Raw genomic sequence first — 115,343 nt, 5'->3', positions numbered from 1 at the left:
TTGATACGTTCTACCTGAACCTAAATTTATGCGTAAGTTTTAAGTTTTATCCAACTTATTTTTTGCGCAAACAGAGTCATCAAAAAAGGTAAAAAGAATGTCTAAAGACCCTGCTTTAGAGCTAAAGGATATCCATAAGACCTTTGGGGACCATGAAGTTTTAAAGGGAATTTCGTTAGAAGCCCGTGACGGGGATGTGATTTCTATTCTCGGTTCTAGTGGCTCCGGCAAAAGTACGTTCTTGCGTTGTATTAACTTATTAGAGAATCCGACTAAAGGATTAATCCGTTTTAATGGCGAAGAGTTGAACTTAAAGCCTGGCGAAACGGATCTCTATGCCGCTGATATGAAGCAATTGACTCGTATGCGTCAGAAAATTGGATTTGTATTTCAAAGCTTTAACCTTTGGCCTCATATGACGATTTTACAAAATGTCATGGAAGGTCCGCTGCATGTCTTGAAGCGTCCTAGAAAGGAAGTCTTGGAATACGCGGAATACCTGCTTAATAAAGTAGGCATTGCCGATAAAAAATACATGTATCCCAATCAATTGTCGGGTGGCCAGCAACAACGTGTTGCCATCGCTCGTACCTTGGCGATGGATCCTCAAATCCTTTTATTCGATGAACCTACTTCTGCTCTCGATCCAGAGTTGGTCGGGGAAGTATTGGGGGTTATGCGTGGTTTGGCTGAAGAGGGCCGTACCATGTTGATCGTGACTCATGAAATGAATTTCGCCAAAGAAGTTTCTAGTGAAGTGGTTTTCTTGCACCAAGGTTTGGTGGAAGAGAAGGGCACACCTGACAAAGTGTTTGGCTCGCCAGACTCTGAACGTTGTAAAGCTTTCTTATCAACCGTTTTCTAGTGCGCTGTCTAGTGTCGCTGGTTTTAATGCACCTGAATAGGGTGAAAACTGATAAGACGTACTATATAAAATCAATAACCTAGCAAAAGGAACTACCAATGAATATGAAGAAATTAGCACTCAGCTCAGCGGTTGTATTAACGGCTGCTGTGTCCTCTCTTTCTGTTAACGCTGCAGATACGGTGCGTATTGCAACGGAAGGTGCTTGGGCACCGTTTAACTACATCGACGACCAGGGAAAGCCACAGGGCTTTGATGTAGATATTGCGTGGGCATTATGTGAGAAGATGGAAGCCGATTGTAAAGTCGTGACGCAAGATTGGGACGGTCTGATTCCAGGTCTAAAAGTGCGTAAGTTTGATGCGATTATTGCATCCATGTCCATTACTGAAGAGCGTTTGCGTCAAGTCGACTTTACCAATAAATATTATTCTGGTGGTCTTCGTTTCTTAGCGCCAAAGGGTAAAGAATTTAACCTTGAAGAATTAGATGGCAAAGTCATCGGTGCTCAGCGTGCGACGCTTGCCGCTCAGTATTTAGAAGACAACTTCATGGATAAATCAGATATTAAATTCTATGACACTCAAGACAGTGTTTACCTTGATCTGATATCAGGGCGTTTAGATATCGTTTTGTCAGATGAATTGCCTACTTATGATTGGCTGAAAACATCAGGTAATGGCGACAAATTTGAATTTAAAGGTAAATCCTTTAAGAAAGAAGATGAAATCGGCATTGCAGTACGTAAGGGCGACGATCTGAAAGAAAAGTTCAACAAAGCGTTGGATGAAATCATGGAAGATGGCACTTACCAAAAAATCAATGCTAAGTACTTCCCATTCTCCATCTATTAAGATGAAAACAAACAGCGCGCAGGTTCTTTCCTGCGCACTGTTTATATTCAGACTGAGATATCTTTATGTTAGATCTTCACGGCTTTGGTGATCAGCTCTTACAAGGAGCGAGTATAACCATTCAGCTGGCGCTTTGTTCTTTGGCGGTTGGGTTAGTTCTCGGCTTGTTAGGGGCGTCCGCAAAACTGTCCAATATTAAACCTTTGCAATGGATAGCAAACTTTTACACGACGATCATCCGCGGTGTGCCAGAGCTGCTGACGGTATTGATCATTTATTTTGGTGCCACTACGGTACTGATGTCCATTGCCAGCGTATTTGGTTATGAAGAATACATAGAAATAGGCCCATTTGCGGCAGGTGTTACGGCGTTAGGACTAACGTTTGGCGCGTACGCAACGGAAGTCTTTCGGGGGGCGTTGCAAGCGATCCCTAAAGGGCAACATGAGGCTGCAATTGTATTAGGAATGAGCTCACAGCGTAAATTCTTCCGCATCATTCTACCTCAAGTGTGGCGTGTTGCTTTGCCGGGCATTGGTAACTTGTTTTTGGTATTGCTTAAAGATACAGCTTTGGTTTCCGTGGTGGGTCTTGAAGACATTATGCGTAAGGCCAATGTGGCAGTAAGCAATACCAAAGAGCCGTTCCTATTTTATTTAGTCGCGGCGTTTATGTACTTAGCATTGACGATTGTGTCGATGGCGGTGGTGCACTTCTTAGAAAAGCGCGCCAGTCGTGGTTTGAGCCGAGGATAAGTACATGGAATTAGATTTTTCTGTTGTTATAGAATATTTCCCGCGTTTGCTAACCGGCACGTGGATGACGATCAAGTTGGTGTTGTTGTCGATTGTGCTGGGCGCGCTTGTTGCGCTGCCAATTGCACTGGCTCGTATCTCGAAAAATTGGTTTATCAGCGGCGTACCTTTTGCTTTTATTTTCTTTTTTCGAGGCACACCGTTATTGGTGCAGATCTTTTTGGTGTATTACGGTGCCTCTCAATTTGAAGCGGTTCGAGAAAGCTTTATGTGGCCGATTCTACGGGAGCCATTTTGGTGTGCAATTATCGCCTTTACGTTAAATACCTCCGCTTACACGGCTGAGATCTTCCGTGGCGCGATTCAGGCGATTCCTGAGGGGGAAGTGGAAGCGTGTAAAGTGATTGGTATGACAAAAACTCAAATGTATCGTCGTATTTTATTGCCGCGTGCATTTGGTATTGTTTTGCCCGCTTACGGTAATGAGATTATTTTGATGCTCAAAGCCAGTGCATTGGCCAGTACGATTACATTGCTGGATCTAACAGGAATGGCGCGTACGATTATTGCGCGAACCTACACACCAATCGAAATATTTTTAGCGGCGGGTGGTATTTACTTAGTGATTAGTATTTTGGTGATTTACATCTTTAGGCTGGTAGAGAAGCGCCAGAATCGCTATTTAGGAACCTTGTCGATCAAAGTGCCTGATAAAGGTTAAGAGTTGCTTTGCGTTTTGAATGTTAGAAATAAGAAAGGCGCATCCCTCTAGGGTGCGCCTTTCTTTATGATCAGTATGGGAAGCGATTAGATTGCTTCTGCGCCCGTTTCGCCAGTACGAATACGGATAACTTGCTCAAGAGCTGTAACGAAGATTTTACCGTCGCCAATTTTGCCTGTGTTAGCGCTTTTTTGGATGGCTTCGATTGCTACGTCCACTTGGTCGTCATCAATCGCCAGCTCCAACTTCACTTTCGGTAGGAAGTCGACTACGTATTCTGCGCCGCGATATAGCTCAGTATGACCACGCTGGCGACCAAAGCCTTTTACTTCTGTAACAGTGATGCCGTTAATACCAATTTCAGAAAGCGCTTCACGCACTTCATCTAGTTTAAAAGGTTTAACTATGGCTGTTACTAATTTCATAGATTCTCTCCATTTAAGGCAATGTTTTTCTATAAATTACCATTCAAAAGCGGACCCCGCTACTAAATGCATAAAATTGTTCTACAGTTAATCACGATATGGGAACGATACTCGGTTTTAAAAGGGGGGCGTAATGGATAATCATGACTTAATGAGCTTTGAAGAGGGGATGGATCAATTCATGTCGAATTTGAAAAAGAGTCTGCAGCAGGATCAACTGCATGTTACCCATCAAACTATGCCCCAATGTTTGGAAAGCTATAAGGTAGCGGATGATCGTGCGAACGCCTATTTTCTTCGATTAGTTGTCATTGGGTATACCCCCACAACGATGCTGGCTCGTTTATCTTGGCTCGATGCCAAAGGGCGTGATCATATATGTTGCTATTTAAACAGCGCATTTGAAGCGATAAAGCGCAAGAAAAATGGCTTGTGGGTGCGGGAGAAAAACATCCCTGAGGCGATGTGTTTACAGACTTGGAGTCGTCTGCAGTCTCCTATTTAAGAAGTTTAAAACACAGCGCCTTAGGGGTGAGCACAAGCGTTAGAATGCTATTTCAAATCATTTAAGGCATCTAGGTCGTCGAATTTTTGCTCATGGTATGGACGACTTAGTTCATGTACTGCATCAATTAAGTATTTAGGACGCTCAGGGTCTACGAATTGGTGTATGCCGTGCCCAAGGTTAAATACGTGGCCTGTTCCTGTACCGTAGCCTTCCAATACGGCTGCAACTTCGCGTTCAATGACCTCTTTACCTGCATACAAGACACAAGGGTCGATATTGCCTTGCAATGCGACTTTGTCGCCCACACGTGCGCGGGCTTCAGCCATATCCGTCGTCCAATCCAAACCCAGTGCATCTGGACCTGCCGCCGCCATGTTTTCAAGCCATTGACCGCCGTTCTTGGTAAACATGATAACGGGAATTTTGCGGCCTTCATGTTCGCGAATCAGACCGTCCATAATTTGACGCATGTACATCAAAGAGAACTGCTGGTACATCGGGCCACTTAATACGCCGCCCCATGTATCAAAGATCTGCACCGCTTGCGCGCCTGCTTTGATTTGGCCGTTTAGGTAATCGGTAACCGAGATAGCTAACTTGTTAAGCAGTGCGTGCAGTACTTCAGGTTGCGCGTACATCATGCCTTTGATATGGCGAAAATCTTTACTTGAGCCTCCTTCGACCATGTAAGTAGCTAGCGTCCAAGGGCTGCCGGAGAAACCAATAAGAGGGACACGGCCATTTAAAGCATGACGAATGGTGGTAACGGCTTTCATCACGTAATCAAGATCAGACGCTTTGGCAATCGGTAGGGCGTCTACATCGGCCGCGGTACGCACGACATGTTTAAACTTTGGGCCTTCACCCGTTTCAAAGTAAAGTCCCAATCCCATCGCATCTGGAATCGTTAGGATGTCAGAGAATAAGATGGCAGCGTCTAGGTCGTAGCGCTCTAATGGCTGTAAGGTAACTTCACAAGCGAACGCATCGTTTTTACATAGACTCAAAAAGTCACCCGCAGTCGCACGGCTTTGTCGGTATTCTGGAAGGTAACGCCCCGCTTGGCGCATCATCCATACAGGTGTTACGTCAACAGGCTCTTTTAAAAGAGCACGTAGAAAACGGTCGTTCTTGAGTTCTGGAAACATTCAATTTCTCCGATGAGTTTCAAGTTTTCGGCATTTTACCTAAGTTGAATCAAAAAAAAGATGCAATAACCAGAATTTATGACTCTGGTTAAGAAAAATGCACTAAAACTTAGAAAAATAAATGATTATTCCCCTAGATAGCTCTTAAGGCTGCCTTCTTGTACCAGCGAAGCCGCATTGTCGATGACTCCTGAATAGTACAAATCATCAATCACCTTAAACAGGTTTTGATCAACTTGATCGACGCCCATACCAGCTGAAAAGCGAGGCGAATAGAGGGCCTTTAATAAGATGAAATCTAATGGGGATAGGTATATATCTGTGCTGGAGTCGTTAAAAACCGAGGGGTACACATCATCTGAGTCATTAGGTAGCCCCATTAACTGAGTGATCTCTTCAACAATACAATCTAAGAAGCGTGCGTTCTGTCGAGCATAGTCTACGGGGATGATAATGACGCCACGTTGGATCTGGCCTTTACCATTGATGCTAAAATTACCTAAACAGATTGCTTCGTCTAATGCGGTTCTAATCGTGTCAGGTGGGCCAATATAGCGGCGTACTTTATCTTCCACGGAGTCCATATCTGTAAAAATAGCGATAATATTGGCTTTTTTCACATTAGGCGTGAAATAGATGGGGACGCCGGTGATTTTTGATAGGTGTCGAGCATGAATACTCAGTAATTCTGCTTGCAGTTGGCTGTCGCCATAATCGCTCTCTACGTAAATATGGATAGGGCGTTCCCAGCGTACCAACATAGGTGTTTGTTTTCGGTCGTATTCTCGTTGCAGTGCAATGTCTATAAAGCTGTTAATGATAAAATCACGCTCTTGCCAATGGTATTGCTCTTTGGCGTGGGCAGAAATAGTCAGGAAGAGGCTTATGACTAACAAGCAGTAGTTACGGAACATGGACATGCTCTTTAAGGTTATCATTAACGTAATGCAGTAAAGCGTCGTAAGAATCAGGAGTGAATGGCAGGTTATGGGTATTTTCAAGAATATCTTGGATACGCATTTCACGTACTTCGGACACTTCCTTAGCCTGCAAGTGTAGTGGACCATGTCGTGCTTCATCATACTGACATGTATAGACCTTACCCCAAATACGAAACCCTTCCCCCTCAGTGAAAAACATTCCTTGTGGCGCCAGTGTCAGCTCGACGCCAAGCTCTTCTTCAAGCTCTCTGCTCGCGCATAAATCATAGCTTTCATCTTTAGCAACGACGCCACCGGTTGTGATGCCAAAATAGCCTGGGCAAAATGCTTTTGTATCGGTTCTTTTCTGAACTAACAAAGTGTCTTGTTTGGTGAATACTAAAATAAATGTTACACGGTGTATGTCTTGTTGAAAGTTCATTAAACGTCGAGGAATATCACCAATTACTTGGTTTTGGCGATCAACGAGCGTAATTATTTCATCAGTTTCAGACATAGGACTATTCTTAGTTGTAAGCAAAGCCAGAAGGGTAACGATTTAGCGCTGGATTTTAAAGACTTAATCCAATTCAGTAGGAGAATAGATAAGTTACGAAATTGCGACAGATACTTAAGTAATTGAAAGTGCTCGACTGTCTCTTTCTTTTGTCAGCGAGAAATTTCGTTAGCATAGCCAGTATACGATTTAAATGGAGACCGTTGATGACATTGCCCAACCATGATTTTTTAGACTACACCTTGTCCAAACCAATAAATGACACGATAGAGCAGGTGCTCTTTGCCACAGGGAGTGCGCAGCTTTTAGGGCAGGGTATTATTCAGCTGGAACCGATTGCCGAGGCAAAGCACAGCGTGGTGTTGTCGGCTGGCATTCATGGTAATGAAACCGCTCCCATTGAGCTGCTTAATACGTTACTAAAACAGATACTTGATGGGGAACTGACGCTCTCAATACGTTTGCTGATTATATTGGGTCATCCAGAAGCGATGCGCACGGGTGAGCGGTTTTGTGATGTAAACTTGAATCGACTTTTTTGTGGTGCATGGCGCAAATACAATGGACAAGAAGTGGCGAGAGCTCAACAACTGGAACACTCGGTAGCTCAGTTCTTTGAGGCGCATCAGACCGGTTGTAAACTCCATTACGATCTGCATACCGCCATTCGTGGTTCTGAATACGAGAAATTTGCCGTACATCCATTTACCCATGGCCAACCTTATCAGCAGCAACAGTTCGATTTCTACGCAGCAATCGGTTTGGAAGCGGTGCTGTTATCTCATCAACCAACCACAACATTTTCTTATCATTCGTATATTAATCATGGTGCGCAGGCGGCCACTATTGAGCTTGGGCAAGTGCATCCGTTTGGACAGAATGATTTGCTAAGTCTTGAAAAGCTTAGCAAAGCGCTCAAGTTGCTTATTGAGCAAGGCGAGTTGTCGTGCGCCGATGCAACGACCGTGAAGCTCTTCTCTGTTGTCGAGGTGCTTATTAAGGACGCTGATGATTATCTGCTTAAGATTGCTGATGACGTCAAAAACTTTACCGCATTTGAAGCGGGGTTTGAGCTGGCAACATCTAATGTGAGTCATTACCAAATTAAACAGAGTGGTGATGCGATTGTGTTTCCAAATGTGAATTTACCGGTGGGTCAGCGTGCGGGCCTAGTCGTGCGACAGGGCAGTTGGGAAACCTTTCGTACAGTCTAATGAAACCTGCCATTAGGGATTGAGTGTAAAAATGAATGCTGTTATTGTTATGTTATAACATCTATTGTGGATTGGATTTTTACTCATGTTTAAGTACGTATTACCTGCATCCCTTTTATTATCCGTATCAGCTTTTGCACAAACTCAAGTTGTCACCTCGGTGAAGCCTGTGTCTATGATTGTGTCAGCCATTGGTGGTGAGCATATAGAAGTGCAACAACTTGTTAGTAACCAGGCATCTCCTCATGATTTTGCTATGCGACCTTCTGATCTACGAAAACTTGATCAAGCCGATTTAGTTGTTTGGGTCGGAGAATCCCTTGAAACCTTTATGGAAAAGCCGTTAGCGAACCTTTCCGCTAAAAAAGATCTAGAGTGGATGGCATTAAATGATGCTTTCCTGCGTGAGTTTGGTGACAAAGAAGCGCACAACCATGATGAACATCACGAAGATCATGACCATGAAGAGCATCACGAAGATCACGACCATGATGAACATCATGAAGACCACGACCATGATGAGCATCACGAAGACCACGACCATGATGAACATCATGAAGACCATGACCATGATGAGCATCATGAAGAGCACGGGCATGAAGGTCACGATCACTCAGGCACCGATCCACATGTGTGGTTAGATCCGGTTAATGCAAAAGTTTTGGCAAAAGCCGTCACTGAGCAACTGATTTCAATCGATCCTGAGCACAAGCAGGATTACCAAACGAATTTCCAAGCCTTTATGAGTAGCGTAGAGCACGCAGATCATGATGTTGCTGAGCGATTAGCAGATGTCGCAGATGTGCCGTATTTTGTGTTCCATGAAGCTTACGGCTATTTTGAAAATCATTATGGGTTGAACAACAAAGGCGCCATTGCACTCAGTCCGGAGCGTAAGCCAGGCGCAAAAACTGTAGCGCATATTCGAGAAGAAATTGAAGAGCATAACGTTTCTTGTGTCTTCAGTGAGCCTCAATTTAGTCCTGCGATCGTCGAGACATTGATCGATGGAACCGATGTTAAAACGGCGGTACTTGATCCACTAGGTACCAATGTTGAGCTAGGTGCAAACAGCTACGCGATGTTCTTAACGGGTTTGGCAGACCAGTACATTTCTTGCCTTAAATAATCGACTCATGAACGTCTACCAATCACGGTAGGCGTTCTGCATTTGCCTCTGTATAATGGCGTCATATTCATCAGTTCGAGTTGACCCATGAGTGATACCCTTTCTTCTGTATCTTGTTCTACGGATACTCTGATCGACAGTGCTAAAACGACGTTAAAAACCCAAGGGCAAGCGCTAATGGGCTTAGCCGAGCGCATTGATACGCAATTTTCTGACGCGGTAAACATGGCGCTTAATTGTCGTGGTCGCGTGATTATTTGTGGCATGGGGAAGTCTGGCATTGTTGGTAAAAAGATTGCTGCGACATTAGCCTCAACGGGTACCCCTTCTTTCTTTATGCATCCTGGCGAAGCTTTCCACGGTGATCTTGGCATGGTGCACCCAGATGACTTATTGATTTTGATTAGCTACTCCGGTGAAACAGAAGAAGTGATTCGCTTACTGCCATCCCTTAAAAGCTTCGGCAATCAATCAATTGCCATCGTCGGTAATTCGCAGTCCACCTTAGCGAAACACTGTGACAGTGTGTTAGACATCGCTATTGATCGAGAAGTGTGTCCAAACAATTTAGCGCCTACTACATCAACAACGATGACGATTGCTATGGGCGATGCATTGGCTGTTGCGCTAATGCAGTGCCGTGACTTCCAACCTCAAGACTTTGCGCGTTTTCATCCAGGGGGAAGCTTAGGGCGTAAGTTGCTGACTCGCGTGCGCGATCTAATGCATAAAGATAATCTGCCGTTTTGTACTCCAGATACATCGCTTCAAGAAGCCATTGCCGTCATGACAAAAGGTCGTAAAGGTGTGGTGTTAGTGAAAGAAGATGAGCGCTTAGTGGGCATATTTACCGATGGTGATTTACGTCGCTCAATGCTACATGATGCGGCAGGGATGTTGACTAAAACCATGGCCGAATTGATGACGGCGAACCCCAAAACCATTTCTCAAGAGACAATGATTGTCGAAGCAGAAGAACGTATGCTGCGCGATAAAATTACCCTATTGGTAGCCGTTGATGACGCAAAAAATGTCGTTGGCCTATTAGAAATATACGACCGTTAAACTAAAGGAACTCCAGAGTATGTCTGAAACCAGCAAAATTATTCGCATTGGTGACAAAGTAGAAGTCGCAAACCACCTACCGTTTGTATTATTCAGTGGAGTGAATGTGCTTGAGTCTCGAGACCTTGCGATGAAGGTGGCGGAAGAGCATGTCAAAGTCACGGAAAAGCTTGGTATTCCTTATGTATTTAAAGGGTCTTTTGACAAAGCCAATCGCTCTTCAATCAATTCATTTCGTGGTCCTGGCCTAGAAGAAGGTTTGAAGATTCTTCAAGAAATAAAAGACACATTTAATGTGCCGGTGATTACAGACGTTCATGAGAATGAACAATGTAAGCCAGTTGCTGAGGTAGCAGACGTAATCCAGTTGCCCGCATTCTTATCTCGTCAAACTGATCTTGTGGTTGAAATGGCGAAAACGGGGGCGGTGATCAATATCAAGAAGGCGCAGTTCTTAGCGCCTCATGAAATGAAGCACATCATGACCAAGTGCCAAGAGGCTGGTAACGACCAACTGATGCTGTGTGAGCGCGGTACTATGTTTGGTTACAACAACTTAGTGGTTGATATGTTGGGCTTTGGGGAAATGAAGCAATTTGGGTTTCCGGTGATGTTTGATGTGACCCATGCGTTACAACGTCCTGGTGGTCGTTCAGATTCAGCGGATGGCCGTCGAGCGCAAGTCACTGAGTTGGCGCGTGCGGGTATGTCATTAGGTCTTTCAAGCATGTTCCTTGAAACACACCCAGATCCAAACAATGCTAAGTGTGACGGCCCGTGTGCCTTGCCTTTAAACAAGCTAGAGCCCTTCTTGAAGCAGATTAAGCAGCTGGATGAGCTGGTTAAAACCTTTGAAACCTTGGATACCAGTGCCTAATGGATACGCAGTTTCTAGCGCAATACGCAGAGCTTGAGCAAGGCAATGTGTTGATGAAAAAACTGCCGTTTCTAAAGCTGGCCATCTTTGATGTGGATGGCGTGTTGACGGACGGCGGTTTGTACTTTGATGGCAACGGCGAGATGATTAAACGCTTCAACGTCAAAGATGGCGTAGCGTTGAAACTTTTGCCACAGTGGGGCGTAGATGTGGCGGTAATTACCGCGAAAGACTCTGCGCCGTTGCGTAAGCGAATGTCGGATCTTGGCATCAAACACGTTTACTACGGCTGTCATGATAAAGCGGCCGCGTTTGATGATTTGATGAAAACGCTAAAGCTTGAGCCCGAGCAAGTGGCTTATGTGGGAGATGACGTCATTGATTTACAAGTGATGCCGAAAATAGGTGTGTCTTTGTGTCCAAACGATGCGCATATTCTTTTGCAGCGCCATTGTGATATTTGCTTACGTAAAGCAGGTGGGCAAGGGGTTGCTCGAGAAGTAGCTGACTTAATTCTAGCGACACGCATGGAGCTTGAAGCGGCTTATGAGCTTGCCAAGCGGCCTGAATTTGAGAAAAAGTAATATGAATTTACCTCCGTTCCATATTGTCGTACCGGCGCGATACGCATCGCAGCGATTTCCGCAGAAGATGCTGGCTGATTTGGCAGGCAAGCCAGTCGTACAATGGGTTTATGAGCTGGCACTTAAAGCAGGTGCTGAGTCGGTGACCATTGCTACCGATCACGAATTGATCTTTGCTGCGGCGAAAGCGTTTGGTGCAGACGCGGTGATGACGCGAGACGACCATGAAAACGGTACTGAACGTCTGGCAGAAGTCGCTATGCTAAAGGGATGGTCTGGCGATGAGATTGTCGTTAATGTGCAAGGTGATGAACCACTGTTGCCGATTGCGCTGATTCAGGATGCAGTTCGTGCCCTTGCCGAAGATGATGAATCTGAAATGGCGACTGTAGCGTGTCCTATTCATCGTTCTGAAGATATCTTCAATCCAAGTGTGGTGAAAGTAGTATGCGACGCCAAAGGTCGTGCATTGTATTTTAGTCGTGCCACCATGCCATGGGATCGCGATGGCTTTGCTCAAGAACCTAAAGTCATCAGTGACGGGTATCCGGCTCTGCGCCACGTGGGTCTGTATGTGTATCGTGTGTCTTTGCTTGATCGCTATGCGCACATGCCGATGTCGCCACTTGAAAAGTGGGAGAAACTAGAACAACTAAGATTCCTACACCAAGGCATTAAGGTCCAGGTAGCGGTTACACAAGAGCTCCCTCCGCACGGTGTCGACACCCCAGAAGATCTTCAGGCGCTGACTCAAAAACTCTCTTCGCAGTAGGAGTAACTTGTGAGATTCAAGACATACGCATTGCTTGCAGTTTGGTTTGTCTTGGTCGCTTTCTTGGCGGTTGGGCTGTATGTTCCTCTGCATTATTGGTCACCACAGCTGCGTGGGCTAATGCCTCAAGGCATTAGCTTGATGCAAGTTTCTGGTCATTGGTGGTCTGGCCGCGCAGCATTGTCCGTTCCTTATTCAAAAGAACCTGCTTTGTTAAGCTGGACCACTGCTGGTTTTTTGTCCCCCATCTCGTGGCAAGTTAATCATCCGCAAGTAATGGGCTATGGCAAGCTTAAGCCTGAACTGTTTGGCGTAAGTCTTTGGGTAGATGGTTTGAGTGCTCAAGCAAGCGTTTTAAACCCGGTGTTAGCAAAGCAGGGGATAGCATTGTCCGGTCAGCCCATCACTGTGAGTCGTTGGTACAGTCATTACGTTTGGCGTGATCATACTTTTGATACGTTCAAAGTTCAGGCCAATTGGCCTGAAGGCAACATTCGTTACCCAGCGGGAAATCGAGAGATTGACGCGCCAGTTAAGCAATGGCAATTGCATGGCTATTTGTTAGGGCAAGAGCCTGTTGTGTCACTTCGATCTTTACAAGGAAGTGAACTGCTTGAGATAAAGTTGTTATCGAGTCATGCGTTAGAAGTGACCGTAATGCCAGAACTGATTGAGTCTCTGGGCCAACGCTGGCCAGGAAAAAAAGAGTATCCGGCATTTGTCGTAGTACAGCCTTTGAATGAGCTCAGATAATGAACGTTTCACAAAATCGTAAGTGCGATTTTCTTGCATTATATTACCTATTTGTTGAATATAACGGGCAACTCATCCGCTAAATCTTCATTAGGTTGCGCTCGTGCCTTGGAAATCTGTTGAAAAATATGCCGTCAGGCTAATTATTTTTGCTGCTGTGACAGCTTGTGCTGTTGCGGTGGGTGCAAGTTTTGCTCGATGGTATTTTCCGACAACGACTTTTTCATTGGCTGCTCCTTCAAATGTCACGTCTGCATTAGATTCCCCTGCAATAAAGCTGAACGCTGAATTATTTGGTGCTGTTCCCATTGCACAACAAGCATTAAAGCCAACCCAGCTTAAATTGTCTTTAGTGGGTGTTTTGCCAAGTCAAGATCCAACCGATGGCGTTGCAATAATACGTTCGCCTAGTGTTTCTGATGCTACTTATGATGTCGGGGCAGAACTCCTGCCAGGCGTAAGGTTAGTTGGGGTTTATGATGACTATGTCGTGATTGATCGTGCTGGGAAAATGGAGTCGTTGTTTTTGGTGAATACATCTGACGATGATCCTAATAATGCGTTATTTGTGAGTACTGATACTGTTCAGCAAGCCTCAGGTGGTGAGTGGCATCAAACGGACGTCGTTATAGCGGGAAAACAGAGTGCAGACGAGCGATGGAAGTCAACCTCCCAAGCATTTTTGGGTCAGCCAAAAGCGTTTCTAGAGGGCGTAGGCGTCACTATAACCAGTGAAGGGTATCAATTAAATCAGGGTAATGCATTGAGTCAATTTGGTTTGCAGCCAGGTGATAAAATTGTCTCGGTAAATGGCGTACTACTGAAGGATGCAACACCAAGTGTTGAGGCAATGAAAGCGTTGCGCAACGCTGAAAATTTGCGTGTTGAAGTGGAACGCGAAGGTAAGCGCTTCATTATAAATGTTTCAACCCATTAAAGGATAAACCATGTTGCCTCTGGCGATTAGAAAACTCATTACGGCTTGGTTTTGCGTGATTGCTCTGGGCGCAAACATCAGCGTGGCGCAAACGTGGCAAGTGAATTTACAGCAGGCTGACATCGGTGTCTTTATTCAGCAAGTGTCAAAAATGACGGGTAAAAGCTTTATTATTGATCCGCGAGTGAAAGGTAAAGTCAGTGTAATTTCCAGTCAAGAGCTGAACGAAGAGGCTGTGTACCATCTTTTGCTGTCGGTTTTGCGCGTGCATGGTTTTGCTGCGGTAGAAACACCCGATGGCGTAAAAGTCGTACCGCAAAATATTGCTAAACAGAGCGGCGTAGATTTTGACAGTCAAGGCATCGCTGCCGGGGGCTTGTTGGTTACACGCATGATTCCTGTGAAGCAGGCGACAGCCTCGGAATTGGTTCCTATTCTACGTCCTTTGATTCCACAATATGGTCACCTTGCGGCGGTAGACAGCGTTAATGCTCTGATTATCAGTGACCACGCCGATAATATTCGTGAGCTAGAATCTCTGATTGAGCGATTGGATAACTCTAATGAAGGGACTGTTAGAGTGATAGGACTTAATCATGCGTGGGCGAATGACATTTTAGACCTGCTGACTGAGCTTAATAGCGGCTCTGCCGGTCCTGAAAAACAGTCTTCCTCTGCAATACTCAGTACCAAAGTCATTGCAGATGATCGTACCAATCGTATGGTACTCAAGGGGGAAGCGGAAGAAATAGAGTCATTAGTTCACTTGATTCAACAATTGGATACGCCAACAAAATCTTCCAGTCGCTTATCTGTTATTCCACTTCGCTATGCGGACGCGCCAAAAACGGCTGAATTAATCAGTGGCTTAATGGGAGCAAATGGCTTAACGGAAGGCAGTGCGAACCAAACTATTTATGTTAAAGCAGATGAGGACTTGAATGCCTTAGTCATTCGTGCAAATCCTAATGTGTTGGTTGATATACAGTCTGTTTTAAAAGAGTTGGATGTGCCGCGTGCGCAAGTATTGGTAGAAGCCATTATCGCGGAAGTGACCATGGATGATGCGGAAGCATTTGGTTTTCAGTGGCTTTTCGGTGATGTGTCGGATTCCTCTTCTCCTGTCTTTGGGACAAATTTTAATGCCGCTGGAAATAGTATTACGGAGATTGCAACGGGGATAGCAACAGGGCGCCCGACGTTGAGTAATGGTTTAACAGCGGCAGGTATCCGCTTTAACAGCAATGGCGACTTAAATTTAGCGGGCATTTTGCAGGCCATTGAAAGTAACTCTAATGCCAACCTGCTTTCGACACCCAAAATCATGACGCTCGATAACCAGACCTCTAAAATACTAGTGGGTGAGACCCGTCCGTTTCAAACTGGTGGTTACGCCGACAGTAGTAGTAATGCGTTTGTCACCACGACCCGTGAAGACATAGGTCTGACGTTAGAAGTCACGCCGCATATTAATGCCGGCGACGAAGTGCGTATGGAAGTATTACAGATTGTTGAAGCCGCATCAGCAGAGCCAAGCTCACTCGGCACGATTACCACGAAACGAGAGATTTCAACCACAGTGATTGCTGGCAACCGTCGTACTATCGTACTTGGTGGGTTGATTGAAGATAATGTAATAGAAGTACAGCAGAAGGTGCCATTGTTGGGGGATCTACCAGTTATCGGCGCTTTATTTCGCAGTACTTCTCATGAGAATCAAAAGAAAAACTTGCTGGTATTCATTCGTCCAACCATTCTTCGTTCTCAGCAAGATATGCAGCAGGTGACGGATGATAAATTCAATGCATTTCGCAGTATTGAAATCTCTCAAGGGTTCCCGCTTACACGTCCAGAGGCTCTGAATGATCGTTTCGATGCACCTTATACGGTGCACAGTAGTTTTTAACATTATTGGAGGTGACTCCTAAGGCTGAACTTTGCTTACGCTCAATTACGCTTTTGTAAAAGAACACGGTGTGCTGCTTTTTGAATCACAAAGCGGTTTGACTCTGGCTTATAAAGCAACCACTGCCCTTGCAGCGATTAACGAAGCACTTCGCTTGAGCCAGTCAGCGCCCAATCTTACCCTCTTAGAAGGCCCAGACTTTGAGCGCCTTGTGGTGCAGTATTACCAGCACGAAGGCCAGCAAACGTTAGCCAATGTAAGCGCCTTTGATGATCACTATGACTTAGAGAGCATGGTTGAGTCGATTCCAGAAAGTGAAGATTTGCTTGAGCGAGAAGGGGATGCTCCGGTTATTCGGTTAATCAATGCGATCCTAAGCGAAGCGTTGAAAGACGGTGCTTCGGATATTCATATAGAAACCTATGAAAAGTTGCTGAAAGTGCGTTTCCGTATTGATGGCATGTTACAAGATATTATCTCCCCGAAACGTGCCTTAGCCCCCATGCTGATATCGCGAATTAAAGTGATGGCGAAGTTGGACATTGCCGAGAAGCGCGTGCCTCAAGATGGTCGAATTTTATTAAGAATTTCAGGGCAAGATACAGATGTACGAGTATCGACGTTGCCCTCTGCCTACGGTGAGCGAGTGGTGATGCGGCTCCTGAGCAAACGTGTTGGGCAAATGGGCTTAGAACATTTGGGGATGTCGTCAGCGGATCAAGCATGTCTTGAACAATTAATCACTCGCCCAAACGGCATTGTGTTGGTCACAGGACCCACTGGTTCCGGTAAAACGACCACGCTTTATTCTGCATTGAATCATTTAAACAATGGTCATCATAATATTATGACCATTGAAGATCCCATTGAGTATCACGTAGAAGGGGTGGCGCAGACTCAAGTAAATCTTAAAGCAGATATGACCTTTGCTAGAGGGTTGAGGGCGATTTTACGTCAGGATCCAGATGTGGTGATGGTCGGCGAAATACGTGACCGCGAAACAGCGGACATTGCCGTTCAAGCGTCTTTAACGGGCCATTTAGTGTTGTCTACTTTGCACACCAATAGTGCGATTGCTGCGATTACACGTTTACAAGATATGGGCGTTGAAAGCTTTCTGTTGTCCTCAAGTGTGGTAGGCGTTGTGGCACAACGTCTGGTACGTCGCTTATGCGACGCATGCAAAATACCGGTCTCGATGGATGAGGCCAATTTGGCTCATTTTAATTGTCATGCATCGCCTTCGGCCCTTTATGCAGCGAACATTCAAGGATGTGACCAGTGTCATCAAGGTTACCGCGGACGTCTTGGGGTATACGAGGTCGTGCCAGTCGGTCAGGAGCTCCAGCAATTGATTCACAATGGTGTTGGAGAGTATGAGCTTGAGGCGCTAATTCGAAAGTCTCGCCCAAGCTTACGACAAGACGGTTTAGATAAAGTATGTCAAGGGTTAACCTCGTTAGAGGAAGTGCTTCGTGTGACATCAGAGCATAGCGTGGATATCTTAAATCCAGATGCAACAAGCAGCGATGGGCATTAGTCATGGCAGTGTTTGAATATCGTGCGTTAGCGCCATCAGGCGCCAAGCAGAAAGGTGTTTTGGAAGCGGATAATGAGCGTCACGCTCGGCAAAAGCTGCGTGACATAGGATTGCTACCCTTTGAGCTTTATAATGCCAAGCCAAGTGCTCGACTCGTATTTCAACGCCGTTTGTCTGTTCGAGAGCGTGCGTTGCTAGTTCGCCAGTTAGCAACATTAATCGATGCAGGGCTGCCGATAGAAGAAGCCATTTCAGGCGCGGCCGCCCAAAGCCAGCAGCGTCATATTCGCTCCATGTTGTTAGCCATTCGGGCACGCGTACTGGAAGGTTTTTCATTAGCGCAAGCCTTAGATACGTATCCTAAAGCGTTTCCAATGTTGTTTCGTGCCAGTGTTCAAGCAGGTGAAGAATCAGGCAAGCTCGCTACGGTTTTGCTGGAATTATCCGAGCATTCAGAACGCGAACAGAGCAATCAGCAAAAACTAAAATCGGCACTTTTGTATCCTGCTTTATTAACGCTAGTGGCCATTGCGATCGTCGGTTTTTTGTTAGGCTCGGTGATGCCGGATATTGTCGCCGTATTTGAGCGCCAAAAAGCTGATTTGCCGACCTTGACTATCAGTATGATGTCTCTAAGTAACTGGGTCGTTACATGGGGCGACAGTCTTCTTGTAGGGCTTGTTATCATTTTGGTCAGTTATCGGCTGTTGTTACGTCATGAGCGTTTTAGGCATCGTCGTGATGTCATGTTATTTAATTTGCCTGTTATTGGCCGGATGATTCGTGTGAGTTCTATGACGCGCTATGTGTCGACGCTGGCTATGCTGTTTAGAAGTGGGGTGCCATTAGTGTATGCGATGGAGATCGCTAATCGGGTTGTCTTAAATCACTCTGTGCAATGCTTATTGGGTCGTGCTCAGGTACAAGTAAAAGAAGGTGTGTCGTTAACAAAAGCGCTTAAAGAGACGCAGTTAGTGCCGCCTATGATGATGCAACTGATTGACAGTGGCGAGCGCAGTGGTGAGCTGGCGGGGATGTTGGATAAAGCGGCTAAGCAACAGTCCGAACAAAGCCAATATCAGATGAATAACTTTATGACACTGTTTGAACCTCTCATGTTGTTGATTATGGGGGCGGCCGTCATGTTGATTGTGATGGCCATCTTGCTACCTATTATGAATATGAATCAGTTGTTGAACTAATGCAGTTTCAAATACAGACAAAGAACAAAGGAAGGCATCCATGAAAATGGTTTCGAAGCATCGTAAACGCTCTTTAATTGCAAAGCGACAGGCTGGTTTTACGCTGCTTGAATTAATGGTCGTTGCGGCAATTTTAAGCTTGCTGGTGGCGTTGGTCGCTCCAAATATTTTGGGTCGTTCGGATGATGCTAAGGTGGCGGTTGCTAAAACTCAATTACGTAATATCGTCTCGGCGCTGGATTTATACAAGCTTGATAACGGTCAATATCCATCTACAGCACAAGGGTTACAGGCGTTAGTTAATCGCCCCACCGGGTACCCAGAGGCACGTAATTGGAAACAAGGAGGGTATTTATCAAGTGTGCCTCAAGACCCTTGGGGTTTTGGCTTTCTTTACATTAGTCCCAGTGCTCAAGGTGAGTACGAGCTTGTGACGTTGGGGGCGGATGGCCGCGATGGTGGCGAGGCGGATGCGTCAGATATCAGTAGCCGAGATCTGTAGTGACACTTAAAAGTGGGCGGCAAGGTTTTACTTTATTGGAATTACTGGTAGTGCTGGTGATTTTAACGGTGATGACCAGTTTGGTAGCGCCTAATTTAGTTGGGATTGCGGCAAACAGTCGTGCTAATAGCGAAGCCCATTCGTTGCAAAAAACCTTACAGCGTGTCTTTGATCAGCAATGGATGTCTCGGCAAACCTCCTTTTTACAGGTGGATCAGGAGCAGCTTGTATTATGGCAAAACGTTACAGGAACATGGCGACCCGCTGAGGTGGTGTATACGTTTAACGATGAGTTGGACTATGAGCTGTCATTTAACAAAAACCGTTTAAGTAGTGCACAGCAGACAGTAAATATGTCGGTGCCAATGGCCTTGTTCGTTTTAGAGTCGGGGGAGTATTTGCCCTTTCGTTGGCGCGTCGTAGAAGGTGACCATCAAGTGACAGTCGTTGGGGATGGCTTAAATGTTCTTTCGGTGGAGTAAGGTTACTGGGTTTACTTTGATCGAAGTGCTGGTTGCGCTGGTTATTTTGGCGTCTGTGGGTGTGGTGTTAATGCAGACCAGTGTTACTGGGACGAAGCAAAGTGACTATTTAACCGAGAAAATACTGGCCGCTTGGGTTGCTGAAGACCGGGCGACTGAGTTGCGTTTGGCTGTTCGATTAGGGCAACCCTTAGAGCTAGGCGACGTATGGACTGAGCAAGGAACGTTACGTTTTCGTACTCGGGTGTTGAAAATCGAGCAGACTGAGTTTCTGCAAACGATCGAGGTTTCAGTCTTTTATCCATCGGATGTGGATCAACCACTGTATCGTTTAGAGTCTTTTCTACCGCGCGAGGCATCAATTTTATGAGGCCCAATAAGCGTGGTTTTACCCTGATAGAGCTACTGGTGGTGGTGTTCATAACCGCAGTGATGGGGGGTGTTGGTTATCAAATGCTCGGAACGTCTGTGCGGATGTCGGACACCACTGCAGATCATACGAAGGAACTAAATCAACTCAGCCGAGCGATGAACTGGCTGGAGAGAGATGTCACACAATATATTGGCAAACCAATACGAAACGAATTGGGCGAGACTCTACCAAGTTTGGTGGTCGCCGATCAAGCACTAAGCTTTACTCATTTGGGGCGCTCGAATGCGCTTGATAAGACGCAGTCACAGCTACAGCGGGTCGCGTATCAAGTCGTCAATAATGGACTGCAGCGAGTTGTCTGGCCAGTATTAGATCAAGTAGAGAGCTCAACGCCTCAAATACAAAAGTTAACACCAGCGACTCGTTTTTCAGTTCAGGTGCTTACGACAGAGGGGTGGTATGAACAATGGCCAATCAACTCTTCACTGCCAGGACAAGAGCGTTCGTCTATAGTCATAGCGCTCCGTATAACCTTAGATACGCCTAGATTTGGGGGGATAACGCGCTTATTTGAGTTGCCCCGTGGCGTATCAACGCAGCGAAAGGGGGAACAATGAAATCCTCTCAAAATGGCGTTGTATTGCTGGTCGCTTTAATGGTGTTTGCTGTTGTAGCGACCTTGTCTATTCAGGTATTAAATTATGTCGAGCAGAGTGTTGCGGTGGTATCGAGAGTCCAATCGGACATAACAGTACGTCATCGATTATTAGCTGGCGAGGCGTGGTCGTCAGCGTGGCTTGCCCAACAGTTGCATGCATCGGACCGACTGGCATCACCGGATACAAGTCGCCCGTGGCATTTAGCGTCGCGCGAGTTTGTGCTGCAAGAAGTGCCTATACAAGTGGACATGATAGATCGGCAAGCCTGTATTAATCTGAATGATCTGGCTGACGCCAATCGTACCAAAGCTGTTCAAGATCGGTTACTGCGCCTGTCATCTGAGTTATCGCTTTCTGATGAGTGGGTGTATTTGGTTAAAGATTGGGTCGATAACGATCAAGTGTTGAGTGCAGCCTCTAGTCATGAAGATGAATACTATGCAGGGTTGCAACCCGCCTATCGGACGGCGGATTCGCTCTTGGCTGATGTTTCAGAGTTACGGTTACTGCCGGTACCCGAGCAAACCTGGCTTAGGTTGATGCCTTATGTGTGTGTGCTACCTCAAGATAGTGCGATCAATATCAACCGATTAACACCGCCGTTATTACGTGCTTATTTGCCCGAATTGACAGAGCGAAAACGGCAGGCATTAGAGGCCCGTATTGCCTCGGCGGGTTTTAGTTCGGTTGAAGAGTTAATTAACTGGCCAATATTAGCTGATCAAGCATTACAAGCGCAGGATTGGTGCGTACAAAGTAGCACATTTGAAGTGTTGATTACGTTAAAGGATGGGGCACACCAGCGTTATCTAAGAACAGTACTTAGGCAGGATGAAGAAACGGGTATCGTGGTGCCTTTATCTCGCTCCTTTATGGCCTTTGACGTATTATCGAAAGCTTTAGTAAACGAACAAATACGATTACCAAACGATTGAGAGATGCTGTGCAAAGATTGATGATTCAGCTACGCGAAACGCATTTAGGACATGGCCACTGGGTGTATGACTGGTGGTGTTTTGATGACCAAAAAATGATACAGCAAGGTAGGGTTGAATCTAATACTGAGATGGCGGCGTTGTATCAAGAAATGGCGTCTAAACACAGTGATTTACGTGTTTTTTTCTTTCCTCCACATCATCGTTTTCATGTTCGTAAGCTGGTCGTGACCAAACATCAGCGTCGCCATATGGACAAAGTACTGCCATATTTAATGGAACCTTATTTAGCGCAACCGATTGAGTCATTGGCGTTTTTTTGGGTTCCTGACAGCCCCAATCAGATCTGGGCAATGACGATGGATAAATCGCTATTGGCGGATTGGCAAGCAGATCTACAGAGTATTAGTCGCACTACAGGCGTCATACTACCACTGCAGTTCGTAGTCTCACATCAAACTCAAAATGGCGCTGCGGAAGTATTGGGCGAGCGTTTTGAAGTCAGTCAGGATCAACTGTGCTGGCTACCTGAAGCGCTGTCGGCGACTCATCCCCCAACGACGATCAGCCAAGTCTATGATTTAGCCAGTCTAAATGAGGCGTTGGCTCAGGAAACGCAATGGAAACAGTGGCGTATAGGTGAAATAAAAGAAATCACTGAGGGCGTGAAGATAACGGCTTCCCGTTGGCAATGGGCGGCTGGGTTGGTCGTGGTCGCTTTGGCGGCGCAATGGTTGAATAGTGAGCTCGCTACGCAAGAAATAAATGCGCAAGCGTTGGAGGTTGAGCAAGCTTCTAATGCACTGTTTTTAAGTCTAGTGCCGAGCGCTGGGCGTGTTGTGAATTTGTCTCGACAGTTGGACGCACGCTTACAACAAGCCTCGCAGCAACAAAACCAGCCAACGCACTGGTCTGCCTACGAACTGCTTGGCAAGCTTGGTGATTTACAAAAGACGTTAAATATTGAGTCCGGTTTACAGCAGGTGACATTGCGTCAGCAAGTATATCGTTTTGAATGGTTGGCTGCGTCGCGAACTGAATTAGAGCGTATACAAACCTTTCTAGTGCAGCAGAATGTCTCGATCGAATTGGTTCAATGGGCGCGGCAAGGTGAGCAATACTTGGGTGTGTACCGAGTACAAGGGGTGACGAGATGAAAAGCTGGTTTGTTCAACAGTTGCAGCAGAGTACTGTACTGCAACGCATGATGATTTCTTTTCAAGCTAGAAGCGCACGAGAGCGCCTTCTTATCCTTGTTTTGGTATCTGTATTTGTATTAGTGATGGTTTTTTATACGATCATTGAGCCTTCTCAAGTGGCACACCAGCAAGCAATTACTCGTTTGTCCAATGCTCAAAACCAATACCAGCGTCTTGTAATGGGTGCCGATGTGCTGGCTCAAGCTCGACCTGAGCAGGTATTAGAAGATCGGGACACGAATGCGTTACGCAATGTCTTAACACAAACAGCAAACCAAGTGGGTTTTGTGGCGGATCGTATTCAGGTGGAAAGAGATGGGCGCATTCAGGTGTGGTCGTCGCGCGTGCCATTTACGGTTGTGTCAGCATGGTTCGAAGCGCTGCGTGAGCAGCGCGTAATCATTGAGAGCATGCAAATAGAAAAAATCGAGTCAGGGCTAGTCAGCTTACGGATCACGTTGGACTAGTCCTGTCTTTCATAAAAAAGAAAGATTCTCTCTGATTAGTTCGAGCAGGTAATATAGCGGCTAGGCGTTAAAATACCACTTAGCGGTACATCCCAAGACTCAATTGGTAGTTGTTCGACTTCTTGGCAATCATGTGCCAAACCAATTAAATGGGTCCGCTCAGCCTTGTTTTCGAAGGTGCGATCATAAAAGCCGCCACCCATACCTAAGCGCCCACCTTGTGCATCGAAGCCTACTAGTGGCATCAGCACAATGTCCATCTCCGCACCGGTAGCCGGTGTAAGGTCGACAGGCTCAAGAATGCCAAAGCTGTTTGTTTGCCATTGACTGTGTTCGTCATAACGTGCAAACAGGAGTGCCTTGCCATCTAGAACAGGAAGGTAGACGTTTATTTGGTTGTTCCAGCACCAGCCACAGATGCTGCTAGGTGAGACTTCACCATCGTTGGTGAGATACAGGGCAACATTGGCCGATGTCGGTAGAGAGGGGGCTAAGGCTTGTAAAAATTCTTTTTGTAAAGCATCTGCAGCATGTTGTTGCTCTGTGTCGGAGAGTTGGTTGCGTAGCAGGCGAAGAGATTTACGAAGCGTTTGACGATCTAAAGACATAAAAAAGAGTTTCCCAAGTTGCCGTTTCGACTATTGGCCTTGAACCCAGTGGTTCAAGGTGGAAATAGCTGAAGCTCTTTAGGCTTTCCGACGCACGGACATGCTCACCGAACTTACAGCATCTTTCCGGGGGTATACTCATAGGCTCAAGGGCGTTAAGCCGTTCCGAACAACCCAGGAAACACCGCCAGTATAGGGGAGACGATATGAAAAATCACCCTAATAATCTTGTGAGGTGGGGTGTTACTTGAAGAATTTTCGTGAACAAAACGCTTGCTAAACGCTGTAAAACCTATGATGAAAACTATTAGCTAACTTTAGTCTGTTGGCCCAGAGCCGAATCCAGCTGTGATGTTAGCTCGCGAAGTTGCTGCTCATTAGAACGAGCGTAACGACGGCTTGATAGCAAATCATAAGTAATGTTTAAAGCGGTAATAATAGCAATTTTTTCAAGACCGACCGCCTTGCCACTTGCGCGAAGCTCACGCATTTGGGTGTTCAGATATTCTGCGGCTTCTTTTAATTCTGCCTCATGACCTTTCGGGCAGTTGATATTGAAAGGCTTGCCCAGAATGTCGACAGCAACAGTTGGCTTTTCCATAGTATCTCCGACAGCTAGATAAGTGTTAAGTGAGTTGAATTTCCATTATTTTCGCAACGAATAACATTTTATGCCGCTGGTAAATTCGTTACAATTGATGATTCGCTAAATCCACCCTAAATTTATAGTAAATTGACGAAAAAATGGAAATTAATCCGATTGTTTCAAAGATAAAAGACCTTTCCGAACGAACTCAGGTACTTCGGGGGTATCTTTGACTACGAGTCAAAGAAAGAACGACTAGAAGAAGTGAACCGTGAACTGGAAGATCCAGACGTTTGGAACGACCCAGATTACGCTCAAAAGCTAGGTAGAGAACGCTCAACACTTGAGGGTGTGGTATCCACTATCGATAATATGGAAACGGGCGTTGAAGACGCCTCTGTATTATTGGATATGGCCGTTGAAGAAGACGATCAAGACTCAGTTGACGCCGTTCAACTTGAGCTTGAAGAGCTTGAGACGCAATTGGCGGCGCTAGAATTTCGACGTATGTTCTCCGGTGAAATGGATCCGAACAGTGCATTTTTAGACATTCAGTCTGGTTCGGGCGGTACTGAAGCACAAGATTGGGCCAATATATTGCTGCGCATGTATTTGCGTTGGGGTGAAGATAAAGGCTTTAAAGTGGAACTGCTTGAAGTCTCCGCAGGTGAAGTTGCAGGCATCAAATCAGCGACGGTACGTTTCGAAGGTGACTATGCATTCGGTTGGTTACGGACTGAAACGGGCGTTCATCGTCTAGTGCGTAAATCGCCTTTTGACTCAGGCAATCGTCGTCATACGTCTTTTGCATCGGTGTTTGTTTCTCCGGAGATTGATGACAACGTTGATATCGATATTAATCCATCAGACTTGCGCATTGATACCTACCGCTCGTCAGGTGCTGGTGGACAGCACGTGAACACGACCGATTCCGCGGTACGTATCACACACGAACCGTCTGGTATTGTGGTTCAGTGTCAAAACCAACGCTCGCAACATGCTAACCGTGACTTCGCTATGAAACAGTTGCGTGCGAAATTATACGAAATGGAAATGCAAAAGCGTACGGAAGCCGCTCAAGCGCTAGAAGACACTAAGTCTGATATCGGTTGGGGAAGCCAAATCCGTTCTTATGTATTGGATGCCTCTCGTATCAAAGATTTGCGTACCGGTGTGGAAAGCTCCAACACTGGTGCCGTACTTGATGGCAATTTAGATCAATTTATTGTGGCGAGCCTTAAACAAGGCCTTTAGTGCACTAAAACCTTTTGACAAGAGTACCTTACAAGATCATGTCTAACGAAACTCAAAACGAGACCAGCGTAAATTCTGAAGATAACCGTTTAGTTGCCGAGCGTCGCGCTAAGTTGGCTGCCATTCGTGAAGAGCGTAATGCTTTTCCAAATACCTTTCGCCGTGATGCTTACGCTGCTGACCTGCAGGCTGAGTTCGCTGAGCTAGAAAAGCCAGAGTTAGAAGAAAAGAACCACGTGGTGAGCATTGCGGGTCGTATCGTTCGTAACCGTGGCGCATTTATGCTGCTGCAAGATATGAGTGGTCAAATTCAAGCTTATGTAAACCGTAAAGCGCTTGATCCAGAGCTTTTGAAAGACATCAAAAGCTGGGATTTGGGTGACATCATTGGCGTAACAGGTCCAGTGCATAAATCCGGTAAAGGCGACCTTTACGTTGACATGCAGTCTGTTGAGCTGCTGACAAAATCGTTACGTCCATTGCCTGATAAGCACCATGGCTTGGCTGATATGGAAATGCGTTATCGCCAGCGTTACGTAGATTTGATTGTAAACGAAGAGTCTCGCAATACGTTTCAAGTACGCTCGAAAATCATTTCTACTATTCGTCGCTTCTTAGAAGATCGTCGTTTCATGGAAGTGGAAACACCTATGCTGCAAACCATTCCTGGCGGCGCATCGGCACGTCCGTTTGTAACCCACCACAATGCGATGGATATGGACATGTTCCTACGTATCGCACCAGAGCTTTATTTGAAGCGTTTAGTGGTCGGTGGTTTTGAGCGCGTTTTCGAGATTAATCGTAATTTCCGTAATGAGGGCGTGTCGACACGTCATAACCCAGAATTCACTATGATCGAATTCTACCAAGCTTATGCGGATTACAAAGATCTTATGGATCTGACGGAAGAGATGCTGCGTACAGTATCAGAAGCGGTTCTAGGTAAAACGGTTGTTCAGTACGGTGAATATGAGTTTGACTTCGGTGCGCCATTCACACGTATGACCATGCTTGAAGCAATCTTGCACTACAATCCTGAGCTAACGGCGGATGACGTTTCAACGGTTGAAAAAGCGACCGCTGTTGCGAAGGCATTGCATATTGACGTGAAGCCAATCTGGGGTCTTGGTAAGTTGTGGACAGAGATCTTTGAAGAGACGGCAGAAAGCAAGCTGATTCAGCCGACGTTTATTACAGAATACCCTGCAGAAGTATCACCGCTGGCACGTCGTAATGACCATGATGAGTTTATTACGGATCGTTTTGAATTCTTCGTAGGGGGGCGTGAGATCGCTAATGGCTTCTCGGAGCTTAACGATGCTGAAGATCAAGCAGAGCGTTTCCGTCGTCAGGTGGAAGAAAAAGATGCAGGTGATGATGAAGCGATGCATTACGATGCTGATTACATCAATGCATTGGAATACGGTCTCCCACCAACGGCTGGTCAGGGTATTGGCATCGACCGTTTGGTGATGCTGTTTACCGATTCGCCATCAATTCGTGATGTGCTATTGTTCCCTCATATGCGCCCTCAGGACTAATTGAGGCGTCTCACGTAGCACACGTTTGATTTTGTATAAGGCCTCTTTTGAGGCCTTATTTTATGGTTTTAAAAACTTCTTAACGGTTAAATTTTTAAAAAATGGAGCGTTGAAATGAGTCGCTTTTGGACGGATAAAATTGCATCACTGGACCCTTATGTGCCAGGCGAGCAGCCACAAGATAAGCAATACATTAAACTAAATACCAATGAAAGCCCGTATGGTCCTTCCCCTAAAGCGTTGGCAGCGATGCAGGATCAGGTGAGTGAAAAGTTACGCTTGTACCCTGATCCAAATTGCCAAACACTGAAAAATGCGTTGGCAAAGACGTATTCGGTAGATGCGGATCATGTGTTTGTCGGCAATGGCTCTGATGAAGTACTGGCGCTGGCGTTCATGGGCTACTTTGCAGGTGGTAAACCGTTAGCGTTTGCAGACATCACCTACAGTTTTTATAAGGTGTACGCGAACTTATATGGCATTACCCCAGATATCGTGCCGCTGAACGATGATTTTGATGTGGTGCCAAGTGACTACGAAAATCTGGATGTTTCAGGCATTGTAATTACCAACCCAAATGCACCGACAGGTAAAGCATTGCCGTTAGCAGACATTGAAAAAGTACTGCAGTCGAATCCTGATATTGTCGTTCTTGTTGATGAGGCGTATGTGGATTTTGGTGCGCAAAGTGCTGTGACGTTAGTTGGCCAATATCCGAATCTCATGGTCGTGCAAACCTTGTCGAAGTCGCGTGCCTTAGCGGGTATACGAGTAGGGTATGCCATTGCTCAGCCAGAGTTAATTGAAGGTTTAGAGCGTTTAAAGAACTCTTTCAACTCTTACCCTGTTGATCGTATTGCACTAGCCGGCGCGACAGCAGCGGTGGAAGATACGGATTATCTGGAAGAAATTTGTCAAAAGACTGTTGCAACACGCGAATGGACGACAATTGAGCTTGAGGCATTAGGCTTCCAAGTTTTACCATCAGCGACGAACTTTGTCTTTGTGACGCATCCTGAACGTGAAGCGGAGTCATTGTACTTAGGTCTAAAAGAGCAGGGTATTTTGGTGCGTTACTTTGGTAACAAACCTCGCATCGGAGATTTCTTACGTATTACGATTGGTACGGATGCTGAAATGGCGGCGTTAGTTGCTAGGTTAAAAGAAATTTAACGGTCGCCCCTATCGAACTCGATATCCATTTACGGTTGTCTATTTATTTTGTGCTAAAGGGCAATTAATGAATATTGAGTTCGATGATTTCTGCTAGAAAAAAGTTAAGTTAATTGACTTAACGGTGCGGGTCTTGCGTAAAAATAACCTTGTCGATAACGAATGCCCAGCGCATCTAATTGGAATGCTTGCTCCTGTGTTTCCACACCTTCGATTAAGCATTCCATATTAAGGTTTTGACAAAGGTCGCGAATAAAGCGAATGGTGTGAGGGTCGTTCTCGATATTATTAGTAAAAGCTTTGTCTATTTTCACAAAGCTCGCAGGGATTTGGCTCAAATAGGCAAGGGATGAGTAGCCAGTACCAAAGTCATCAATAGCAAAAACGAATCCTAAATTACACAGTTCCTGGAGTGTATTACGGCCTCTTTCTAAAAAGCTAACGAGCACGCTTTCAGTTAACTCTAGAACAATATCTTTTGCGTTGGTTTTGGTTTCTTCTAGAACTGATTTAATGTCATCAACAAAATTCAGTTGTGTTAAATGAGCGCCAGAAATATTGACGCCGATGGAAAAATTTTCACCGTAGAGTATTTTTAGTTCTGCTAAATCTAAGCATGCGCGACGAATAACCCAATTTTCTAAAACAGCAATATGGCCTGTTTCTTCTGCTGCAGTAATAATTTCAAGCGGTGAGATATGCCCAAGAGATGGATGTTCCCATCGCAGCAATGCTTCTGATCCGACTGCATTTGAATTAGGGGTTTTATAAATGGGTTGATAGTGAAGCTTTAGTTGGTTGTTTTCAATGGCGTTTTGTAGTTCTTTAATGATGAGGCTGCGCTTAAGTTGATGGTCTTCCATGCCTGGAATATAGCTTATGAATCGGTTTCGTCCGCTCCGTTTTGCCACATAAAGCGCTGCATCAGCATAGATTAATACTTGTAAGGGGTCATTGGTTATGTTGTCGTTGTTGTGCGCAACCCCGATGCTCGCTGAAATTAAGGTACGGTGTATATCATCCAGTTGCATGGGTGAAGATAGCTTTTGCACTAACTTATTAGCGATAGTCTCACGTTGCTCTTTTGGTAAATCTTCAGGAATGATTAAGACAAATTCATCACCTCCCAAGCGGGCGCAGACAGAATTTGAATGCATAGAGTTCTGTAAGATCTCAGCGACTTTTACAAGTAAGGAATCTCCAACGGAGTGTCCATAGCTGTCATTAATGGGTTTAAAACCATCAAGATCAATATAGAATAAGGTGTAGGGTAGGCCATGAATATCCTTCAGCTTATTTTGTAAACCACGGCGATTGAGTAAATCTGTTAACGAGTCTGTAATAGAGGCGTGGACGTATTTTAATTCGCTTATTTTTCGTTCATTTATGTCGTTCAATGTGGCAATGACACTTTTCGCATGAATGTCTTTGCTAAGCTCTAACCTATGCCAGCGCTTCCCTTTATTGGTGGGCAATAAGTAATCATTTTCGAACAGAGATTCTCCTGAGAAAACAAAGGACTCAAGATCAATTTCTTCGGGAAATAGGTCTGAGAATGTCTGTATTTCGTGGCCAAATTGGTCTTTGAATGGAGGGTTGAAACTTAGTAAATGACCTTCATTATTAAATAGGCCTAAAATAGCACTCTTCCCGACTTCGCCAACATAACGATTTAGAATGTCTGAATGGATCCCCTCGACGAGCATTGCTGTACGGTTGCCTTCAATTTCTACGCCGCTGAACCGCATAAATACTTGTTTATCGATGCCTTTTGGAGAAATGCGCCACCAACAGTCTATGATTCTTCCTGCCTCAAAGTCGTTTAAATAGCCAAGCAGTGTTTGAGTAACAGCATCGGAACTTTCTGATTTAAAATCTCGACTTATTAGTTCATCTAAGTCATTGGCTTCCCACAGATTCAAGGCTGCATTATTGGCCCAATATACTTGGAAATTTTGAACGTCATAGATCCATATAGGATTTTTTATACTATTAAGGCTGAAATCCTCAAATCTTTGCAAGTCGACTCCTTCCTATGGGCCTTTGAGCAAATGGTAGTGGTTAGCGTGCAAATATAGTGCACATTAGGGTGGAATTAAATGCTAGTTAAGCATTTATTAAAAGAATAGATACTTAAATTTGGGAGATATAGGGCTAGAGTCCTGTTGAATGTGTAGTCTAGCCCTAATTCTAGAAAATCAGCCTAATATTCGTTCAATAGTTTCGTGACCTGAAAATAATTCAACTACTTTGATCTTCGTCGAATCATGTTCAACACAGTAGCAAATAGCATTGGCAACATCCGCTCGCGATATACTAGTGTCTTCACCAATGCTTGGTCGATCACAAGTAAATCCGCCTGTTGCTGGCGTGTTGGTGAGTTTTCCCGGGCGCAGCACAGTATAAGGTAGGCTGGCTTTGGTTAGGTACTCATCTGTGATGTGTTTTGCGATCAAATAAGGTTTGATACTTGAGTTGATCTCATCTGGATCGTCTGCACCAAACGAACTTAATTGAATAAAGTGTTCGACAGAAGGCTCTTCCTCAGCGTAATCGATGGCTCGCTTAGCTGCCCAAAGGTCGACTAATAAGGTTTTGTCGAAACCTGTGGCACTGCCTGATCCTGCGACAAAGATAACTTTTTGTACGCCTTCATAGGCATCACAAAAATCGTCTTCTAAATCGACTTTATAAATTTCTAAATTAAGGTGTTCTAGTTCGCTGGCGCGTTGACTGTCTCGTACAATCGCTCGAACAGAATGCCCTCTCTCTATGAGAGTATGGCAAACACGTTGCCCGATTTGACCGGTTGCGCCGATTACCAAAATAGTTTTCATGGTTATTGGCCCTTGTTTTTGAATTTAATTAATCGTAGCCAATAAGTTAGCAGCTAATATGGAGAAATAGTGCTTTCACACTATGTTGATATTTTTCCTAGATTGTTCAGGCGGTGTGCATCACCGCCTGAGGTATTAATAAGTCAGGCGTTCTAGTTTTGCTTGAATTTGAGAAAGGATCCCTTCTGGGTCTAAGCCAATACGTTTAAGCATTGCACTATGGCTTGCATGTTCTTCATATCTGTCCGGTAACCCTAGCTGCAGTATCGATGAAGCGATGTCATGGCTTTGCAAGAATTCAGATACGGCAGAACCTGCACCGCCCATGATGGCATTTTCTTCTACTGTGACAAACAACTTAGCATGACGGTAACTTAAAAGAACCTCTTCATCGATAGGCTTAACAAAACGCATGTCGATCAGTGTGGCATTTAACGTTTTAGCAGCAAGTAGAGCGTCGTATGTAGGGCGACCAAAACCGCAAATTACGATATCTGAATTACCTTGATGGAGTATTCGCGACTGCCCAATTTTAACTGTCTCAAGAGTGCTGCTTATTGTAACTCCTTGACCTGTGCCTCTAGGGTAGCGCACTGCAGCAGGGCCTTGGTGTTGGTAGCCAGTGTGCAGCAACTTTCGACATTCGTCTTCATCAGACGGTGCCATCACTACCATACCAGGAATACAGCGCAGATAACTTAAATCGTATGCGCCAGCATGGGTTGGACCGTCTTCGCCGACTAAACCCGAGCGATCAATCGCAAATAATACGTCTAGCTTTTGCAGTGCTACATCATGAATGAGCTGGTCGTAGCCGCGTTGCAAGAAGGTTGAGTAAATGGCAACAACCGGTTTTAAACCATCGCAGGCCATACCCGCAGCAAGTGTTACCGCATGTTGTTCAGCAATGGCGACGTCGAAATAACGGTCAGGGTAACTGTCGGCAAATTCTATGAGATCTGAGCCTTCTTTCATTGCCGGCGTGATGGCAACTAACTTTTCATCTAAAGCGGCTGCATCGCATACCCAGCGACCAAAGATATTGCTGTATTTTGGCAATTTAACTTTTGGTTCTTCAGTATCTGGTTTAGGATCTGGTTCAATTTTATTAATGGCGTGATAGCCAATAGGATCCCCTTCAGCAGGTTCAAAACCTTTACCTTTCTTGGTAATGACATGTAGGAACTGAGGACCTTTTCGGTCTTTAAGATTGCTAAGCGTCTGGGTGAGTAGCTCAATATCATGACCATCAATTGGACCAATATAGTTGAAACCTAACTCTTCAAAGATGGTGCCTGGCGCAACCATACCTTTCATATGCTCTTCTGCTTTGCGTGCCAATTCCAGTGCGGATGGCATGCCTGAGAAAACTTTACGACCCCCTTCACGAAGGTTCTCATAGGTCTTGCTGGCCCAGATTCGAGCTAAGGAGCTTGATAGCGCGCCAGCAGGTTTAGAAATGGACATCTCATTATCGTTAAGGACGACTAGCATGTCTGCCTCAACGTCACCAGCGTGATTCATGGCTTCAAAAGCCATACCCGCCGACATGGCGCCATCGCCAATGATCGCGACTGCTTTGCGGTTTGTTTTCAGTTGGCGAGAAGCGAGAGCCATGCCCAATGCCGCACCAATTGATGTGCTGGAGTGGCCGACACCAAAGGTATCAAATTCGCTTTCTTCCCGTTTTGGGAAGCCAGATATACCGTTCTCTTGGCGAATGGTAAGCAGAGAATCGCGGCGTCCAGTTAGAATCTTATGAGGGTAAGCTTGATGGCCGACATCCCACACTAAACGGTCTTCTGGTGTATTGAATACGTAATGCAGCGCGACTGTTAATTCAATGACGCCTAATCCAGCCCCAAAGTGACCACCTGTTTGCCCAACACTGTAAAGCATGTAGGCGCGCAGTTCGCGAATCAGCGTACTGAGATCTTTCTTATTTAGCTCGCGCAGATCAGCAGGGCTGTCTATTTGATCTAATAGAGGCGTCAAAGGACGCGATGTAGGTATCGTTTCGAACATGGGCACCGGAAGGTCACTTATTCTGTCTTAAAATAGCGATGCATTATATCAGTGGTTGCGGGCAATAATATAGTTAGCCAGCTCTACTAATGGTGTCGCTTTTGGGCCAAATGGCATGACTTGCGCGATTGCGTCGTTGTGCAAGCGCTTTGCGAGTGCTTTAGCACCCTCTAATCCAAGTAATTTAGGATAAGTGGGTTTGTTTGCATCCGCATCGGAAAACTGTGTTTTACCAAGCGTTTCGGTATCACTAGTAATGTCGATTATGTCGTCTTGAACTTGGAAGGCAAGACCAATAGCAGAGGCGTATAGATCGAGAGCATTAAGTTGCTCCGAGTTTTTTACACCGACACTTTGCGCACCCATTCTAACGGCTGCACGGATAATGGCGCCTGTTTTGTGGCGATGCATTAGTTCTAAGTCTTCAAGCGTCATTTCCTTATCGACATTTGATAAGTCAATCATTTGGCCTGTGACCATGCCGTGACGCCCAGATGCCTGTTGCAGTGTTTGTATTAACGCAAGCTGATCATCGGCTTTGCCAAGGTGGTGTTGGCTTAGTAATTCGAAAGCATAAGTTTGTAATGCGTCACCCGCTAAAATCGCTGTCGCCTCATCATACTGTATGTGACATGTTGGCTTGCCACGGCGCAAGGCATCGTCGTCCATCGCAGGTAAATCATCGTGTATAAGAGAATAGGCGTGCATTGATTCGACTGCCGCCGCACTAGAATCTGTCAGCTCATTGGGCTCTGCAAAAAGATGTGCTACGGCATACGTCAGCATAGGGCGAACGCGCTTTCCGCCATTAAAAAGGCTGTAGCGCATGGCTTCTTGAAGCGTGTTTGCTGGTGTGTATGCAGATAAAGTTTGGTCTAAGTAGCGGTTTACGCGCTCACAAGCGTACTGCGAAAATTGCTCTAGGTTCACTGTTCAGGTTCCGGATCAAAGTTTTCTAGGCGCTCGCCTTCATTGGTTTCAAGCAATATTTGTACTTTTTGCTCTGCTTGGGTGAGTACAGACTGGCAATCTTGGCTAAGTTTCACACCCTTTTCAAACGCTTTTAATGCTTCTTCAAGGGATAGCTGGTTAGATTCAAGTTGCGCGACAATGGTTTCCAATTCCGATAGGTTTTCTTCGAAGTGACGCACGCTGGTTTTTCGAGACATAATGACTTCTCTTTTGGTAATCTACAATTTGTAACGGAATTCCGCATAATTCAAGAGCGATGACACTCTAAAGTTACAAAATAGTAACGGTATATTAAGACGCGCCGCTACTATTTGTTTAAAATGAAAGAAGTTAAGTTGCATTATAGCTTTATTCGTAGGAGACGTGTGTGGATATCGCAACGCTAATAGGCCTTGTTGGGGCATTTGCCATCGTATTGATGGCCATCATTTTTGGCGGCTCGGCGGGTATGTTCCTAGACCCTGCTTCCGTACTTATCGTTTTGATTGGTTCTACATTTGTCGTATTGATGCAATACCCATTGAAGCAATTTTTAGGCGCAGGTAAATCCGCTGCCAAAGCGTTCATGTTCAAAAGCATTCCTTTAGATACGTTGATTGATGAAATTTACGGTTTAGCGGACGAAGCGCGTAAAGGGGGATTACTATCCTTGGAAGGGAAAGAGGTCAGTCATCCATTTTTATCAAAAGGCATTCAAATGCTTGTGGATGGCCATGATGGTACAGTCGTTCGAGCGCAGTTATCAAAAGACATGAACCAATCATATACGCGCCATGATAATGGCGCAAAAGTCTTTAAAGCCTTCGGTGATACTGGCCCAGCGATGGGGATGATCGGGACCTTGGTAGGTCTAGTGCAAATGTTGGCCAACATGGACGACCCAAAATCCATAGGGCCTGCGATGGCCGTTGCTCTTTTAACAACATTATATGGCGCCATGCTGGCGAACATGTTGTGTTTGCCTCTCCAAGCGAAATTAACTAACCGTGCCAACGAAGAGTTATTGTGTCAGCAGCTTATTCTAGATGCTTTATTAGCGATTCAAGCCGGTCAAAACCCTCGAGTCTTGGATGGTGCCTTAAAAACCTATATTGCCGAAGGCAAACGGACAGAGAGAGAGTAATACTCTTCAGATTAGTAACTGGATTTAAATATCATGAGTGATGAAGAAGACGAAAACGACTGCCCCGAATGTATAGAGGGTCTCCCAGCTTACATGGGGACATTTGCCGATTTGATGTCGTTGCTGATGTGTTTCTTTGTATTGCTGCTTTCGTTTGCTGAAATGGATGTACTTAAATTTAAGCAGTTGGCAGGTTCGATGCGAGAAGCATTTGGTGTGCAAAAGCAGATTGAAGCGGAATCTATTCCTATGGGGACTTCGATCATTGCGCAGGAGTTTAGTCCTGGGCGGCCTGAGCCAACACCGATTAACGAAGTAAAACAAAAAGCAGATGATGTTCCTGAAAACACTCTAGAAGTGATGTGTAAACCGGATTCTGCTCAATTAAACGAGCAAGACGGTGCAGGACAGCCTTCGCCGAATACTGCGGTCGATATGTCGCAAGCAGATATGCAGCGGGAACAGCAGATTCAGCAGACTGAAGAAACGGCACAACAGGTGGCGTCGGTCATGCGTGAAGAAATTTCTAAAGGAACTGTTGAGGTTGAAACGCAAGAAAATACCATCACGATACGCTTAAAAGATAAAGGGTCTTTTCAGTCGGGGTCAGCTGAGCTGAACTACGACTTTATTCCAATTATCGACATGGTGCGTGACTTATTGGTTGGTTTAGATGGCAGTATTGCGGTAGAGGGTCATACAGACAATATTCCAATTGATAGTCGACGGTTCCGCTCTAACTGGCAGTTATCATCGGCCCGAGCAATTTCTGTGGCGGAAGAATTGTTTGCAACAGGGCAACTTGAACAAAGTCGCTTTTCTGTAACGGGCTTTGCAGATACCCGGCCCCTTGTTCCAAATGATACCGCTCAAAATCGCGCTACTAATCGTCGGGTTGAAATTGTTATACGTCAAAATGACTTAGCGCGTCCGAATGTGATTGAGCCTGAATATCCACCAGGGTTAGGTGACGAACCAGATACGAATGATCTATTTACCGAAGGTGATGGTGGGTTTGAGTTAAACCCGAATGAAATTTTCTAATGACATAGAACCAAAAAAGCGACGTGATACGTCGCTTTTTTGGTTCTTCTGATGCGCTTTTAGAGGTTTTTTGCTATGGTTCTTGGCAAAATTTTTTGAGGATTTTAATGATGCGAATTGCAGTAATCGGCGCAGCTGGCCGCATGGGTAAAACATTAATTCAAGCCATTACCGATGCAGACGGTGTTAAGCTTGGCGCGGCCATTGTTGAGCCAACGAGTTCTTTGTTGGGCGCAGACGCTGGTGAAGTAGCAGGCGTTGGCAAGTTGAGCGTCAGCATTGTGAGCGGCATTGAGCAATGCATTAATGATTTTGATGTACTTGTTGATTTTACGACGCCAGAGCTGAGTGTTGGTAATGCTGCTTTTTGTGCTAAGCATGGCAAATCAATTGTCATCGGCACAACGGGTCTTAACGATGAGCAAAAATCTCAATTAGAAGAAGCTGGCAAGCAAACGCCTGTTGTTTTCGCACCTAATATGAGTGTTGGCGTTAACCTGACTTTGAAGTTGTTGTCTCTAGCGGCTGAGATCCTTGGTGATGATTATGATGTTGAAGTGATTGAAGCGCACCATCGTCATAAAGTAGATTCACCATCGGGCACAGCATTGCGCATGGGTGAAGTGGTTGCTGAAGCCTTAGGTCGTGATCTGAAAGAATGCGCTGTTTATGGTCGTGAAGGCCAAATTGGTCCACGCACGCAAAAAGAGATTGGCTTTGAAACCATCCGCGCAGGCGATGTTGTAGGCGAGCACAGTGTATGGTTTGCCACAGAAGGTGAGCGTATTGAGATTGCTCATAAAGCCAGCAGTCGTATGACCTTTGCTAAAGGCGCAGTTCGAGCTGCAGCGTGGTTAGAAAGTAAACCTGCCGGCCTATATGACATGCAAGATGTTTTAAATCTTAAATAAAGACGTAGAAGAGTAAAAGGCCGCTTATGCGGCCTTTTTTGTTGCTCATCAATTCCAGTTAGTGCGAACCTGGAGCGTTAATATCGAGTAACGGTGCAGCGTCTAGCTTTTCTGCGTCCATCATTACAGCAACACGCTGTAAAGAAGATAGAATTTGTGTCTGTTCCCAGCTTTGCAGCGATTCAAATTCAGAAATGAATTTTTCATGCAGCAGCGGCGGCGATGTTAGCAATACGTTTCTACCTTCTTCGGTAAGGCGTGCGTTCACAATGCGTTTGTCTTTTTGCGCGCGTACGCGCTCAACTAGCTTTCGTTCTTCTAAACGATTTAGGATCGTTGTCACGGTCGCTTGACTCAAAGATACATTGTCAGAAATTTTGCGTACGGTGACGTCTCCGAGCTCCTCAATGGCACGTAACACCATGATTTGAGGGATTGTAAGACCACACGCTTTTACTATTCGTTTAGATTGAAGGTCTGTTGCACGAATGATGCGGCGCAAATGAACGAGGACGTCATGTAGATGTTGTTGTTCGGGCATATAACACTTGTTTTGATGTCTGAGGTGTCTGTAAAGACGCGCATTATAGAGAGAACTTCCAGCAGGATGAACCCCTTGGGGGCAACAAACTCTCTAAAGTGGATTAATTAGACTTCAAAATAGTGTCCGAGCCAGTAAAAGTCAATGAGTAGACCTGCCCTGAGTCTACTCATTCTCCTTTTTGAGGTTTTCAAATGCCGCTATGGCGTGTTGTCGAGCTAACTTATAGTCGATTACTGGCTCTGGATAATCGCATTGATCACGAATAGCACTACTTGGATTATGAATGTTTTTGGCTGGAATACTCTTTAGTTCAGGAATAAATTTTTTGATAAAGGTGCCGTCTGGATCGAATCGTTCAGATTGACGCGTCGGGTTGAATACTCGGAAATAGGGGGCTGCGTCACAACCGGTTGATGCGCTCCATTGCCAACCGCCATTATTGGCAGCGAACTCACCATCAATTAACTTGCTCATAAAATATGCTTCGCCTTTACGCCAATCGATTAGCAATAACTTGGTTAGAAAGCTCGCTGCAATCATGCGTAGTCGGTTGTGCATCCAGCCTGTTTGATTGAGTTGGCGCATGGCTGCATCAACGATAGGGAAGCCAGTATTTCCTTCACACCAAGCCTTAAAGCCCGCTTCATTATTGTTCCAAATGACGTTCATTGTTTCAGGCTTAAACGGGAGTGACTTAGATAAGTCAGGAAAAAAGCCCATCAGTTGCTTATAAAAATCTCGCCAAGCGAGTTCTTTTAACCAGACGCTTGCGTGCCAGTCACGGTTGTCTTGAGAGGCAGAATAAATAATGGCCTCTAGGCACGCTCTTGGTCCAATAGCGCCCAGTGCTAAATAAGGTGACAATAAGCTCGTATTTGGTTTTGCTGGAAAATCACGTAGCTCGTCGTACAGCGCTTCCTTGGTATGACAAAAATGCCATAACTTTTCACGAATAGCTTGATAATCTGCGGGCCATAGATCTTCCCGGTAGCTCGATTGTTCAGAAGGTATGACGAACTCATTGGGTAAAGCCTCCCCTTGTGTTTGCTTATTTGGCAGGTCGTAGGGGGATTGAACATTTGCTGACAATGTCGCCAGCCAGCGCTTATAAAAGGGTGTGAAGACTTTAAAGGGCTGGCCTTGTTGATTCAATACGGGTTGAGAAACGATTAAGTCCGGTGCAAATCGCTGGCATTCTATATTGTGCTCACGAAGATGGTTCTCTGTATTATCATCACGTTGGGCTTCATGAACGGGTAATTCATTTTGCCACCAAACTTGCTGATAGTTCTGCTCTTGGCAGAGCGTTAATAGTGCATTTGGGCAGTCCGAAAAACGCCTCAGAGGTAGCACATGGAAGGGGATGTTGAGCTCATGTGCTTGCTGTCGTAGTGTCTGTATGAGTTTTAAGCGTAAGCTATCTTTAGCTGGGGACTCATGGTGCTCATCCCATTGCTCAGGTGTTAAGCATACAACGACAGCCATCTCTCCTTGTTGTTGGGCTTGAGCGATAGCAGGGTGATCATCTAGCCTAAGATCATTTCGGAGCCAAACTAATTGCGTGATTGCCATGGTTACACTGTATTCCTAATGCCTAATGCTTGTGGGTATGGAGCAAAGTAGCGTTGCTCTTTAACGTATTCACTGCCGTACAGTTTTAGATAATGATACAGCAGTGTAGTCGGTGTGGTTAGGTTCACTTCCCCGCGACGGTATTGTTCTACGACGCTAAGTATGTCCTGTCGTACTTCAGAGTCGACTTCACGCTTTAAATACCCCACTAAGTGCATCAGCACATTGCAATGGTCTTTGCGTTTTGCTGGTTTTGCGAGCGCGTCCATAAATTGCTTAAAGTACTCTTCAGAAAGGTCTTCAATAGACATTTTTTCTTGGCCAGAAAGAAGACGGCCAATAGTCTTGTAGGCTTTTTGGGAGTGCGCCATCACGATGTACTTATAGCGACTGTGGTAGTCGATTAAGTTTTTCATTGATAGATCGTTCAGTACTGTGTTGCGAAATTCATGGTGAGCAAACACTCGTAATAAAAAGTTTTCTCGTAAAAGAGGGTCGTTTAATCGGCCGTCTTCTTCGATCGGGAGGTGAGGATAACGATCCATCAATGATTGAGTGAACAGACCTCTCACCCTTTGCATGTGAGGGTGACCATTTTCTTGGTATACCTTAATGCGCTCGTAGCCACATGAGGGAGAGTTCTTCATTACGATATAGCCATCTATATCGGGCAGGTTATCTAAATAACGCTCATTAGAGCTTACGAGTTGATCGGTTATCTCCACATCGCGCTTGTTCGAAAACACAAGGCGTGGATCATTAGGATCGCCTTCTAATCGCATAGTCGGTCTTGGTGTACCAAACCCCGCCGCCATTTCGGGGCAAAATTTTTGATAATCAAAGTACTCGGAAAGTGGCCCTAAACAGTACAATGAACGACTGTGACCACCATTGAAACGAACATTTTCACCTAATAAACAGGCACTAATGCCTACCGGTATTTTTTTGCTGATATGATCTGGATGGCATTCATTGACTGTCATAACAGCCTCCTATGCATTCGTTTCCGTCAGTGTTTTTTGAAGTGCTTCGAAAGCAAATTTCGCGCTCAACATGGCACCCTCTGCATCGCCTTGGCATAGCCAGTCTCCAATCAAACTGATGTTTAGTGTGCTGTCGAAAAAGTACGGGTTTGGAGAAAGGGCCATCGCCTGACGTCCTAGCAGCCAGCGATGTGGCTCTCCAGACTCCTGTACGTTTGATTCGGTTGTCTTTGTAAATGCTTCAATCAGAATGGCTTTAACGTCTTCCTTGGGTGTATCTAAATGCGTTTTACTCCATTGAGGGGACGCTTGAATAACCCATGTTTCCATCGAGCCGGCAACTCTTTGAGGTTTATCTGAGTCTTTAATCAGAGACTCTAGGATAGGATGCTGGCAAGGCTGTAGTGGCGCGCTGTCTGTAGGTTCGGTTGTTACCCACATGCTCCATTGGGGTTGTGTTTGGCTTCCCGCTTGGTTGGCGAATTGGAGTAAAGCGCCAGAATTTGGAATGGTTGCTAATAACATAGCAGACTGCACTGCTGGGGTTGCGATCACAACATGTTCTGTCAGACAAATTGGCTGGTACTTGTCGTCACGCAGTAGCCACTTGCTACCTTGTCGTTCAATATGATGAACTTTGGTCTCAGTGAGGAGTGGCGTATCTTGGGTTAGGAATCGAGCGATTGAAGACATGCGTGGAACGCCCACGTAGGCGCTTTGCCAGCGTTCAATGATGTGATCCTTTAGCAGTGCTTCTCGCAATTCAGTAAGCTCTTCATCGCCAAAACTAATAATGCTCGCGCCAAGGTCGACACTGTATTCACCTAAGCGTTTGCTTCCCGCCCGGCCTCCGGTACCACGAGACTTTTCAAGTATCATGCATTCAAGCCCTTGTTTACGGGCAAGATAGCTAAATGTTGCGCCTGCAAGGCCTGCTCCGATGATAGCAAATTGTGTGCGAGGAATACCGGATGTCATATTTATGTTCTCTATGTGATATTTGTTTTTTAATCTTATACAAGAATATATTTTGTATAAGTTAATTTTTGTACATAAAATGATTTTGTACAAGCCTCAGGTATGCATGAATGAACATTACGACTGAATTAATAGCTTCGGATTACTTTCCAATACGAATTCTTTCAGAGCAGACAGGTGTCAATTCTGTCACCTTAAGGGCGTGGGAGCGTCGCTATGGTTTATTGAAACCGTTTCGAACTGAAAAAGGTCATCGCTTATATTGTCTACAAGATGTTGAGCGCGTGAAGCGGATTTTGTATTGGATTAATCAGGGGGTATCCGTCGGTAAGGTTCGTGCGTTGTTGGATTCTGGTTCAGATGATCTACGTATGAAAGGTGATGAGGACCAATGGCCTGATTGGCAGTGGCAGTTTATTGCAGCGGTTGTTGAATTGAATCAGAGTAAGTGGCAACGTTTATTTCAAGAAGCCAGTAAGCAGTACCCTGTGAGTGTGCTTTTGAAGAAGGGCTTACTACCCGCTCTGCAAAAGTTACGTAATCAAAAAAGCGCTTTAGTCGCTCGGTTATGCTTGCAAAGTGCGTTAGTAGAACGGGTATCATCCATAAAAACGAGTGGAGCTAAAGTTAAAACGGACGGTCCAATAACACTGATTATTAATGCGGATAATAGTGCTCTGATGTCGCATCTTGTTTGTTGGTCCTTATCTGAAAGTCAGCAGTTGTATCGTTATATCGAAGGCGTTAAAACTGCTGCTGAGGTGTCTGTATTAGTTGGCGCCTTGCAGCCCGGCGCTACTATTTTGGTGGCGGAAAGTTTGACACAAGCTGAAGCGGAAAAGTGGCTAAGTTTTTTATCTGAAGCGCCTTTAGAGAATCTATCTCTGATTGGCTCTGGGTTTTGGTTAGGTATGCTTGGTACTAAGCCTATCGTTGGTATAAAGGCTTATTCGGATGTATCCGCTTTTCTATCATAGTGGATTTGGCTATCAATGTTATATATTTAATTAATTTTAAGTATTATTGGTTTTTATTTACTCTGAGTGTATTCAATAACACTCAGAGGTAACTCAAATGACTAAAACACTGACCTTCGCCGTTATGCATTTTACAGTCGCTTTCTCTGTCGCATATTTGATCACTGGTAGTTTCTTAGTCGGTGGGTTGGTTGCCACCATTGAGCCGGCAATTAATACCGTGGCGTATTACTTCCATGAAAAATTTTGGCAGCGCATGACGCCAGAGAAGCAAGCTTCTTTAAGGCTTGGTTTGCGCTCAGTATTTGATACGTATGCCTTAAAAAGCTCATAAAAAAACCCTGCTTAGCAGGGTTTTTGTGTTTCTAAGTGTATTCGTTGTTAAAGGTTAAGTACAAACACGATAGCAACGGCGACGGGTGCAATAAACTTGATAACAAACAACCAAAGTTTGAATAAGCTTTCAGATTTAAAGTTCAGCTCATCTGCCGCAATCTTTTGCTTAACAGTCCAGCCAGCAAACAGAGCAATGAAGATACCACCAAGAGGTAGCATAATATTGGCAGTGGCGTAGTCCAGCGTATCAAAAATATTTTTGCCGAAAATGGTTACATCAGACATAAAGTTGAATGACCCTAGACATAGAATACCTACCGCCCATACAACAATACCGATAGAGATTGAGGCGGTAGAGCGTTTCATGCCCATGCGTTCAACAAGGAAAGCAACGGTAGGTTCTAGCAGAGAAATCGCGGATGTCCAAGCGGCTACACCAATCAGGATAAAGAACAATGTACCGAAGAATTGACCACCAGCCATTTGGCCAAAGGCTACTGGCAAAGAGACAAACATCAAGCCTGGGCCTGCAGCAGGATCCATTCCGTTAGAGAAGATGATAGGGAAAATCGCAAGGCCCGCTACCAAGGCTACTAAGGTATCAAGGAAGCCAATCGCAAGAACGGTTGAGCCGATTGATGCGCGTTTAGGCATGTAAGAGCCATAAGCCATGATCGTACCCATACCCAATGATAGGGTGAAGAAGGAGTGGCCCACAGCAACTAATACAGAGTCCCAAGTTAACTTGCTGAAATCAAAGTCAAACATGAAATCCCAGCCCGCTTCAAAGCCATCTGTGCTCATGCCGTAACCAAACAGTACAAACAGCAAGATAAATAGAGCTGGCATCATGATACGTGTTGCGCGCTCAATCCCCGCGTTCACACCACCAATAACGACCACAACAACCATGATCATAAAGATACTGTGCCACATCAGCAGCGTAGATGGATCAGCAAGTAAGCCAGAGAAAACAGCGCCAGCTTGTTCAGATGTAATATCGTTTAATGAGCCATTTGCGGTAGAAACAATGTACTGTAAAACCCAGCCTGCAACGACAGAGTAAAAAGACAGTATCATCACGCCAGCTAACATGCCCATAAGGCCTATTAAGCCCCAATTTTTGCTTTTGCCTGATTCTTCAGCAAGTTCTTGCAGCGCATTGTAAGGACTTTGACGAGCACGACGACCGATGAATACTTCGGCTAACATGATCGGAATACCAACCAGAGCAATACACAGCAGGTAAACCAGTACAAACGCACCACCACCATTTTCGCCAGTAATGTAAGGAAATTTCCAGATGTTACCTAGGCCAACCGCCGATCCCGTTGCGGCTAAGATAAAGATCCAGCGGCTCGCCCAAGAGCCGTGGATGGATTTTTTCTCTTGCATAAAATTCTCTTTGTTCTAAGCAAGTGACACATCCTTTTTGAGGATATGTTGAGAGCATCGCTCATCGGCGACTTTCCGGACTGCAGGCTCGGTTCTCATGCTTAATTTTGTTAATGGAAGAACTGCTTACAGAGATCTTACCTAAATACCTTCCCACAGGTGATATCCAGGTCGTAATGCGATTTGCATTACATAATCACTCTGATTTGGCGGGCGATTTTGCAAATTTTGTTCAAGCTTTTCAAGTTAAATCTGTCGATTTGGTCAATAACGCGCCAAAAATCAATGATCGAGAGCTTTAGTGACGGGCTGATTTTTACCAACAAATACGAAAACTCAGCAACAGTGGTTGATATAAATATTTAGACATGTAACTATTTTTATAGACTTACACAGCTAAGAACGGAATTTTAAAGAAGAAATTGTTATTTAACTTATTAGAGATGTAATTTTCAAATGATGAATGACGTTATTACCTTACGCAAACCAAAGGCCGAAGATGGAATGGACTTATTTGAGTTGGTCGAGCGTTGTCCACCGTTAGACCCCAACTCATCTTATTGCAATTTGCTTCACTGCAGTCATTTCGCTGAAACAGGTGTTGCTGCGACACGTAATGATCGTTTGGTGGGTTTTGTTTCAGGATATTTGAAACCTTCAACGAGCGATGTTTGGTTTGTCTGGCAGGTGGCGGTAGATGCCGAGGCTCGAGGCTGCGGACTAGCTAAACGTATGTTGAAGTCAGTACTTGAGCGTCAAAACTTAACGAATGTGAAATATATAGAAACGACGATTACCTTAGACAATAAAGCGTCTTGGGGACTTTTTAAAAGTCTTGCCAAGGAGCTGAATGCCGCCATTGAGGAAGAGCCTTTCTTTGATGAGCAGAAACATTTTAAAGGGAAACATAATACCGAGTACCTAGTACGAATCGGCCCCTTTTCTTGACCATCTGAGTCCCCCCATTCTCAGGTCTAGCATATTCAAATAACATTATAAATTATTAAACATAGAGGACTATCCATGAAGATTTTTGAGGAAATTGAATCCGAAGTACAATCCTACGCTCGCTCTTTTCCGCGTGTATTTCATAAAGCTCAAGGCAGCTATTTGTACGATGAAGAGGGTAATCAATACCTCGATTTTTTAGCAGGTGCAGGCACACTTAATTATGGCCACAATCATCCAGTCCTTAAAAAAGCTGTCCTAGAATACATTATGGACGATGGTATTACCCATGGGTTAGATCTGCATACCAAAGCAAAAGGTGAGTTTTTAGAAGCCTTCAAAGAATATATCTTAGAACCTCGCGGCCTTGAGTATGTGATGCAGTTTACTGGACCAACGGGGACTAATGCGATCGAAGCGGCGATGAAATTGGCACGTAATGTTACGGGTCGAGAAAATATCATCACGTTCACTAATGGTTTCCATGGCTGTAGTTTGGGGGCATTGTCTGCAACAGGCAACTCTCATCATCGTGGGGTAGCCGGCACTACGCTTGGCGGTATTAGCCGCGTTCCTTTTGATGGCTACTTAGGTGATGGTATTGAAACCACTGAGTATCTAGATAAGGTGTTGTCTGATTCTTCAAGCGGTATTGATCATCCAGCGGCCGTATTGGTCGAAACCGTTCAGGGTGAAGGTGGCATTAACGCAGCGTCTATGGAGTGGCTGAAAAATCTTGAAACGGTTTGTCGCAAACATGATGTGTTGTTGATTATTGATGACATCCAGGCTGGTTGTGGTCGAACAGGTACCTTTTTTAGTTTTGAGCCGGCCGGTATCAATCCGGACATAGTGACCTTGTCTAAATCAATCAGTGGTTACGGATTGCCATTTGCTATTGTTCTGTTTAAACCGGAACTGGATCAATGGAAACCAGGTGAACACAATGGAACCTTCCGTGGTAACAATCTCGCCTTCGTAACGGCTAAGCATGCACTGGAAACCTTTTGGAAAGATGACTCGTTTGCTAAAGAAGTGCGTCGTAAAGGCCAATACATAGAAGATCGACTTAATGCCATTGTTGATGAGCTTGGTGATGGTAACTTTACTGTGCGCGGTCGCGGCATGATGCGAGGCATTAACTGTGTTAGCGGTGAACTGGCAAGCCAAATCACAAGAGCATGTTTCAAACAAAATCTGATGATAGAAACCTCTGGTGCAGATGATCAAGTGGTTAAGTTCTTGTGTCCTCTTGTTATTACGGATGAGCAGCTAAAGCAAGGTCTAGACATAGTAGAGCAGGCTATTCGTGAAGTATGTGCGAAAACAGATGAAATGCCGGAAGAGCGTAGTTACTTTGATGAGAACTACGACATCGCTGTGTAGCTTAGAAGTGGGTGAGCTCATATTGTTCACCCTCTGCCCGCCAATAATGAATTCTATGAAGGAGCAACAATGATTGTACGTCAGTTAAGTGAGTGTGAGAAAACAGAGCGTCGTGTGGTATCCCCTGATGGCAAGTGGCAAAGCGTACGTATGCTGCTTAAAGGTGATGACATGGGTTATTCATTTCATATTACAACTATTTTTGCTGGCGAAGAGTGCCAGTTCCATTATCAGAATCATTTTGAATCGGTGTTCTGTATGGAAGGTGAAGGTGAGATTGAAAGCCGCGAAGATGGCAAAGTCTATCCGATTACACCGGGTACACTTTATAACCTTAATGAGCACGATCGTCATACATTACGAGCCTTTAAAGAGTTGAAACTTGCGTGTGTGTTTAATCCGCCTGTTACAGGGAAAGAGGTGCATAACAAAGACGGTGCCTACGAATTAGTCGATTAATTTCAAAGGAGAATATACCGATGGCTGTTGCGCAGACTTCAACTGCATCCGATCGTGATTTGTATCCTTCACGGACGTATCCAGAGCCTGTTAAATTTAGCCGCCAAGATCCGGTTGTTTACTCCGACTCACAAAAAGCTGCGCCTTTAACGAAAGCGCAGCTAGCGGAGTACGAAGAAAAAGGCTTTTTATTTCTGGATGATATATTTAGTCCTGAAGAATTATCTTCCCTAATCAGGGAAATGAAGAGTATGTGTCTTGATGAGGCCATAAAGCGCAGACCTGAAACCATTACGGAGAAGGGGAGTGGTGAGGTGCGTTCTGTCTTTTCAGTGCACCAACTGAATAAAGTTTTTGCCAAATTGGCTGAAGACCCGAGGCTAGTGGCTGTTGCTGAATACATACTTGGCGATAGTGTTTATATTCATCAAAGTCGATTAAATTGCAAGCCGGGTTTTGAAGGAAAAGAGTTTTATTGGCATTCAGACTTTGAAACATGGCATGCAGAAGACGGAATGCCAAGGATGCGGGCACTCAGTATGTCGATCACATTGACACCTAATGACCACAATAATGGTCCTTTATTGCTTATTCCAGGATCACATAGGTCATTTATCTCTTGTGTCGGTGAGACTCCCAAAGATCATTATTTGTCATCACTGAAGCAGCAAGAGTTTGGTATTCCAGATCAATCCTCTGTTGCTGACTTGATTGAGCAGGGTGGTATTGAAACCGCTGTAGGGGATATTGGGCGCATCATACTATTTGACTGTAATACATTGCACGGTTCAAATGGCAATATAACCCCTTATCCAAGATCTAATTTATTCTTTGTATACAATGCATTAAGCAACAAAGTGTCTCAACCTTTTGCAAGTGATTCTATTAGACCTGAGTTCATCGGCGCACGGCATAGCATCAAACCTATTAAAAGTGTCATTTTTAATTAAAATTTGTGTAATTCATGCTTAATATTTGAGCTTCCTTATGACAAACTACCCGCCGGCGCTCACTAATATAGGTTGAGGTTCTCTTAACCCAACATAAGAAATTCGGAAAGAAAATGGGACAACATACAGTTGATAAAATCGGCGGTACGTCCATGAGTGACTACCGTTCGGTACGAGATAACATTATTTTTAAGCCAGCAGGTACAGAAGACCTGTATCAACGCGTTTTTGTAGTATCGGCATACGGCGGTATTACCGATAAGTTGCTGGAACACAAGAAGAGTGGTGATGCGGGAATTTACGCTCACTTTGCAAAAGACCGTAACCAGAGTGGTTGGCGTGAAGCGTTTGATGAAACTCGTCAAACCATGCTGGACATCAACCGTGATTTGTTCGGTGAGAGTGAACTTCTTAAAGAAGCGAATGACTTTCTAGCAGCTCGTCTTGATCAAGCGCAAGAAGCGCTAGAAGACTTGAGCCGTTTGTGTTCTCACGGTCACTTTGCAATTGATGAACATCTTGCGACAGTTCGTGAAATGCTTGCCAGTCTTGGTGAAGCGCACAGTGCATGGAACATGGCGAATTTGCTTAAACGTGACGGTGTAAACGCAGTCTTTGTTGACCTCACAGGCTGGAATGCTAGCGTTCATATGTCGCTAGACGAGCGGATTGTGGAGTCATTCAACGACGTTGATTTAGCGACTCAGTTGCCGATTGCGACAGGTTATGCTCACAGTGAAACGGGTCTAATGACAACGTTTGACCGTGGTTATTCCGAAATGACGTTTAGCCGTATTGCCGTACTGACACAAGCACGCGAAGCGATCATCCACAAAGAGTTTCACTTAAGCAGTGCAGATCCGCGTTTGGTCGGTGAAGACAAAGCGGTTCCTATTGGTCGTACTAACTACGATGTGGCCGATCAACTGGCAAACTTAGGTATGGAAGCGATCCACCCTAAAGCGGCTAAAGGTCTTCGTCAAAGTAAAATTGCATTGCGTGTGAAGAATACATTCGAACCTGAGCACAGTGGTACCCTCATTACAGGTGATTACATCTCCGATGCGCCATGTGTTGAGATCATTGCTGGCAGTCGCGGCGTCTACGCCGTTGAATTATTCGACCAAGAAATGGCCGGTGAAATTGATGCCTTTGATATGGGCGTGTTGAAAGTGTTGAACCAATTGGGTGCGCACATTATCGCTAAAGACATCAATGCGAATAGCATCACTCACTATTTAGCGGCAAATCTTAAGACGCTAAAGCGTGTTCTTCGTATGCTGGGTGAAGAATTCCCGGAAGCTGAAATTACACAGCGTAAAGTCGCTATCGTATCGGCTATTGGTTCTGATATGAAGACGACTGGTATGTTAGCAAGTGCTGTGAAAGCCATTTCAGAGCAAAGTATTAACGTGATAGCGATGCATCAGTCAATGCGTCAGGTAGACATGCAGTTTGTGGTGGATGAGGAAGACTACGAAGTCGCGATCCGCAGCCTACACAAAGAGCTTGTTGAATCGCATAACCACGGCCGAGCAATTTGTTTAGCGTCGTAAGCTAAAAGATCTCGACCTTTAAAAACCCAGCAGACAAGCTGGGTTTTTTTTATGCATGTGCTAGCTGATCCACTTCAATGTTTTCAGGGAACTGATCGAATAGATCTTGAGGGATAGGGCGGCTGATAAAATAACCTTGCCCAAGGTCACAGTGAAAGGACTCCAGCATTTCAAGCTGAGCACGGGTTTCAACGCCCTCTGCAATGACCAAAATATCAAGTTTGTGTGCCATGGCGATAATGGCTTCTACCATCATGCGATCATCGTTATCGTTTTCTAAATCCCATACGAAGCTTCGGTCAATTTTTAGTAAATCGACAGGCAAGTTTTTAAGTTGTCCTAGTGATGAGAACCCCGTACCGAAATCATCAATGGCGATACAAATTCCCATTGCCTTTAAGTATTCCAACGTTTTCTTAGCTTGCTTCAAATCGGTTAACAGTGTTGTTTCGGTAATTTCGAAGCCGATGTAGTGCCCAGGAATATTGAACTGTTGAATCATTGCCCGTACATAAGGCACTAAGTTTGGATCATTTAGTTGCAAGGATGACAAATTGATGTGCAGTAAAATAGGGTAAAGTCCAAGTGCTTCGCGATGAGCCAAGTACTCAAAGCTTTTACGAATCACATAGTTACCTAATGCTAAAATTTGCCCTGACTGTTCCGCTAATGGAATAAAACTGTCAGGGAAGACTAATCCTTTTTCAGGATGATTCCAGCGGACTAGTGCTTCGGCTCCAATGACTGTATTTAAGGTTAAATCAAACTGAGGCTGAAAGTGTAGAATGAGTTGATCTTCTGCTATGGCTTTTGTAAGAGCGAGCTCTTCTGCATGTGTATCGAGTGATTGTTTGCGCATGGCTTCATCAAAGACCACGAATTGATTCTTACCACGACGTTTTGCCTCATACAGAGCGACATCAGCGCATCTCATGAGTTCTAAGATTTGTGAACCATGCTCCGGAATGAGGGTAATGCCTAAAGAGGTGCTTTGCTTGAATTCTCTATGACCAATATGGATGATTTCTTGTGTGCTAGATAGGATTTCTTGAGCAATGTCTTTTATATCCTGAACGGAGTTTGCTTGTGTCACAACAATCGCAAATTCATCGCCCCCTAAACGTATTAAGATGTCTTGCTCTCGTTTATGTTGAGATAAGCGCTTGGCGACCTCAACCAAAACTTTATCGCCAACATCGTGGCCAATGGTATCGTTTATCGATTTGAAATTATCTAAGTCAAAATAGATAAACGCTCCCAGAGTTTGGTTTTCTTTGATTTGATGAATGATTTGATGGAAGTGGTCGTTCAGGTATCGTCGATTAGGTAAATCAGTTAAAGGGTCCTTAAATGCCAGTTCTTTTAACTCTAATGTCTTATTATTGACTTCTTTCTGAAGCTCAATGGGGCGGATAAGGATATGGTAAAGGCTTAAAGAGCATGCAGTTGCAAGAAGAATGGTAATGAGCAGCATATTGAAGGTGCGGGTTATGATATTGCTGCTAATATCATTGGAGATAGAAAGCGTCCAAGTGCCGGTTGGTAAGCCGATACCAGCTTGCACTAAAGTGTCAGGGTTGAGGGGCTTTATTGGGTTATAGAACTGAAATATCTCGTTGGAGTCAGCGTGTTCACGTTCTATCTTGATCGCGTAGCCTTCGTTCTCTAGTTCATGAATGCCTGTGTTATTTATAAGCGGTGTTAGCATGATGAGTGCAGAGGCAAACCCCCAAAACTCGCTAGATTTAGGCCCCTGAGCCGCTTCATAAATTGGCATACGACTGATAACGGCAGAGCCACCTTGCACTAAACTTAGAGGGCCAATCATGATCATGTTGTGATTTTTGATTGCCGTGTACGCCGCTTCACTGTATTTGGGGTGATTAAGGACATCTAGTCCAAGTGCATCTTCATTGCCTTCAAGAGGATAAATGTGTTCGATAATCCCACCTGGGGCTAATTGCATGCTGTCTATGCCAGGTATGGATTGCATGATGTTTTTGGCATAGCTGTCAAAATGATCAAGCTTTTTATCTGTTAGTGAGAGTTGGTGGGCTAAAATCCGTGTCGATGTAAACGATAGGCTCAGGCTGCGTTCTATTTCTGTCGCTTGAGAACGCGCAATACTACTGAGCATCAAACGCTGGTTTTGGATGAAATTGGTGTTGGAAAGAGTAATAAAATAAATGCCGAGCGCTGAAATTAGCGCAAATATACTCATAGAAATAACAAAGGCGCGCCTGTCTTTGATACGTGGTGTGAGCATATACCCTATAAACCCCATGTATTTTTTACTTATTACCGTTTTTAACAGATCAATATTTTTACAGTATCTGTATGAAGCTACTATTAATAAATTTTATCCATATTGCAATATAACAATTTTGTGTAGAGTGATAATAGGTATACAGATCAAGCTGCGTAGGAAATGCTACGCAGCTTGATCTAGGTCTTAGTTCTGGTATTTTGCGATTAAGCGAAAACTAAGAACACCCCGGCTAAACTAATGGCTGCTCCGCCCACTTGATTTAATCGAGTAAGATTAAGTGATTGCAGCATACGCCCCGTCCCAATACCCACTAGATGAAGTGCAATGGTTGCCAGTGCAAAGCCAAGGCCGTATTCGAAGCCATTTGCATTTAAAGGCATTTCCATGCCATGAGCAGCGCCGTGGAAAATGGCAAACGTCCCAGCAATTGTGATAGAGGCTGCCAGTGGTAGACGCTTAGCACTTAATAACAGTGCGCCCATTAAGATGACAGACAATAAAATACCAGATTCAATAAATGGTACATTCATGCCCAGCATGGCAGCACCAGCACCTAGTAGCATAACGGTCACAAACATTGTCGGTACTAACGTCAACGATCGACCGCCGAGGCTTGTAGCCCAAAGGCCGATAGCAAACATGGCTAACAAATGATCTAAACCGGTAAGTGGGTGAATAAGGCCAGATAAAAAGCTAGAGGTATGCTCATGTCCAGGGTGTGCCAATGCCATTCCTGGGATCAATGTAAGAGCTAAAAGTCCCGTTTTCTCTACTGTGATTCTCATCACTGTTCTCCTAAAAACAAATTTTCATTAACCGGATAAAACCGAGACGGGAGTTTACCACGAAGCATATCGGCTAATAGTGAATGATTTACAAGATATGTAGCGTTCTGCTCAATGCTTAAGTGCAAAAATATTCCAAGTTAACCATTGATCGAAATCAATTAAGCGTGCCGGACGAGAAGGGAATGCTATTCGGTATATTGTACTGAGTAAGTTTTTGATGAAAACTGGTACGTTAGTTAAATGTACGAAGTCCTGCTGGAGACTATAAACCATCGATGAGAAGGGTAGGCATTTGATGGCTTACATTAGCCAGACTTAGAGTTTAGCGAATGCTTAATGGCTCCACTCAGTTTTTCGAGGCAATGAAACGGGATCGTGACATGTATAAAACACAATTTACTGATAGCCAACGTAACATTCTGAATCTGCCTGCTTACTTATATGATCTTAATTAGGTGCATGCATTCATGCTGAAACGGATTGTCTGCTTCTTTTGTATCGTTTTGCCACTATGGGCCCATGGTGAGTCGAAAAAACTGAATCTTGTTATTCTCTCCTACAATCCTGATGTCTCTACGGTTCTTTTATTTCAGTCGATTGTGGATGATTTGACTGAACGATTACCGAATTATGATATTAACCTTAAAGTTTCTAGTGCTGAAAATTTGAGCAGTACTATCGAACGTTATCAATATGATTTGATGTTATTAGACCCTGTCCATTATTTGAAATTTCGCAGTACAGGTCGCTTAAGTGGAGCCTTGCTGACGCTTCGACGTGGCTTTGAAGGGAAGACTACAAGCTTTATGGGAGGCGTGATTTTTACTCGACGTGACAACCAAACGATAAGGCTCGATAACCTTTATCAATACCCTGTTGCTGCAACGGCTCCGACTTATTTAGAAAATTATACTGCTCAAATTTTTGAACTTAAAAGTAATGGGTTCAATATTCCTTCTGTTGATGCGCTTAAACAATATGCTGACGCTGAGCAGGTAGTTGATGCGGTACTTTCCAAGCGACAGGATACAGGTTTTGTTCGAAGTGGTGTGCTGGAAAAGCTTGTTCAGCAGGGGCGCATCGAGGCAAATGCTTTTAAAATTCTAAATGAACAGAACTTCGCAGGTTATCCGTTTTCTGTTTCGACAAGACTGTTTCCTGAATGGGCGTTTGTTGCTAAAGCAAGTGTAGACACAGACGTTACCCGTGAAGTGACTGCTGCGTTGCTTAATATGAAGATTGATCGCAAACAAGCTCGAGATTATGGATTGTATGGTTTTGTTCCTTCCTTAGATTATTTACCTGTTGAGCTGATGTTAAAAGAGCTTTCGCTGCCGCCTTATGACGATGAAAGCTTAGGTTGGATCGACTTTCTGAAAAGCTATGCCACGTACTTTTTATTGGCAAACATGATCGCTTTGTCATTGATCTTCTTGTCTTGGAATACGTTTCGACAAAACAAGCATTTGGCTCGCTTGATTAAAAAAGAAAAGCAAGCCCAAGAGCTACTTACGCGTAGTAACAAACAATTGGACGCATTGCTAAGCAGCAGTCCTACTGTCATTTATTCCCTTGATCCCGAGTACTGTCAGCTTCAATTCATCAGCAGTAATTGCTACCACTTGTACGGTAAAACGGCAGAAGAAGTGAAGACTATTCGTAACTGGTGGCAGAAGTCTATTCATGATGACGATTTAATCAAAGCCTTAGCTACGTTTCGCCAATGGCGCGTTGATGGTTGCCTAGGAACTCTGATTTTTTCATATCGGATCTCTCGACAAGGCGACTGGATTTGGGTTGAAGATCGACTTCAGGCGTTACGTAATGATATTGGTGAGGTAACCCTCTTTGTAGGGGCTCATTCGGACGTGTCAGAACGGCATTTAAATGAAGAACAGCTAGAGCTTTGGGCCAGTGTCTTTGCCAATGCTCGTGAAGGTATTGCCATTACGAACCCGAAGGGCGATATCCTTGATGTAAATTCTGCTTTTTCTAGAATAACAGGCTACAGCCGGTTTGAAATCATCGGTCAAAATCCACGAGTTTTAAACTCAGGACGGCAAAGTAAAGATTTTTATCAAGAAATGTGGCGGCAGATTGTCAGTGCTGGCTTTTGGGAAGGTGAAATCTGGAATAAGCGTAAAAATGGTAGTATTTATGCTCAAAACCTAACCGTTGTCGCTGTCAGTGATGTGTTAGGAAACGTGAGCCACTATATATCGCTTTTTTCAGATATTACACGTCAAAAGCGTAATGAAGAACAGTTAGAACATATTGCTTACTTTGATTCGTTAACAGGGTTGCCAAACCGAACGAACTTAACCAATTCTCTCGATATCAAAATCAGAAACGCGACTATTTATGGTACGAAGTTCGCTTTAGCCTTCCTAGACTTGGATGGGTTTAAAGAGGTAAACGATACCTTTGGTCATGATACTGGAGATTTATTACTCGTGGATGTGGCTAAACGTATGCGCGAGACGCTTGGTGGCGAAAGTATTGTCGCTCGGTTTGGAGGAGATGAGTTTGTTTTGTTGGTGCCAATTCTACAAAATTCTTCGGAAATTGAGCCACAACTGCAGTGCTTGTTAGATGCATTAGCTCAACCGTTTAAAGTATCTGGTGTAACGCTTCATATTAGTGCCAGCATAGGCGTGACTTTTTATCCTCAAAACCGTGAAGTTGAAGCTGACCAATTGATTCGTCAAGCGGATCAAGCGATGTATCAGGCGAAAATTAGTGGTCGCAATCGATTAAAAGCGTTTAATTTAAGCCAAGAAGATATTTTGGTTGAGCAGCACCGTTTTTATGAAGAATTGCAGCAGGCGTATGAGTTAGAGCAGTTTAGGTTGTACTATCAGCCTAAAGTGAATATGCGTACCAAAGAAGTGTTTGGGTATGAAGCTTTGATTCGATGGCAGCATCCAACCAGAGGCATTTTGGCACCGGCGTTATTCTTACCGGCTTTAACCAATCAGCCTTTGGAATTAGAGGTTGGTAATTGGGTAATAAAAACCGCTTTAGCGCAGTTATGGCAATGGCAGCAGCTGGGCTATAACCAAACCGTGAGTGTTAATTTGGCAAGTTATCAGTTACAGCAGGGTGGCTTTATTACGGAAATGAAAGGTCTGTTAGCGGGTTATCCCCGTTCTGTAGCGGAGTCGCTAGAGCTGGAAATCCTCGAAACCAGTGCGATAGAGGATTTGGCGACGGTTTCAGGTGTGATTGAAGCCTGTAAAGAAATGGGGGTCAAGCTTTCACTGGATGATTTTGGAACGGGTTATTCGACCTTAAGCCACTTAAAAGAGCTGTCGGTTGATATCCTTAAGATTGATCACGGTTTTGTGCGTGAAATGTTAGAAGGTAAAAATGATCTTGCTATTATTAAAGGGGTTATAGGCTTTGCGGATGCGTTTTCGTTAGACGTTATCGCAGAAGGTGTTGAGACAGCGGGTCATGCTAAACGTCTCATTGAGTTAGGTTGCGAATTAGGTCAAGGCTATTACATTTCACGTCCGATGCCTGCAGAAAAGGTATTAGAATGGTACGATCAATGGAAAGCTTTTGATTGTGAGTAAACGATGCCTGAATCGAATGAGCTAGAGCGACATTGTAAAGCGTATGTTGTTGAACGAATGCAAACGGACAATGCCCATGACTTGGCTCATATTGAGCGTGTTGTCAAACAAGCAAAGCGGCTTGCTCAAAAAGAGGGTGCAGAGTCGACGCTTGTGATTGCGGCAGCATGGCTGCATGATGTTATTAATTATCCAAAGGATCATCCTAAGAGAAGCCAAGCGTCTTTTGACTCTGCATCTTTAGTTGAACCTTTTCTTAAACATTTAGGGTTTGATTATTCGCAGGTTAGTGCCATCCAGCATGCCATTATAACTCACAGTTTTAGTGCTCAGGTAACACCAAGAACACTTGAGGCTCAAGTTGTGCAGGATGCCGATCGATTGGATGCTTTAGGTGCGATCGGGATTGCGCGGTGTATGATGGTAGGAGGGCAGTTGTCTCGCTTATTGTACGAGCTGGAGGATCCATTCTGTTCAGAGCGCGAACCGAATGATTCTGAATTTACTTTAGACCACTTCTATCAGAAACTTCTACGTTTAGAGGCAACATTCCAAACACAAGCTGGGCGAGCTGAAGCTGCACGCAGAACACAGTTTATGCGAGAATATTTGGAACAGTTGCGTTTTGAGATCAGTTAGAGGATCTTTCATAACGAGCTAGGTTGTCTGCCATAACCATAGATATTTCAAGATATTGTTGAAGTTGTTCATCTGATAATCCTTGGGTCATGGCTGTAAGCGCTTCTAAATCATAGCTTTCTAATGTTTTGAAAGACTGAGTGCCTTGCTGAGTTAATTCAATAAAAGAACTTCTCTTATCTTCTGGGTTTTGCTTTTTGCGAACCATATTGTACTTTTCTAGCTCTTTTATGAGCCGCGTAACTTGACCTTTATCTCTGCCACAGTGCTGAGCAATCATAATGGCTGTACAGTTTTCATGATCATGGATCATTTTTAAAATAATGAAGTACAAAGGCGAAAGAGGTGTGCTGCTTTCTTGCATAGCAAAACGCATTGCATGTTTCAGTCCGGAGATAATACCAATCAAAGCAGTTTGTATATCGCGTTCAATGTCAGCCATAGAGGAATCGTTCAATCTAGTTGATGAAATACTGTCAGAATATCAGATAAAAGTTAGGTGTGCTGTTTCAATTCGTTTGATGTCGGCAGTAGGCAAAAGACGTCGTCGACCTCGGTAATGATAAAACGTTGTAAACGTTCGCCAACACATGGCCCTGAAACACATTCCCCTTTTTCAGGTGTAAATTGCGCACCGTGAAATTGACATTCAATTAGACTGAAAGTTTCGTCAAAGCAATGGAAGCTGTCGTTTGCAATGCGTTTATTTAAATGTGGGCAAAGATTTTGATAAATAAAAAGAGTGTTATTTGACACAAGGGCAAGGAAGTGAGCTGAATTGATGTCAAACACGTAACTTTGTTCATTTTTAAGGGCATGAATTGTATTGTTCTGAATGTTAGATAAAACCAGCATAGCGCATTTCCAGTTATCATTTTTATGAGTATAAAGTGTATCGAGAATGCAAAGAAGCGCCTATTGTTTAATGGCTGATTGCTGTCTTTACAGAGGCCCTTTATACTCCGCACTATGACTAATAAACCCTCCTCCGTTAAGAAAAAACCAGCACCAAAAAAGCGTGCCAAAAAGACCAAACGCTCGCCGAAACGACCTTCTATTTGGCGTAGGCTATTTAAGTGGCTGGTTATTCTCAGTTTGATTTTAAGTATTCCCTTTAGCCTATGGTTATGGTGGCTAGATAAGCAAGTTGTCGCTCGTTTTGAAGGCCAGAAGTGGCAAGTGCCTTCGGAAGTATACAGTGCGCCTCTGGAGTTAACCGATGGCGCGCCTTGGCGTAAGCAAGATCTTGAGAATGTTTTGTCTGAATACGGGTATCGGTTTGGTAAAAATAGCCAGAAAGTAGGGTGGGCGGCACGCAGCCAAACAAAAGTAAGTGCTCATTTACGTGATTATACCGACCATACAGGTTACCACCCTTCATCACGTCGGATGTTTTCGTTTGCAAACGGCCAGCTGCAGATTCAAGATATCTCAGGTAAACGTTATCGTAATGCAGTGCTTGAACCTCAAAAAATTGGTTATTTATACGGCGGTAATACAGAGAATCGTGACATTCTAGTATACGAACAGATTCCTAAGAGTTTGATTGAAATCCTGACGATTACCGAAGACCGTGATTTTTTTCATCACTTTGGTATATCGCCAACAGGAATTGCGCGAGCCGCTTTTGTTAATGTGACGTCAGGGAGTCGTAGGCAAGGGGGGTCGACACTGACTCAGCAGTTGATTAAGAATATGTTCTTAACCTCTGAGCGGACGTACACTCGTAAAATTACGGAAGTTTTTATGGCTTTGCTGCTTGAGTACCACTACAGCAAAGAAGAAATTATTACCGCCTATGTTAATGAGGTGTATCTGGCTCAAGAAGGTGATAGCGCGTTACATGGGTTTGCAGCCGCGAGTGAATACTTTTATGGACGACCGCTGCATGAGTTGAACTTAGACGAGCTGGCATTGTTAGTCGGTATGGTTAAAGGCCCCTCACTGTATAACCCCAGACGCAATCCAGAGCGTGCGAAACAACGTAGAAATGTGGTGATTGATTTGCTGCTTGATCAAGGGAAATTAACCGCGCGCAATGCCACCGTACTGAAAAAACAGCCACTAAAATTGTCTCCGCCAGGGAAACGCCGATCTGTCTATGGCGACTACTTAGATTTGGTTTCGATGCAGCTAGAGCGTGATTTTGACCAAGCTACGCTGGCGACAAAAGACCTTAAAATATACACTGGACTTGATATTCGTGCTCAGAAAGCCGCTCTTAAGGCGATGCACAGTCGTGTTTCTGCTTTGGTTCAGCAAAAAAGGCAGTTGAAAGGCTTGCAGGGCGCGATGGTTGTCACCGACCGTCATAACGGCCAAGTACGTGCGGTGGTTGGGTCTTCTGATAAATATTACAGTGGCTTTAATCGAGCATTAGGGGCCGTGCGTCCGATTGGCTCTTTGGTAAAACCTTCGATCTACCTTACTGCAATCGCTTCAGGACGTTACACCTGGTGGGATAGAATTCAAGATGAAGCAAAACGTTTCAAGGTAGGCGGCAAACTGTGGGAGCCACAAAACTACAGTCGAACGACTCATGGCGAAGTGCCGTTATACGAAGCATTAGCAAAATCGTACAATTTAGCCACCATCGATTTAGCCAGTAACTTAGGTTTTGATCGTGTAGCCGATACGCTACGTCAGTTGGGGGTCAAAAGACCTTTTACCATGTACCCATCGGTTGCTTTAGGGTCTTTAGAGCTTTCTCCATTTGAAGTCGCACGTTTATATCAGCCGTTGGCCTCAACGGGTGAAAGTGCAGAGTTAGGTGTTGTGCTGTCTGTTATGGATCAAAATGGTAAAGTATTAAAACGATTTGATCGAAGCAGTGAAGTACCTTTTACTCAAGAAGCGCTAGCGGTGACGTTAGCGGGGATGACAAAATCCCCTGAAATAGGAACAGCACGGGCTGCTCAAGGTCAGCTACCTTGGTTGAGGTTTGCCGCTAAAACCGGTACGACCAATGATCAGCGAGATAGCTGGTTTGTCGCGGTTACCGATGACTTTTTAAGTACCGTATGGCTTGGCCAAGATGATAATTCATCCATGAATATCACCGGTAGCTCGGGAGCCCAGTGGGTTTGGATTGATTTTGCCAAGGCGTTACCGCAGAGGTCACTGCCCAAGGCGCTTCCTCGGGAAGCGAATTATTATCATGTGACACTGGATGAATTTGAAATAGCGGCGGATCGTTGTAAAGAAAAGGTCGAGCTTCCTTTTATTGAAGGGACTCAACCCAAATCATCTAGTTCTTGTTTTTGGTTCTTTTGACAATTTATCGATTGGATTGAATACGGATTTGTAATTTACTGATATATATGCTTTTCTTTGAAAAAATACAGACTTTCTTCGACTTGTTATAAGAAGTAAGTGATAGTCTCAGTAGAAGAAGTGAAGTGCTTATAATGAAAAAAATAGTAAATGTAAAAAGCACGGTGAAAATTATTTTAGCGTCTGTTGCTTTTTGTGGGGCGCTTCTAAATCCCATCTCGGGTATGGCGGCGGAAAGTGGCTCGGTGTGCTCATCGATTACAGCGACAGGTAATCCAGAATACCCTCCTTTTTTGTGGCAACAAGAGCAAACAGGTCAGCTCCGTGGAGCCGTTGCTAATTTGATGGGCAAGCTCAGTGAGAAAATCAACATTCCGATTAAAACCATTTATGTTGGTCCTTGGTCTCGCTCTCAACAGGAGGTCAAAAGTGGTCGTGTTGATCTGATGGCAGGTGCTTTTTACACTTCTGAGCGTGCTGATTACATGGCGTATTTTGCTCCGGCAATGATGTTTACGAAAAGTATGGTATGGCAGTCTAGTCGTCGCAAGTTCGATTATCAAAAGTGGTCAGACTTACGTAATAATTGGGGTGTTACGGTTATTAACAACAGTTTCGGACAAGACTTTGATGACTATGCGAAGAAAAACTTAAGTCTGCTGACCGTTGCGAGTTTAGAACAAGCGTTTTCAATGCTTGATGCTGGCCGGGCCGATTATGTACTGTATGAGCGCAGCCCAGGGGTGGCTTACGTTCGGCATATGTCTCTAGAGGGGCTTGTTGAAGCCGTAGAGCCTTCTATTAGTAGTGAAGGGTTATTTCTGACGATATCAAAACTCTCACCATGTAATACCCCTGAACTTAGAAGTCGCATTACAACCGCACTCAGAGAGCTGGTTGATGAAGGTGTTCCGCAAGATGTGCTTGTTAATGCTCTAGCTGAGTGGTCCAGCAAGACGCGATAGTACTGTTGTCTGATAAGTTGTGATTGCAGTTAGTAAAAGCCGATGCATAAATGTGCGTCGGCTTTTTTTGTTGCTAGTTGATCAGGGATTGATAAAGGTTAATCCACTGTTCGGTTACGCGCTCCCAGCTGTGATCTTGAGACATGGCTTGTATTTGCAGAGTGCGCCAAGTTGATAAATCTCGGTAAGCTAGTAACGAGCGATCTATTGCAGATCTGAGTTCTTCGGCTGTTGCATGATTAAAAACAAAACCATTAGCATGTTGGCCTTCTTCGAACACGGTATCTGCAAGCCCACCTGTACGTCGAACGATGGGCAAGGTTCCATATTTTAGTGCGTAAAGTTGTGTGAGACCGCAAGGTTCAAAGCGTGATGGAATCAATAACATGTCAATCCCCGCTTGAAGTCGATGCGAATACGCTTCATCGTAACCTATGCGTATACTGACTTGATCTGGGTATCGTGCTTGCAGATCTAAATATTGCTGCTCGAGTGCTTTGTCGCCAGAGCCTAATAGAATGAACATTGCCCCTTGCTGTAAGGCTGGTTCAATTGCGGCAGGAATTAAATCTAAGCCCTTCTGCTCTGTTAAACGACTAACTACTCCAAATATAGGAGCATTAGGAGATTCTGGTAGGCCATTTTCGCGCTGTAACGCCAGCTTGTTTTGTTGTTTATTATCTAAGGAATGTAAGTCGTAATGGGTATGAATGAATGGATCGATACTTGGAGACCACTCATTGTAATCTACGCCGTTTAAGATACCTGACAGCTTGTGGCTTTGTGCTCGAAGCGTGCCGTCTAAGCCATCCCCATAAGCAGATGTTAGTATTTCATGGGCGTAAGTAGGGCTAACGGTTGTGATGGCATTAGCATACACCAACCCTGCTTTTAAGGAGGAGTAGCGGCCGTAAAATTCCATACCATGAATGGACAGTAAATCATGCGGTAATCGTACCTCATCAAATCGCTCAATGGGAAAACTGCCGTTGTAACGTAAATTATGTACTGTTGTGACTATGGGGGGATGATTTAGACGCCATGCTGCTAAGTAAGCGGCGGCATAGCCTGTTTGCCAATCATTTAAATGCAAAAGGTCTGGTTGCCACCCAATTAATGCTCCATATTGGGTGATGAAGGCACATACCCATGAAAATGCGGCAAAGCGAATATCATTGTCGTAAAAATCATGGCCATGAGCATCCAAATAAGGGCCAGCATCTCGCTCGAATAAGCTTTGACACTGAACTAAATATATAGGGGTATGTGATTCTGCTAATTGTGTTTCAAGCAAAATTAGGTCGCCACAGCCAAATGGATTGCCTAAATTAAGACTGTTTTTTATTGGAGGGAGTTTATCCAGAATCCCCTTATAAGCTGGCATTATAAGCTTAATATCAATGTCTTTTTTGCGTAGTGCAATAGGCAGCGCACCTGCAACATCTGCAAGACCGCCGGTTTTAATGAGTGGATGGATTTCAGATGATGCAAACAGGACTTTCATAATTTTGTTTTCATATTGATTTAGTAATATGACCAGAGTATACCTAATAAAAGCCTAATGTAGTGTAGGGCCCGGATAAAAAAGTAAAGGTGATATATGGATTTGAATGCCGCACGTATGAGTACTCTTTCGTTAATTTTGGCGGGAGGAAGAGGGTCTCGCTTAAAAGATCTAACAGACCATCGATCGAAGCCAGCGGTGCCGATAGCTGGTAAATATAAGATTATCGACTTCCCTTTATCTAATTGTATTAATTCAGGGATGAGAAAAATTGCGGTGCTGACACAGTATCGCTCTCATACGTTAAATCAGCATGTGCAAAGAGGTTGGAACTTTTTACGTTCAGACTTTAATGAATTTATTGAGCTGTGGCCGGCGCAGCAACAAACAGGCGAAGATTGGTATCGTGGCACGGCCGATGCGGTTTATCAAAACTTTAAAATGATTGATGAGCTGAACAGTGAATACATCTTGATCTTAGCGGGTGATCACGTTTACCGCCAAGATTACAGTGTCATGTTACAAGAGCATATTCAAAACAATGCTGATGTAACGGTCGCTTGCATTGAGGTGCCTGTTAAAGAAGCCGATCAATTTGGCATCATGCACGTAGATGAAGACGACAACATCATTTCGTTTGAAGAGAAACCGAGTAACCCTCCGACGATGCCTGGAAATCCTGAGGTTTCGCTTGCAAGTATGGGGATTTATATCTTCAGTACTAAGTTTTTACGCGATAACTTGATGAATGATGCTCAGGATCGTCAGTCTAGCCATGACTTTGGCAAAGACCTTATTCCAATGTTTGTCGGCCGCTCTAAAATCAAAGCGCATTATTTTGCTAATAGCTGTATCCCGAACGAAAGCTACCCAGAAAGTCCGTATTGGCGTGATGTTGGCACATTGACCGCTTTTTGGGAGTCTAATATGGATTTAACTAAGCTGGTTCCTGAATTGGATCTTTATGATGAGTCATGGCCTATTCGAACGGCTCAATATCAGCGACCTGCTGCAAAATTCAATTACAACTATGAAGAACGTATCGGTACAGCGCTTAACTCTGTCGTTTCGGCCGGTTGCATTGTTTCAGGGTCAACGGTTGAACAGTCAATTTTGTTTAATAATGTACGCGTGAATTCCTACTCTTACGTTAAAAGGTCGGTGATTTTGCCAGGTTGTGATATTGGCCGACATTGCCAATTGACGAACGTTATTGTGGACTCAGATACAAAATTACCGCCTAATATTATTATTGGTGAGGATCCTGTTGCAGACGCTGAGCGCTTTTACCGTAATGAAGATGGTATTGTGTTGGTGACTCAGAAAATGATAGATAAACTTCCTCAAACAGAATGAGCGTTATTATGAGCTCTGTTTGATGCAAAAGGCCCTACTTTGTTAGGGCTTTTTTGTGTGTCTCAGTGTTGAACATGGGTTGTAAGTGAAATCCCTTTTGTTCAAGTTCTTTGATGATGCTGTTAGGACCGCTTAGGTGTAATGCACCCACCACAATAAAAGTAGTCATTGGTTGTCTTTCAGCTTGTCCAACATAGATGCTAATTACATCAGCCATCCGTTCGTTTCTATGATCCAGTAAGGATTCCATCATAGGCTTTAGTTGTGGTGTATCCAGAACGTCTTGATAGACAAAATGGTAAAGCCCATCAGCATCCGCTTGTCGCCAGTATTCAGTCATTTGTGCCATATAGTCGACATCATCCATCTGCTCGAGACTGGTCGTCAACATGGCTAATTGTGCTTGAAAAGGAGCGTCTGCAATGGCGTTAATTTGCTGTTGTAGCGTTTCGATTTCAAGAACCGGTAAGTTTCTTTGTTTTGCCTGTTTTAAGAAGTGCATATCAATCCCAAACTCAGACTGATATTGAGAGTCTTTTAGTTGAGCTTGGGTGAGTTGCTCTACTAGCATCCATGGGCGCAAGTGGACAATACGTTCGTATTGCGAACCATTTTGCTCGGCAAAGGTTTTTAGTTGTATTTTTTGGCTGTCCGATAGATAGGAGTCGATGGTGACGCCTTTTGGTAACCACATTTTTGATTGTATTAGGCGAGCTGATTTATTAGGGTCAAGCTTTTCGGGGTCGAGTTCAACTGCAATTCTATCCGCTTCAGCAAAGGCGTCTTCGTAGGCTTTTGGCAGAGGGTAGAAGTCTGGCGTTAATGCGTGAATTGAGCCGACTAGGTAGACTGTTGCGGCGTGGTGCTGCAGCTTCCACATGAATGGTTGATAAGATGATGCGAATGCGGGTGCTTGTACTATGACTAGCAGCGCGATAAAGATACACTTTAAGAAATAGATAGAATGGCGCATAGGGATAGGCTGCTTGATTATCATGAAACAGTAAGGGATTATCCACGATGCTTGTGGATAACCCATGTAGAGACTATGTGATAACTTCCTCAAAGCCTTACTCTGTCTGCTTTGAGGCGGTATAGTATATAAATTCTTCAGTCACGCAGTAATCATGCACCAAAAATAGGCTTTGGCGCTCAAATGATCAAACAGAGGATCGAATTATGTTTACCGGTATAGTTCAAGGTATGGCGGAAGTGCGCTCCTGTCAAGAAAATGGTCGTAACCGAATTCTTGAGGTGGTGTTCCCTCAAGGTATGATGCTTCAACAACAGCTGGGTGCCAGTGTTGCCATTAATGGCGTCTGTTTAACAGTGGCTAAAATTGAAGGGGATGTATTGACGTTTGATGTCATTGATACAACCCTGAAACTTACTAACATTGGTAAGCTTAAACCCGGTATCAAAGTGAACTTCGAGCGTGCCGCTCGTATGGGGGATGAGGTCGGTGGACACGTCATGTCAGGGCACATCATGACGACAGTAGTAGTCCATCAAGTGGAGCAAATAGAAGAAAGTTTCCACATTCGCTTTGCTGTTGATAATCAACAAGTGGATGCTCGTCGTTACCTGTTTGATAAAGGCTATGTGGGGTTAAATGGCGCTAGTTTAACAATCAGTGCCATCGGGGATGATTGGATTGAGGTTTCCCTGATTCCTGAAACGCTTCGTTTGACCACGTTTGGTCTTTTACAGGCTGGTGATTTGGTAAACCTTGAGATTGATGCGCATACTCAGGCAACAGTAGATACTGTTGAGCGAGTATTGAAGCAACGAGGCATTGTTTTACCGTAACGTAAATACCATGGATATGGCGTGAAAACATTGAAATAAATGGAGTATAGCGCTTTATTTCGGTAGAATGCGCGCCATATTTTGCCCTGAGAACCTGTTTATAAGTCATTTATTGCAATGTGAAGGTTAGCCTTCAACGATTAGACTGCGTCTAACTGTGTAGTTGACTTATCAACAGGTACTCTTTTAAAAATCGCTTTTTAAGTGTGAGTTTAAAGTGTCGAACAATCTAAAGCACATCCGAAATTTCAGTATTATTGCGCATATCGATCACGGTAAGTCGACGTTAGCGGACCGTTTTATTCAAAACTGTGAAGGCTTAACTGCACGTGAAATGTCTAACCAAGTGTTAGATTCCATGGACATCGAGCGTGAGCGTGGGATCACAATCAAAGCTCAGAGTGTCACACTAGACTACCATGCCAAAGATGGTAAAACGTATCAGCTAAATTTCATCGATACACCTGGGCATGTGGACTTTTCGTATGAAGTGTCTCGTTCTCTAGCCGCCTGTGAGGGTGCGTTGTTGGTTGTTGATGCAGCGCAAGGTGTAGAGGCCCAGTCGGTGGCCAACTGCTACACGGCTATTGAACAAGGCTTGGAAGTTATGCCTGTTCTGAATAAAATCGATTTGCCTCAAGCTGAGCCTATTCGAGTTGCAGAAGAGATTGAAGAAATCATTGGTATTGATGCGACCGACGCCGTTACCTGTTCGGCGAAGACCGGCATGGGCGTAGAAGATGTACTTGAGCGACTTGTCGCTACAATTCCACCTCCAGAAGGTGATACCGACGCACCCCTACAAGCGCTTATTATTGACTCATGGTTTGATAATTACTTAGGTGTTGTATCCTTGGTGCGTATTAAGCAGGGAACACTTGCGAAAAAAGATAAAATCTTTATTAAGTCGACAAAACAGTCTCATCCAGTAGATAACGTCGGTATTTTTACCCCTAAACGTAAAGAGACGGGTGTACTGCGTGCTGGTGAAGTGGGTTATGTGATCGCGGGTATTAAAGATATTCATGGTGCACCTGTGGGTGACACGATCACTCACATTTCGACACCTGATGTACCTCAGCTAGAAGGTTTCCAAAAAGTGAAGCCTCAGGTTTATGCTGGCCTTTTCCCTGTCAGCTCTGATGACTATGAAGACTTCCGTGAGGCGCTGGACAAACTCACCTTGAACGATGCTTCGCTATTCTTCGAGCCAGAGACATCTGACGCCTTAGGCTTTGGTTTTCGTTGTGGCTTCTTAGGTATGCTGCATATGGAAATCATTCAAGAGCGTTTAGAGCGTGAATACAATTTGGATCTGATTACTACGGCACCGACTGTAGTATACGAAGTAGAGTTAAACAGTGGCGATACAATTAATGTAGACAGCCCATCGAAAATGCCTGATCCAGGTACTATTCGTGAGATGCGTGAGCCAGTTGTTGAGGCTAATATTCTAGTGCCACAAGAGTATCTTGGGAACGTTATTTCCTTGTGTGTTGAAAAACGTGGTATTCAGAAAGATATGCTGTATGTCGGTAGTCAAGTGCAATTGCGATATCACTTACCGATGAACGAAGTGGTGTTGGATTTCTTTGATCGCTTGAAATCTTGCAGTCGTGGTTTTGCATCATTGGATTATTCTTTCCATCATTTCGAAGCTGCGCCATTAGTTCGTTTGGATATCATGATTAACGGTGAGCGTGTGGATGCTTTGGCTACGATCATGCACCGTGACAATGTTCAAACCAAAGGTAGAGCATTGTGTGAAAAAATGAAGGATTTGATCCCTCGACAAATGTTTGATGTCGCGATTCAAGGAGCCGTCGGAGCAAAAGTTATCGCGCGTACTACGGTTAAAGCATTACGTAAAAACGTAACCGCGAAGTGTTATGGTGGGGATGTTAGCCGTAAGAAAAAGCTACTGCAGAAGCAGAAAGAAGGTAAAAAACGCATGAAGCAAGTAGGTAATGTTGAAGTACCACAAAGTGCGTTCTTAGCCGTGTTAAAAGTAGATAGCTAAGACGGGAATGATAAAGGGCCGCCCATATGTGCGGCTCTTTTACTTGGAGAAGATGTATGGATTTTGATTTCGAACTGATCTTGGCGATTGCGTTTTTTGTAACGTTTGCCGCATGGCTTTACGATCGCATCGCTTATGCTCCAAAACGCAAAAAGATTTTGTCTCAAATGGCACCGGAAGCGGTGGCTGCATTAGATAAGAATGCCCAACTAAATCTGGCGGATACACCTAAGTGGTTGCTGGAAGTGAAATCTTATTTTGTGATTGTTGCGGTGATCTTTGGTCTACGTTCATTTGTGGCTGAGCCATTTCAGATTCCATCAGGGTCAATGTTGCCAACGTTAGAGATTGGTGACTTCATTCTGGTGAATAAAATGGATTACGGACTTCGCCTGCCAGTGTTGAATAAGACGATTATCCCTACCACAGAGCCCGAGCGTGGTGATGTAGTGGTGTTTAAGTACCCAGAAAACCCAAGCCTGAACTATATTAAGCGTATGATTGGTTTACCGGGTGATGTCATCAGTTACCACAATAAGCGCTTGATGATTAATGGCAAACTTATGGACGAAGAGTTGTTGGCTGAATTACCTGTTTCTCTTAATCCTAGTCGTGAACCGGTCGCGGTTTATGAGGAAAACTTAGACGGTGTTAGTCATCAAATCTATAAAAGCTATCGTCGCAATCCGTTAGAAGGGGATTGGGTCGTGCCGGAAGGCCACTATTTTGTTATGGGTGATAACCGTGATAACAGTGCTGATAGTCGCGTTTGGGGCTTTGTGCCAGAAGAGAATATGAAGGGTCGTGCGTTTTATGTATGGCTGCATTGGAATGAATTTTTTAGTCTTCCAAGCTTTAAGAATAATGGTTTAATTGAATAATACTTTTGGAGAAATTTTGAGCTCTATTTATGAAAAATTGTGTCGGCGAATAGGCTACTTCTTTGCTGACCTAGGGCTACTTGAACTGGCGTTAACGCACCGAAGCTTCGGTGGTAGAAATAATGAACGGTTGGAGTTTTTAGGAGATTCAATCTTAAATTATGTTATCGCTGAAGAGTTATTTCATCGCTTCCCAAAAGCGAAAGAAGGTGAGCTAAGTCGCCTTCGAGCATCGTTGGTGAAAGGTGATACGTTAGCTGAATTAGCTCGCGAGTTTCAATTAGGTGATTTCCTAAAATTGGGAGCGGGTGAATTAAAAAGTGGTGGCTTCCGTCGCGACTCAATTCTAGCCGATGCGGTAGAAGGCATTATTGGTGCTATCTATTTAGATGCTGGAATGGATGTCTGCCGTCAGCACATTTTGGAGTGGTACAAAGAGCGCTTAGATGCAACCTCATTAAAAGTGGTTACGAAAGACGCTAAGACACGTTTACAAGAGTACTTACAAGCGCGTAAGCATTCACTGCCTCTTTATGAAGTAGTGAAGATTGTAGGTGAGCCTCATGATCAAATGTTCTTTGTCCACTGCCAAATTGAGTTGTTCGATACGCCTGTTGAAGGCAAGGGTGGAAGTCGTCGAATTGCAGAGCAAAATGCTGCTGCCAAAGCGCTTAAAGAGCTGGAAAAGAACTAAATGGATCACGAAGAAGAGTATCAAGAGATTACGCACTGTGGGTTTGTGGCGATTGTTGGTCGTCCAAATGTAGGTAAATCAACCTTAATGAACCACATCCTCGGTCAAAAGCTGTCGATTACGTCGCGTAAACCGCAAACCACTCGAGATCAAATCTTGGGAGTGCAGACCAAGGGGCACATCCAAACAGTATATGTGGATACGCCAGGGCTGCATAAAGGCCAAGATAAAGCGATTAACCGATATATGAACCGAACAGCAAGCTCTGCACTAAAAGATGTCGATGTTGTGTTGTTTGTGATCGATGCTGAGCGCTGGACAGAAGAAGATGATAACGTGTTAGCAAAAGTTCGTTATGCGGACTGTCCTGTCGTGTTGGTGGTTAACAAAGTTGATCAATTGGATGATAAGGAAGAGCTTTTACCGAAGCTTGCAGCGTTCTCTGAAAAAATGACGTTCTCTCAGATTATTCCAATTTCGGCACTGCGTAACAAGAATCTGGATCGTTTAGAGTCGCTGGTTGAAAGCTATATTCCGGAAGGTGAGCAGTATTACCCAGAAGATCAGATTACCAACCGTAGCTCTCGTTTTCTTGCTTCTGAAATTGTGCGTGAAAAAATCACACGTCAATTGGGGCAAGAAGTACCTTATGAAGTGGCAGTGCAAATCGAAGAGTTTGTATTTGAAGGGGCTACCATTCATATTTCAGCTTTGATCTTAGTTGAGCGTGATGGGCAAAAGCGCATTATCATCGGTGATAAAGGCGCTAAGATTAAGTTAATTGGTAAAGAAGCTCGCATTGATATGGAGAATCTGTTCCAGCAGAAGGTCATGCTTAACTTGTGGGTGAAGGTGCGATCGGGCTGGTCTGATGACGAGCGGGCATTGGCTAGTTTAGGTTATCAAGACGATTAAACTGTGCGCGTCCAAGGATACATCATACACACTCGCCCCTTTCAAGATGAAAAAGTGCTCTTGGATATTCTGACAAAAGAAGCAGGCTTGATTCGTAGTGTATGGCGTAAAAAAGCAAAAGAGGCTCGGGTATCCCCCGGGTCTTTTTTGTTGATGGAGTTTGAGTTGTCTGGTCGCTCTGAACTTAAGAGTGTCCGCTCCGCTGAGGCGCTGGAATCCCCTATTTTATTACAGGGTAATGCCCTATACAGTGCTTTTTATGTACATGAATTGATTGAGCGTCTGTTGCCGGTGGGGCTTCCCCTAGAACCTTTGTTTGTCTTGTATCGATGGCTAATTACGCATCTACAAGGTGAGGCACCAATAGCGCCGTTGTTGCGACGCTTTGAGTTAGGTGTGTTCGAAGAGTTAGGTATTCAAGTCAATATGAGTGCTACCAGTCGTGGTGAGCCACTGGAGTCACAGCAACTCTACCAGTTACATCATCGATTTGGTCTGCGCCCTTATTATGGTGAGCAGCCTAAAGTGAAGCCTATTGTGTATTTAGACGGTGCGGCAGCGTTAGCCTACGCCGAAGGTCGATGGGATAATAGGCAGGTGTTAATGTTGGCGAAAGAGCTGCACCGAGCATGGTTAGATCATGCGCTGGGTGCTCGTGTGTTAAAATCGCGTTCTTTGCTGCCCTCAAAGCCCTATGAGGGCGAACGATTGTGGCATGTGCCGCTTTTTAGGTTCTCTGTTTAATGTATTCTAATCTGAGTGACGGTTTAGGCGAATAGATGATTATTGGTATTGGAACAGACATTATTGAAATCAGTCGGATTGCGGAGTCGATTGAGCGCTTAGGTGATCGATTTGTTAATCGTATTTTAACAAAGCCTGAGCAGACTCAATACCTTGGTTTATCGGGACATCGTGCAGTGTCTTTTGTGGCTAAGCGGTTTGCAGCCAAAGAAGCCGCAGTGAAGGCGTTGGGGACTGGGATCGGCTCAGGGGTGAGTTTTCAGCATTTTACAGTGTGCAATTTAGACTCAGGAAAGCCTGTGTTAGAGGCCGCTGACAGCATTCATCAACTGATCGGGCGGCCTGCTGTTTGGCATCTTAGCTTGTCGGATGAGAAGCAGTTTGCTCTTGCCTTTGTGATGCTAGAGGCCAAGGAATAAGGCTTTGTGCGTACTCAAGTCGTTCTAACGCATTGATAAAGTCGTTATATACATCCTCTGTTTCATCGAACCCTAGTTCCTTTAGGTGGGTTTCTAGGAAATTTGCATGCTTAGTGAGCTCGATGGTGCCAGAATATTTACTCGCACCATGGATTCTATGTACGGTGGCGATCAGTTTATCTAAATCTCGCTGTTCGAAGTGATGGCTAAGCAGGCGTTTATCTTCGATAAGTGATTGCATGAGCATTTCAAATAAGTCTTTGGCAGCTTGTGCTCGATTGCCCGTCATTGAAAGCGCTTTATGCAAGTCAAATACTTCGGATAATTCCTCTTCTACTTGAGCACTTAAGCTCTTATCGCTATGGCACCAATCTTGTAATGTATTGAGCAGAGTTTCTTCGTTGATTGGCTTGGTTAGGTAAGCATTCATGCCACTTGCTAGAATAGATTGTTGTTCTTGAGCTAGGGCGTGTGCTGTTAATGCAATAATCGGGGTGTCTTTATAGTCGTCTATCTGACGCAATCGTCTTGTGGTTTCCATGCCATCCATTTCCGGCATTTGTATGTCCATCAAGATTAAATCAAACGATTGAGTCTGGGCCATAGTCAGAGCCTGTTGCCCAGAGTGGGCAAGGCTGAGTTTAATGCCATGAGGGTCAAGCCAATGCCCCAATAGTTGTAAGTTGATTTGTGTGTCATCGACTGCTAATACATGTAACCCATTTAGACGCTCATAGACTGGCGGCTCAATTTCTTTAGTGTTTGTCTCAATTGTGTCTAAAGATCCATTTTGAGTGCTTAAATGCGTCAACGCGTGATGTAACTTAGAAGCAGACAATGGCTTCTGCACAATAGCGCTTAAATGTTGATAGTGTTGGGCGTGAAGTGTGATGTGGCTTGTGGGCTTCGCTAAAATGAGGCTTGGCAGTTGAAAGCGTTGATTTAAATACTGCACCAATTCATGAATATCTTGCGCTGTTTCTTGATCGCTATCTGCACAGATTAATGTTGCCGTGTAAGGCTTATCCGAATGATGCAAAGAGTTTATGAACTGCTCTGTTGAGCTGGTAAAAACGTAGCTTGATGAAAACGCATCAAGGCATGAGCTTAAGTAGGCTCGATAGTTATTGCTAGGTTCTAAAATGAGTAGGTGGTGTTCTAGTGGCGCTAGCGGTTCCGTTGTCTTTTTTGACGCTTTTAAGCGAATGGTAAAGTAAAAATTGGAGCCACGCCCTTGTTCACTGATGACACCAATTTCACCACTCATTTGCTCAATTAGTTTTTTGGTGATCACTAAGCCAAGGCCTGTACCTGCGTAGCTTCGAGTGTGGCTGGAGTCTACTTGCGAAAAAGGTTTGAATAATTGATTGATTTTCTCGCTGGGGATTCCGCAGCCAGTGTCGATCACTTCGATTGATATGTCGAGCTCTTCGCTACTGACTTGCTTGCCATCAACAATGACCTGAATTGAGCCTTTCTGAGTGAACTTGATGGCGTTACCAATGAGGTTGTTGAGTATTTGGCGTAAGCGAGTTTTATCGCCTTTTACCCAGTCCGGTAAGTTAGGATTAAAGCTAGGAACTAAATCGATGTCTTTGGCTTCAGTGGATGGCGTTGAAGCGAGCGAATGAAGAACATCGTCGATACTCTCTCGAAGATTAAAATCTTCACTGTCTAAGACGACCGTTTTTCCCGCTTCGATTTTGGAAAAATCTAAAATATTGCCAATGGTTGTAAGTAGATCATTGGTGGATTGCGCAATGGTCTCTACGTAGTCTTTCTGCTGTGCTTCGAGACGGTCTTTCTGCAATAGCTTAGTATAACCAAGAATGGCGCTTAATGGTGTGCGTACCTCGTGAGAGATGTTGGCCAAAAATTGAGTTTTTAAGCGGTTCGATTCCATCGCTTCTTTGTTGGCTATATGTAGTTGTGCGCTTTTTTCTTCTAATAAAATTGAATTTTCACGGGTTTCTTTGGTGATTTGCTCAATTTCTGTTTCTAAGTCAGAACGGTAGTTTTTGAGTCGTTCTGAAATATATCTCAGTTCTTCTTGGGTTTTCTGAAGGTGTTTAGGCAAAGATAGTGTGTTGCTTGAGTCGTAATCGCCGCTGCTGATATTTGTTAAGGTGCGTGTGATGTGTAGCCAAGGTGCAGACAAACGAACGGCGTATTTCCAGCATAAAAATGCGCTGGCGATTACTGCAGCGATAAAGTAACCAAAAATGGAGAGGGCAAAGGAGATCTTTTCGAGTTGGATGCGTTGGGTGCTGGCAGTTACTTGTATCCATCCTAGTAACTCTCGTTGAGGGCTTTTGGCCAGTCCGATTGAGTCCGCAATCAGCGTCGGGTTTGCTTGATTAAACGGTATCTCTACCATATTTTCTTGAGTGGTGTTGAGATAGAAAATAGGAGCAATTGAAACATAATGATTGCCGTTGTTGACATAGCGGCTGGCTATTTGGGTTGGTAGGTCTGTTTGAGGTGGGGTAACCTGACCCACTTTATCAATGATTTGACGTTGATTGTTAAAGTAAGTAACACCAATAATGTCTTGTTGGCGTAATAAGCCATGGATGTTGCTGGCGATTAGATTTTGATCATTAAACAAGAGTGCGTATTCACTGGAGTCTGCAACTTGCTCTGTTTGGTAGCGGCTGAGATATTCGAATTGCTTCTTGCGGTCAAAAATCTCACTTAGATAAATGATAATAGCTGCACTGGCGATGACTGCGAGTACAGGGAGAAAAATAGCTTTCCATAACTTCTGTTGTAAAGGTGGATTATCGATTGGGCGCATTTCCCATTTTCCTATTTCTCTACAAGAAGTTTAGTAACAAGCTATGTTACCTTTGCTTTTACGGCGATCACACTCGCGAACATAATTTTCACAAGCCAAGACTTTTGTGCGTGATGGATTGCTGATGGATTTACATTCACGCCATTTTTGGCGCAGTTCTGCGTCGGGAATATCCGCTGCAGGGCCGCCGAATATATCGCAGCCAGAAATTGTAGCGGCTGCGAGTAATGCGCTGAGTACAAGAGGTTTATGCATGGTCTGTCACTCCTAGTGCAACAAAATTGGCCTAACTTTATAACAAGTTTTTATTTTAATACGTATTTGATATGCATTCTAATAAGTTCGAGTAAAAAAGCGTAAACCATTAATTTATAAAACATCTTAAGTGTCTGAGTTGTATGATCAAATATCAAACTATTGAATCCATTGTAGGCAATACGCCGCTGGTAAAGTTGCAACGTATTAATCCTAACCCCAGTAATACGATTTTGCTTAAACTTGAAGGGCAAAACCCTGCAGGTTCAGTGAAAGATCGTCCTGCTCTAAACATGATTGTCCAAGCGGAGTTGCGAGGTGATATTAAGCCAGGGGATAGCCTGATTGAGGCGACCAGCGGCAATACGGGGATCGCTTTAGCAATGGCTGCCGCCATAAAAGGGTATGAAATGCATTTGATAATGCCTGATAACATGAGCCAAGAGCGCAAATCTGCGATGTCAGCTTATGGGGCAGTTTTGCATCTTGTTACCAAAGAAGAAGGCATGGAAAGAGCTCGAGACCTAGCGCTAGAAATGCAAGCGCAAGGAAAAGGTGTTGTATTGAACCAATTTGGTAACCAAGACAACCCCAACGCCCACTATGAGTCGACAGGCCCAGAGATTTGGCAACAAACTCAAGGTACAGTGACACACTTTGTGAGCTCTATGGGAACCACGGGTACTATCATGGGAATCTCGAAATACCTAAAAGAGAAAAATCCAGAAGTTGAAATAGTGGGTTTGCAGCCATCTGAAGGCAGTAGCATCCCGGGTATCCGCCGTTGGCCTAAAGAGTATCTGCCGACCATTTTTGATGAAAAGCGTGTTGATCGCGTGATGGATATTGCGCAGCAGGACGCCGAAATTGTAATGCGTCGTTTAGCGAAAGAAGAGGGTGTGTTCAGTGGTGTTTCATCCGGTGGCGCTGTCAGTGCTGCTATGGCGCTTTCAGAGCAAGTGAATAATGCGACTATTGTTGTGATTGTTTGTGATCGCGGCGATCGATATCTTTCAACAGGCGTGTTTGATTAAATAAGTCCACCATTCCTGCAAAGTGTTGGCTTACTCTAGGTCGAAGGGTGCGAATGAGGTATCATCTTCGGTTAATTTTATTGCTAGAGACGTTACCTTGAAAAATCGATCTCATCGTCGAGCTAGACCTTCTCAGAATAAGCCTATCTCTTCCCCTATTCGTTTGCTTGCTATCGAGGATACGACTCATGAAGGTCATGGCGTTGCGCGAGAAAATGGCAAAGTGACTTTTGTCGCAGGTGCAATAACAGGTGAGCGAGTTGAAGCGCGCATTGTAAAAGAAGGGCGTCAATTTAACCAAGCCATCGCAGTAAAGCGTCTGCAGGACAGTCCAGATAGAATATTGCCTACTTGCCCTCATTTTGAGCAATGCGGCGGTTGCCAATTGCAACACATGAATATTTCCGCGCAACGTCATTTAAAAGAGAACTGGTTAGCTGGTCAATTTCGTAAGCTATCGCTGCCTGCCGAGATGAGTCGTCTTGAAGGACAGCCTTTCGGTTACCGTCGACGCGCTCGCATTTCGGTGTTCGTGAAAAACAACCATGCTCAAATAGGGTTTCGTGCGAAATCCTCGAATGAGATTGTTGATATTGATCAATGCCAAGTTTTGGAACCTTTTTTGCAAGACACTTATCAGGCATTGCGCTCCTATCTTAAAGATTCTGCGCTTGTAGCCAAACTAGGGCATATCGAGTTGCTGTATGACAACCAAGGTGTGTGCGTTGTTTTAAGGCAGTCACGTGATATTCAAGATGCGGATAAGGTTGCACTCAATGACTGGGCTAAAGCCTCTTCTGTTACTTTGTTGTGGCAGGCTCCTTCTGAGAACAAAGTTGGTCATCACGCAGTGCGTCATTATGTAGTAGATGATTTAGTATTGAACTTTCAAGCACAAGACTTTATCCAAGTGAATGCGCAAATCAACGAGGCTATGGTAGAGCAAGCGATGTCGTGGCTAGCGTTAAGTGAAGACGATGTTGTGTTGGATTTGTTTTGTGGTGCAGGAAATTTCTCTTTGCCAATGGCTAAGCGTGCAGGCCATGTGTTGGCGGTAGAAGCGATTGAGACTATGGTTGAAATGGGGCGGTTTAATGCCAGTCAAGCGCATCTAGATAATATAGAGTTTATCGCAGCTGACTTGACTCAGAGCCCGCCAAATCGCATAAAAAAAGCTAAAATCACTAAAGCTCTGTTGGACCCTCCTAGGGCCGGAGCACTTGAGTTTTTACCGACTTTGGTGCGCTTAAAACCGCAGCAAATTTTGTATGTTTCCTGCAATGCTTCAACTTTAGCAAGGGATGCAGAGTATTTGGTCGAAAATGGATTTCGTGTGACAAAGGTTTGTATGATGGATATGTTTCCGCAAACGTCGCATGTTGAAGCAATGATGTTGTTGCAGAAGTAAGTTGTTACCAGAAGGGTAGTTATATGGTTACGGTAAGAAAGGATCACCCGGTTTTAGCAGACGGGAGTGTCGATATCGATGCTTGGATGTCTCACTTTGCTGACAAGATTGATGAAGCGAGTCGCGTTCCTTTGAGAATGGCTTGTCAGTTGGCAAGGCAGGCGGAAGCCGCGTCGGGACGATCATCTTACTGGGGGCCACAGGCGAGCACGTTTAGAGCTGGCCTCGAAATGGTCGAAATTCTTGCCGGTTTCCGTGCCGATCAAGACTCTCTTTTGGCTGCAGCGCTTTACCGTGTCGTGCGTGAGGACCAATTAGAACTTTCCAAAGTCAGTGACATGTTTGGCCGTAAAGTGGCGTCATTGATTGAGGGCGTGATTCGCATGGGTGAGGTGTCGAAAAACTTATCCAAAGACAGCACTGCAGAAGTACTTGGTAGTCATGAAAACCAGCTTGAATCACTGCGTAAAATGTTGGTGTCTATCATTGACGATGTCCGCGTTGTATTGATTAAGCTGTCTGAACGAGCCTGCGCTATAAAAGAGGCCAAACATCAGAGTGATGAACGCAAAGAGTCGATCGCCTTGGAGGTGCAGAGTGTTTATGCCCCACTTGCTCATCGACTTGGTATTGGTCATATCAAGTGGGAACTTGAGGACTTATCGTTCCGTTATCTTTACCCAGCTGATTACAAGCGCATCGCCAAATTGCTCGATGAAAAGCGATTAGATCGCCAACAGTTTATTGATGACGCTATCAAAGATCTTAAATTGCGTATGGAAGCGATTAATATCCATGCGGATGTGATGGGACGAGCGAAACATATTTACAGCATTTGGCGCAAAATGCGTCGTAAGAACATCCCGTTCGATGAAGTATATGATGTTCGTGCAGTGCGAATTCTCGTTGATGAAACGATGGAGTGTTACGGTGTATTAGGTATCGTCCATAATCTTTGGAAGCCTATTCCTCAGGAGTTTGACGACTACATCAGCAACCCCAAATCCAATGGATATCAATCTCTCCACACGGCGGTTGTTGGGCCAGAAGGGCGTGTGTTAGAGATTCAGATACGAACCCATAAAATGCATGAAGATGCAGAGCTTGGTGTATGCGCGCACTGGAAATACAAGGGTACTGACCTCACATCGAACAGCTCAAGCTATGAAGAAAAGCTGCAGTGGTTGCGTACGATTCTAGATTTCAATGAAGTGCAAGGCGATTTAGAGTCACTCAGTGAGCAAGTGCTTAACGACATTGAGCAAGACCGTATCTACGTATTTACGCCAGATGGACATGTGGTCGATTTACCTATTAATGCAACACCGGTAGATTTTGCTTACCGTGTGCACACAGAAATTGGGCATCGCTGTCGTGGTGCTAAAGTGAACGGTAAGATTATTTCCCTTGTTACGCATCTTAAAACGGGTGATAAAATTGAAATTTTGACGACCAAAGAGGGGGGTCCGAGCCGAGATTGGTTACATCCAACATTAGGATATGTAAACACCAACCGAGCCAGAGCTAAGATTCAAAGTTGGTTCAGACGAGAAGATCGTGAGAAAAATCTTGAAGCGGGGCAGAGTGTTCTTGATAAGCAGCTAAAGCGTCTTGGTATTGAAGAAAATAAGCTGAATTTTAATGCCATTGCAGAACGCTTCAATTTTTCTACAGGAGAAGATGTATACGTCTCTCTTGGTGCAGGAGACATCCAATTAGGCCGTGTGCTGCGTGTCATAGATGATTTGCATGGCTTAGATGGTGATCCTGCCGTTCGCCCTGTTCGCTTGAAAAAAAGCCGTCATAAATCTTCGGATAATGATATTCATATTCAAGGTGTGGGGAAGCTACTGACACAAATGGCAAAATGCTGTTCTCCGATTCCTGGTGATGACATTATTGGCTACATTACACAAGGTCGAGGAGTGTCTATTCATCGCCAAGACTGTATTAATGCAGCGCAATTACAGCTTGAAGAGCCTGAGCGAATAGTGGAAGTGAATTGGGGAGAAGAAGTTGATAACTTATATCCTGTGAATATTCGCGTCTCTGCCTATGACCGCACTGGTTTGCTGAATGACATTACGGCGTTGCTTTCCAATGAGAAGGTGAATTTGCTGTCGATGAATACGATTTCTGCCAAGGAAGATCACACTGCCGCCATACGGTTTACTATCGAGGTGAGTGAAATCAGTACGCTTTCTCGTTTGCTTCATCGCATCAATCAATTGCCAAATGTATTGGATGTCTTTAGGGAGCGCGATAATTGAAATACGGCCTGAATGACTTATTAGCGTTAATGACCATGTTGCGTGATCGCAAGTATGGTTGTCCGTGGGATCAAAAGCAAAGCTTTGACAGCATCGCGCCCTATACGATTGAGGAAGCTTATGAAGTCATGGATGCGATTGTTCGAGGCGATCGAGAAGACCTTCAAGACGAACTAGGGGATTTGCTGTTTCAAGTGGTATTTCATGCGCAAATGGCCAGTGAAGAAAATGCCTTCAATTTCTCTGATGTAGTTAATACCATCGTAGAAAAAATGCTGCGTCGTCATCCTCATGTTTTTCCTGATGGTACGTTTGACAGTTATGCCACGCCGAATGCGTTGTCTGAACAACAAATTGGTGAGCAATGGCAGAAAATCAAAGCCGAAGAAAAACGTGCTAAAGGCCAAGCGTCGCAAGGTCTATTGGGCTCCGTGCCCAGTAGTATGTCAGTGTTGAGCCAAGCGGTGAAATTGCAAAAGCAAGCAGGTAAAGTTGGTTTTGACTGGCAAAATGTAAAGCCTGTTTTTGCTAAGATTCGAGAAGAGCTTGATGAATTAGAGGAAGCGATTGATCATTTATCGCATGCCGAAGCTGAAGCGGAGCTTGGCGATGTGTTATTTGCCGTATCAAATTTAGCAAGGCACTTATCGATTTCGCCTGAGCATGCATTGATGCAGACCAATGTGAAATTTCGTCGTCGTTTTGCTTTTATAGAACATCAATTATCAGAACTGAACACACCGTTAACGGATTGCTCTTTAGAAGAGTTAGATCAGTTGTGGGAGCGCGCTAAAGCCAACGGTTTATAGCGATATCTGGCTCGCATGGGCGAGCGATAACAGAAGAAGAAAGGAGACGTATTGTGACCGATCGTCAAGCCTCGTTACGAGAAAATGTGCGTTTGTTGGGGGATTGCTTAGGGGAAACCATGAGTAATCATTTGGGAGAACGCTTTCTAGATACGGTCGAAAACATTCGTCAGTTATCCAAAGATGGACGACAAAGTGGCGATTCCAGTGCCTTAATCAAAGCACTGGAAAATCTTGATGATCAAGATATTGTTCCTGTCGCTAGAGCGTTTAATCAGTTTTTAAACCTTTCTAATCTTGCTGAGCAATATCATCGTGTTCATCGACGTCGTTCGAATGAAAGTTTGGGTATCTATAAAAACCCTATCGGTGACTTATTGGTACGCTTAAAAGAGCAAGATTTCACGTCTGAACAGATGGTTGAAGCGCTCCGCGGGCAAGCCATTGACCTAGTGTTGACAGCGCATCCAACAGAGGTTGTGCGTCGTTCATTAATTCGAAAATACGATAACATCTCCACGGAGTTGGAAGCCCTCGACAAAGATAATATCTTGCCTCTTGAGCATGAAAAGCATGTTCGCCGATTAAAAGAAATCATCACCCAAGCTTGGCATACGGATGAAATTCGTGAACAGCGCCCAACACCTGTCGATGAAGCTAAGTGGGGGTTTGCTGTGATTGAGCAGTCTCTTTGGGAAGCAGTACCGCACTTCTTTCGACAATTAGATGAGCAATTTAAACAGCATGCGGAACAGGAGCGCTTACCACTGGACCTGGCGCCGATTCGCTTCGCCACATGGATGGGCGGAGACCGAGACGGTAATCCTAATGTCACACACACTGTGACTCAAGAAGTGGTCTTATTAGCCCGTTGGATGGCCGCTGATTTATATTTGAAAGACCTTACTGCTCTGCGCGCTGAATTTTCCATGACACAATGCAACGATGCACTGCGTGAACGCGTTGGCGACAGCGCTCAGCCTTATCGTGAGGTCGTGCGTAGTTTAGAGCGTAAAATGGAAAAAACCAAAGTTTGGGCTAAGGCTAAGCTCGATGGTCAATCTGTCAGTGATGAAGGCATCATGCTCGATAACAAAGAGCTAATGGATGATCTATCTCTATGTTATCAATCACTATTAGACTGCGGTATGAAAGTGATTGCCAACGGTTCTGTATTAGACCTGATTCGTCGGGCAGCTACGTTTGGCATGACGTTAGTGCGGTTAGATGTTCGTCAAGATGCGTCCAAGCACATTGAAACCCTGTCAGCGATTACTCGTTTTTATGGTCTGGGGGATTACGCAGAATGGGATGAAGCTTCACGCCAAGCATTCTTGTTAGCGGAGTTAAATTCAAAACGCCCCTTGCTGCCAAAAGACTGGTCACCTGATCCGATGGTAGCCGAAGTGCTCGAGACGTTCAAAACCATTGCTAGCGGCTATCAGAATTCCTTTGGTTCGTATGTTATTTCTATGGCCAGTGCGCCTTCTGATGTTCTAGCGGTGGCTCTTCTGCTTAAAGAGTCAGGGGTGCGTTTTAATATGCGCATTGTGCCCTTGTTTGAGACATTGGCTGACTTAGATAACGCCGAGCCTATTATCGAACAGCTATTCTCATTGCCTTGGTATAAAGCCTATATCAATGGACATCAAGAAGTCATGATTGGTTATTCTGACTCAGCAAAAGATGCAGGACAAATAGCCGCAACGTGGGGGCAGTACAGAGCTCAGGAAGCCCTGACGCGCTTGTGTAAAAAGCACAGTATTCATCTGACTTTGTTTCATGGCCGAGGTGGTACCGTTGGTCGTGGCGGCGGTCCGGCTCATGTGGCTATCTTGTCGCAGCCACCAGGATCAGTAAAAGGCTCGATCCGTGTCACTGAACAAGGTGAAATGATTCGCTTCAAATTTGGCATTCCAGACATTGCTGTTCGCTCACTGGAGCTTTATTGTTCTGCTGTTTTAGAAGCGTCTTTGATCCCATCAGAGTCTCCGCAAGAAGAGTGGCGTGCTTTGATGGATGAAATGGCTGAAGAGGGTATGAATCAATACCGCTCTATTGTACGCGGTCATGAAGACTTCGTTCCGTACTTTAGAACCATTACCCCAGAACAAGAGTTAGCTAAATTGCCGTTGGGATCTCGTCCTGCACGTCGTCGCTCAGACGGTGGTGTGGAAAGTTTACGTGCGATCCCTTGGATTTTTGCGTGGATGCAAATCCGTATGATGTTGCCAGCTTGGCTTGGAGCTGAAAGCGCTTTGCAGCAGAGTGTAGAGTCTGGCAACTTAGAGCGTCTTCGAGAAATGCATAAAAAGTGGCCTTTCTTTGGCGCCTATTTAGACATGCTTGATATGGTGCTGGCAAAAGCGGAGCCGGACATAGCAGAATATTATGAAAAACGTTTAGTGCCAGATGAGTTACGTGGCTTGGGTCACTTATTGCGCCGTAAATTAAATCAGGTACGCGAGTTAGTAAAAGAAATTAAGCAGCAAGAGCGACTGATTGAGGACAATAAAACTATCCGCCAATCAATCGATGTGCGTAACCCCTACATTGATCCGTTGCACTACCTGCAAGCAGAATTATTGCACCGTAGTCGTATTGACGGTGACAATGTCGCGGTGAATAAAGCCCTAATGATTACCATGGCTGGCATCGCCAGCGGCATGCAAAATACGGGCTAATCTGGAAAAATTGACAAAAATACGTAACATAACGCGCCCAAAAATCTAAAAACCGACAAGTTCGTTTGCATAATTTGCATAGGCTTGGGTATGCTAGCTGCCTCAAAATTATAATCAGCGAGCAAACGGTGGATTCTGGGCGCTTTTTTTGCTGTCATCCACGACCTTTTATATTGAGCTGTTTCGCTCGCCATGTCGATTTTACGCAGACTATTGGAGAAAATTTATGCGAGTTATTTTGTTAGGAGCGCCAGGCGCAGGTAAAGGCACGCAAGCTCAATTTATTACAGAAGAGTTTGGTATTCCTCAAATTTCAACTGGCGATATGCTTCGTGCAGCCGTAAAAGCGGGCACAGAGCTTGGTTTAAAAGCAAAAGCAGTAATGGATGCTGGTCAACTGGTTTCCGATGACATCATCATTGGCCTGGTAAAAGAGCGCTTGCAACAAGATGATTGTACAAACGGGGCTTTGTTCGACGGTTTTCCGCGTACGCTACCTCAAGCGGATGCATTAAAAGATGCTGGTGTTGCGATTGACTACGTTGTTGAAATTGACGTGGCTGATGAAGAAATCGTACAGCGTATGAGCGGTCGTCGAGTACACGAAGCGTCTGGTCGTACTTACCACGTGATTTATAACCCTCCTAAAGTGGAAGGCAAAGATGATGAAACAGGTGATGACTTGATTCAGCGTGCAGATGATACGGAAGAAACGGTACGTAAACGCCTTGCTATCTACCACGATCAAACAGCGCCTCTAATTGGTTATTACCAAGCTTGGTTAAAAGAAGATGCCGCTACAGCACCTAAGTTTGTGAAAGTGAACGGTGTCGGTGATCTGAACGAAATCAAGCAAGGTTTGCTGTCAGCACTTAAGGCCTAATCCTGCAATGACTGCTATTCTTGCTTTGGACACATCAACGCCTGCCTGCTCGGTGGCGTTGATTCAAGATGGCGTGGTGCTGGAAGATTTCCGCATGGCGCCCCGACAACATAACGATTTGATCCTGCCAATGGTAGATCAAATTCTTGCTCAAGCTCAATTGTCTTTATCTCAGCTGGACGCCATTGCGTTTGGTCGGGGTCCAGGTTCTTTTACTGGACTGCGCATCAGTGCAGGTGTTGTGCAGGGGCTCGCGTATGGTGCAGATCTTCCGGTTGTACCTGTTTCGACGCTAGCGGCGATGGCACTTGAAGCGCATCAAAAAACGCATTACTCACATTGGTTAGCTGCTCTAGATGCCCGAATGGGTGAAATCTATCTTGGAGGGTTCTCGGTTGAGCAAAAGGATGAGTTTTGGGTGGCTGAAGAAATTTTATCGGAGCGTGTTATTTCACCTGATAATCTTACTAGTATCTCTGAGCGATACCATGGTGTTGGGTCTGGCTGGATTTATCAAGACCAAATAAATGCTGTGTTGCCAGAGCCCGCTGCAAACGTTCTGTCTGATATTGCGCCTCGAGCCGCCTGTATTGCCCAGTTGGCGGACTATGATTTTTCGCTTGGTAAGGTTGTGATGGCAAATGAAGCGCTTCCTGTTTATCTTCGTGATGAGATCACTTGGGAAAAGCAACCTGCACGGATTGGCAAACGCTAAAATATGTTGTGGTATCACGTCATTTTCCTAGCTTTAATTCAAGGGCTAACTGAGTTTCTACCGATTTCGAGCTCCGCTCATTTGATTTTGCCTTCTCAGTTGTTGGGATGGCCGGATCAAGGGCTCGCATTTGATGTCGCGGTTCATGTCGGTACTTTGGTCGCGGTAGTTGGATATTTTTGGCGTGATGTTAGCCTTATTATTCGTGACACAGTTGGGGTTTTATTTACTCATCGTCATACTGAAAACAGTCGATTAGGAATGTGGGTTGTTTTGGCAACGATACCGGCTGTTATTGTTGGCTTGCTATTCAATAGTGTTATCGAGCAGTATTTGCGCTCGATTGAAGTGATTGCGTACACGACCATCGGCTTTGGTGTGCTGCTGTGGATATCGGACCGATTTGCTAGTCATCACAAACAACAAAATGACCTCACGTGGTCACTAGTGTTAATCATCGGTTTAGCACAAGCGCTAGCACTTATACCGGGCACGTCTCGCTCGGGTATAACAATGACTGCGGCACGCTTCTTAGGATTTAGTCGTGAGTGTTCGGCGCGTTTTTCATTTTTGTTGTCGATCCCTATTATTCTCGCTGCTGGCAGTTTGAAGACCTTTGAGTTGTTAACTGCGGAATCCGTTGTCCCAATTGACTATCAGTCTTTAGGCTGGGGGATTGTGCTTTCGGGCATCAGTGCCTATCTTTGTATACATCTATTTTTAAAATGGCTTAGCCGCATAGGTTTTTTGCCATTTATGATTTATCGACTTATATTGGGCTTTGGGCTTCTTTGGTTAGTAATGGTGAGCGGGTAATATGAAAATTGGCGGTAACTTTCCAGTTATTCCTCAAGGTGGTGCAAATCAAAGTGCGCGATCCTCAGTCCCCGTTGTGGCTGGCCAAAATTCAGAGCAGCGATCTTCGCCAATGTTGCCTAGCTCAATGCAAGCCTTTGAGCGGGCTTCGAGCACTGAGTCGCCACGCTTTTTTAAGGTTGATGGTTTAAGTGCTTTAGCGCAACAAGCCATGTCGGCGTATCAGTCTACTGAGTCCTTGTCTTCTAATAACCCTCGCCATCAACTAATAGGTATCGATGTTTACGCCTAGCTCCCTTGCGGTGGCATACCGCAATTCAGACAGCCATGTTCGCGATCTTGCCGAGCGTCTTGGCTTAACCACTTTTCGTCTTTCCACCGAATTAAAATTTTCGACCACGTATGAGTATTTATTGATGCACCAAGAGGATGCTCTGGTCATTGCTAAAACTGGGAAAGGCGCACCTAAGCCTGTAAGTGTAGAATTAGCGACTGGCGCAGTTGATCATCGTCGTAAGTTTGGTGGTGGTAAAGGGCAAGACATTGCTAAAGCCTGTGGTTTAAATAAGCGTTCGTCGTTAACTGTCTTCGATGCCACAGCGGGCCTTGGACGAGACAGTTTTGTGTTGGCCAGCTTAGGTTGTCATGTTTCGCTGTTTGAACGTGTGGGTTTTGTTAGAGAATTGCTGGCCGATGGTTTAGAAAGAGCGCGATTAGTGGCCGATATCGAAGATATTGTGTCGAATATGATGCTGGCTCATGGCACTATCTTTGATGTGATGGAAGAAGATTGCGTTGATGTGGTGTATCTAGACCCTATGTTTCCACACAACGATAAATCCTCCGCGGCCGTCAAGAAAGAGATGGCGTTTTTTCGTGACTTGGTTGGCTATGATGAGGACGCTGATTTGCTTTTGCCTAAGGCTCAGCAATTAGCGCGTTTTCGAGTGGTAGTTAAGCGACCTAAAGGTGCGCCTTACTTAAATGATCAGGCGCCGAGTTACCGGATAGATGGTAAGTCTGGACGCTTTGATGTTTACGTAAAGCGGTCGTTAGAAAACGCCGACTAAAAAGGTTGGCGTTTCGTTGCATTAAACTTTAGTAATGAGGTGGCTTCTCGATAGCTGAGTCGATACCTGAATTTTGGCGTTGATCTCCCATGCGCTGGGCAAGTAGTTTGATTTGCTCTTTGAGCAGCAAAATATCTTGCTGTTGCTTGGTTAGGGCGTTATTGAGTGCATCAATGGTTTCTTCTTGAAATTGATTGCGAATCTCAAGATCGTCAATACGGTTTAATAAGTCTGAGGTGTTCATAGATGGCTGCTATATGGTAGTCTTTTAATGTGCTAAGTACTTAATTTCGTGTGTCAATAAGAGTTTAACGAAATAAGTTTCGTAATGTATTTTGCGCAATTTTTGCTGACATTCTATACACTTGTGTCAGTATGTTAATGGTGACGTGAATTGTTTTTTTCAATAGCTTGGCTTTTCTTTTTAAACATTGATCTAGCTGTTGAAATAGAGGTGTAGTACGCGTTACTAAACTGTATAAAGTGTATTAGTAATAAATAACAAAAAATCATTAAACATATTCAAGGAACTCCAATGTTTTTATCTGTACGTGCATTTTTAGTGAGTCTTATTTTAGCTTTGGTGACGCCGCTTATCATTGCGCCTTTGGTTGGGGTCGATATTGCACAACACTATATTGTGTACTTCTTAGTAACCTTGGTGACTGTTTACCTGGGTACGGTATTGTCTCAATCTAGTGCCGCAACGACAGATGACACTTCTTCAACTTTTGAGTCAGATGACGCAACAAGTGAGGAAGAAGATGATGATCGTGAAGTTGGTACCGTAAAGTGGTTTAATTCTTCCAAAGGTTTTGGTTTCCTTACCATGGAAAACGGTGATGATGTATTTGTACATTACCGTGCGATCCGTGGACGTGGCCGCCGCTTCTTAATTGAAGGCCAGAAAGTTCGCTTTACTGTAACGGAAGGCGAGAAAGGCAAACAGGCGGAAAACGTATCCATCGTTAAAGGTTAAAATACAGGGTGTTGTTTCCTCACCCACATTATATTGAGAGGACATTATGGCTACAGTAACATTACAAGGTAACCCGTTAGAAACGATCGGTGAACTTCCTGAAGTCGGCTCTAAAGCGCCATCGTTTGAGTTAGTTAAGACGGATTTGTCGACGACATCATTAGCAGATTATGCTGGTAAGAAAGTTGTTTTAAATATTTTTCCATCTGTTGATACTGGTGTGTGCGCGGCCTCTGTTCGTAAGTTCAACGAGTCATTGTCGAACCTTGAGAACACGGTTGTATTGTGTGTGTCTGCAGATCTACCTTTTGCAGCAGCACGCTTTTGCGGTGCTGAAGGTTTAGATAACGTTGTGGCGGGTTCTAGCTTCCGTTCTAGCTTTGGTAAAGACTACGGTGTTGAGTTCGTTACAGGCCCTCTAACAGGCTTGCTATCACGCTCAATTGTTGTGCTTAATGAGTCTGGTGAAGTGGTTTACACTGAACAAGTTTCAGAAACTGCGGAAGAACCTAATTACGATGCAGCACTTGCTGCGGTTGAATAAGTTTTCATTCTATTCGTGATGTTCAGATCCAAAAAAGGTCGCCCTTAGGCGACCTTTTTTATGTGCAATTAATATTGCTAATCTTTTTGAACAGGAATGGTATTCGCTGTGCGTTCAACGGTATTGTCTTTATGGCAGTACACGAGCTTTGGTAAAAAGTTATTAGCTTCCGCTTCATCCATCTGCGCATAAGCTGCGATGATGACACGATCGCCAACTTGTACTTTACGTGCGGCTGCACCGTTCATAGAAATGGTGCCAGAGCCTGCCTCAGCAAGAATGACGTAAGTATGGAAGCGCTCGCCATTATCAACGTTATAAATGTCTATTTGTTCGAATTCACGAAGACCAGCCAGTTTCACAAGGTCGCTATCGATAGCACAAGAGCCGTCGTACCATAGCTCTGCTTGAGTGACAGAGGCCATGTGAAGTTTGCCTTTAAGCAATGTGATTTGCATAGTGTATTTCTCTTACTCTCGATGTTTTAGCAAAAAAGGGTGTGTTGCTATAACCGCCAAATGAATGGGCCTTCGCCTTCAGCGTTAATGTGCCACCAAAGATCGGGGTCTTCCTGCCCATCTTCTTGCCACCCTTGATAATTACAGCGAACCTCGCACTCTAACGCTTCGAACGCGCATTTAGAGCATTCCGTGTCATTCTCCCAAGGGGTTTTGTCAGAATCAAACCAGATGGAAGTGAAGCGCTTTCCTGCAGCTTTTTCGAGAATGGTGACGGGAATGACTTCACCGTTATGTTCTAAGTGCAGTTTAGTTACAATGTCGCTGGGCTTGTGCATATCTATAATGGAGAAGTCTTGCTCCAGCCAGCGGATGATACGCTCTGTCGGGCATGACAAGAGGTAGATTTCGATATCGGGCTGCATCGGATTAATCCTTCTTATTTAACATGTGGTAGATACGCAATACGCTCATAGATAAATAGCCAATCAATGACCATGTTATGCCCAATCCTGAAATGATTAGACCTAACAGGGCTATGAGCTCTCGTTGAATGGATTCTATAACCAAATTGTTGGCTATAAATATCATTAGCACGCCAAAAGCAAAAAGTAGCCCACCTTGAATTAACTTCATTAGGGCCAGTCTTGGGTTCTGGCCCAGTCTGATAGCAAGTTTATGAAGAAAAGCGAATGGCTTGCTCACGATAGACCTATTTTGCCATCAAGTTAGTTAAAATGCGCTGATAAATTAGGGAAAGTTGATTCAAGCTTTCAGCCTCTACGCATTCGTTAATTTGATGAATGGTGGCGTTGATTGGACCAAGTTCAACCACTTGCGTACCCATCTTAGCAATGAAACGGCCGTCCGATGTGCCTCCAGAGGTTGATAACTCTGGTGTGATGTTGACGGTTGTTTGTATGGCATCAACCATGGCATCAACAAGCTCACCAGGTTTCGTTAAGAACGGTAGGCCATTATAGGTCCATTCGATATCGTATTTAAGGTTGTGCTTATCAAGAATGCCTAATGCTTTTTCTTTTAGGTCATCGAATGTTAGCTCAGAGGAAAAACGGTAATTGAATTGTGCCTTAAGCGCACCGGGAACAACATTGGTTGCACCCGTGCCAGAATGAATATTGGACACTTGGAAGCTGGTTGGCGGAAAGAATTCATTGCCGTCGTCCCATTTGGTTGTCGCAAATTCTGCTAAAGCTGGTGCGGCCAAATGGATCGGATTGATGGCTAAGTGAGGATAGGCAACGTGGCCTTGTTTGCCATAGATGGTCACATCGCCACTGAAAGAGCCACGACGTCCATTTTTTATGATGTCGCCAACAGTTTTAGTGCTAGATGGCTCGCCGACGATGCACCAATCTACTTTCTCTTGGCGCGCCATTAATGCATCAACAACACGCGTTGTGCCGTCGACAAATGGGCCTTCTTCATCGCTGGTAATTAAGAATGAAATCTGGCCATCATGATTTGGGTGTTCGGCAACAAAGTTTTCCACCGCAATAATCATCGAGGCCAAGCTGCCTTTCATATCCGCCGCACCTCGGCCATATAATATGCCGTCAACGATTTCTGGCTTAAACGGAGGTACTTTCCATTCCGTTTCTGGCCCAGTTGGCACCACGTCGGTATGGCCTGCAAAGCAAAGGTTGGGGCCTTGGGTGCCGCGTTTTGCGTAGAAGTTTTTTACATCCCCAAACGGCATACGTTCAATCTTAAAGCCGATCTTCTCTAATCGCTCGATCATCAAATCTTGGCAGCCAGCATCTTCTGGTGTTACAGAAGGGCGTGAAATTAAATCTAGAGCAAGTTCTAGAGTAGGCGTAAGTTGCGTCATTCTTTACCTTTGCGTTGAGTTTCGTTACCTTAGCGTGTGTCTAGTAGACTAATAAGGGTGACATAATGAAATTGGGCTTACTTAGTTTTACCGCTTTATGGCTGACAGGTTGTGCGCTTATAGGTGGCTCAAACTCTCATATTCAAGAAGCCTACTATGTCCCTGTTATTACGGGAGATCGCCCTGTCAATGCAGCACCAAAAGCATATCCGGTTCATCGTTCTGATGAACCTAGCAATTCTGAGAGAGCATTCTATATTCCTGTCATAACCGATTAAATAGGGGATTATGATGGAAAAATTGCTTGGTATTGTTCTGCTTTGAAGCCAAGTGTAAGGGATTGCTCATGATCCAACAATGGTCGCTTAATCATGGCAGGTTGCTCCAGTAGTATTTCTACCGCAGTTTCATTGTTCATTGTTGCTTGTATTTCAGGATCAAGCTTGCGCCACGTGGTGCCGCGTTTGTTAACGACTGATTCCCAGCCTAGTTGCTCTATCCACTGGGTTAGTTGCGCTCGTTCAAGGCCATCTTTTCGGTAATCATGAAAACGATAGGTGACCTTATGCTCATCTAGCCAGCGTAATGCCTTTTTCATCGTGTCACAGTTTTTAATGCCATAAATAGTTGTCACGGTGTTTATCCTATTGTTTAGTTGCAAAAATGCCGGAGTCCTAAGGGAGCTCCGGCATTAGGACACACTTAATTAGTTATGTGCGTGCAGTGCTTCATTTAGAGCAATGGCTGTTTTGTTTGTCTTGCATTCGATTGCACCTGTTTCCGAGTTGCGACGGAATAGTAGATCGGATTGACCTGACAATTCACGAGCTTTAACGACAGATACGACACTGTTGTTCTCGTCAAGTAGGGCTACTTTAGAGCCAGCTGTGATGTATAGACCAGACTCAACGGTACAGCGATCACCAAGACCTATGCCAATACCAGCGTTAGCGCCGATTAGGCATTCTTCACCAACTGCGATAACGATGTTGCCGCCGCCGGATAAAGTGCCCATTGTAGAGCAGCCGCCACCTAGGTCTGAGCCATTGCCGACTACAACGCCCGCAGAAATACGGCCTTCGACCATGCTTGTGCCAAGTGTGCCAGCGTTGAAGTTTACGAAGCCTTCGTGCATAACCGTGGTACCTTCACCTAGGTGAGCACCTAAGCGAATACGCGCTGCATCACCAATGCGAATGCCGGTAGGTACTACGAAATTCGCCATTTTAGGGAATTTATCGACACTGAATACTTCGATAGTGCGACCTTCCATGCGAGCGCTTAGTTGGCGGTCTGCCAATTCGCGCACATCGATTGGGCCTTCACTTGTCCAAGCTGTGTTGACTAGAAGACCAAACATGCCGTCAAGTTTTGTTTTGTGCGGTTGTACTTGACGGTGTGAGATCAGTTGTAGCTTCAAGTAAACTTCAGCCGGGTTTGCTGGCGCTTCATCTGCTTCTAGTACACAAAGTACGACTGGCTGAGTCGATGGCTTCAGTCGAGAGGCGCGTTCAGCCAATTCGATATGGCCTGCTTTTAGAAGTGTTAGGTGAAGGCGGTTAAGATCGCTTTCATCCAGTACTAACGTTGCGTTGCCGCCTTCGTAGTTAGTGCTTTCCATGACTGCATCAATGATGCTCTTTTCTGGAGACGCCACTGGAGATGGGTAGAAAACTTCTAACCAAGTACCTTCTTTGTTCTGGGTACCAATGCCAAGGCCAATTGCGAAAGTAGAGTCGCTCATTAGAGAAAGTGCTCCTAAAATAATAATTTAAAGGTTTTGGTGTTTTTTCATAAACCGTGCGATACGTTGAGCAGCCTCAACACATTCGGATTCTTCGGCAACGAGTGCCATGCGGACATGATTTTGTCCGGGGTTATGGCCATCCACGTCGCGGCCAAGGTAGCTACCAGGAAGGACCAATACCGATTCTTCGTGATACAGCTTGGTGCAGAACTCTTCGTCATTCATGGGTAGCTTGGGCCATAAGTAAAAACCGGCTTCAGGCTTACTCACGGATATGACAGGCGATAAGATGTCTAACACTTGCTTGAATTTACGCTGGTAAATATCGCGATTATTAGCGACGTGCGCTTCGTCGTTCCAGGCGGTGATTGAGGCAAGTTGGTGATGCAGGGGCATAGCGCAGCCGTGATAAGTGCGGTATTGAAGGAATGGCTTCAGTAAGCTTGCATCCCCCGCCACAAAACCAGAGCGTAATCCAGGCAAGTTAGAGCGCTTGGAGAGCGACTGGAAAATAAGACAGTTGCTGTAGTCATGATTGCCTAATTGAATGCAGGCATCTAATAAGCCAAGCGGTTTCTCTTCAAAATAGATCTCTGAATAGCACTCATCAGCAATGATGGCAAAGTTATATTGCTTTGCTTTCTCAAGTAGGAAACGGTACTCGTCCAGTGTCGTGACTGAGCCTGCTGGGTTGTTAGGCGAGCATACGAAAAGTAACTCACAGCGTTGCCAGATGGAATCGGGCACGGCTTGATAATCAATTTTGTATTGTTTGTCTGCTTCGCAAGGTAAGTAGTGCAGCTCAGCGCCTGCTAAGATGCCAGCACCTTCATAGATCTGATAGAACGGGTTTGGGCTCACTACTAACGGATCTTTTTTCTCGCCCACCAAAGCTTGTGTAATGGCAAATAGGGCTTCACGTGTGCCAGTTACGGGTAAAATTTGGCTATCAGCGCTCAGCTGAGGAAGGTTGAAGCGATTACAAGCCCAGTCAGAGATGGCTTCGCGTAGGCTATTTTCCCCTTTTGTAAGAGGGTACTTAGACACACCATCCAAAGCATTTTTTAATGTCTCAAGCACAATGCTTGGTGCGTCATGTTGCGGCTCGCCAATAGTGAGCTTGATAACAGGAAGCTCACCGTTCGGTTCAACACTAGACAGTAAGTCAGCTAGCTTCTGAAATGGGTATGGGTGTAAAGAGTGGATCAGCGGATTCATGCGTTTATTGTTCCGTAGCTTGTGAAAAACGGTCTATGCTGTGTTTTAGGGCGTCACAGATGTGTTTCATGCGTGCACTGCCAGTAATCAAATCGCCATTTTCTTCGGTGATATAGAAGGTATCTTCTACGCGCTCCCCCAGAGTGGCAACTTTGGCTTTGTGTAGCATTAAGTTGTGTTCCATAAAGAACTGACCGATTAAAGCCAGCAGGCCAGGTCGGTCAGGGGCGGTGACTTCTACTGCCGACCAAACCTCTTCAGGCTGGCTCACGAAATGCACAGTAGAAGGCGCATTGAATATTTTCAAATGGCGCGGAGTAAAGCGCTTAACAACACTCTCATATAGAGAAGGAGAGTCGAGTTGCTCAATAAGGGTTTTTTTCATTAATTCAATGCGGCTGTGGTCTAAATGGAGATCTGTGTCGCAATTTTCTGCGCTTTCCATTACTACAAAGGTGTCAAGTGTATAGTTGTAGGACGTACTGTTAATTTTCGCATCAAGAATGGTCAGCCCCATTTGCTCAAACAGCGCCGCTGTGACTGCGAATAGGTGGCTGGCATTCGGTGTGTAGATAAATACTTTGCTAGCGCCGGAGAAGTTACGACCGCCAAGAGGACTGATTTCAACTAGCGGCTTGGTGCTAGGACGATGGTTGAGGATGGCTTCTGTATTCCATGCAATCTCTTCACCGCTTGAGCGAATGAAGTATTCTTCCTCGATGTCTTCCCAGATATTCTCCGCCTCCATAATGTCAGCGTTACGCTCAATTAAAATTTCCAGTGCACGTTGTTTGTGTTCGTCACTTTGCATGTCGGCATCAATAGGCGAGTCTAAGCCGCGACGTAATGCTCGCTTAGTTTCCAAATAAAGCTGACGCATTAAAGAAGCTCGCCAGCTGTTCCACATGCTTGGGTTGGTGGCGTTAATGTCCGCAACCGTTAATAGGAATAAATAATCCAACCGCTCTTGGTTTTTAACGATGCTGGCAAATTCCCATATAACCTCTGGATCAGATATGTCTTTACGTTGTGCGGTTACTGACATGAGTAGGTGGTGACGTACTAGCCATTCGATCAAATTGGTTTCGTGTTTATTCAGGCCATGGCGCTCGCAAAATTCACGTGCATCGACACAACCAAGTTCGGAGTGGTCTCCACCACGGCCTTTACCGATGTCATGATATAAACCGGCAATGTAGAGCAGCTCAACTTTTGCAATGTGACGGATGGCTTGGGAAGAGATAGGAAATATGGCGCGACTTTCAGGCAATAAGAATCGGCGTAGGTTTTCTACCAAATGTAAGGTGTGGGCATCCACCGTATAGATATGGAATAGGTCGTGCTGCATCTGACCGATGATGGCACCGAATTCAGGTAAATAGCGCCCTAGCAATCCAATGTGTTTCATTGAACGAAGGACGGTAGTCATGCGATGACGGCTGGCGATAATATCCAAAAACAGAGCTGTGTTGATCGGGTTGTTGCGGTAGTCTTCGTCAACGGCTTCTAAGTTGTCTCGAAGTGCGCGCATCGTATTGGCTCGAATGCCTTTGATGTCACTTCGATCTCCCATGATCTTATACATTTCCAGCATCGCTGACGGCGTTTCTTGAAACACCTCAGTAGAACAGATTTCCAATTGCCCATTAGTGACTTGGAAGCGTTCGTTGATGACTTCGATTTCAGGTTCTTCTTCAAAGCATAAAAAAGACTCTTCGAAATGCTGTAATAATAGATCATTGAGCTGCTGAATTGCTGCTACGCTCTGGTAGTAACCTTGCATAAAACGCTCAACATTGCGCTTAAGATCTTCGTCGTCAAAACCAAACTCTTTGGCAAGCGTTCGTTGATGATCAAACAATAAACGGTCTTCTTTACGACCTACAATCGTGTGCAGTGCCCAACGAATGCGCCAAAGGTGTGAGACGGCGCCTTTGAGCTGGGTGTATTCATCGTCAGATAAGAACTCTTTATCGATCAGTGCACTGAGCCGATTTGTGTGTAGATGGCGTTTTGCAACCCAATCGATCATCTGCATATCGCGAAGGCCACCGGGGCATTCTTTTAGATTGGGCTCAAGGTTGTAAGCAGTGTTTTGGTATTTAGCGTGACGGGCTTCTTGCTCGGCCAATTTGGCGCGATAAAATGTTTCACCATCCCACATTTGGCTGACATCGATCTTCAGTTTTAGGTTGGCTCGTAGTTCTGGGGAACCATACAGAGTGCGCGATTCAATGAGGTTAGTGATAACGGTGATATCGCTGGCAGCTAATTCTGCGCATTCGCTGACAGTGCGAACGGCGTGCCCTACATCAAGCTTTAGATCCCAAAGAAAAGTGATAAATGCTTCAATTTTCTCTGTTTTGGGTTCGCTGTCATCACGCAACAAAATCAATAAATCAATGTCAGAGTTGGGGTGCAGCTCACTACGGCCATAGCCGCCAACGGCGACCATGGCAACGTCCTGCTCTGAGTCTAAACCAGCGCGTAACCAAGCGGCTTGCATTACTTCGTCGTAGAGGCTTGAGAGGCCTTTGACAAGCTTTTCGATAGGGTATAAATCGTGAAATAAGTCATTATACGCCTTTGTTTTCTCATTTAAGAGTTCTCGAAACCGTCTGGCACTGGTGTTCGAGGATGCCAATTCATGCTTTTCGGCTTGGCTGAACAAAGGTGGGGCATCAGGAAAAGCTGGAAAGTCCATACAAGGCCTCTTTGGTTGCACTGCTTAGATGAAAGGCTTAAAGCGTATCGTCTGGGCGTAAAGTGAGTACTTCAACACCATCAGCTGTCACCAATAGTGTGTGCTCATACTGCGCTGATAAGCGACCGTCTTTGGTTTTGGCAATCCAGCCATCGGGACCAGAGTGTTTGACTTGTTTTTTGCCAGCGTTAATCATCGGTTCGATCGTAAAGGTCATGCCTTCTTCTAAAACGACACCTGTGCCAGAGCGACCGTAATGAGCCACCTGAGGTTCGCCGTGGAAGGTCGTGCCAATGCCGTGACCGCAGTACTCTTCTACGACTGAATAGTGGTTCTTGTGCGCAAATTCAGAAATTGCCGCACCGATGTCCCCTAAGCGTACGCCAGGTTTGACCATATTAATGGCTAAATAAAGGCTTTGTTGAGTGATGTTGCATAGGCGTTCAGCGTGCGCTAGCGCAGGGCCTGCAAAAAACATTTTGCTGGTGTCGCCGTAGTAGCCATCTTTAATAATGGTGATATCGATGTTGAGTACATCACCTTTCTTTAACGGCTTGTCATTCGGAATGCCGTGACAAATCACATCATTTACAGAGGTGCAGCAGGATTTAGGGAAGCCATGGTAATTCAATGGCGCAGGAATGGCGCCTTGCTCTGACACAATGTAGTTGTGCGCAATAATGTCAAGCTCGTCAGTAGTAACACCAGGTATGACAAATGGTTCAAGCATGGTTAGTACTTCACCGGCTAAGCGACCCGCTGTACGCATGCCTTCGATATCATTGATGTCATTGAAGCGTGTTGCACTCGGACGCGGCGTCCATTGAGGTACGTCAACACGACCGTTTTTAGTTAACTCTTTTACTGTTTGCAGAATCTCGTTGCTCATAATAAAACTGTCTTAAATCTTCGCTAGTCTTAAGGATGAAGATATTCTACATGACTTAACTCGGTTATTCGCCCTGACTTAAGAAAAAATCATGAACAAAGGTGCGCTAACAGACGAATATCTGCTTTTGAATGTTGCGCTTTTATGGTATAAAACGCCGGCTTATTTCTTTTGAAAAGGGGTAAGCTAAAACTAATTAATTTAACGACCTTGCTGTCTAATTAAAAATAGCGTCTCTGGGGTGCCTGAAATTGCTTTAAATTTCAAAAGGCTGAGAAGTTAGGGCTAGCAAGTTAACCTAACCCAAACGTAAAGGATATTAAAATGCCTACAGTTTCAATGCGCGACCTGCTACAGGTTGGTTCACACTTCGGTCACCAAACTCGTTACTGGAACCCAAAAATGAAGCCATTCATTTTTGGTGCTCGTAACAAAATCCATATCATCAACCTTGAGCACACTGTTCCTGCTCTTAACGAAGCGCTAGCGCTTGTTAAGAAAATGGCTGAGAACAAAAACAAGGTATTGTTTGTTGGTACTAAGCGTGCAGCGGCTAAATCTATTGCAGAACAAGCATCTCGCGCAAGTATGCCGTACGTTAATCACCGTTGGTTAGGTGGTATGCTTACGAACTACAAAACAATCCGTACTTCTATCAAGCGCCTGCGTGACCTTGAAGGTCAACAAGCTGACGGTACATTCGAGAAGCTGACTAAAAAAGAAGCGCTTGTACGTACGCGTGAACTTGAGAAGCTAGAGCGTTCTTTAGGTGGTATCAAGGATATGGGTGGTCTTCCTGACGTTCTTTTCGTTGTAGACGTTGACCATGAGCGTATTGCTATTAAAGAAGCTAACAAGCTAGGTATCCCTGTTATCGGTATCGTTGATACTAACAGCGATCCAGATGGTGTTGATTACGTTATCCCTGCAAACGACGATGCTATCCGTGCAGTACAGCTGTACGTTTCTGCTTTCGCTGATGCTTCTCTAGAAGGTCGTGCGGCAGCAGCAGGTAGTGCTGACGAGTTTGTTGAAGTAAACGACGCCGCTGAAGCGTAATTTTACTGATCTTATCTGGTCTTACTGATCAAGGGAGAGGGGATGACTCTCTCCCTTTTTTAAAATTGTTATCGTACAAGGGGAGTTAACATGGCCGCAGTATCTGCAGCAATGGTAAAAGAGCTACGTGAACGTACTGGTCTTGGCATGATGGAGTGTAAAAAAGCACTTACAGCCGCTGGTGGTGATATTGAAGTAGCAATCGAAGAACTACGTAAGTCTAGTGGTATGAAAGCAGCTAAAAAAGCTGGTCGTACTGCAGCTGAAGGTACTATCATCATGAAAGTTGCTGATGATAACTCTTACGGTGTGTTGGTTGAAATCAACTCTGAAACTGACTTTGCTTCACGTGATGAAGGTTTCCTAGCTTTCTCTAACAAAGTAGCTGACGCTGTTTTCGCTACAAAAGAAACGGACATGGCAGTTGTGATCTCTGGTGAATTGCTAGAAGCTCGCGAAGCGCTTGTTCAGAAAATCGGTGAAAACATCACTCCTCGCCGCGCAGTGGTTGTAGAAGGTGGTGTTGTTTCTGGTTACCTACACAGCAATGGTCAAATTGCTGCGCTAGTTCAACTAGAAGGCGGCAGTGACGAGCTAGCAAAAGATATTGCTATGCACGCAACAGCTGTTTCTCCACGTGTTGTGCGTGGCGAAGATATGCCTGCTGAAGTTCTTGAAAAAGAAGAAGAAATCATTCGAGCTCAACCAGACATGGCTGGTAAACCAGCTGAGATCGTTGAGAAAATGATCGGCGGTCGTATCAAAAAATTCTTGGCTGAAAATAGCCTAGAAGAGCAAGCATTTGTTAAAAACCCAGAAATTAAAGTTGGTCAGCTAGCGAAAGATGCTGGTGCTAAGATTGCTTCTTTTGCTCGCCTAGAAGTAGGTGAAGGCATTGAAGTTGAAGCGACTGACTTCGCAGCTGAGGTTGCTGCACAACTTAAAGGCTAATCGCTAATAAGTTTTCAGTGCAAATTAAGGGGCAGCTTGACTGCCCCTTTTTATGAATAACTGATTGAGATTAAGCTTATCTGATCTCAATACAGGCTTCTCACCATTACCGGAGGTTCTAATGCCTAAAGAAACGAATCCAAAATACAAACGCATTTTGTTGAAATTAAGTGGCGAAGCGCTACAGGGCGATGAAACCTTTGGTATCGATCCTAAAGTGTTGAGTCGGATTGCGCTAGAGATTGGCCAGTTGCGTGGTATCGGTGTTGAGGTAGGGATTGTTATCGGTGGTGGTAACTTGTTCCGGGGGCAGGCGTTGAGTCAGGCGGGGATGGACCGAGTGACTGGCGACCATATGGGGATGCTGGCAACGGTTATGAACTCCCTTGCAATGCGTGATGCGCTAGAGCGAGCCAATATTTCAACGCGTGTGATGTCTGCTATTACGATGACAGGCATTGTCGAGCCGTACGATCGTCGTCGTGCGATGCGTCACCTTAAAGATGGTGATGTCGTTATTTTTTCTGCTGGTACCGGTAACCCATTCTTTACAACTGACTCTGCTGCGTGTTTACGTGGTATTGAGATTGATGCGGATGTCGTGCTCAAAGCAACAAAAGTTGATGGTGTCTATTCTGCTGATCCAATGAAGGATCAAAATGCAGTGAAATATGATACATTAACTTTCGATGAGGTTTTGGAAAAACAGTTAGGTGTCATGGATTTAACAGCAATCTGCTTGACGCGTGATCACCAAATGCCTGTTCGAGTATTTAATATGAACAAGCCAGGGGCTCTGATTAACGTCATGACCGGTGGCGACGAAGGTACCGTTATTAAGTGAGGAAATAATGATTAACGAGATTTTAAAAGATGCGGAAGAGCGCATGGGCAAGGCAATCGTTGCCGTTGATAATTCCTTTAAAAAGATTCGCACAGGTCGCGCGCACCCAAGCCTTTTAGATTCTGTCAGAGTGAACTACTACGGAAGCGAAACACCTCTAAGCCAAGTGGCGAACATCACAGTTGAAGATGCTCGTACATTGGGAGTTTCTCCTTGGGAAGGTAACATGGTGTCTGAAATTGAAAAGGCAATCATGAAGTCTGACTTAGGTTTGAATCCATCTTCTACAGGTAGTTTGATCCGTATTCCTTTGCCAGCTTTAACAGAAGAGACTCGCGGTAACTACTTCAAGCAAGCTAAGTCTGAAGCCGAAAACGGTCGTATTGCGATCCGTAATATTCGCCGCGATGCGAACAATAGTCTAAAAGACCTAGTGAAAGAAAAAGAGATTTCTGAAGACGAAGAGCGTCGTGGTCAAGATCAAGTTCAAAAATTAACAGACAAGTATGTTGCTCAAATTGAAGAGCGTTTGTCTGCTAAAGAAAAAGATCTAATGGAAATCTGAGTAAGAAGGCAGGCGCTGTGCGCTTGCCTTTTTTCTGACTAGGTAGTTCTATGTCGAACCAAATGTTGGTCGTTGATGGCCAATCAGTTCCTGCTCACGTCGCCATTATTATGGATGGCAATAATCGCTGGGCGAAAAAAAAGCACTTACCAAGCATTGCAGGGCACCGAGCAGGTGCGGCAGCCGTTCGTAAAACGGTTGAATCTGCTGCGCGCAGTGGTGTAAAAGTGTTGACCTTATTTGCTTTTTCAAGTGAAAACTGGAGGCGTCCACAGGCTGAAATTGATGGTTTGATGGCACTCTTTATGCGTTCTTTGAAAAAAGAGGCGAAGCGCTTGAATGAACACTCCATTCGACTTGTTGTTGTTGGGGATAAATCAGGCTTTAGTAAAAGTCTTCAAGAGCAGATCGCATTAGCGGAAGAGGCAACCGCAACTAATCAAGGTATGGTGCTTGCGATTGCAGCAAACTATGGCGGCCGTTGGGATATTGCTCAAGCAGCCCAAGTGTTGGCTCAGCAGGTGGCGGCCGGTGAATTACTGCCCGATGACATCACAGAAGAGCGTTTAGGTCAGCATGTGTGCTTAGCAGGTTTGCCAGAATTGGATCTTATTATCCGTACATCAGGTGAAGAGCGAGTGAGTAACTTTTTGCTTTGGCAACTTGCGTACGCTGAATTTATTTTTATGCCAGTACTTTGGCCAGATTTTGATGGCGAATGCTTTAATGAAGCTTTGTCTATTTACCAACAACGTCAACGCCGTTACGGTGGCCGGTAGTTTTTATGCTTTTACCAAGAGTTCTTAGCGCGATCGTTATGGCGCTGCTATTTATATATGCGGTGTTTGTTCTAGAGGCATCTAGCTTTCAATTTGCTATGGGTGGCGTCGTGCTGCTGGCTGGCTGGGAGTGGGCCAGATTGTCTGGTCTGGAAGGGCAGCAGGGTCGCATCGCTTATGCAGGTCTAGTCGTGACTTTATGTTATGGGGCTGCACTGTTCGAGTTGCAGCGATTCCTGTTAATGGTGGCACCAGTACTTTGGCTTATTGCACTGTTTTGGGTGATTAGTTATCCAGATGAAAGAGGGTGGCAGTCTCGCTTTGCTCGAATGGTGTTTGGTTTGTTGATTCTACTAACGACTTGGTGTGCTCTGGTTGTGCTGCGTGAGTCCAGTAATTTTGTGCTGTGGATTTTGCTACTTATGGGGCTAATCTGGGGGGCGGATTCTGGAGCGTACTTTTCAGGTAAGGCGTTTGGTAAGCGTAAATTAGCGCCCGCGGTATCACCAGGAAAATCCTGGGAAGGCGTTATTGGTGGGATGGTATTAACACAAATTGGAGTGGCTGTATTTGTTTTTTACAGCGACTTGAATTGGTTGGCTCTGAGTATGCTTGCGTTGGTAACCGTAATAACCTCTGTGTTAGGAGATTTGACCGAAAGTTTATTTAAGCGTCATGAAAGCTTGAAAGATTCCAGTCATCTGATTCCAGGGCATGGTGGCGTTATGGACCGAGTAGACAGTTTGACATCTGCTGCGCCAATCTATGTATTGCTTCTTTGTCTTGTAGGTTGGGTCTAATGCAGAAAATTTGCCTTCTGGGGGCGACCGGTTCCATTGGCAGTAGTACGCTTGATGTGATTGCTCAATATCCAGAGCAATTTCAATTGATGAGTGTCGCAGCGAATACAAATGTGGATCGAATGGCTGAAATTTGTCAGCGGTTCAAACCCGAACGTGCGGTAATGGGATCGGAGCAAGCACGAGATGCGTTGGCTCAACGTTGCTTGGGGTTGTCAACGGAGTTTGAGTGGGGCCATGAAGCAATGGAGAGTATTGCAAGCGATGGTTGCGACCAAGTAATGGCCGCTATTATCGGGTTTGCGGGGCTGCGCCCAACGTTAGCGGCGATTCGAGCAGGAAAGCGAGTGTTACTTGCTAATAAAGAAAGTCTGGTGACCGCTGGTCGTTTGTTTATGGATGAGGTAGCGCGTTACAACGTAACCTTGATGCCAATTGACAGTGAGCACAATGCTATTTTCCAGTGTTTGCCGCAAACAGATGCTGGTGTCAGTAAGCGAGATGTTTCCAGTATTTTGTTGACCGCGTCAGGAGGACCGTTTAGAACGTTTAGCGCTAAACAGATGGCGTCTGTTACGCCTGCTCAGGCCTGTGCGCATCCTAATTGGTCTATGGGTCAAAAGATTTCGGTTGATTCTGCGAGTCTGATGAATAAGGGCTTGGAGTTGATTGAGGCTTGTTGGTTATTTGATGTTACGCCTGCGGATGTGCAAGTGGTGGTTCATCCTGAAAGTATTATTCATTCAATGGTCTCCTATAAAGATGGATCCGTCATCGCTCAAATGGGAAATCCAGATATGAAAATACCGATTGCTTATGGGATGACGTGGCCGGCACGTATTGACACTGGCGTAGAAGCATTAGATTTTTATCGCTTAGCTCAACTGAATTTTGAGGCACCTGACCTACAGCGTTTTCCAAATCTTAGGCTAGCAGGTGATGCTTGGTATGCTGGCGGAACGGCAATGGCGATATTGAATGCGGCGAATGAAGTTGCAGTGGATGCGTTTCTAAAAGAAAAAATATCTTTCTTGGACATTGCTCGCTTAAATGAGCGGGTATTGGAACAGTCTGATGCGAAAGTGGTCAATGATCTGGAAACAGTATTTATTGCCGATCATGAGGCACGAGTGCTGGCCAACCAGTTGATTGCTTCGGAGTTTGTATAACATGCTACAAAATATCTTATCCATTGTTATAGCGCTTGGTGTACTGATTACTTTCCATGAATTCGGGCACTATTACATCGCTCGTTTATGTGGCGTCAAAGTGTTGCGATTTTCGGTAGGGTTTGGTAAACCGATTTATCGCCATGTTTCTCGCAGTGGGACAGAGTTTACACTTGCCATGATTCCACTTGGTGGCTATGTACGCATGTTGGATGAGCGAGAAGGGAATGTTCCTGAAGCATTAAAGGGGCAAACGTTTAACTGTAAAACTGTTTGGCAGCGAATTGCTATCGTGGCTGCGGGACCTATTGCGAATTTTATTTTAGCAATTGCTATTTATGCTGTGGTTGCTGGCATGGGGATTCAAGCGATTGCTCCGAAAGTGGCTAGCGTGACAGAAAACTCTCCTTTGTCGCAAACTCAAATTGAGCCGGGTGCTGAAATTACGCAATTAAATGGTGTGGCTACACATTCTTGGGAAGATGTAAATTTAGCGTTAGCTGACTTGATTGGACGGACTGGGACCTATACTGTTCGTTACCAATTTTTAGATACAAACTTAGAGCGTGAAGAGCGTTTTACGCTGAATCGCTGGTTAGCTGGAGAAGAACCAAGTAATTTAATTTCAGAGTTTGGTGTTGTTCCTTGGCGGCCACAGGTTGTACCAACCATTTCAGAGGTTGTGACGGGTGGTGCTGCTGAGAAAGCAGGTTTTCTCAAGGGCGATACCGTCAAAGCGATAAATGCGGAACCGGTTTCTGATTGGCAAAGTTTCGTTAGCTGGGTTCAAAAGAGCCCTGACACTGCTCTTGATGTAGTGGTGGATCGGAGTGGTCAGAAAATTGATCTGTCATTAGTTCCGGATGCCCGCGAAGTAAATGGAACGGTGATGGGGTTTGCTGGGTTAGCTGTTGAGCCGCCAGTGTTGTCCGATGATGACATTCGAACACGTGAATTTGGCTTTTTGGGCGCAGCAGTTTATGGTGTGCAGCAGACTTGGAAAATGACAGCATTGACTGTGTCATCGATAGGTAAAATGATTCAAGGTTTAATCTCTCTTGATAATTTGTCAGGTCCGATTACGATTGCCAAGGTTGCGAGTGCATCTGCTGATTCAGGCGTGCAGTCGTTTTTAAAATTTTTAGCGTATTTAAGTGTCAGTCTAGGGGTATTGAATTTGTTACCAATACCTATGCTTGATGGTGGGCATCTGCTGTTTTTTGGGATAGAAGCCGTGCGCCGCAAACCTGTTTCTGAGCGTATTCAAGGGTTTGCCTACCGTTTCGGTGCATCATTGTTGTTCGCGATGATGGCCGTAGCTTTATTTAATGATATTGCCCGCTTGTAGAGAGGTATATGTGAAAGTCTTTGTAGCCACAGTATTAGCAATTTGTAGCGCTCAAAGTTATGCGAAGACCGTTGCAGACGTCCGTGTAGACGGCTTGTTGCAAATGTCACCAACACGCGCATTCGAGACTATCGGCTTTCAACAAGGCCAAGGCTATGACTCTTCTAGAGTCCATGAAGCTGTTAATAATCTATTTGCAACGGGGTACTTCAGTGACATTGATGTATTTGAAGAAGATGATGTTGTTATCTTCAAAGTTGTAGAGCGTCCTACCATTGGTCAAATAGAGATTGATGGTAACGATATGATTTCAACTGAGGACTTGCAGCGCGGATTACGCCTGTCTGGACTTGAAGAAGGTGAGCTTTACAAGCCAGAAACCTTAAATCAGATTCAACAAGAACTGCAGCGCCAGTACTACGCTTTGGGTCGCTACAGTGCTCAGGTTAATATGGAAGTTGAAGAACTTCCACGCAATCGAGTGTCTTTGAAAGTCGACATTGAAGAAGGTGTGACGGCTAAGATTGTCCACATCAATATTGTGGGTAACAAAGATTTTGCGGATGACGAGTTAACCAAGAATTTTCAGTCGGCTGAGACAGGCTATTTCAATCCGTTTAGTTCGGCAGATGAATATTCAAAGCAAAAAATTCAAGGCGATCTTGAAACATTGCGCAGTTTTTATCTTGACCGCGGTTACCTAGATTACGAGTTGATTTCTAGCCAAGTCAGTCTGTCTGCAGATAAGCGTGAAGTTTATGTGGTGGTCAATGTTAAAGAGGGTGAGTCGTACTCTATCAATGAGGTGGCTTTAAGCGGCTCTTTACCGATCAGTGAAGATCGCATTTGGAAGCATATTAATCAAAAGACTGGTGACGTGTTCTCGCGTAAGCAAGTGACTGAGATTATGGAAAATGTTTCCGGTGAGTTAGGTGATGATGGTTATTTATTTACCAATGTGAACATTATTCCTAATAAACTGCCTGGCCACAAAGTAGATATTACTTATCATATTGCGCCAGGTCCTCAAGTCTATGTTCGTCGCATTAATTTCAGTGGCAACTCAGAGACTAAGGATGAAGTGCTTCGCCGAGAAATGACGCAGTTTGAAGGCGCCCTTGCAACCCACTCTAAAATTCAATCGTCAAAGCGTGCTATTGAACGTTTGGGCTTTTTCTCAACCGTTGATCTGAAGACTCGCCCTGTTCCGGGTACGGTTGATCAGGTTGACCTCGATGTGTCCGTTGAAGAACAACCATCTGGCAGTATTCAAGCGAGTGTTGGCTACTCTCAATCAGAAGGTGCAGTGCTCGGTTTTGGTATCTCTAAGCGTAACTTCTTAGGAACGGGTAACAAGTTAGCGTTTAACATGAGCCGTAGTAATCAGACTAAAGACCTCACGCTGTCTTACGACAACCCTTATTTCACGGTTGATGGTGTAAGTCGAGGCTACAGTTTATTTTATCAAGTCAGCGATCACGACGAAGATGATGTAGAGGATTACGATCTAGACCGGATTGGTGTATCGGTTAATTTCGGTTATCCAATTACAGATACGCAACGTTTAAGCTTCGGTATGACGCTTAAAAACACTGGTGTAGACCTTGGTGCGAACCCGTCGCTTGAGACGCAGGACTACCTGAATCAATATGGTGATTCGTTTGATGATGTGATTGCCAATGTTGTTTGGAGTGATAATGACATTGTGGGCGGTCTTTTGCCGACAGGTGGTGTGAGCCATCGTGTAACATTAGATGTAGCGACCCCACTGGGTGACCAAACCTACACCAAAATTGGTGCACTTTCACAAGCTTATTGGAATATAAGCGAAAATAACTTATGGCTCTTTCATTTGAAAGGGCGCGCAGGTTATGGTTTTGGCTACGGTGATACTGATCGTTTACCATTCTTTGAAAACTATTATGCTGGCGGTGTTTATACCGTACGTGGTTTTAGTGCATCATCATTGGGGCCTAAGAACACCTACAATGACAATACTGAAACCGATTCAATTGGCGGTAACATGCTGGTTGCAGCGACGGCAGAGATTATCTTCCCTATGCCTATGGTTGAAGATCACAGTTCAGTACGTACCTCTATTTTCTTGGATGCGGGTAACGTATTTACCGATAACTGTTTCTCTGGCAGTACAAGTTGTGAAGAAGGGTTTGACGCTGGTGAGATCCGTTACAGTGTCGGTTTCAACTGGACATGGATTACACCTATCGCACCGCTGTCGTTTAACATTGCGAAAACGTTGAATGACAAAGAAGGCGATGAGACGGATGCGTTCCAGTTTCAGCTAGGCACCACCTTCTAATAAAGTTAAGGATTTAACATGAAAAGACTATTGAGTATCGCGCTATTGACATTGCTAAGTGTGCAAACTATGGCGTCGGAGGTTGCGGTTTTGGACTTTCGTGCAGCGTTGCTTCAAAGTGATGCGGGTCAGCAAGCCGCTCAAGCGCCGCGTCAACAAGTAGATCAAATGAAAGCGCGATTAGAGCAAGAAAACCGTACATTAAAAGATATGGTTGAGTCATTGAAGCGTGATGAGCTTACTCTGTCTTCGGAAGAAGTGGCAAAGCGTCGATCAGAAGTAAATCAGAAGCAAGCTCAGCTGCGTCAAATGGTGTCTGCTATGCAGCAGCAAGCTCAGCAAATGGAGCAGCGTTTGATTCAAGATCTAACACCTCGAGGAGAGGCTGCGCTTAAAGAGATCATTGAAGAGCGTAATATAGATGCTGTGATTTCGCGTCAAGCTGCCATTTATACGAATGAGTCTGTTGATATCACAGCAGAGTTGATCGATAAACTTAATAAAGAGAAATAATGGATGGGGTACACCCTTTCTGAAATCGCCGCCCACGTTGGCGGCGAGCTATTTGGTGATCCTGAGTACCCAATATCCTCGTTGGGGTCTTTAGATCATGCGGGTGCAGAGCAGTTGAGTTTTTTGTCGAACCCCAAGTTTGCCAGCAAGCTGACCCTATGCAATGCCGGAGCGGTGTTATTGCGTAATCCTACCGACGCAGAAAATGTTCGTAATGCTATTGTTGTTCGTAATCCATATCTTGCTTATGCCCAAGTAACGGTGCTGTTTAAGCATCAGGAGGAAGGTTGGGCAAACCGAATACATCCGACGGCTGTGATACATGAAACCGCTAGGGTTTCGAGCACGGCATTGATTGGTCCTAATGTTACGGTGGGCGCTTATTCTGTCATTGGAGCTAATTGCTATTTAGGTCCCGGCTCAGTGGTTGGTGAGCACGTATGCTTAGGAGGCGACTCACGTTTGGCTGGCAATGTGACAATCTATGATCATGTTGAGATTGGCGAGCGTTGTATTCTTCATAGCGGCTCAATTATCGGTGCTGATGGTTTTGGTTTTGCTCCTCACGACGGTCAGTGGAACAAAATACATCAGCTTGGCGGTGTCATAATTGGCGATGATGTTGAAATTGGTGCGAATACTACAGTAGATTGCGGCGCTATAGAAAATACCGTTATAGGCAACGGAGTTAAGATTGATAACCTTGTTCAAATTGCTCATAACGTCGTAATCGGTGATAATAGCGCGATTGCGGGTTGTGTGGGCGTTGCAGGCAGTACCATTATCGGTGAAAACTGCACAATTGCAGGAGGGGCAGGGTTAGCTGGGCATATTACATTAGTGGATAATGTTCATGTTACTGCGATGAGTTTGGTGACTCGTTCAATTGATACGCCTGGTTCATACTCTTCTGGAACAGCTTTAGACTCGACACCAAAATGGCGAAAATCGGCGGCTCGTTTACGCCGAATAGAGAGCATGGCTGCCCAAATTTCAAAATTGGAAAAACAAGTTAATACGCTTTTAACAAAAGGTTAATGCATAAATGATGGATGTGAATGAAATTCGCCGTTACTTACCCCACCGCTACCCGTTTTTGTTGGTAGATCGAGTAGTAGAGATAACTCCCGGGGAATCAATTGTTGCGTACAAGAATGTGACGGTAAACGAACCGTTTTTTAACGGGCATTTCCCAGATCATCCAGTAATGCCTGGTGTGTTGATTATTGAGGCAATGGCACAAGCAGCTGGTATCCTTGGCTTTAAAACCATGGATAAAACACCTGAAGATGGTTCTATTTACTACTTCGTTGGTGCTGATAATACTCGTTTTAAACGTCCAGTAGTACCAGGGGATCGTCTTCAGTTAGAAGCGAAAATTTTGACAGAACGTCGTGGTATTTGGAAATTCGAAGTCAAAGCGACAGTTGACGGTGGGCTAGTGTGTTCTTCTACCATTCTATGTGCTGACAGGAAGCTATAAGTGTTGATACATCCAACTGCGATAGTTGACCCAAAAGCTGAACTAGACAGTGATGTTGAAATCGGCCCTTTCTGTATTGTCGGACCCGACGTACAGATCGGTGCAGGTACAGTGTTGAAATCTCATGTTGTTGTGAATGGTCATACGACGATTGGCCAACAGAATGAGATTTTTCAGTTTACTTCCGTTGGAGAAGTAAACCAGGATAAAAAGTATAAAGGTGAGCCAACTCGATTGATCATTGGTGATCGTAATGTGATTCGAGAAAATGCGACAATTCATCGTGGCACAATTCAAGATCAAGGGATTACGCAGATTGGTGATGGGAATTTGTTTATGGCCAGTACGCATGTAGGACATGACTGCATTGTTGGCGATAACAACATCCTTGCTAATTATGCTGCTTTAGCGGGGCACGTAAAAGTAGGTGACTCTGTTATCTTAGGTGGCTATACCGGTGTGCATCAGTTTTGCCAAGTGAATTCGTACAGTATGTGTGGTATGGGGTCCATGGTAACTAAAGATGTCCCTCGCTATATGATGGTGTCGGGTGATCCTGCGAAAGCACATGGTATGAATTTCGAAGGTATGCGTCGTCGTGGTATGTCTGCTGAGGCGATCAGGGCACTTCGCTCTGCTTACAAAATGGTGTATTTGAAAAAAATGCCATTGGAACAAGCATTGAGCCACATTGAAGCGAACGATATTTTCAATGTACGAGAAGTGGCTGACTTTGTGCTCTCTATACGTCAGTCTAAACGTGGCATAGTCCGTTAAGTGTTTGGCTGATTGAAAAGAAACCCCGACTCATTCGGGGTTTTTTTATGAAGGTTAATGATTATTATGCAAAAGCGATTTGTCATTGTTGCAGGTGAAGCCTCTGGAGACATTCTAGGTGCTAACCTAATTAAGCATTTAAAACTACGGTTCCCGGATGCTGTGTTTGAAGGTATTGGTGGTCCGCTGATGATTGCACAAGGCTTCAATAGTTTATTCCCGATGGAGCGATTGTCTGTCATGGGCTTGGTTGAAGTATTGGGTCGCTTAAGAGAGTTATTAGGCATTCGTAAAGCGGTTTTTAACCATTGTCTTGAAGAAGATGTATCGGCTTTTATAGGCATAGATTCGCCTGATTTTAATTTGCCACTGGCGCGCAAACTTCGATTACAAGGTGTTAAGACGATTCATTACGTCAGCCCCTCCGTATGGGCATGGCGTCAGAAGCGCATTTTCAAAATCAAAGAATCTGTTGATTTAATGCTCACGCTGTTTCCGTTTGAACTAGAAATTTATCAACAGCACCAGATTCCGGCGGTTTGTGTTGGGCATACATTGGCGGATGAGGTGCCTCTGGAGAGTGATAAGTTAGAAGCTCGTGCTCGATTAGGTTTATCGTTATCTGACAACTGGTTTGCTATCCTGCCCGGCTCTCGTGGTGGGGAAGTTAGCCGTTTAATGCCTGTGTTTGCCGAGGCAATGAAAGTTATTCAACAGCAAGTCGACAGCGCTAAATTTGTCATTCCTGCCGCGAATGAGGAAAGGCGTCAGCAAATAGAGCATATTCTTAAAGAGGTTGGCGTTAGTGCCGTTGTTGTCGATGGTCAGTCTCGCGATGTTATGGCGGCAGGCGAAGCGATTATGTTGGCATCTGGCACTGCTGCTTTAGAAGCGATGCTGGTGAAGCGTCCCATGGTCGTGGCTTATCGCTTTACAAAACTGACTTACGCAATTATGAAGCGCATGATCAAAGTACCTTATGTGTCATTGCCAAATTTATTGGCACGTAAGCGACTCGTGCCTGAGTTATTGCAAGATGAGGCAACGCCTGTAAAACTAGCGAACGCATTAGTAGGAGAGTGGAAAGACTTTACTTCAGACCAGCAGATACAAAGCACGTTTTTAGCGTTGCACGAAATGCTACGTAAGAATGCGGGCGATGCAGCAGCAAGAGCGATCGCAAAGGAACTTCGTAATGCTTAATGTCGAGCCGTTTGAGAGTGCAGTTTATCAAGGTATATTACTGGCTGGTGCTGATGAAGCGGGACGTGGTCCATTAGCCGGAGATGTGGTTGCAGCAGCTGTTATTCTTGACCCCGATAATCCTATTGTTGGTTTGAACGATTCCAAAAAACTGTCAGAGAAAAAACGCGAAGCCTTATTTTCAGAAATTTGTGATAAAGCGCTGTCTTTCAGTATTGCGCGTGCAAGTGTTGCTGAAATTGATGATATTAATATCCTACATGCCAGCATGTTAGCGATGAAACGTGCCATCGAAGCGTTACCTGTCCAAGCTGAGCATGCTTTGATCGATGGTAATCGTATCCCGCCAGAGTTGTCCTGTTCTGCTGAGGCCGTCATAAAGGGGGATGCGCGACACGCGGCCATTGCGGCGGCGTCGATTTTGGCAAAAGTGACGCGTGATCGTGAAATTGTTGCGTTAGATAATCAGTACCCAAACTATGGGTTTGCTAAGCATAAAGGTTATCCAACAGCGGTACATCTTGCTGCGATTAAAGAGTACGGTGTGTGTGAATTGCATCGCCGTAGTTTTGGTCCGGTCAAAAGAATCTTAGAAGGTTAATTGTATGTCGTCGTTTATTCACCTCAGAGTACACACCGAATTTTCCCTTGTTGATGGGCTTGTTAAAGTTAAAGGGTTGGTGAATCAAGCAGAAGCAAATGAAATGCCTGCGGTTGCTATGACGGATGAAAATAACCTTTGTGGGTTTATTCGTTTTTATAGTGGTGCGATGGGGAAAGGTATAAAGCCGATCTGTGGCGCAGACATTATGCTTGAAGCGAATGATGAAATTGAGCAGCGAACGCGAATGACGCTGTTGGCCATGTCGAACAAAGGCTATAAGAACATCATTGAGGTGATTTCAAAAGGTTATCAGCTTGGACAAGTGGACGGTCGACCAGTAATTAAGCGCGAATGGGTGGCCGAGCATCGAGAGGATGTGATTGCTTTATCCGGTGGTGTTTTTGGTGATGTAGGTTTCTTGCTTGCAAAAGGCCGAGCGGATGAAGCTGAAGTGTACTTGAAGCGTTGGATGGATACTTTTCCAGGGCGTTATTATGCCGAAGTGGTTCGTACGCTGCGCCCAGGAGAAGAAGATTATATTCATCAGATCGTGCCATTGGCTGCTCAGTTTGATTGCCCTGTTGTGGCAACCAACGATGTACGCTTTCTAAGGCGAGAAGATTTTGAAGCGCATGAAGCGCGTGTCAGTATTTGTGATGGTATAACACTTGATGATCCGCGTCGAAAACGTAAATACTCTGAAGAACAGTACTTTAAAACTGCATCAGAGATGGAGGCTCTTTTTTCCGATCTTCCAGAAGCGCTTGAAAATACAGTTGAGATTGCTAAACGTTGTAACGTTGATGTGCTGTTAGGAACTTATTTCTTACCAGATTTTCCTGTGCCAGAGGGGATGACCATGGAAGAATATTTCCGTGAGCTGTCTCATAATGGTTTAAAAGATCGCTTCGAATTACTGGTGAAAAAAGGCGGCGATCGGATTTTAGCGCGTAAGCAAGAGTACATAGATCGCCTTAATTTTGAGCTCGATATTATCAATCAGATGGGGTTTCCTGGTTACTTCCTGATCGTAATGGACTTCATTCAATGGTCTAAAGATAACGATATTCCGGTGGGGCCTGGGCGTGGTTCTGGTGCGGGTTCTCTTGTTGCATATGTTCTTAAAATTACCGATTTGGATCCACTTGAATACGATCTGCTATTCGAACGATTCTTGAATCCTGAGCGTGTGTCTATGCCGGATTTTGACATCGACTTCTGTATGGATAATCGCGATCGAGTGATTGATTATGTGGCCCAGCGTTATGGCCGTAATGCCGTCTCTCAGATCATTACATTTGGTCAGATGGCGGCGAAGGCGGTAGTGCGAGATGTGGCTCGTGTTCAGGGAAAGTCGTACAGTTTGGGTGATAAGCTGTCCAAGCTGATTCCGTTTGAAATCGGCATGACACTGAAAAAAGCGTTGGAAGATGAACCCGCATTGGTTGAGTTTATCGAAGGTGATGAAGAAGCCGCCGAAGTCATGGAAATGGCGTTTAAGCTTGAAGGTACTGTACGTAACTTTGGTAAACATGCCGGTGGTGTTGTCATTGCGCCCACTAAGTTGACTGACTTTGCTCCGCTTTACTGTGAAGAGGATGGAACTGGCTTAGTAACGCAATACGATAAAAACGATGTAGAAGAAGCCGGCTTGGTGAAATTTGACTTCTTAGGCTTGAAAACACTAACCGTCGTGGATTGGGCACTAGAAAGCATCAATGAGATCCATGAGCGTCAAGGCAAGCCGCCTTTAGACATTGCCTTAATTGATTTAGAAGATAAAGCGACCTACGACTTATTGCAGCGAGCTGAAACAACCGCGGTATTTCAGCTGGAATCTCGTGGTATGAAAGAGCTCATTAAGAAACTGTTACCCTCTCGCTTTGAAGATATTATCGCCTTGGTAGCCCTTTATCGACCTGGACCGTTAGGTTCGGGCATGGTAGACGACTTTATTAATCGTAAGCATGGTCGTTCCGAACTTGCTTTCCCGCATCCTGATTATCAGCATCAAGACCTAAAACCTGTCCTTGAGCCTACCTACGGAATTATCTTGTACCAAGAGCAGGTAATGCAGATTGCCCAAGTTCTGGCAAAATTCTCGCTTGGTGGTGCAGACTTACTGCGTCGAGCGATGGGTAAGAAGAAAGCGGAAGTCATGCAAGAACAGCGCTTAATCTTCATGGAAGGTGCGGCGAAGAATAACATCGATAAAGACCTTGCCGGCAACATCTTCGACTTAATGGAGAAATTTGCGGGCTACGGTTTTAACAAATCGCACTCGGCAGCTTATGCCTTAGTGTCATATCAAACTGCGTGGTTGAAGCAACATTACCCTGCGCCCTTTATGGCGGCAGTACTGTCTGCCGATATGCAAAATACCGATAAAATCGTTATCTTCGTGGAAGAATGTCGTGCCATGAAGTTAGTGGTCGACTTACCGAATGTGAATGAATCAGTTTATAAATTTGCGGTAAACCGTAAAGGTGTCATCGTTTACGGACTTGGAGCGATTAAAGGCGTCGGCGAAGGGCCTATCGAGGCCATTGTTGAGGCACGTAAAGACGGTCCCTTTGAGCATATTTTTGATTTCTGTCAGCGAGTAGGGCGACGTGTTAATCGTCGTGTCATGGAGGCATTAGTTCGATCCGGTGCATTTGATACGATTGGACCAAATCGCGCTACTTTATTTGAGAGTATTCCTGAGGCGTTAAAGCGTGCCGATCAAAGCGCTAAAAGCCAAGATGCTGGTATGGGTGATTTGTTTGGTATTGCTGTTGAGGAGTCAACCGAGAATGCGTATGACGATATTGGTGTGCAAGAAGAATGGCATGGTCGTAGACGTTTAGATGGAGAAAAGGATACGCTAGGCCTGTATGTGACGGGGCATCCGATAGACGATTATGAAAGTGAAATACGTCGATTCGCACGTCAGCGCATAGTAGATTTGCAGCCCAAACGAGAAACGCAAGTGATTGCGGGGCTTATTGTGGAAATGCGGATTACCAAGAGTAAACGCGGAGGCAATATTGCGTTTATCACCCTAGATGATCGCTCAGCCCGAATTGAAGTTGCCGTATTTCCTGATACATTTGAAAGCGTTAAACAATACTTGGTCCCGGATCAAGTGGTTGTAGTGGAAGGTGAAATCAGTTTTGATGAATTTCGTGGTGGCCAAAAAGTGGCGGCGCGGAATGTGTTGGACATGGCAACAGCGCGGATACGTTATGTTGAAGCATTACGTATCGATTGGCTTGAAGAAGACGTTACCAAACAAAAAATTGAAGCGTTGGCGCGCCATATTGCCCCATACCGTGGCGATGGCTGCGATGTAGTGATAGGGTTTGAAACCAGTAAGGCGGCAGGTGATGTGAAGCTTGGATCGCAGTGGAAAATTCGTCCTGATGATGAATTAATTCATGAACTTCAAAAACAATACGGTAAACAAAATGTGCAGTTAGTGTATACTTAGCGCCATTTTATCATTCTTTCACTCGCGTAACGCCAATGGAGCGGCGCGATAGGATGTTCGAAGCTAGAACTTTCTGTAGAATATTAGGCAACTAAATAGCAGCGTGTAAAAAATGAATCTAGATTACTTACCTTTTGAGCAGCCAATTGCTGAGCTCGAACAAAAAATTGAAGAGTTACGACTAGTTGGTAACGATAATGATCTTAACATCAGTGAAGAGATCAGCCGATTAGAAGACAAGAAGATTACTCTAACACAGAGCCTATTCAGTAATTTAGGTGCTTGGGAGGTTTCTCAACTTGCTCGTCACCCTAAGCGTCCTTACACATTAGACTACATTCAAAACGTCTTTACTGACTTTGAAGAAATGCATGGTGACCGTCATTACGCTGACGATCGTGCAATTGTCGGTGGTATTGCTCGTCTTGAAGGTCGACCAATCATGGTGATAGGTCACCAAAAAGGTCGTGAAGTCAAAGAAAAAGTCATGCGTAACTTCGGCATGCCGCGTCCAGAAGGCTACCGTAAAGCTTTGCGCTTAATGGAAACCGCTGAGCGTTTCAATATGCCAATCGTGACTTTGATTGATACTCCTGGAGCCTACCCAGGGATTGGCGCTGAAGAGCGTGGTCAAAGTGAAGCGATTGCTTTCAACCTTGCTGTCATGTCACGATTAAAAACACCAATCATTTCGACCGTTATTGGTGAAGGTGGTTCTGGTGGGGCATTGGCTATTGGTGTGTGTGATGAGTTAATGATGCTTCAATATGGTACTTACTCTGTTATCTCTCCAGAAGGTTGTGCTTCAATTCTATGGAAGAGTGCGGAGCGTGCATCAGACGCAGCAAAAGCAATGGGTATTACTGCAGACCGTCTTCAAGAGTTGGGCTTTGTTGATACAATTCTAGAAGAGCCACTAGGTGGAGCGCATACAGACCCTGCTTTGATGGCTGAGCGTTATAAAACAAAAGTACTTGAAGTATTAGATAAGCTAGAAGCGCTT

The 115,343-nt window shown here is 44.7% G+C and carries 111 protein-coding genes and 1 other RNA gene (1 of these 112 cut by a window edge); 78 read left to right on the top strand and 34 right to left on the bottom strand.

The window, feature by feature from the left end; all coding sequences use genetic code 11:
- The first annotated feature begins 97 nt into the window (after positions 1–97).
- The 4 genes from ACPUEK_RS16985 (at position 98) to ACPUEK_RS16970 (ending at position 3,195) form a co-directional block, all read left to right on the top strand.
- Complete coding sequence (locus tag ACPUEK_RS16985) at positions 98–865, top strand: ABC transporter ATP-binding protein (RefSeq protein WP_067031809.1); 768 nt, start codon at positions 98–100, stop codon at positions 863–865.
- A 98-nt stretch (positions 866–963) separates the two neighbouring features.
- On the top strand, positions 964–1,719 hold the full coding sequence (locus ACPUEK_RS16980) for a transporter substrate-binding domain-containing protein (protein ID WP_067031806.1): 756 nt from the start codon (positions 964–966) through the stop codon (positions 1,717–1,719).
- A 65-nt stretch (positions 1,720–1,784) separates the two neighbouring features.
- On the top strand, positions 1,785–2,474 hold the full coding sequence (locus ACPUEK_RS16975; protein ID WP_067031803.1) for an ABC transporter permease: 690 nt from the start codon (positions 1,785–1,787) through the stop codon (positions 2,472–2,474).
- 4 nt (positions 2,475–2,478) lie between these two features.
- Positions 2,479–3,195, top strand: a complete 717-nt coding sequence (locus ACPUEK_RS16970) for an ABC transporter permease (RefSeq protein WP_425641554.1) — start codon at positions 2,479–2,481, stop codon at positions 3,193–3,195.
- Positions 3,196–3,281: 86 nt separating this feature from the next.
- On the opposite strand, the gene glnK is transcribed toward ACPUEK_RS16970, so the two are convergent.
- A complete protein-coding gene (glnK, locus tag ACPUEK_RS16965) occupies positions 3,282–3,620 on the bottom strand; it encodes a P-II family nitrogen regulator (RefSeq protein ID WP_067031797.1) in 339 nt (112 codons plus the stop codon).
- A gap of 133 nt (positions 3,621–3,753) precedes the next feature.
- On the opposite strand from glnK, the gene ACPUEK_RS16960 reads away from it, so the two are divergent.
- The gene (locus ACPUEK_RS16960) at positions 3,754–4,125 is read left to right on the top strand and encodes a hypothetical protein (protein ID WP_067216342.1); all 372 of its coding nucleotides are present in this window, start codon (positions 3,754–3,756) and stop codon (positions 4,123–4,125) included.
- Positions 4,126–4,172: 47 nt separating this feature from the next.
- On the opposite strand, the gene hemE is transcribed toward ACPUEK_RS16960, so the two are convergent.
- The 3 genes from hemE to ACPUEK_RS16945 form a co-directional block, all read right to left on the bottom strand.
- The gene (hemE, locus tag ACPUEK_RS16955) at positions 4,173–5,276 is read right to left on the bottom strand and encodes a uroporphyrinogen decarboxylase (protein ID WP_067031791.1); all 1,104 of its coding nucleotides are present in this window, start codon (positions 5,274–5,276) and stop codon (positions 4,173–4,175) included.
- Positions 5,277–5,401: 125 nt separating this feature from the next.
- The gene (locus ACPUEK_RS16950) at positions 5,402–6,190 is read right to left on the bottom strand and encodes a DUF2927 domain-containing protein (protein WP_231872550.1); all 789 of its coding nucleotides are present in this window, start codon (positions 6,188–6,190) and stop codon (positions 5,402–5,404) included.
- On the bottom strand, positions 6,180–6,713 hold the full coding sequence (locus ACPUEK_RS16945) for an NUDIX hydrolase (protein ID WP_067216336.1): 534 nt from the start codon (positions 6,711–6,713) through the stop codon (positions 6,180–6,182). Before ACPUEK_RS16945 ends, ACPUEK_RS16950 begins: the two co-directional genes overlap by 11 nt.
- A 206-nt stretch (positions 6,714–6,919) precedes the next feature.
- Between ACPUEK_RS16945 and astE the strand changes: the two genes are divergently transcribed.
- The 18 genes from astE to gspM all read left to right on the top strand — a co-directional run bounded on the left by astE (position 6,920) and on the right by gspM (position 23,309).
- On the top strand, positions 6,920–7,927 hold the full coding sequence (astE, locus tag ACPUEK_RS16940; protein ID WP_425641552.1) for a succinylglutamate desuccinylase: 1,008 nt from the start codon (positions 6,920–6,922) through the stop codon (positions 7,925–7,927).
- An 85-nt stretch (positions 7,928–8,012) separates the two neighbouring features.
- Positions 8,013–9,056, top strand: coding sequence for a zinc ABC transporter substrate-binding protein (locus ACPUEK_RS16935; RefSeq protein WP_425641551.1), 1,044 nt, complete (start codon positions 8,013–8,015; stop codon positions 9,054–9,056).
- 87 nt (positions 9,057–9,143) lie between these two features.
- On the top strand, positions 9,144–10,121 hold the full coding sequence (locus ACPUEK_RS16930; protein ID WP_067216326.1) for a KpsF/GutQ family sugar-phosphate isomerase: 978 nt from the start codon (positions 9,144–9,146) through the stop codon (positions 10,119–10,121).
- Between the two features lie 19 nt (positions 10,122–10,140).
- Positions 10,141–10,998 carry a 3-deoxy-8-phosphooctulonate synthase gene (gene kdsA / locus ACPUEK_RS16925; protein ID WP_067216323.1) on the top strand — a complete coding sequence of 286 codons (858 nt, stop codon included), beginning with the start codon at positions 10,141–10,143 and terminating at the stop codon, positions 10,996–10,998.
- The gene (locus tag ACPUEK_RS16920) at positions 10,998–11,582 is read left to right on the top strand and encodes a KdsC family phosphatase (protein ID WP_067216319.1); all 585 of its coding nucleotides are present in this window, start codon (positions 10,998–11,000) and stop codon (positions 11,580–11,582) included. Before kdsA ends, ACPUEK_RS16920 begins: the two co-directional genes overlap by 1 nt.
- A 1-nt stretch (position 11,583) precedes the next feature.
- A complete protein-coding gene (gene kdsB / locus ACPUEK_RS16915; protein ID WP_425641549.1) occupies positions 11,584–12,354 on the top strand; it encodes a 3-deoxy-manno-octulosonate cytidylyltransferase in 771 nt (256 codons plus the stop codon).
- Between the two features lie 9 nt (positions 12,355–12,363).
- The gene (locus ACPUEK_RS16910; RefSeq protein ID WP_425641547.1) at positions 12,364–13,107 is read left to right on the top strand and encodes a hypothetical protein; all 744 of its coding nucleotides are present in this window, start codon (positions 12,364–12,366) and stop codon (positions 13,105–13,107) included.
- 103 nt (positions 13,108–13,210) lie between these two features.
- Positions 13,211–14,044: a type II secretion system protein N gene (locus ACPUEK_RS16905; RefSeq protein WP_425641546.1), complete on the top strand. Its 834-nt coding sequence runs from the start codon at positions 13,211–13,213 to the stop codon at positions 14,042–14,044.
- A gap of 10 nt (positions 14,045–14,054) precedes the next feature.
- On the top strand, positions 14,055–15,950 hold the full coding sequence (gene gspD / locus ACPUEK_RS16900) for a type II secretion system secretin GspD (RefSeq protein WP_425641545.1): 1,896 nt from the start codon (positions 14,055–14,057) through the stop codon (positions 15,948–15,950).
- A 31-nt stretch (positions 15,951–15,981) separates the two neighbouring features.
- Positions 15,982–17,490 carry a type II secretion system ATPase GspE gene (gene gspE / locus ACPUEK_RS16895; RefSeq protein ID WP_425641544.1) on the top strand — a complete coding sequence of 503 codons (1,509 nt, stop codon included), beginning with the start codon at positions 15,982–15,984 and terminating at the stop codon, positions 17,488–17,490.
- 2 nt (positions 17,491–17,492) lie between these two features.
- A complete protein-coding gene (gene gspF, locus ACPUEK_RS16890) occupies positions 17,493–18,692 on the top strand; it encodes a type II secretion system inner membrane protein GspF (protein WP_425641542.1) in 1,200 nt (399 codons plus the stop codon).
- Positions 18,693–18,732: 40 nt separating this feature from the next.
- Positions 18,733–19,194, top strand: coding sequence for a type II secretion system major pseudopilin GspG (gspG, locus tag ACPUEK_RS16885; RefSeq protein WP_425641540.1), 462 nt, complete (start codon positions 18,733–18,735; stop codon positions 19,192–19,194).
- Complete coding sequence (locus ACPUEK_RS16880; protein WP_425641538.1) at positions 19,194–19,676, top strand: prepilin-type N-terminal cleavage/methylation domain-containing protein; 483 nt, start codon at positions 19,194–19,196, stop codon at positions 19,674–19,676. Before gspG ends, ACPUEK_RS16880 begins: the two co-directional genes overlap by 1 nt.
- Positions 19,657–20,046 (top strand): type II secretion system minor pseudopilin GspI, encoded by a 390-nt coding sequence (gene gspI / locus ACPUEK_RS16875; RefSeq protein WP_067216296.1) that lies wholly within the window; start codon positions 19,657–19,659, stop codon positions 20,044–20,046. Before ACPUEK_RS16880 ends, gspI begins: the two co-directional genes overlap by 20 nt.
- A complete protein-coding gene (gene gspJ / locus ACPUEK_RS16870; protein ID WP_425641536.1) occupies positions 20,043–20,666 on the top strand; it encodes a type II secretion system minor pseudopilin GspJ in 624 nt (207 codons plus the stop codon). Before gspI ends, gspJ begins: the two co-directional genes overlap by 4 nt.
- On the top strand, positions 20,663–21,643 hold the full coding sequence (gene gspK, locus ACPUEK_RS16865; RefSeq protein ID WP_425641535.1) for a type II secretion system minor pseudopilin GspK: 981 nt from the start codon (positions 20,663–20,665) through the stop codon (positions 21,641–21,643). The genes gspJ and gspK overlap by 4 nt, the downstream gene beginning before the upstream one ends.
- 8 nt (positions 21,644–21,651) lie before the next feature.
- A complete protein-coding gene (gspL, locus tag ACPUEK_RS16860; RefSeq protein ID WP_425641533.1) occupies positions 21,652–22,800 on the top strand; it encodes a type II secretion system protein GspL in 1,149 nt (382 codons plus the stop codon).
- Positions 22,797–23,309 carry a type II secretion system protein GspM gene (gene gspM, locus ACPUEK_RS16855; protein WP_425641532.1) on the top strand — a complete coding sequence of 171 codons (513 nt, stop codon included), beginning with the start codon at positions 22,797–22,799 and terminating at the stop codon, positions 23,307–23,309. Before gspL ends, gspM begins: the two co-directional genes overlap by 4 nt.
- Positions 23,310–23,344: 35 nt before the next feature.
- Here gspM and ACPUEK_RS16850 read toward each other — a convergent pair whose 3' ends face one another.
- The 3 genes from ACPUEK_RS16850 to ACPUEK_RS16840 all read right to left on the bottom strand — a co-directional run bounded on the left by ACPUEK_RS16850 (position 23,345) and on the right by ACPUEK_RS16840 (position 24,518).
- Positions 23,345–23,917, bottom strand: a complete 573-nt coding sequence (locus tag ACPUEK_RS16850) for a 5-formyltetrahydrofolate cyclo-ligase (RefSeq protein ID WP_425641530.1) — start codon at positions 23,915–23,917, stop codon at positions 23,345–23,347.
- A 6-nt stretch (positions 23,918–23,923) separates the two neighbouring features.
- Positions 23,924–24,101: non-coding RNA, 6S RNA (ssrS, locus tag ACPUEK_RS16845), on the bottom strand.
- Between the two features lie 123 nt (positions 24,102–24,224).
- Complete coding sequence (locus tag ACPUEK_RS16840; protein WP_067031725.1) at positions 24,225–24,518, bottom strand: cell division protein ZapA; 294 nt, start codon at positions 24,516–24,518, stop codon at positions 24,225–24,227.
- 143 nt (positions 24,519–24,661) lie between these two features.
- Between ACPUEK_RS16840 and prfB the strand changes: the two genes are divergently transcribed.
- The 3 genes from prfB (at position 24,662) to hisC (ending at position 28,471) form a co-directional block, all read left to right on the top strand.
- A protein-coding gene (gene prfB, locus ACPUEK_RS16835; RefSeq protein WP_139084476.1) for a peptide chain release factor 2 occupies positions 24,662–25,757 on the top strand; the annotation gives its coding sequence in 2 pieces (ribosomal slippage) (positions 24,662–24,733 and positions 24,735–25,757; 1,095 coding nt in all).
- A 38-nt stretch (positions 25,758–25,795) separates the two neighbouring features.
- On the top strand, positions 25,796–27,298 hold the full coding sequence (lysS, locus tag ACPUEK_RS16830) for a lysine--tRNA ligase (protein ID WP_067031718.1): 1,503 nt from the start codon (positions 25,796–25,798) through the stop codon (positions 27,296–27,298).
- A gap of 114 nt (positions 27,299–27,412) precedes the next feature.
- Complete coding sequence (gene hisC / locus ACPUEK_RS16825; protein WP_067216277.1) at positions 27,413–28,471, top strand: histidinol-phosphate transaminase; 1,059 nt, start codon at positions 27,413–27,415, stop codon at positions 28,469–28,471.
- Positions 28,472–28,575: 104 nt separating this feature from the next.
- Here the strand turns inward: hisC and ACPUEK_RS16820 are convergent, their stop codons facing one another.
- The 5 genes from ACPUEK_RS16820 to ACPUEK_RS16800 all read right to left on the bottom strand — a co-directional run bounded on the left by ACPUEK_RS16820 (position 28,576) and on the right by ACPUEK_RS16800 (position 34,502).
- On the bottom strand, positions 28,576–30,492 hold the full coding sequence (locus ACPUEK_RS16820; protein WP_425641528.1) for a putative bifunctional diguanylate cyclase/phosphodiesterase: 1,917 nt from the start codon (positions 30,490–30,492) through the stop codon (positions 28,576–28,578).
- A gap of 177 nt (positions 30,493–30,669) precedes the next feature.
- The gene (locus ACPUEK_RS16815) at positions 30,670–31,308 is read right to left on the bottom strand and encodes an SDR family oxidoreductase (RefSeq protein WP_067031708.1); all 639 of its coding nucleotides are present in this window, start codon (positions 31,306–31,308) and stop codon (positions 30,670–30,672) included.
- A gap of 135 nt (positions 31,309–31,443) precedes the next feature.
- Positions 31,444–33,333 carry a 1-deoxy-D-xylulose-5-phosphate synthase gene (dxs, locus tag ACPUEK_RS16810; RefSeq protein ID WP_067031705.1) on the bottom strand — a complete coding sequence of 630 codons (1,890 nt, stop codon included), beginning with the start codon at positions 33,331–33,333 and terminating at the stop codon, positions 31,444–31,446.
- Between the two features lie 48 nt (positions 33,334–33,381).
- A complete protein-coding gene (gene ispA, locus ACPUEK_RS16805) occupies positions 33,382–34,263 on the bottom strand; it encodes a (2E,6E)-farnesyl diphosphate synthase (protein WP_425641527.1) in 882 nt (293 codons plus the stop codon).
- Entirely contained in the window at positions 34,260–34,502 is a 243-nt protein-coding gene (locus tag ACPUEK_RS16800; RefSeq protein ID WP_067031698.1) for an exodeoxyribonuclease VII small subunit, read from the bottom strand. The genes ispA and ACPUEK_RS16800 overlap by 4 nt, the downstream gene beginning before the upstream one ends.
- Before the next feature lie 170 nt (positions 34,503–34,672).
- Here ACPUEK_RS16800 and pomA point away from each other — a divergent pair, with 170 nt between their 5' ends.
- From pomA to dapB, 3 genes are all read left to right on the top strand, one after another.
- Entirely contained in the window at positions 34,673–35,428 is a 756-nt protein-coding gene (pomA, locus tag ACPUEK_RS16795; protein WP_067031695.1) for a flagellar motor protein PomA, read from the top strand.
- Positions 35,429–35,461: 33 nt separating this feature from the next.
- Entirely contained in the window at positions 35,462–36,472 is a 1,011-nt protein-coding gene (locus ACPUEK_RS16790) for a flagellar motor protein MotB (RefSeq protein WP_067031691.1), read from the top strand.
- Between the two features lie 107 nt (positions 36,473–36,579).
- Entirely contained in the window at positions 36,580–37,383 is an 804-nt protein-coding gene (gene dapB / locus ACPUEK_RS16785) for a 4-hydroxy-tetrahydrodipicolinate reductase (protein WP_244502867.1), read from the top strand.
- Between the two features lie 58 nt (positions 37,384–37,441).
- Here the strand turns inward: dapB and ACPUEK_RS16780 are convergent, their stop codons facing one another.
- From ACPUEK_RS16780 to ACPUEK_RS16765, 4 genes are all read right to left on the bottom strand, one after another.
- Complete coding sequence (locus ACPUEK_RS16780; RefSeq protein WP_067031688.1) at positions 37,442–37,924, bottom strand: MarR family winged helix-turn-helix transcriptional regulator; 483 nt, start codon at positions 37,922–37,924, stop codon at positions 37,442–37,444.
- Positions 37,925–38,089: 165 nt separating this feature from the next.
- On the bottom strand, positions 38,090–39,499 hold the full coding sequence (locus ACPUEK_RS16775) for a cryptochrome/photolyase family protein (protein WP_425641525.1): 1,410 nt from the start codon (positions 39,497–39,499) through the stop codon (positions 38,090–38,092).
- A gap of 2 nt (positions 39,500–39,501) precedes the next feature.
- Complete coding sequence (locus tag ACPUEK_RS16770; protein WP_067031683.1) at positions 39,502–40,482, bottom strand: DUF523 and DUF1722 domain-containing protein; 981 nt, start codon at positions 40,480–40,482, stop codon at positions 39,502–39,504.
- Between the two features lie 9 nt (positions 40,483–40,491).
- Positions 40,492–41,460: an NAD(P)/FAD-dependent oxidoreductase gene (locus tag ACPUEK_RS16765; protein ID WP_067031680.1), complete on the bottom strand. Its 969-nt coding sequence runs from the start codon at positions 41,458–41,460 to the stop codon at positions 40,492–40,494.
- 110 nt (positions 41,461–41,570) lie between these two features.
- Between ACPUEK_RS16765 and ACPUEK_RS16760 the strand changes: the two genes are divergently transcribed.
- Together ACPUEK_RS16760 and ACPUEK_RS16755 are read left to right on the top strand one after the other, a co-directional pair.
- Complete coding sequence (locus ACPUEK_RS16760) at positions 41,571–42,437, top strand: MerR family transcriptional regulator (RefSeq protein WP_425641524.1); 867 nt, start codon at positions 41,571–41,573, stop codon at positions 42,435–42,437.
- A gap of 97 nt (positions 42,438–42,534) precedes the next feature.
- The gene (locus ACPUEK_RS16755) at positions 42,535–42,771 is read left to right on the top strand and encodes a DUF2061 domain-containing protein (protein WP_067031674.1); all 237 of its coding nucleotides are present in this window, start codon (positions 42,535–42,537) and stop codon (positions 42,769–42,771) included.
- Positions 42,772–42,818: 47 nt separating this feature from the next.
- On the opposite strand, the gene ACPUEK_RS16750 is transcribed toward ACPUEK_RS16755, so the two are convergent.
- A complete protein-coding gene (locus tag ACPUEK_RS16750) occupies positions 42,819–44,168 on the bottom strand; it encodes a sodium-dependent transporter (protein WP_067216268.1) in 1,350 nt (449 codons plus the stop codon).
- Between the two features lie 456 nt (positions 44,169–44,624).
- Between ACPUEK_RS16750 and ectA the strand changes: the two genes are divergently transcribed.
- The 5 genes from ectA to ACPUEK_RS16725 all read left to right on the top strand — a co-directional run bounded on the left by ectA (position 44,625) and on the right by ACPUEK_RS16725 (position 49,467).
- Positions 44,625–45,116, top strand: a complete 492-nt coding sequence (ectA, locus tag ACPUEK_RS16745) for a diaminobutyrate acetyltransferase (RefSeq protein ID WP_067216265.1) — start codon at positions 44,625–44,627, stop codon at positions 45,114–45,116.
- A gap of 75 nt (positions 45,117–45,191) precedes the next feature.
- Positions 45,192–46,502 carry a diaminobutyrate--2-oxoglutarate transaminase gene (gene ectB / locus ACPUEK_RS16740; protein WP_067096008.1) on the top strand — a complete coding sequence of 437 codons (1,311 nt, stop codon included), beginning with the start codon at positions 45,192–45,194 and terminating at the stop codon, positions 46,500–46,502.
- Between the two features lie 69 nt (positions 46,503–46,571).
- Entirely contained in the window at positions 46,572–46,961 is a 390-nt protein-coding gene (locus ACPUEK_RS16735; protein WP_067096013.1) for an ectoine synthase, read from the top strand.
- Positions 46,962–46,981: 20 nt separating this feature from the next.
- Positions 46,982–47,911, top strand: coding sequence for an ectoine hydroxylase (thpD, locus tag ACPUEK_RS16730; RefSeq protein ID WP_425641522.1), 930 nt, complete (start codon positions 46,982–46,984; stop codon positions 47,909–47,911).
- Positions 47,912–48,024: 113 nt separating this feature from the next.
- Complete coding sequence (locus ACPUEK_RS16725; protein ID WP_067096020.1) at positions 48,025–49,467, top strand: aspartate kinase; 1,443 nt, start codon at positions 48,025–48,027, stop codon at positions 49,465–49,467.
- 49 nt (positions 49,468–49,516) lie between these two features.
- On the opposite strand, the gene ACPUEK_RS16720 is transcribed toward ACPUEK_RS16725, so the two are convergent.
- Positions 49,517–51,688, bottom strand: coding sequence for a bifunctional diguanylate cyclase/phosphodiesterase (locus ACPUEK_RS16720; protein WP_425641521.1), 2,172 nt, complete (start codon positions 51,686–51,688; stop codon positions 49,517–49,519).
- 251 nt (positions 51,689–51,939) lie between these two features.
- Positions 51,940–52,521 carry a HupE/UreJ family protein gene (locus ACPUEK_RS16715; RefSeq protein ID WP_067216251.1) on the bottom strand — a complete coding sequence of 194 codons (582 nt, stop codon included), beginning with the start codon at positions 52,519–52,521 and terminating at the stop codon, positions 51,940–51,942.
- A gap of 470 nt (positions 52,522–52,991) precedes the next feature.
- On the opposite strand from ACPUEK_RS16715, the gene ACPUEK_RS16710 reads away from it, so the two are divergent.
- Positions 52,992–56,102, top strand: coding sequence for an EAL domain-containing protein (locus ACPUEK_RS16710; RefSeq protein WP_425641520.1), 3,111 nt, complete (start codon positions 52,992–52,994; stop codon positions 56,100–56,102).
- Between the two features lie 3 nt (positions 56,103–56,105).
- The gene (locus tag ACPUEK_RS16705) at positions 56,106–56,741 is read left to right on the top strand and encodes an HD domain-containing protein (protein WP_067216243.1); all 636 of its coding nucleotides are present in this window, start codon (positions 56,106–56,108) and stop codon (positions 56,739–56,741) included.
- Here ACPUEK_RS16705 and ACPUEK_RS16700 read toward each other — a convergent pair.
- Together ACPUEK_RS16700 and ACPUEK_RS16695 are read right to left on the bottom strand one after the other, a co-directional pair.
- Positions 56,734–57,183 (bottom strand): MarR family winged helix-turn-helix transcriptional regulator, encoded by a 450-nt coding sequence (locus ACPUEK_RS16700; RefSeq protein ID WP_067216240.1) that lies wholly within the window; start codon positions 57,181–57,183, stop codon positions 56,734–56,736. The genes ACPUEK_RS16705 and ACPUEK_RS16700 overlap by 8 nt on opposite strands.
- Positions 57,184–57,236: 53 nt before the next feature.
- A complete protein-coding gene (locus ACPUEK_RS16695; RefSeq protein WP_067216236.1) occupies positions 57,237–57,596 on the bottom strand; it encodes a Rieske (2Fe-2S) protein in 360 nt (119 codons plus the stop codon).
- Positions 57,597–57,836: 240 nt separating this feature from the next.
- On the opposite strand from ACPUEK_RS16695, the gene mrcB reads away from it, so the two are divergent.
- Together mrcB and ACPUEK_RS16685 are read left to right on the top strand one after the other, a co-directional pair.
- Positions 57,837–60,014 carry a penicillin-binding protein 1B gene (gene mrcB / locus ACPUEK_RS16690; RefSeq protein ID WP_425641519.1) on the top strand — a complete coding sequence of 726 codons (2,178 nt, stop codon included), beginning with the start codon at positions 57,837–57,839 and terminating at the stop codon, positions 60,012–60,014.
- A 134-nt stretch (positions 60,015–60,148) separates the two neighbouring features.
- On the top strand, positions 60,149–60,979 hold the full coding sequence (locus ACPUEK_RS16685; RefSeq protein ID WP_425641518.1) for a substrate-binding periplasmic protein: 831 nt from the start codon (positions 60,149–60,151) through the stop codon (positions 60,977–60,979).
- 73 nt (positions 60,980–61,052) lie between these two features.
- On the opposite strand, the gene glgA is transcribed toward ACPUEK_RS16685, so the two are convergent.
- The gene (gene glgA, locus ACPUEK_RS16680) at positions 61,053–62,483 is read right to left on the bottom strand and encodes a glycogen synthase GlgA (protein WP_425641517.1); all 1,431 of its coding nucleotides are present in this window, start codon (positions 62,481–62,483) and stop codon (positions 61,053–61,055) included.
- 96 nt (positions 62,484–62,579) lie between these two features.
- Here glgA and glgC point away from each other — a divergent pair, with 96 nt between their 5' ends.
- Complete coding sequence (glgC, locus tag ACPUEK_RS16675; protein ID WP_067216227.1) at positions 62,580–63,839, top strand: glucose-1-phosphate adenylyltransferase; 1,260 nt, start codon at positions 62,580–62,582, stop codon at positions 63,837–63,839.
- A gap of 34 nt (positions 63,840–63,873) precedes the next feature.
- Here glgC and ACPUEK_RS16670 read toward each other — a convergent pair whose 3' ends face one another.
- Positions 63,874–64,812 carry a TraB/GumN family protein gene (locus tag ACPUEK_RS16670; protein ID WP_425641515.1) on the bottom strand — a complete coding sequence of 313 codons (939 nt, stop codon included), beginning with the start codon at positions 64,810–64,812 and terminating at the stop codon, positions 63,874–63,876.
- Positions 64,813–65,018: 206 nt separating this feature from the next.
- On the opposite strand from ACPUEK_RS16670, the gene ACPUEK_RS16665 reads away from it, so the two are divergent.
- From ACPUEK_RS16665 to acpS, 7 genes are all read left to right on the top strand, one after another.
- A complete protein-coding gene (locus ACPUEK_RS16665) occupies positions 65,019–65,648 on the top strand; it encodes a riboflavin synthase (RefSeq protein ID WP_067216219.1) in 630 nt (209 codons plus the stop codon).
- Between the two features lie 217 nt (positions 65,649–65,865).
- Positions 65,866–67,668: a translation elongation factor 4 gene (gene lepA, locus ACPUEK_RS16660; protein WP_425641514.1), complete on the top strand. Its 1,803-nt coding sequence runs from the start codon at positions 65,866–65,868 to the stop codon at positions 67,666–67,668.
- 56 nt (positions 67,669–67,724) lie between these two features.
- Positions 67,725–68,549, top strand: a complete 825-nt coding sequence (lepB, locus tag ACPUEK_RS16655; RefSeq protein ID WP_417505547.1) for a signal peptidase I — start codon at positions 67,725–67,727, stop codon at positions 68,547–68,549.
- A gap of 16 nt (positions 68,550–68,565) precedes the next feature.
- Positions 68,566–69,243, top strand: a complete 678-nt coding sequence (rnc, locus tag ACPUEK_RS16650) for a ribonuclease III (RefSeq protein WP_067031613.1) — start codon at positions 68,566–68,568, stop codon at positions 69,241–69,243.
- Positions 69,244–70,158 carry a GTPase Era gene (gene era, locus ACPUEK_RS16645; protein WP_067031610.1) on the top strand — a complete coding sequence of 305 codons (915 nt, stop codon included), beginning with the start codon at positions 69,244–69,246 and terminating at the stop codon, positions 70,156–70,158. It abuts the gene before it with no gap.
- Positions 70,159–70,161: 3 nt separating this feature from the next.
- A complete protein-coding gene (gene recO / locus ACPUEK_RS16640) occupies positions 70,162–70,902 on the top strand; it encodes a DNA repair protein RecO (protein ID WP_425641513.1) in 741 nt (246 codons plus the stop codon).
- Between the two features lie 35 nt (positions 70,903–70,937).
- Entirely contained in the window at positions 70,938–71,321 is a 384-nt protein-coding gene (gene acpS / locus ACPUEK_RS16635; protein ID WP_425641512.1) for a holo-ACP synthase, read from the top strand.
- Here the strand turns inward: acpS and ACPUEK_RS16630 are convergent.
- Together ACPUEK_RS16630 and ACPUEK_RS16625 are read right to left on the bottom strand one after the other, a co-directional pair.
- Positions 71,260–74,118: a response regulator gene (locus ACPUEK_RS16630; protein WP_425641511.1), complete on the bottom strand. Its 2,859-nt coding sequence runs from the start codon at positions 74,116–74,118 to the stop codon at positions 71,260–71,262. The genes acpS and ACPUEK_RS16630 overlap by 62 nt on opposite strands.
- Positions 74,119–74,148: 30 nt before the next feature.
- Positions 74,149–74,373, bottom strand: a complete 225-nt coding sequence (locus tag ACPUEK_RS16625) for a hypothetical protein (RefSeq protein WP_067216202.1) — start codon at positions 74,371–74,373, stop codon at positions 74,149–74,151.
- 143 nt (positions 74,374–74,516) lie between these two features.
- Between ACPUEK_RS16625 and cysM the strand changes: the two genes are divergently transcribed.
- From cysM to ACPUEK_RS16575, 10 genes are all read left to right on the top strand, one after another.
- Positions 74,517–75,407 carry a cysteine synthase CysM gene (cysM, locus tag ACPUEK_RS16620; RefSeq protein ID WP_425641510.1) on the top strand — a complete coding sequence of 297 codons (891 nt, stop codon included), beginning with the start codon at positions 74,517–74,519 and terminating at the stop codon, positions 75,405–75,407.
- Positions 75,408–75,504: 97 nt separating this feature from the next.
- Positions 75,505–76,815, top strand: a complete 1,311-nt coding sequence (gene rlmD, locus ACPUEK_RS16615; protein ID WP_425641508.1) for a 23S rRNA (uracil(1939)-C(5))-methyltransferase RlmD — start codon at positions 75,505–75,507, stop codon at positions 76,813–76,815.
- Between the two features lie 23 nt (positions 76,816–76,838).
- A complete protein-coding gene (gene relA, locus ACPUEK_RS16610; RefSeq protein ID WP_067216196.1) occupies positions 76,839–79,085 on the top strand; it encodes a GTP diphosphokinase in 2,247 nt (748 codons plus the stop codon).
- Positions 79,082–79,894, top strand: a complete 813-nt coding sequence (gene mazG / locus ACPUEK_RS16605; protein ID WP_067216192.1) for a nucleoside triphosphate pyrophosphohydrolase — start codon at positions 79,082–79,084, stop codon at positions 79,892–79,894. The genes relA and mazG overlap by 4 nt, the downstream gene beginning before the upstream one ends.
- Before the next feature lie 53 nt (positions 79,895–79,947).
- The gene (gene ppc / locus ACPUEK_RS16600; RefSeq protein WP_067216188.1) at positions 79,948–82,578 is read left to right on the top strand and encodes a phosphoenolpyruvate carboxylase; all 2,631 of its coding nucleotides are present in this window, start codon (positions 79,948–79,950) and stop codon (positions 82,576–82,578) included.
- 226 nt (positions 82,579–82,804) lie between these two features.
- Positions 82,805–83,461, top strand: a complete 657-nt coding sequence (adk, locus tag ACPUEK_RS16595) for an adenylate kinase (RefSeq protein ID WP_067216186.1) — start codon at positions 82,805–82,807, stop codon at positions 83,459–83,461.
- A 7-nt stretch (positions 83,462–83,468) separates the two neighbouring features.
- The gene (gene tsaB, locus ACPUEK_RS16590) at positions 83,469–84,176 is read left to right on the top strand and encodes a tRNA (adenosine(37)-N6)-threonylcarbamoyltransferase complex dimerization subunit type 1 TsaB (RefSeq protein WP_425641507.1); all 708 of its coding nucleotides are present in this window, start codon (positions 83,469–83,471) and stop codon (positions 84,174–84,176) included.
- A 3-nt stretch (positions 84,177–84,179) separates the two neighbouring features.
- Positions 84,180–84,992 (top strand): undecaprenyl-diphosphate phosphatase, encoded by an 813-nt coding sequence (locus ACPUEK_RS16585; RefSeq protein ID WP_425641506.1) that lies wholly within the window; start codon positions 84,180–84,182, stop codon positions 84,990–84,992.
- Between the two features lies 1 nt (position 84,993).
- A complete protein-coding gene (locus ACPUEK_RS16580) occupies positions 84,994–85,284 on the top strand; it encodes a hypothetical protein (RefSeq protein WP_425641505.1) in 291 nt (96 codons plus the stop codon).
- Positions 85,271–86,062: a class I SAM-dependent methyltransferase gene (locus ACPUEK_RS16575; protein WP_425641504.1), complete on the top strand. Its 792-nt coding sequence runs from the start codon at positions 85,271–85,273 to the stop codon at positions 86,060–86,062. Before ACPUEK_RS16580 ends, ACPUEK_RS16575 begins: the two co-directional genes overlap by 14 nt.
- A gap of 28 nt (positions 86,063–86,090) precedes the next feature.
- Here ACPUEK_RS16575 and ACPUEK_RS16570 read toward each other — a convergent pair whose 3' ends face one another.
- Positions 86,091–86,306, bottom strand: a complete 216-nt coding sequence (locus tag ACPUEK_RS16570; protein WP_067096278.1) for a SlyX family protein — start codon at positions 86,304–86,306, stop codon at positions 86,091–86,093.
- Positions 86,307–86,597: 291 nt separating this feature from the next.
- Here ACPUEK_RS16570 and ACPUEK_RS16565 point away from each other — a divergent pair, with 291 nt between their 5' ends.
- Both ACPUEK_RS16565 and tpx read left to right on the top strand, forming a co-directional pair.
- On the top strand, positions 86,598–87,041 hold the full coding sequence (locus tag ACPUEK_RS16565) for a cold-shock protein (RefSeq protein ID WP_067216168.1): 444 nt from the start codon (positions 86,598–86,600) through the stop codon (positions 87,039–87,041).
- A 46-nt stretch (positions 87,042–87,087) separates the two neighbouring features.
- Positions 87,088–87,585: a thiol peroxidase gene (tpx, locus tag ACPUEK_RS16560; protein WP_425641503.1), complete on the top strand. Its 498-nt coding sequence runs from the start codon at positions 87,088–87,090 to the stop codon at positions 87,583–87,585.
- A 77-nt stretch (positions 87,586–87,662) separates the two neighbouring features.
- Here tpx and panD read toward each other — a convergent pair whose 3' ends face one another.
- The 3 genes from panD to dapE form a co-directional block, all read right to left on the bottom strand.
- Positions 87,663–88,043 (bottom strand): aspartate 1-decarboxylase, encoded by a 381-nt coding sequence (panD, locus tag ACPUEK_RS16555; RefSeq protein ID WP_067031553.1) that lies wholly within the window; start codon positions 88,041–88,043, stop codon positions 87,663–87,665.
- Positions 88,044–88,090: 47 nt separating this feature from the next.
- Positions 88,091–88,468 carry a hypothetical protein gene (locus ACPUEK_RS16550; protein ID WP_067216165.1) on the bottom strand — a complete coding sequence of 126 codons (378 nt, stop codon included), beginning with the start codon at positions 88,466–88,468 and terminating at the stop codon, positions 88,091–88,093.
- Between the two features lie 287 nt (positions 88,469–88,755).
- Entirely contained in the window at positions 88,756–89,895 is a 1,140-nt protein-coding gene (dapE, locus tag ACPUEK_RS16545; RefSeq protein WP_425641502.1) for a succinyl-diaminopimelate desuccinylase, read from the bottom strand.
- A gap of 65 nt (positions 89,896–89,960) precedes the next feature.
- On the opposite strand from dapE, the gene ACPUEK_RS16540 reads away from it, so the two are divergent.
- The gene (locus tag ACPUEK_RS16540; protein WP_067216157.1) at positions 89,961–90,173 is read left to right on the top strand and encodes a hypothetical protein; all 213 of its coding nucleotides are present in this window, start codon (positions 89,961–89,963) and stop codon (positions 90,171–90,173) included.
- Positions 90,174–90,181: 8 nt separating this feature from the next.
- On the opposite strand, the gene ACPUEK_RS16535 is transcribed toward ACPUEK_RS16540, so the two are convergent.
- The 5 genes from ACPUEK_RS16535 to map all read right to left on the bottom strand — a co-directional run bounded on the left by ACPUEK_RS16535 (position 90,182) and on the right by map (position 96,453).
- Entirely contained in the window at positions 90,182–90,529 is a 348-nt protein-coding gene (locus ACPUEK_RS16535; RefSeq protein WP_082866098.1) for an ArsC family reductase, read from the bottom strand.
- A gap of 72 nt (positions 90,530–90,601) precedes the next feature.
- Complete coding sequence (dapD, locus tag ACPUEK_RS16530) at positions 90,602–91,639, bottom strand: 2,3,4,5-tetrahydropyridine-2,6-dicarboxylate N-succinyltransferase (RefSeq protein WP_067216153.1); 1,038 nt, start codon at positions 91,637–91,639, stop codon at positions 90,602–90,604.
- Positions 91,640–91,666: 27 nt separating this feature from the next.
- Complete coding sequence (gene dapC / locus ACPUEK_RS16525) at positions 91,667–92,860, bottom strand: succinyldiaminopimelate transaminase (protein WP_067216150.1); 1,194 nt, start codon at positions 92,858–92,860, stop codon at positions 91,667–91,669.
- Between the two features lie 4 nt (positions 92,861–92,864).
- The gene (glnD, locus tag ACPUEK_RS16520) at positions 92,865–95,564 is read right to left on the bottom strand and encodes a [protein-PII] uridylyltransferase (RefSeq protein ID WP_425641501.1); all 2,700 of its coding nucleotides are present in this window, start codon (positions 95,562–95,564) and stop codon (positions 92,865–92,867) included.
- A gap of 37 nt (positions 95,565–95,601) precedes the next feature.
- Entirely contained in the window at positions 95,602–96,453 is an 852-nt protein-coding gene (map, locus tag ACPUEK_RS16515; RefSeq protein ID WP_082866097.1) for a type I methionyl aminopeptidase, read from the bottom strand.
- 324 nt (positions 96,454–96,777) lie between these two features.
- On the opposite strand from map, the gene rpsB reads away from it, so the two are divergent.
- From rpsB to accA, 17 genes are all read left to right on the top strand, one after another.
- A complete protein-coding gene (rpsB, locus tag ACPUEK_RS16510) occupies positions 96,778–97,512 on the top strand; it encodes a 30S ribosomal protein S2 (RefSeq protein ID WP_067031531.1) in 735 nt (244 codons plus the stop codon).
- Positions 97,513–97,602: 90 nt separating this feature from the next.
- Positions 97,603–98,463, top strand: coding sequence for a translation elongation factor Ts (tsf, locus tag ACPUEK_RS16505; RefSeq protein WP_067031529.1), 861 nt, complete (start codon positions 97,603–97,605; stop codon positions 98,461–98,463).
- A gap of 121 nt (positions 98,464–98,584) precedes the next feature.
- A complete protein-coding gene (gene pyrH / locus ACPUEK_RS16500) occupies positions 98,585–99,307 on the top strand; it encodes a UMP kinase (protein ID WP_067031526.1) in 723 nt (240 codons plus the stop codon).
- 7 nt (positions 99,308–99,314) lie between these two features.
- The gene (frr, locus tag ACPUEK_RS16495; protein ID WP_425641500.1) at positions 99,315–99,872 is read left to right on the top strand and encodes a ribosome recycling factor; all 558 of its coding nucleotides are present in this window, start codon (positions 99,315–99,317) and stop codon (positions 99,870–99,872) included.
- 50 nt (positions 99,873–99,922) lie between these two features.
- Positions 99,923–100,651 carry a polyprenyl diphosphate synthase gene (uppS, locus tag ACPUEK_RS16490; RefSeq protein ID WP_139084474.1) on the top strand — a complete coding sequence of 243 codons (729 nt, stop codon included), beginning with the start codon at positions 99,923–99,925 and terminating at the stop codon, positions 100,649–100,651.
- 5 nt (positions 100,652–100,656) lie between these two features.
- Positions 100,657–101,451 carry a phosphatidate cytidylyltransferase gene (locus ACPUEK_RS16485; protein ID WP_067216145.1) on the top strand — a complete coding sequence of 265 codons (795 nt, stop codon included), beginning with the start codon at positions 100,657–100,659 and terminating at the stop codon, positions 101,449–101,451.
- Positions 101,451–102,620, top strand: a complete 1,170-nt coding sequence (gene ispC, locus ACPUEK_RS16480; protein WP_417505580.1) for a 1-deoxy-D-xylulose-5-phosphate reductoisomerase — start codon at positions 101,451–101,453, stop codon at positions 102,618–102,620. The genes ACPUEK_RS16485 and ispC overlap by 1 nt, the downstream gene beginning before the upstream one ends.
- A 1-nt stretch (position 102,621) precedes the next feature.
- Positions 102,622–103,968 (top strand): RIP metalloprotease RseP, encoded by a 1,347-nt coding sequence (gene rseP / locus ACPUEK_RS16475; RefSeq protein ID WP_067216138.1) that lies wholly within the window; start codon positions 102,622–102,624, stop codon positions 103,966–103,968.
- Between the two features lie 10 nt (positions 103,969–103,978).
- The gene (bamA, locus tag ACPUEK_RS16470) at positions 103,979–106,288 is read left to right on the top strand and encodes an outer membrane protein assembly factor BamA (RefSeq protein ID WP_231872547.1); all 2,310 of its coding nucleotides are present in this window, start codon (positions 103,979–103,981) and stop codon (positions 106,286–106,288) included.
- An 18-nt stretch (positions 106,289–106,306) separates the two neighbouring features.
- Positions 106,307–106,801 (top strand): OmpH family outer membrane protein, encoded by a 495-nt coding sequence (locus ACPUEK_RS16465; RefSeq protein WP_425641499.1) that lies wholly within the window; start codon positions 106,307–106,309, stop codon positions 106,799–106,801.
- A 3-nt stretch (positions 106,802–106,804) separates the two neighbouring features.
- The gene (lpxD, locus tag ACPUEK_RS16460; RefSeq protein WP_067031505.1) at positions 106,805–107,839 is read left to right on the top strand and encodes a UDP-3-O-(3-hydroxymyristoyl)glucosamine N-acyltransferase; all 1,035 of its coding nucleotides are present in this window, start codon (positions 106,805–106,807) and stop codon (positions 107,837–107,839) included.
- Positions 107,840–107,846: 7 nt separating this feature from the next.
- The gene (gene fabZ, locus ACPUEK_RS16455; protein WP_067031502.1) at positions 107,847–108,284 is read left to right on the top strand and encodes a 3-hydroxyacyl-ACP dehydratase FabZ; all 438 of its coding nucleotides are present in this window, start codon (positions 107,847–107,849) and stop codon (positions 108,282–108,284) included.
- Positions 108,285–109,061, top strand: a complete 777-nt coding sequence (gene lpxA / locus ACPUEK_RS16450) for an acyl-ACP--UDP-N-acetylglucosamine O-acyltransferase (protein WP_170756297.1) — start codon at positions 108,285–108,287, stop codon at positions 109,059–109,061.
- A gap of 66 nt (positions 109,062–109,127) precedes the next feature.
- Entirely contained in the window at positions 109,128–110,264 is a 1,137-nt protein-coding gene (lpxB, locus tag ACPUEK_RS16445; protein WP_425641498.1) for a lipid-A-disaccharide synthase, read from the top strand.
- Positions 110,257–110,865: a ribonuclease HII gene (rnhB, locus tag ACPUEK_RS16440; RefSeq protein WP_425641497.1), complete on the top strand. Its 609-nt coding sequence runs from the start codon at positions 110,257–110,259 to the stop codon at positions 110,863–110,865. The genes lpxB and rnhB overlap by 8 nt, the downstream gene beginning before the upstream one ends.
- 4 nt (positions 110,866–110,869) lie before the next feature.
- Complete coding sequence (gene dnaE, locus ACPUEK_RS16435) at positions 110,870–114,340, top strand: DNA polymerase III subunit alpha (protein WP_425641496.1); 3,471 nt, start codon at positions 110,870–110,872, stop codon at positions 114,338–114,340.
- A 112-nt stretch (positions 114,341–114,452) separates the two neighbouring features.
- On the top strand, positions 114,453–115,343 hold the 5' portion of the coding sequence (gene accA / locus ACPUEK_RS16430; RefSeq protein WP_067216126.1) for an acetyl-CoA carboxylase carboxyl transferase subunit alpha. Its footprint extends 57 nt past the window's final position; 891 of the gene's 948 nt are visible here — the first part of the coding sequence; its start codon is at positions 114,453–114,455; its stop codon lies off the right edge, out of view.

Source organism: Marinomonas gallaica, assembly GCF_049821165.1.
Classification (GTDB): Bacteria; Pseudomonadota; Gammaproteobacteria; order Pseudomonadales; family Marinomonadaceae; genus Marinomonas; species Marinomonas gallaica.
This window is presented reverse-complemented; position numbering and strand designations above follow the sequence as displayed.

Coding starts and splice junctions, on each gene's coding strand:
- ACPUEK_RS16985 (WP_067031809.1), top strand. CDS start 98: ATGTCTAAAGACCCTGCTTTAGAGCTAAAGGATATCCATAAGACCTTT.
- ACPUEK_RS16980 (WP_067031806.1), top strand. CDS start 964: ATGAATATGAAGAAATTAGCACTCAGCTCAGCGGTTGTATTAACGGCT.
- ACPUEK_RS16975 (WP_067031803.1), top strand. CDS start 1,785: ATGTTAGATCTTCACGGCTTTGGTGATCAGCTCTTACAAGGAGCGAGT.
- ACPUEK_RS16970 (WP_425641554.1), top strand. CDS start 2,479: ATGGAATTAGATTTTTCTGTTGTTATAGAATATTTCCCGCGTTTGCTA.
- glnK (WP_067031797.1), bottom strand. CDS start 3,620: ATGAAATTAGTAACAGCCATAGTTAAACCTTTTAAACTAGATGAAGTG.
- ACPUEK_RS16960 (WP_067216342.1), top strand. CDS start 3,754: ATGGATAATCATGACTTAATGAGCTTTGAAGAGGGGATGGATCAATTC.
- hemE (WP_067031791.1), bottom strand. CDS start 5,276: ATGTTTCCAGAACTCAAGAACGACCGTTTTCTACGTGCTCTTTTAAAA.
- ACPUEK_RS16950 (WP_231872550.1), bottom strand. CDS start 6,190: ATGTTCCGTAACTACTGCTTGTTAGTCATAAGCCTCTTCCTGACTATT.
- ACPUEK_RS16945 (WP_067216336.1), bottom strand. CDS start 6,713: ATGTCTGAAACTGATGAAATAATTACGCTCGTTGATCGCCAAAACCAA.
- astE (WP_425641552.1), top strand. CDS start 6,920: ATGACATTGCCCAACCATGATTTTTTAGACTACACCTTGTCCAAACCA.
- ACPUEK_RS16935 (WP_425641551.1), top strand. CDS start 8,013: ATGTTTAAGTACGTATTACCTGCATCCCTTTTATTATCCGTATCAGCT.
- ACPUEK_RS16930 (WP_067216326.1), top strand. CDS start 9,144: ATGAGTGATACCCTTTCTTCTGTATCTTGTTCTACGGATACTCTGATC.
- kdsA (WP_067216323.1), top strand. CDS start 10,141: ATGTCTGAAACCAGCAAAATTATTCGCATTGGTGACAAAGTAGAAGTC.
- ACPUEK_RS16920 (WP_067216319.1), top strand. CDS start 10,998: ATGGATACGCAGTTTCTAGCGCAATACGCAGAGCTTGAGCAAGGCAAT.
- kdsB (WP_425641549.1), top strand. CDS start 11,584: ATGAATTTACCTCCGTTCCATATTGTCGTACCGGCGCGATACGCATCG.
- gspD (WP_425641545.1), top strand. CDS start 14,055: ATGTTGCCTCTGGCGATTAGAAAACTCATTACGGCTTGGTTTTGCGTG.
- gspF (WP_425641542.1), top strand. CDS start 17,493: ATGGCAGTGTTTGAATATCGTGCGTTAGCGCCATCAGGCGCCAAGCAG.
- gspG (WP_425641540.1), top strand. CDS start 18,733: ATGAAAATGGTTTCGAAGCATCGTAAACGCTCTTTAATTGCAAAGCGA.
- gspI (WP_067216296.1), top strand. CDS start 19,657: ATGTTCTTTCGGTGGAGTAAGGTTACTGGGTTTACTTTGATCGAAGTG.
- gspJ (WP_425641536.1), top strand. CDS start 20,043: ATGAGGCCCAATAAGCGTGGTTTTACCCTGATAGAGCTACTGGTGGTG.
- gspK (WP_425641535.1), top strand. CDS start 20,663: ATGAAATCCTCTCAAAATGGCGTTGTATTGCTGGTCGCTTTAATGGTG.
- gspM (WP_425641532.1), top strand. CDS start 22,797: ATGAAAAGCTGGTTTGTTCAACAGTTGCAGCAGAGTACTGTACTGCAA.
- ACPUEK_RS16850 (WP_425641530.1), bottom strand. CDS start 23,917: ATGTCTTTAGATCGTCAAACGCTTCGTAAATCTCTTCGCCTGCTACGC.
- ACPUEK_RS16840 (WP_067031725.1), bottom strand. CDS start 24,518: ATGGAAAAGCCAACTGTTGCTGTCGACATTCTGGGCAAGCCTTTCAAT.
- lysS (WP_067031718.1), top strand. CDS start 25,796: ATGTCTAACGAAACTCAAAACGAGACCAGCGTAAATTCTGAAGATAAC.
- hisC (WP_067216277.1), top strand. CDS start 27,413: ATGAGTCGCTTTTGGACGGATAAAATTGCATCACTGGACCCTTATGTG.
- ACPUEK_RS16815 (WP_067031708.1), bottom strand. CDS start 31,308: ATGAAAACTATTTTGGTAATCGGCGCAACCGGTCAAATCGGGCAACGT.
- dxs (WP_067031705.1), bottom strand. CDS start 33,333: ATGTTCGAAACGATACCTACATCGCGTCCTTTGACGCCTCTATTAGAT.
- ACPUEK_RS16800 (WP_067031698.1), bottom strand. CDS start 34,502: ATGTCTCGAAAAACCAGCGTGCGTCACTTCGAAGAAAACCTATCGGAA.
- ACPUEK_RS16790 (WP_067031691.1), top strand. CDS start 35,462: ATGAGTGATGAAGAAGACGAAAACGACTGCCCCGAATGTATAGAGGGT.
- dapB (WP_244502867.1), top strand. CDS start 36,580: ATGATGCGAATTGCAGTAATCGGCGCAGCTGGCCGCATGGGTAAAACA.
- ACPUEK_RS16780 (WP_067031688.1), bottom strand. CDS start 37,924: ATGCCCGAACAACAACATCTACATGACGTCCTCGTTCATTTGCGCCGC.
- ACPUEK_RS16775 (WP_425641525.1), bottom strand. CDS start 39,499: ATGGCAATCACGCAATTAGTTTGGCTCCGAAATGATCTTAGGCTAGAT.
- ACPUEK_RS16770 (WP_067031683.1), bottom strand. CDS start 40,482: ATGACAGTCAATGAATGCCATCCAGATCATATCAGCAAAAAAATACCG.
- ACPUEK_RS16765 (WP_067031680.1), bottom strand. CDS start 41,460: ATGACATCCGGTATTCCTCGCACACAATTTGCTATCATCGGAGCAGGC.
- ACPUEK_RS16760 (WP_425641524.1), top strand. CDS start 41,571: ATGAACATTACGACTGAATTAATAGCTTCGGATTACTTTCCAATACGA.
- ACPUEK_RS16755 (WP_067031674.1), top strand. CDS start 42,535: ATGACTAAAACACTGACCTTCGCCGTTATGCATTTTACAGTCGCTTTC.
- ACPUEK_RS16750 (WP_067216268.1), bottom strand. CDS start 44,168: ATGCAAGAGAAAAAATCCATCCACGGCTCTTGGGCGAGCCGCTGGATC.
- ectA (WP_067216265.1), top strand. CDS start 44,625: ATGATGAATGACGTTATTACCTTACGCAAACCAAAGGCCGAAGATGGA.
- ectB (WP_067096008.1), top strand. CDS start 45,192: ATGAAGATTTTTGAGGAAATTGAATCCGAAGTACAATCCTACGCTCGC.
- ACPUEK_RS16735 (WP_067096013.1), top strand. CDS start 46,572: ATGATTGTACGTCAGTTAAGTGAGTGTGAGAAAACAGAGCGTCGTGTG.
- thpD (WP_425641522.1), top strand. CDS start 46,982: ATGGCTGTTGCGCAGACTTCAACTGCATCCGATCGTGATTTGTATCCT.
- ACPUEK_RS16725 (WP_067096020.1), top strand. CDS start 48,025: ATGGGACAACATACAGTTGATAAAATCGGCGGTACGTCCATGAGTGAC.
- ACPUEK_RS16720 (WP_425641521.1), bottom strand. CDS start 51,688: ATGAGTATATTTGCGCTAATTTCAGCGCTCGGCATTTATTTTATTACT.
- ACPUEK_RS16715 (WP_067216251.1), bottom strand. CDS start 52,521: ATGAGAATCACAGTAGAGAAAACGGGACTTTTAGCTCTTACATTGATC.
- ACPUEK_RS16710 (WP_425641520.1), top strand. CDS start 52,992: ATGCTGAAACGGATTGTCTGCTTCTTTTGTATCGTTTTGCCACTATGG.
- ACPUEK_RS16705 (WP_067216243.1), top strand. CDS start 56,106: ATGCCTGAATCGAATGAGCTAGAGCGACATTGTAAAGCGTATGTTGTT.
- ACPUEK_RS16700 (WP_067216240.1), bottom strand. CDS start 57,183: ATGGCTGACATTGAACGCGATATACAAACTGCTTTGATTGGTATTATC.
- ACPUEK_RS16695 (WP_067216236.1), bottom strand. CDS start 57,596: ATGCTGGTTTTATCTAACATTCAGAACAATACAATTCATGCCCTTAAA.
- ACPUEK_RS16685 (WP_425641518.1), top strand. CDS start 60,149: ATGAAAAAAATAGTAAATGTAAAAAGCACGGTGAAAATTATTTTAGCG.
- glgA (WP_425641517.1), bottom strand. CDS start 62,483: ATGAAAGTCCTGTTTGCATCATCTGAAATCCATCCACTCATTAAAACC.
- glgC (WP_067216227.1), top strand. CDS start 62,580: ATGGATTTGAATGCCGCACGTATGAGTACTCTTTCGTTAATTTTGGCG.
- ACPUEK_RS16670 (WP_425641515.1), bottom strand. CDS start 64,812: ATGCGCCATTCTATCTATTTCTTAAAGTGTATCTTTATCGCGCTGCTA.
- ACPUEK_RS16665 (WP_067216219.1), top strand. CDS start 65,019: ATGTTTACCGGTATAGTTCAAGGTATGGCGGAAGTGCGCTCCTGTCAA.
- lepB (WP_417505547.1), top strand. CDS start 67,725: ATGGATTTTGATTTCGAACTGATCTTGGCGATTGCGTTTTTTGTAACG.
- era (WP_067031610.1), top strand. CDS start 69,244: ATGGATCACGAAGAAGAGTATCAAGAGATTACGCACTGTGGGTTTGTG.
- acpS (WP_425641512.1), top strand. CDS start 70,938: ATGATTATTGGTATTGGAACAGACATTATTGAAATCAGTCGGATTGCG.
- ACPUEK_RS16630 (WP_425641511.1), bottom strand. CDS start 74,118: ATGCGCCCAATCGATAATCCACCTTTACAACAGAAGTTATGGAAAGCT.
- ACPUEK_RS16625 (WP_067216202.1), bottom strand. CDS start 74,373: ATGCATAAACCTCTTGTACTCAGCGCATTACTCGCAGCCGCTACAATT.
- cysM (WP_425641510.1), top strand. CDS start 74,517: ATGATCAAATATCAAACTATTGAATCCATTGTAGGCAATACGCCGCTG.
- relA (WP_067216196.1), top strand. CDS start 76,839: ATGGTTACGGTAAGAAAGGATCACCCGGTTTTAGCAGACGGGAGTGTC.
- adk (WP_067216186.1), top strand. CDS start 82,805: ATGCGAGTTATTTTGTTAGGAGCGCCAGGCGCAGGTAAAGGCACGCAA.
- tsaB (WP_425641507.1), top strand. CDS start 83,469: ATGACTGCTATTCTTGCTTTGGACACATCAACGCCTGCCTGCTCGGTG.
- ACPUEK_RS16585 (WP_425641506.1), top strand. CDS start 84,180: ATGTTGTGGTATCACGTCATTTTCCTAGCTTTAATTCAAGGGCTAACT.
- ACPUEK_RS16580 (WP_425641505.1), top strand. CDS start 84,994: ATGAAAATTGGCGGTAACTTTCCAGTTATTCCTCAAGGTGGTGCAAAT.
- ACPUEK_RS16575 (WP_425641504.1), top strand. CDS start 85,271: ATGTTTACGCCTAGCTCCCTTGCGGTGGCATACCGCAATTCAGACAGC.
- ACPUEK_RS16570 (WP_067096278.1), bottom strand. CDS start 86,306: ATGAACACCTCAGACTTATTAAACCGTATTGACGATCTTGAGATTCGC.
- ACPUEK_RS16565 (WP_067216168.1), top strand. CDS start 86,598: ATGTTTTTATCTGTACGTGCATTTTTAGTGAGTCTTATTTTAGCTTTG.
- tpx (WP_425641503.1), top strand. CDS start 87,088: ATGGCTACAGTAACATTACAAGGTAACCCGTTAGAAACGATCGGTGAA.
- panD (WP_067031553.1), bottom strand. CDS start 88,043: ATGCAAATCACATTGCTTAAAGGCAAACTTCACATGGCCTCTGTCACT.
- ACPUEK_RS16550 (WP_067216165.1), bottom strand. CDS start 88,468: ATGCAGCCCGATATCGAAATCTACCTCTTGTCATGCCCGACAGAGCGT.
- dapE (WP_425641502.1), bottom strand. CDS start 89,895: ATGACGCAACTTACGCCTACTCTAGAACTTGCTCTAGATTTAATTTCA.
- ACPUEK_RS16540 (WP_067216157.1), top strand. CDS start 89,961: ATGAAATTGGGCTTACTTAGTTTTACCGCTTTATGGCTGACAGGTTGT.
- dapD (WP_067216153.1), bottom strand. CDS start 91,639: ATGAGCGACTCTACTTTCGCAATTGGCCTTGGCATTGGTACCCAGAAC.
- dapC (WP_067216150.1), bottom strand. CDS start 92,860: ATGAATCCGCTGATCCACTCTTTACACCCATACCCATTTCAGAAGCTA.
- glnD (WP_425641501.1), bottom strand. CDS start 95,564: ATGGACTTTCCAGCTTTTCCTGATGCCCCACCTTTGTTCAGCCAAGCC.
- map (WP_082866097.1), bottom strand. CDS start 96,453: ATGAGCAACGAGATTCTGCAAACAGTAAAAGAGTTAACTAAAAACGGT.
- rpsB (WP_067031531.1), top strand. CDS start 96,778: ATGCCTACAGTTTCAATGCGCGACCTGCTACAGGTTGGTTCACACTTC.
- tsf (WP_067031529.1), top strand. CDS start 97,603: ATGGCCGCAGTATCTGCAGCAATGGTAAAAGAGCTACGTGAACGTACT.
- pyrH (WP_067031526.1), top strand. CDS start 98,585: ATGCCTAAAGAAACGAATCCAAAATACAAACGCATTTTGTTGAAATTA.
- frr (WP_425641500.1), top strand. CDS start 99,315: ATGATTAACGAGATTTTAAAAGATGCGGAAGAGCGCATGGGCAAGGCA.
- uppS (WP_139084474.1), top strand. CDS start 99,923: ATGTCGAACCAAATGTTGGTCGTTGATGGCCAATCAGTTCCTGCTCAC.
- ACPUEK_RS16485 (WP_067216145.1), top strand. CDS start 100,657: ATGCTTTTACCAAGAGTTCTTAGCGCGATCGTTATGGCGCTGCTATTT.
- ispC (WP_417505580.1), top strand. CDS start 101,451: ATGCAGAAAATTTGCCTTCTGGGGGCGACCGGTTCCATTGGCAGTAGT.
- rseP (WP_067216138.1), top strand. CDS start 102,622: ATGCTACAAAATATCTTATCCATTGTTATAGCGCTTGGTGTACTGATT.
- ACPUEK_RS16465 (WP_425641499.1), top strand. CDS start 106,307: ATGAAAAGACTATTGAGTATCGCGCTATTGACATTGCTAAGTGTGCAA.
- lpxD (WP_067031505.1), top strand. CDS start 106,805: ATGGGGTACACCCTTTCTGAAATCGCCGCCCACGTTGGCGGCGAGCTA.
- fabZ (WP_067031502.1), top strand. CDS start 107,847: ATGATGGATGTGAATGAAATTCGCCGTTACTTACCCCACCGCTACCCG.
- lpxB (WP_425641498.1), top strand. CDS start 109,128: ATGCAAAAGCGATTTGTCATTGTTGCAGGTGAAGCCTCTGGAGACATT.
- rnhB (WP_425641497.1), top strand. CDS start 110,257: ATGCTTAATGTCGAGCCGTTTGAGAGTGCAGTTTATCAAGGTATATTA.
- dnaE (WP_425641496.1), top strand. CDS start 110,870: ATGTCGTCGTTTATTCACCTCAGAGTACACACCGAATTTTCCCTTGTT.